This window comes from Streptomyces sp. NPDC127117, assembly GCF_042677325.1.
Taxonomy (GTDB): domain Bacteria; phylum Actinomycetota; class Actinomycetes; order Streptomycetales; family Streptomycetaceae; genus Streptomyces.
Window position 1 is genome coordinate 186,979 of record NZ_JBHXTM010000004.1, and the last position, 89,039, is coordinate 276,017.

Genomic DNA, 89,039 nt, shown 5'->3' on the forward strand with positions numbered 1-89,039 from the left:
ACGACGAGCGCACCAAGGGCGCCGCCAAGAGGTTCCAGGGCGCACGCCACCTGGTCATGGACGGCATCATCGGCCCGGACACCTGGCGGGAGCTGCGCCGATGACGGTCTCCGTCGTGAGCGGCCAACTGGCAGAGCGGCTAAGGGAGATCAGGGAGCGGTCCGGGCTGAGCCTCGCCGCGCTGGCGGCCCGTACCCCGTACAGCAAGTCGTCCTGGGAGCGCTATCTCAACGGCAAGAAGCCCGCGCCGCGCCAGGCGGTCGAGGCGCTGTGCGAGCTGACCGGGACGCCGGCCGGCCGGCTGCTGGCGCTCTGGGAGCTGGCGGACGCCGAGTGGAGCGGCCGGGCCCGGCCCGTACCCGTACCCGTACCGGAGGAACTGGACCGGCCCGCCACCGAGCGGCCCGCCACCGTCTCCCGCTCGGGCGTGCGGTGGTGGGTGGTCGCCATGACCGTGGCCGGGGTGGCGGTGGCCTGCCTGGCCGTGGTCGCGTTCCTGGACGGAAGCCCGGACGGGCGGGCCCGCGCCGCCACGGAACCGCTCGTGCGCAACCCGGGCTGCCGGGCCGCCGGTTGTGAGGGCCGGAGCCCCGTGGCGATGGGCTGCGGCGGGGCCGGGATGATCACCACCCTCGCCACCCACACCGCGTCCGGCGGACGGCGCCTGGAACTGCGCCACGCCCAGCTCTGCCACACCGTGTGGGTGCGGACCACCGGGCTGCTGCCGGGCGACCGGGTCGAACTGTCACTCCCGACCGGGCACACCCAGCAGGTCACGGCCGAAGGGCGCCGCGACGCCGGGCAGTATCTGGCGACACCGATGGCCGCCGGTGACAGCAAAGCGGGCGCCAGGATCTGCCTGGAGGTTCCGGGCAGCCGCCCCGAGTGCTTCACCGGCTGACCGGCCCCGGACGAACGGACCGTACGCGCCGGGGACGGCACACCCCGCCCCCGGCGCGTACGACGGACTCAGGAGTTGCAGTACCGCGCCAGCGCGGCCTTGGTCCCCGGACCGGCGACGCCGTCGATCCCGCCCGTGTAGCCCCAGTTGGCCTTCAGCCAGCGCTGGATCGCCTTCACCGTGTTGGGGCCGACGATCCCGTCGATGCCGTCGTTGTAACCCCACTGCTTCAGGAAGCGCTGCATCGCCTTCCAGCTGTCCGGGCCGAGCTGCCCGTCGATGGCACCCTTGTAGCCCCAGTTGGCCTTCAGGTCGCGCTGGAGCTTCTTGGCCTGCGTGGCGTTGAGGCCGAGGTTGACGATCGCCTGCGGGGTGACGGCCGTGGCGCTCGCCGCCGCGTTCGTCGGCCGACCGGTCGCCGCGAAGCCGGTACCCGCGGCCGCCACGCCCCCACCGGCGATCGCGATGGCGGTGGTGACGCCGACGAACGCCCTCGTCATGGTTCGCATTCTGTTCCCTCCCCGAAGTTCGAACCGGCCCCGTCGGCCGGCTCCGCAACCACATTGCGGGGCGGGGCGAAGGGGCTGCCAGGGCCGCCGGGGAAGTGACGCGCTCGGGGGACGTCCCACACTGTGACCTGCGAAGACGTCGTCCGTGGTGAGGGTGGGGCGGGACAGTGGGACGGTGGGACGCGGACGGTGTCGGGAGGAGCCCGCATCGCGTCGGAGCCGGCCGCTGCATAAGCTGGCCGATTCGACGACTGCGGGAGTGGAAGACATGGGCGACCGGGACACGGACCTGTTCGGCGACAACCTCACGTACGACGACATCAGGGCCGCCACCGAACGGACCGCAGGACACATCCGCCCGGTCACGGTCACACCCGTCGCATCCGGCGCAGCGGACACGGTCCGCGCGGGGTCCGAGGAGTCCTACGAGCTCTGGTACGCACTGGAGTTCATGCAGCACACCGGCTCCTTCAAGGCGCGCGGCGCACAGAACTTCGTCCAGGCCCACCGCGAGGCGGGCACCCTGCCGGACGCGGGGGTGACCATCGCCTCCGGTGGCAACGCCGGGCTGGCCTGCGCGTGGGCCGCCCAGCAGCAGGGCGTACGGGCCACGGTGTTCCTGCCGAGCACCGCCCCGGCGGTGAAGATCGCCAAGCTGCGCGGCTACGGGGCGGACGTGCGGCTGGTCGGCGCGGAGTACGCCGAGGCCCTGGAGGCGTGCGAGGAGTTCGCCGCCTCGTCCGGCGCGCTCACCTCGCACGCCTACGACCACGCGCTGATCGCCGCCGGGGCCGGCACCCTGCTGGAGGAGATCCACGCCCGGATCCCCGGTCTGGACACCGTGGTGGTCTCGGTCGGTGGCGGCGGTCTGTTCGCCGGCGTCGCCACCGCCGCCCGGCACCACGGCATCCGCACGGTCGCCGTCGAGCCGGAGAACTGCCGGGCGCTGAACGCCGCCCTGGAGGCCGGTGGCCCGGTCGACGTCCCCGTCGAATCGGTCGCCATCGACTCCCTCGGCGCCCGGCGGGCCACCGCCCTGGCCCTGCGCGCCGCACGCGAGAACGACATCCGCTCCGTGCTGGTGCCGGACGTCGAAATCGTCCGCGCCCGCCAGGCGCTGTGGGACCACCGCCGCGTCGCCGTCGAGCACGCCGCCGCCACCGCACTGGCCACGCTCACCGCGCCGTGCGACGGCTACCGGCCGCGCGAAGGCGAGCGGATCGCCGTGGTGCTGTGCGGGGCGAACACCGACCCGAGCGACCTGGTGCACCCGGCCGCGAACCAGGACTGAGACCGGGACCGGGACCGGGGCCGGGACCACCGGGGCCAAAACCGAAACCACCGGGGCCGGGCCCGGAACCGCCGGAGTCGGGGCCAGGACCGCCGGACCCCGGCCCGCGCCAGGCGGAAGGGGCGCGCCCGGAGATCCGGGCGCGCCCCTCACGGACAACGCGCAGTGTCGCGGAGGCCGGTCAGCGCTCGCGACGCTCGCGGAGCTCGTCCGTGGCGCCCCGGGCCTTGTCACGGCCCTGCTGCGACGTCTTCGAGGCCCGCTCGGACGCGCTCTGCGTCCGCTCCCGGCCCTCGGTGCTCATCCGCTCCTGGCCCTTGTTCCGGCCTTCCCCGGCCTTCTTCTTGGCCTCGTCGGCGAGCTGCTGCGCCTTGTCCTTGAACTGGTCTGCAATACCCATGCTGTTCACTCCTAGTGGATGCTTGGGGGCGGTCCGTGAGGACCTCGTTCAGCGTCGCAGGACCCGGCATCCACCGCATGTCGATCACTTACGCTGCGTAGTCGCCGCCCTCGCGTCCTGGTCAGCGGCGCCTCCGGCGCCCACGAGGCCCTTGCTCACGCTGTCCAGCCGCGATCCGAACCTGCGGACCTCCCGCTGGCCGACGACGCCTATCAGCGAGGGCAGGTATCCCCGTACGGACTGCATCCCGCGCAGCCACCACTGCGCGTACACGTGCGGGGACCGGCGCTCGACACCGGCGACGATCCGGTCGACGGCGGGGCCCAGCGGGTACGTGCGGTTCGCCGGCCAGGGCAGCCGCTGGCGCAGTTCGCGCATCACGTCGTCCTGGTCGGCGCCCCGCACCATGTCCGTGTCGGTCCAGGACAGGTAGCCGACCCCGACCTTCACGCCCCGGTGGGCGACCTCGGCCCGCAGGCTGTGCGCGAACGCCTCCACGCCCGACTTGGACGCGCAGTACGCGGTCATCATCGGCGCCGGCGTCATCGCCGCGAGCGAGGCGATCTGGAGGAAGTAGCCGCGGCTCTCCATCAGCACCGGCAGGAACGCCCGCCCGGTCACCGCGCCGCCGATCAGGTTGACCTCGATGACCCGGCGCCACGCCTCCGGGTCCGAGTCGACGAACGGTCCGCCCGCGGCGACCCCGGCGTTGGCGACGACGACATCGATCTTCCCGAACCGCTTCTTGACCTCCTGGGCGACCCGCGCCATCGCCTCGTGGTCGGTGACGTCCGCGAACCAGTGGTCGCTCTCCGAGTGCAGCCGCTCGGAGACCTTCTTCAGCTCGTCCGGCTCCAGCCCGACCAGCGCGAGTTTCGCGCCGCGCGCCGAGAGCTTGCGGGCCAGCAGTTCGCCCACGCCGCGCGCCGCGCCCGTGACGACGACGACCTGTCCTTCGAGACTCCGCCTGCCGCTCATGCGACCTCCTCCTTCTCGGCCGTACCCGTGCCCGCACTCGAATCCGTCTTCGTGCCCGCGTCCGCACCCGCCGGGAGGTACGCGGCGGCCAGCTCCCGGAGCTTCGCCGTGACCGCCTCCGGTGCCTCCACCGGCGTCATGTGGCCCAGGCCCGTCAGCTCGGTGAGCCCCAGGCCGTCGGGGAGCGCGGCCGCGATCGCGCGTGCGTGCCCGATCGGGGTGAGCCGGTCCGCCGTACCCGCGATCACCGCCGTGGGCACCCGCAACTCCCGTACGCCCGCGTCGAGATCGAGGTCCGCGAGGACCCGCCCCCAGGCGGCCCGGGCCTTCCTCGGGCAGGCGTGCACGATCCGGGCGCAGGTCTCCACCCGCTCCGGGGCCGACCCCGCTCCCATCGTGGCGTACTTGAGCACCCGCCGGGTAATCGGCGTGACCGGCCCCAGCGGGGCCGACGCCACGAGGATTCCCCGGGTCATCCGGGTCCGCACCGCCCCGGCCCGCATCGGGACCACCACCGACTCGGCGGGCAGCCGCGAACTCCCGGTGCTGCACAGCAGTACGGCGGCCGCGTGCTCACGCAGACCGGCCCGCCGGGCGGCGGCCATGATCGTCATGCCGCCCATGGAGTGCCCGCCGAGGACGGCCCTCTCACCCGGTTCCAGGGTGGCGGCCAGCACCGCTTCGAGGTCGTCGGCGAGGGCGTCGGTGCTGCATTCCCCGGGGGCGACCGCGGGCGATGCGCCGTGGCCGCGCTGGTCGTAGACGACGACCCGGTGGTCCGCCGCGAGGCCCCTGATCTGCGCGTCCCAGAAGCGGGTGCTGCATGTCCAGCCGTGCGCGAGGACCACGGCGGGGGCGCCGACGCGCCCGTGCACCTCTACGTGGATGCGGGCGCCGTCGGCGGAGCGCACGGTGAGTTCGCGCGCGGGGACCGGAGGGGCGCCGTCGCGCCGCAGCAGCCGGCTCATCCCACGACCTCCTCGGCGACGGCCTTCCCGGACCCCTTCGCGGCGGCGGCCTTCCTCGGTAGCCGTACGACCTCGTACTCCGAGAGGTCGACCGACCGCGTCGCCTTGCGGAATTCGGCGGTGGTGCCCGGCCAGACCGTGGTGTTGCGCCCGTTGGCGTCCAGGTACCAGCTGTTGCAGCCCCCGGTGTTCCACACGGTGCGCTTCATCCGCTCCTGGACGCGGCGGTTCCAGGACCCGACCGCCGAGGTCCGCGCGTCGAGCGCGACGCGCCCGCCCAGCACGTTCAGCTGGCGCAGGTAGTCGGCCATGTAGTTCAGCTGGGACTCGATCATCAGGATCATCGAGGAGTTCCCGAGCCCGGTGTTGGGGCCGATGATCGTCATCCAGTTGGGGAAGCCCGCGGCGCTGGCGCCGCGCAGCGCCTGCATGCCGTCCTTCCACGACTCGGTGAGCGTGATGCCGTCCGCGCCCACCACCCGCTCGGCGATCGGCATGTCGGTGACGTGGAAGCCGGTGCCGAAGATGATCGCGTCGACCTCGGTCTCCGTACCGTCGGAGGCGACCAGCGTGGAACCGCGCACCTCGGCCAGGCCGGAGGCGACCACGTCCACATTGGGCTGGGCGAGCGCCGGATAGTAGGCGCTGGAGAGCAGGATGCGCTTGCAGCCGATGCGGTACGAGGGGGTCAGCTTGGCCCTCAGCTCCGGGTCCTTGATCGCCCGCGCCATGTTGGCCTTGGCTATCCTCTCGACCAGGCCCAGCTCACCCGGGTGCTTGGTGAAGGCGCTGACCTGCAACTCCCTTATGCCCCAGAGCAGTCCGCGGCGGGCCGTGCCGGTGACCGGCAGGGCGCGGTGCAGCCAGCGCTCGGCGCCGCTGATCTTCCGGTCCATACGCGGCATGACCCAGGGCGGGGTGCGTTGGAAGAGCGTGAGGCTGCCGACCTTCGGCTGGATCGCGGGCACGATCTGGATGGCGGAGGCGCCGGTGCCGATCACGGCGACGCGCTTGCCGGCCAGATCGGCGTCGTGGTCCCAGCGGGCCGAGTGGAAGACCTTGCCGGGGAAGTCGGCGAGACCCGGTATGTCCGGCGTCTTCGGGTCGGAGAGCGGACCGGTCGCGGAGACCACGACATCGGCCGTGAAGCGGGCCCCGTTCGCCGTCTCGATGACCCAGTGCAGTTCCTCGCGCTCCCAGCGCATAATCGTCACTTCATGGCTCAGCCGGAGGTGCGGGCGCAGCCCGAAGGTGTCCGCGACGTGCTCCAGGTAGGCGCGGATGTGCTCCTGCCCGGAGAAGGTGCGCGGCCACTCGGGGTTGGGTGCGAACGAGAACGAGTAGAGGTGGGACGGTACGTCGCAGGCGCAGCCCGGATAGCTGTTGTCGCGCCAGGTGCCACCGACGGAATCGGCCCGCTCCAGGACGACGAAGTCCGTGATGCCTTCGCGGCGCAGCCGGACCGCGGCCCCGAGGCCCCCGAATCCGGATCCGATCACCGCCACTCGTACGTGCTCGTGCTGGGCCATGCTGCCGCCTCCCGCGGTACGTCACACGACTCTGCCAGCAATCACTGGCATTGTTGGGAGAGTAGAGCAGCTCCGTACTGATGGGTAGGGGTACGGCAAGGGAAAGTTACCGGCGGTACAACAAGCGGCGTCCGCCACCGGCGAGGCCGGTAGGGTGCGGGTGTGGCCGAAGGACGCGAGCACCGCGAATACCGCATGGAGGAGCTGGCCGAGAAGGCCGGCATCCCGGTGCGGACCGTGCGCTTCTACCGTGAGCGCGGACTGATCTCGCCGCCCCGCCGCGAGGGGCGCATCGCCTGGTACGACGACCACCACCTGGCCCGGCTGCGCACCATCACCGGCCTGCTGGAGCGCGGCCACACCCTCACCGGCATCGCCGATCTCGCCCGCACCTTCGAGAGCGGGCGCGATGTCGCCGAGGTGCTGGGCCTGGGCGAGCCGACCGAGGAGACCCCGGTGCGCCTCACCCCCGAGCAGCTCGCGGACTACTTCGAGGGCGAGACCACCCCGGAGAACCTGGCCGCCGCCCTCGAACTGGGCTATCTCGCCACCGACGGCGACGAGATCGTCCACATCAGCCGCCGCCTGCTGGAGGTGTCGTCCCAGCTGGTGCGCGAGGGGGTGCCGCTCGCCGCGGTGCTGGCGGCCGGCCGCCGCGTCCGCGAGCACGCCGACGCGCTCGCCGAACTCTTCGTGGGCGTCCTGGAGAGCCGGGGCGACGGGACCGAACCGCCCCAGCTCCGGCCGCTGGCCCGCGCGGTGATGGACGCCGAGCTGTCCATGGCGCTGGACCGGCGGCTGCGCCGCGAGAACACCGACGAACCGCCACGGGATCCCGCTCCCTGACGGGCGGTCACGCGAAGACTGCTGCCGGGCGGACTCTCTCGATCTCGATCGCACGCCGGGATACTTCCCGGCCCGTACCGCCCGGCACTCTCCCCGTTCGCACGCTCTACTGTTCGAAGACCACCGTCACCGGTGCGTGGTCGCTCCACCGCTCACCGTGCGTCGCGGCCCGCTCGACCCAGCCCTTCACCGCGCGCCCGGCCAGGCCCGGCGTCGCCACCTGGTAGTCGATCCGCCAGCCGGTGTCGTTGTCGAAGGCCCGCCCCCGGTAGGACCACCACGAGTACGGCCCCTCCTCGTCGGGGTGCAGCGCCCGCACGACATCGACGTACTCGGCCTCGTCGAAGACCCGGGTCAGCCACTCCCGCTCCTCGGGGAGGAAGCCGGAGTTCTTCTTGTTGCCCTTCCAGTTCTTGAGGTCCGCCTCCTGGTGGGCGATGTTCCAGTCACCGCAGACCAGCACCTCACGGCCGTCGGCCGCGGCCCGCTTCTTCAGGCCCTTGAGGTACGGGAGGAACGCGGCCATGAACCGCTCCTTCTCGTCCTGCTTCTCGGTCCCGACCTCGCCGGAGGGCAGATACAGGCTCGCGACCGTGACGCCCGGCAGGTCGATCTCCACGTACCGCCCGCTCGCGTCGAACTCCTCGCTCCCGGCGTCCCCGAACCCGCCGAACCCGATCTGCACGCGCTCCGGCGCACGCCGCGTGTAGAGGGAGACCCCGGCCCGCCCCTTGGCGGCGGCCGGTGCGTGCACGGTGTGCCAGCCGGCCGGCTCACGCACCTCTTCGGGCAGCTGCTGCGGCTCGGCCCGTACTTCCTGGAGGCAGATCACATCGGCTTCGGTCAGGGCCAGCCACTCGACGAAGCCCTTCTTGGCGGCGGCACGGAGCCCGTTCACATTGGCGGTGGTGACAGTCAGCATCCCGGCACGATACCGACATTCAACTCACGCATACATGTACCATAATCCGCATGATTATCCACCCTCGGTCGTTCGACCACCCCGATGCCGTCAGACTCAACGACCAGGTGCAGCTCGAATATGCCGAGCGGTACGGGGACGAGGGCGATGTCACACCGCTCGACCCCGCGATGTTCGAGCCGCCGAACGGCCTGTACCTCCTCGCCTACGACGCGCGGGACCGCCCCGTCGCCACCGGCGGCTGGCGCACCCAGAACCGCAACGAGGAGGGCTACTCGGACGGCGACGCCGAGCTCAAGCGGATGTTCGTGATACCCGAGGGCCGGGGCAACGGGCTGGCCCGCCGCATCCTGGCCGCCCTGGAGGACGACGCGCGGGCGGCGGGCCGTGTCCGCATGGTGCTGGAGACCGGGGATCAGCAGCCCGAGGCGATCGCGCTGTATCTGTCCAGCGGCTACACCCCGTGCGAGAAGTTCGGCCACTACCGCATGTACGAGAGCAGCCGCTGCTTCGCCAAGCCGCTGCGGTAGCGGCCGTACCCCGGCCGTCAGGCGTCGGCCGCGTACCGCCAGAACTCCCGCATCAGCGTGGGCGGGGTCGGTCCGGCCATCTCCAGCTGGGTGAGCAGGACGGTGACCAGGCCGGTGGCGGGCGTCAGGTGCCCCGCCGTGCCCGTGCCGCCCACCCAGCCGTAGCGCCCGGGAACGTTCCAGGGCTCGATGGCCTCGACATCCACCGACCCTCCGAATCCCCAGCCCTGCCCCTCCAGGAACAGCGTGCTGCTGTCGCGCTCCGCCCGCGTCAGATGGTCGGTGGTCATCAGCCGCACCGATTCCTCCGACAGCACCCGCCGCCCGTCGCTCCCCCCGTCACCCCCGGCGAGCAGCATCCGGGCGAAGGCGTACCAGTCGTCGGCGGTCGAGACCAGCCCGCCGGCGCCGGACGGGAACGCGGGCACAGTCCTCCACTGCCCGTCCGGTCCGTCGACCAGCCGGAGCCCGCCGCCCTCCGGATCGGCCCGGTAGTAACCGGTGAACCGGTCGGCCTTCTCCGCCGGCACCGCGAATCCGGTGTCGGCCATCCCCAGCGGCTCGAACAGCCGCTCCGCCAGGAACTCGGGCAGCGACCGGTCCGCGACCCGGGCGATCAGCACCCCGAGGATGTCGGAGCAGGTGTTGTACAGCCATGCCTCGCCCGGCTGGTGGAGCAGCGGGATACGGGACAGCGCGGCCATCCAGGCGTCCGGCTCCGGGACGGTCTGCGGCTGCGGCGGCCCCTGTTTCAGCTCGCTGAACAGCAGCCCGACCGCGGGCAGCGAGAAGTCCGACGGGAAGCCGTACCCGGCCCGGAAGGTGAGCAGGTCCTCCACCGTGATCACCCGGTCGGCCGGAACCACGTCGTCGGCCGGGGAGGACGGCGTACGGACCACCATCGGTGCCGCCAGCTCCGGCAGCCACTGCCGGACCGGCTCGTTCAGCGCGAGCCGGCCCTCCTCGACCAGCATCATGACCGCGGCGGCGGTGATGGGCTTGGTCATCGACGCGATACGGAAGATCGAGTCCCGGCCCATCGGGACCGCGCCGTCCGCATCGGCCGATCCGACGGCCACCACCTCGGCCCGGTCCCCCCGGGCCACCAGCCCCACCGCGCCGGGCGCCGCCCCGTCACCGACGTACTCGTTCAGGACATCGTTCAGATTGGTCATCGGTCCACCTTCCCGCTCATGCTCCGAAAAGCAGGACCGCCGCACCGCCCGGAACTCATCGGCCCGGGTTCAGCGCACCCGGCCGACACCCACGTAGAAGCCGCTGCGCTCCCGCACCGGCGCGGGCTCCTCGCGGTACCACTCCGTGGCGAAGACCAGTCCGGGCTCGACGAGCTCCAGCCCCTCGAAGAAGGGCTCCACCTCGCTCCGGGTACGCATCCGCAGCGGGATCGCCCCCTTCCTGTACGTGGACTCGGTCTCGTCCTTCAGCTCCGGGTGCTGGTCGGCCGTGCCGTGCGAGAGCACCAGGAAGCTGCCCGACGGCAACGCGTCGACGAGGGCGCGGGTGATGCCGTACGGGTCCTCGTCGTCCGGCAGGAAGTGCAGCAGCGCGATGAGGGACAAGGCGACCGGCCGGTCGAAGTCCAGCAGCCCGCGGGCGTGTTCGATGATCGCCTCCGGCCGCCGCGCATCCGCGTGGATGTAGTCGGTGGCCCCCTCCGGCCTGCTGATCAGCAGCGCCTCCGCGTGCCGCAGGACGATCGGGTCGTTGTCCGCGTAGACGATCCGGGCGGACGGCGTGATGCCCTGGACCACCTGGTGCAGATTGGGCTCGGTGGGGATGCCGGTGCCGATGTCGAGGAACTGATCGACCCCGTTGCGCGCCAGCCAGGCGGAGGCCCGGTGCATGAAGGCCCGGTTCCGCGCCGCGTTGCCCCGCGCCTCCGCGGGCAGCCGCTCCGCCACCTGCTGATCGACCGGATAGTTGTCCTTGCCGCCCAGGAGCCAGTCGTAGACGCGCGCGGGGTGGGGCTTGCTGGTGTCGATCCGGAGCTCGGGCTTGTCGACCGTCACTGGGCGCTCCTCTCGGTGCGGAGAATTCGGAGGAATTCAAGAGGGGTGAACGCGTTCAGAGTAGGCGACGCCCACCCCGCGACCACGACCGGAACCCCTTGCCCTGAAGTGCACTTCAACATCCACACTCCTTCTCACGGCCACCGAACGACGGCGGCCGGAACCGGAGGGGACCGCCATGAAGTACCGCACCATCGGAACCGATCCCGCCACCCGCCGCGAGGTGAGCGTCCTCGCGCTCGGCGCGATGCTCTTCGGGTCCGTCACCGACGAGAAGACGTCGTTCGCGATCCTGGACCACTTCGTCGAGGCCGGCGGCACCTTCATCGACACCTCCGACAACTACGCGTACTGGGTCGACGGCGGTCTCGGCGGCCAGAGCGAGCGGCTGCTCGGCAAGTGGCGGCGCAGCCGCGGCATCGGCGACGAGGTGGTCATCGCCACCAAACTGGGCGCCGAACCCCTCGCGCCCGGGACCGGGTTCGTCGACAACCCGGAGGGCCTGTCCGCGAAGGCGGTCCGCGAGGCCGCCGAGCGCAGCCGGGAACGGCTCGGCGTGGACAAGCTGGACCTGCTCTACGCACACATCGAGGACCGGACCGTCCCCCTCGGCGAGACCGTCGAGGCGTTCGGGGAGCTGGTGGCGGAGGGCACGGCCGGGCTGCTGGGCGCCAGCAACCACGCCGTCTGGCGGGTGGAGCGGGCCCGCTCGCTCGCGGCCGCCGCCAAACTGCCCGGCTACGAGGTGCTGCAGTACCAGCACAGCCATCTGCGTCCCCGGTTCGACGTCCCCAGCCCGCTCTTCGAGGACGGCAGCCTCGGCCACGCCGGCCCCGAGATGCTCAGCTACCTGCGCGCCGAACCCGCACTGACCCTGGTCGCCTACTCACCGCTGCTCGCCGGCGCGTACACCCGCACCGACAAGCCCCTCCCCCAGGACTACGACCACCCCGGCACCCCCGCACGGCTCGCGGTCCTGCGCGAGATCGCCGCCGAGACCGGGGCCGGCATCAACCAGGTCGTCCTGGCCTGGCAGATCGGCGGCCGGCTGCCGGTGATCCCGCTGACCGGTGCTTCGTCGGTGGCCCAGCTGAAGGAGAACCTGGCGGCGGTCGACCTGGACCTGACGGACGACCAGCGGGCGCGCCTGGACAACGCCCACTGATCCCGGGCACGGCCGGCCCCGCCGTCACCGCTCCTCGTCCGGCGGCGGCGCGGGTCCGCCGCCGTCGTCGGACAGCATGACCAGGCGCACGGCCGTCCGGCGCGAGTCCGGCAGGTGCTCGCCGGGCCGGGCGGCGTGCAGATGTTCGCCCTGAGCGACTTCCACCGGCGCTCCCGTCCGGTCGAACGCTCCTCGATCTCCGAGAGCGGGAACGCCCCGCGGAACGACGAAGGTCCCGCCCGATCTTTCGATCGGACGGGACCTTCGTGTGTGCGGTGGACCTGTGGGGATTTGAACCCCAGACCCCCTCGATGCGAACGAGGTGCGCTACCAGACTGCGCCACAGGCCCTTGCAACGAGTGAAACTCTAGCACCCCCGACGGGGTGCTCGGAAATCCGGTCCGTGCTGGTCAGCCGAGGCGGCGGTGCAGCGGGGTCCGGAGCGGACTCACTCGTTGGCGGCCCGGGGACGTTCCCCGTCCTCGTACTGGTCGAAGAGCGGGGTCCGGCCCCGGTCGCGGGTGCGGCGGGACTGGTTGGTGCGCTGGCGCGGCGCCGGGTCGACCGGGGGTGCCGCGGGGTGCGAGGTGCCCGTCTGGGTGGGCTCGGCGGCGCTGGAGCGGGCCGCGCTCCAGGTCTCCGGGTTGCCGACCTCGACGCCACCGGTGGCGCGCGGGGCGACCGGGGCGGTGACATAGGTCGGCAGCGGGACCGGGACCGGCTCCCAGCTGTCGCCCTGGACCCGGCCGCGTTCGCGCTGCTGGTCGACCCATTCCGCGTGGTCCGTCTGCTCGACCAGGGCACGGCGGCCGGCCTCCTGCGGGGAGACCGCGGGCGTCGGCTCCGGCTCGGGGCGGCGCGCTTCGGGCTCCTCGTCGGTCTCGGCGGGGGCCGCCGCGTCCGGCTGGTGCCTGCGGGGGCGGTTCTCGCGCAGGTGCTGCGCCGCCACCTCGGCCCGGCGGCGGTCCATGGTGAAGGCGAACCGGCGCCGCTCCTGGGCCCGCAGATGCACGATGTACGTGCTCAGCAGCACGGCCGGAACCGCGGGTGCCCAGAGGAAGTGCAGGCCGCCGACGGCCGCGACCACCGCGCCGAGGGTGAAGGCCAGGAAGAGGATCACGGTGGTGCGCCGTCGGCGCGCGAGGACCTGGAGGCGCTTGGCGCGCCGGACGCGCTCGGCGTCCGTTCCGCCGGGGCGCGGACGGGCTCGTCGGGCGGGGGCCGGTGCCGGTTCGGGGCGCTCCTCGGCGGCGCGCGCCGGGTCGTGCACCCGGGCTTCGGTCTGCGCGTCGGGCGCGGCGAAGGCCCGGACGTCCACGGAGACCATTCGGTCCGTGGCGACGTCCGGGTCGGCGTCGGGCTCCGCCTCCTCGGCGGTGCGCTCCCGCAGCTCCTTGGCATACCGGCGCTCCATCGCCGCCCGTCCGGACAGCAGCCGGATGGCGGTGCTGAAGCGTTCCGTCGGACGGGCTTCGTTGAGCTCATCCTGCCTGCGGAGCCACATCGGCACCAAGTAGGCGGCCCAGGCCCCGACGATGACTGCATAGATGAGGCCGCTGCTGCTCACGTCTCACACCGTAGAGGGGTTTGCGCGGAGGCATCCGCCAATTGGCCCGGTGTGTCGCACGATCCGGCTGATATCACGGACTTTTTTTGTGATTCTTCGGATCAACCATGGGCGTTTGTGCGTTCGCCATCGGTCAACTGCCGATCAATATCGAACACTTATTTTATTTCCCGTGGCGTTCCAGGTCGCGTCCGGTGCCAGCGCCGCAACATCCCGTCGGGCACTTCCTCCGCGGTGAGCGCATAGATGAGGTGATCCCGCCATGCGCCGTCGATGTGGAGATAGCGCGGGCGCAGGCCCTCCTCGCGGAATCCCAGTTTCTCCACGACTCTTCTGCTGGGCCCGTTCTCCGGCCGAATGCACACCTCGATCCGGTGCAGTCCGACCGCGCGGAAGCAGTGGTCGACGGCGAGGGCGACCGCGGTCGGCATCACCCCCCGGCCGGCCACCTCCTGATCGACCCAGTAGCCGACATGGCCCGAGCACATCGAGCCCCAGGTGATCCCGGCGACCGTCAGCTGACCGACCAGCCGGCCCTCGTACTCGATCGCGAAGGGCAGCATCCGGCCCGCGTTGGCCTCGGCCCGCAGGTGGCGGATCATCTGACGGTACGTGGGGCGCTGGGCCACCGGTCCGCCCGGGGCGGGCGGCGGCACCGTCGCCTCCCAGGGGCGCAGCCAGTCGCGGTTGCGCCGGTTGACCTCGCGCCACATGCGCTGGTCGCGCAGTTTGATCGGGCGGAGCACGATCGCGCCGTCGCGGAGGACCACCGGCCAGGTCGAGACGTTCAGCTCGGGCTCCCCGGTCGGGGGTGATCGCCGCCGCGCAACTGGTCGACGGCGTGCACCAGGAGACGGGTGAGGACGGCGAGTCCGTCGCGCACCCCGCCGGTGGAGCCCGGCAGGTTCACGATGAGGGTGCGGCCCGCGACGCCCGCCAGTCCCCGGGAGAGCGCGGCGGTGGGGACCTTCTCGCGGCCCTCGGCACGGATCGCCTCGGGGATGCCGGGGATCTCGTGGTCCAGGACGCGGCGGGTGGCCTCGGGGGTGCGGTCGGTGGGCGAGATGCCCGTACCGCCGGTGGTGACGATGACGTCGTACCCGGCGGCCGCTCCGGCGCGCAGGGCCTGTTCGACCGGGTCGCCGTCGGGCACGACCTGCGGGCCGTCGACGGCGAAGCCGAGCTGCGTGAGCGCCTCGGCGATCAGGGGGCCGCCCTTGTCGGCGTAGACGCCGGCCGAGGCGCGGTTGGAGGCGGTGACGACGAGGGCGGCGTAGGGGGCGGTCGACGCGCCGCCGAGCGGGGCCTCGGGCGGCCGGGCGTCGCCCGGCTGCCCCGTGCCGGGCGCGGTCACGTGTCCGCTCCGTCCGCCTCGGTGTGCCGGAGGTCCTCGGTGCGCCGGTAGTCGCCGGACTTGCCGCCGGACTTCGACTCGACCCGCACGTCGGTGATGACCGCAGTTTTGTCGACCGCCTTGATCATGTCGATCACGGTGAGCGCGGCGACGGAGACGGCGGTCAGCGCCTCCATCTCGACGCCGGTGCGGTCCGTGGTCTTCACGGTGGCCGCGATCTCCACCGCGTCGTCGGCGACGCTCAGGTCGACCTCGACGCCGGAGACGGCCAGCGGGTGGCAGAGCGGGATCAGGTCGGGGGTGCGCTTGGCGCCCATGATCCCGGCGATCCGGGCGGTGGCGAGGGCGTCGCCCTTGGGGACGCCCTCGCCGCGCAGCAGCTCGACGACGCGCGGCGAGACGAGGACCCGGCCGCTGGCACGGGCCGCCCGCGCGGTGACGTCCTTCTCCGAGACGTCGACCATGCGGGCCGCACCCGCCTCGTCGATGTGCGTCAGCCTGTTCTGCGTACTCAACTAACTCCGCCTCGCGGTAGGGCGCCGGTTGCCCGCACGGCCCGCACCGGGGTGCGGGCCGGGGGCCCCGGGGGTGTCCCCGGGAAGGCACAGCGCCAGACACCGTACCGCCACCGCCCCGGGATCAGCGGAGCAGGATCACCTCGGTGTCCGTGCCGGGCTCGGCGGAGGTGACGTCCTCGGGCAGCACGATGAGCGCGTCCGACTGGGCGAGGGCGGCGATCAGATGCGATCCGGAGCCACCGACGGGGGTGACCGTGCCGGCCTCCGCGTCGTACGTACCGCGCAGGAACTGGCGCCTGCCGGACGGCGAGGAGAGTGCCTTGTCCGCTTCGAGCGTGGCCCGGACGGTGGGGCGGTTCACGTCCTTGAGGCCCATCAGGGCGCGGATCGCGGGGCGCACGAACAGTTCGAAGGAGATGTACGACGAGACGGGGTTGCCCGGCAGCGCCAGCAGCGGGGTGTGGTCGGGGCCGATCGAGCCGAAGCCCTGCGGCTTGCCCGGCTGCATGGCGAGCCTGCGGAAGTCGATGCCGCTGCCCGGCTCGTCCTCGTCGCCCACCGAGGACAGGGCCTCCTTGACGACGTCGTACGCGCCGACGCTGACGCCCCCGGTGGTGACGACGATGTCGGCCCGGATCAGCTGGTCCTCGATGGTGGCGCGGAGCGTGTCGGCGTCGTCGGTGACGGCGCCGACCCGATAGGCGATCGCTCCGGCGTCCTTGGCCGCGGCCGTGAGCGCGAAGCTGTTCGAGTCGTAGATCCGGCCGCCGGTCAGCTCCTCGCCTGGCTGGACCAGTTCACTGCCGGTGGAGATGACGACGACGCGCGGCCGGGGCCGCACCTTCACCGTCGAGCGGCCGATCGCGGCGAGCAGGCCGATCTGCGGCGGGCCGATCACCGATCCGGCACTCAGCGCCAGATCGCCCGGCTTCACGTCGCTGCCGCGGGCCCTGACATGGGCGCGGGCCTCGACCGGCCGGTGCACCCGGACCTCGCCGCCCGCGCCCTCCGGGGCCTCCCGCAGGGAGCGCATGGTGTCGGCGGGGCCGCCGCCCGTACCGCCGTCGGTCCACTCGACCGGGACCACGGCCTCGGCACCGGCCGGCAGCGGGGCGCCGGTCATGATCCGGGCGGCCTCGCCGGGGCCGAGGCTCCGGTCGCCGGGGAGTCCGTCGCTGCCCGCCGCGACATCACCGATGACGGTGAGCACCGCGGGGAACTCCTCGTCGGCGCCCTCGACATCGGCGACCCGGACCGCGTACCCGTCCATCGAGCTGTTGTCGAAGGGCGGCAGGGCGATCTCCACCATGACGTCCTCGACCAGGACGCAGCCCTGGGCGTCGTGCAGTTGCAGCTCGATGGGTTCGAGCGGTCGCACCGCGCCGAGAATGTCGTCCAGGTGCTCGTCCACCGACCAGATCGTGCTGCTCAAGGTGCTACATCTCCTCAGTGACGTAACTGCGGAGCCAGGTCTTGAAGTCCGGGCCCAGGTCTTCACGTTCGCACGCGAGTCTGACAATGGCACGGAGGTAATCGCTACGGTCACCGGTGTCATAGCGGCGGCCCTTGAAGACGACGCCGTGCACCGGGCCGCCCACCTTCTCGTCCTCGGCGAGGAGCTGGAGGGCGTCGGTGAGCTGGATCTCGTTGCCGCGGCCGGGCTCGGTCCTGCGCAGTATCTCGAAGACGGCGGGGTCCAGGACGTAACGGCCGATGATGGCGAGGTTGCTGGGCGCCTCGGACGCGTCGGGCTTCTCGACGAGGCCGCTGATCCGCACCACATCGCCCTCGGCGGTGGGCTCGACGGCCGCGCAGCCGTACTGGTGGATCTGCTCCGGCGCGACCTCCATCAGCGCGATGACGCTGCCGCCCTCGCGCTCCTGGATCTCGACCATGCGGGCCAGCAGCGGGTCGCGCGGGTCGATCAGGTCGTCGCCGAGGAGCACCGCGAACGGCTGGTCCCCCACGTGCGGTGCGGCGCACAGCACGGCGTGGCCGAGGCCCCGCGGGTCGCCCTGGCGGACGTAGTGCATGGTGGCCAGATCGCTCGACTCCTGGACCTTCTTGAGCCGCTCGGCGTCTCCCTTGCGGGTGAGCGCGGACTCCAGCTCGTAATTGCGGTCGAAGTGGTCCTCCAGCGGGCGCTTGTTGCGGCCGGTGATCATCAGCACGTCGGAGAGACCGGCGGTCACCGCTTCCTCGACGACGTACTGGATCGCGGGCTTGTCGACCACAGGCAGCATCTCCTTGGGAGTGGCTTTGGTGGCCGGCAGGAAGCGGGTACCGAGCCCCGCGGCCGGAATGACAGCCTTGCTGATCCTGGGGTGCGACTGAGTCATGCGCAGAACCATAACCGGTGCGTATGTGAGGAAGATGAGGCTCCGGTTAACTTTGTACGCCTATATACACATGCGAGAGGTTCGGGGTGCCCGTTGAACGCAGAGATGTCCCGAAAAGCACTGCTCAGACGTGAACTGCTGGCCGCGCGACGCCTTCTGACCGGGGAAGACGTGGAAAACGCCGCAGTGGTTCTGTCCCGGAACGCATTGTCGCTTCCGGAACTGTCCGGGGCCCGTACCGTCGCCGCGTACGTCTCGGTGGGCACCGAGCCCGGCACCCGCGCGCTGCTGGACGCGCTGCGCGCCCGGGGGGTGCGGGTGCTGCTGCCGGTGCTCCTCGCGGACAACGATCTGGACTGGGCGCCGTACGAAGGTGCCGGGCGTCTCGTCCGGGCCGGCCGCGGACTGCTGGAGCCGGACGGGGAGCCGCTGGGCCGCGACGCCGTGCTGGAGGCCGACGCGGTCCTGCTGCCGGGGCTCGCGGTGGACGCGCGGGGCATGCGGCTCGGCCGCGGCGGCGGCAGCTACGACCGGGTGCTGGCCCGGCTCACGGCGGCGGGCGCGCATCCGGCGCTGATCGTCCTGCTGTACGACGACGAGGTGGTCGCGCAGGTCCCGGAGGAACCGCACGACCACCCCGTCGACGTGGTGGTGACACCGGCGGCGAGCCGCCGGATGAGCCGCTAGGGCGCTCTCGCCCCAGGGCCTGGGGGTCAGGGCTTGAGGGTCAGGGTGTCGGTGGTCGACTTGCCGACGGCGTTGGTGCCGAAGGACCAGTCGAGCAGTTCACCGTTGACCCACTTGTCGGTCTGGTCGGTGTAGTGCGCGCTGAACGCATGCCCGGAGGCGCCGGTGAGGTTGATCCAGCGGGACTTGTCCCAGTCCCCCACGTTGACCACCATCCGCATCGACGGAACCCAGACCACCTCGTAGCCGCCCGCCGCGTTCCAGCCGGTGGCGTTCACCGCGGCCTCGCCGCCGCCCAGGTTCCACGGGCCCCGGTTGAGCGCCCGCTGGAGCAGGCCGGGGCCCTCGGTGCCGAGGGTCTGGTTCTTCAGGGTCAGCTGGTGCAGCCGGCCCCAGCTCCAGGTGGTGATGTCCTTGCCGAGCTTGGCGGTCAGCTCCCAGCGGGCGTCCTCCATGGCGCGGGCGAAGAGCTGGTCGCGGTTCTCGGTCGGCTCGTCCCGGCCGCTCCTCGGCGCCTTCCACCAGTCGCTGTTCTGGTCGTCCATCAGGTCGGCGACCACCTGGTACCAGCGGTCACCGCCGTCGGGCTGGGCGGAGTCCGCGGCACGCTGGCCGCACTCGCGCACCAGCCTGCGCTGCTCGTCGACCGGACCCGAACCGCCGGCCCTCGGCACGTTGAGGCACTCACCCTCGACCCGCAGCTCCTTGGGCAGCTTGTTGCCGAAGGCCAGCTTGAGGATGTTGCGCCAGACCGCGTTGAAGTACGCGGCCGCGGCCGAGTCGGGCTCCTGGGTGTAGTCCCAGCCCTCCAGGAGCTTCTGCGCCTCGCGGACGCTCTTGTCCGAGACGTTGATCTTCATCAGCTCGGGCACCAGCAGCGCGGCGATCTCGCTGGTGTTGTCCATCTGCATCTTCTGCATGTCTTCGGTCGAGATCTTCCCGCCGCCCTTGGTCTTCGACTGGATGAGGTCGTCGATCCGCTGGCTGCGGCTGCCGTAGCCCCAGTCCTTGGTCAGCAGGTGCGGGTACTTCTTCTCGTCGATGACGGCCTGGTTGGCGGTGACGATGTAGCCGCGCTTCGGGTTGTACTCGTAGGGCAGCTCGTCGAAGGGGATCGGGTCCTTCTCCCAGCCGTACTTCGAGGACCAGCCGGGGCTGGGCATCGTGCCGTCGCCCTTGAGGCGGACCGGGATCTTCCCGGGCGCCTGGTAGCCGATGTTGCCCTTGGTGTCGGCGTAGATCAGGTTCTGCGAGGGAACCTCGAAGTGCTCGGCCGCCGCCTGGAAGGTCTTGAAGTCCTTGGCCCGGTTCAGCTCGAAGACGGCGTCCATGGACTTGCCGGGCTCCAGTGCCGTCCACTTCAGGGCGACCGCGTAGCCGTCGGCCCGGTCCGGGGCCGCGTTGGTGACGGGGGCCTTCTGGCCGACCTTCTCCATCTCACTGCTGCGGTCGGAGACCAGCGGGCCGTTGTTGGTCTCGCGGACGGTGATCGTCCGGTCCTTGCCGCCCGCCACCTTGATGACCTCGTCGCGGACGGTGAAGGGCTTGACCTTGCCGTCGTACAGGTAACCGTCGTCGGAGACCTTCTCCAGGAAAAGGTCGGTGACGTCGGCGCCGAGGTTGGTGAAGCCCCAGGCGATGTCCTGGTTGTGACCGATGATCACGCCGGGCATGCCGGAGAAGGTGTAGCCCGCGGTGTCGTACTGGCACTTCGCGCTGATCTCGCGGCAGTGCAGGCCCATCTGGTACCAGAGCGAGGGCAGCTGCGGCGCCAGGTGCGGGTCGTTGGCGAGCAGCGGCTTGCCGGTCGTCGTGTAGTCGCCCGAGACCACCCAGGAGTTGGACCCGATGCCGTTGCCGTTCGGGCCGAGCAGCGCCGGGATCTGGTCGAGGGTGTCGGAGAGCGAGGAGAGCTGGGTGTTCAGGCCCTCGGTGGCGCCCTGCGCGGTGTCCGAGCCGATGTTGTCGGACGGGGTCGCGTCCGGGTCGAACTTCCCGGTGACCGGGGAGACGGCCCCCTGGTCGACGATCGGGCGGTGCTTCTCGTACGGGTACGCCGGGTAGAGGTCCTCGATCTGCTTCGCGTCGAGCCTGCTGGTCATCAGCGAGCGGTCGATCTCGTCCTGCATGTTGCCGCGCAGGTCCCAGGCCATGGCCTTGAGCCAGGCGACCGAGTCGACCGGGGTCCACTCGGCCGGCTTGTAGTCGTTGGTGAAGCCGAGGGCCGCGTACTCGACGGAGATGTCCTTGCCGTCACGCCCCTTGAGGTAGGCGTTCACGCCGTCCGCGTACGCCTGGAGGTTCTTCTTGGTCTCCTCGGACAGGACGTTGTCGTACTCCTCCTGCGCGACCTTGCGCCAGCCCAGCGTGCGCAGGAAGGAGTCCGTCTCGACCTGTCCGGAGCCGAACATCTCGGAGAGCCGGCCGGCCGTCATGTGACGGCGGACGTCCATCTCCCAGAAGCGGTCCTGCGCCTGGACGAAGCCCTGGGCGCGGAAGAGGTCGGCGTCCGTGTCGGCGTACAGCTGCGGGATTCCGTAACTGTCGCGTTTGACGTCCACGTTCCCGTCGAGGCCGTCGAGCTTCGTCGACCCCGTCGTCTGCGGGTACGAGGCCCGCACGGTGGATACGGACCAGAACGCCCCGTATCCGATACCCGCGACGAGCGCCAGCACCAGAACGATCACGATCAGGCGGGCACGTCGCCCCTTCTTCCTGCCGGTCTTCGCACCGGCGGAACCAGTGGCGCCGGTGGAACCGGAAGAGGCGGTTGTGTTGGCGGGCATCGCTGTCCTTCGAGGGGCAGGTGGTCCTGGGAGTGCAGGAGCAACCATAGGCGCAGCGCCGGGACGGCTCTGACGCGGTATCGGGATGATTCGAAATGCGTAGCGATCGCACGGACGCTCGAAGGCATCAAGAAAGCGTTAAAGATTAGGTAAGGTAACGAAGTACCGGCCGCCAACGGCCGATGCCGAGGGTCGATCCGGTCGAACCGATCGGGCCGCCCGATCAGATCGAACCGTCCGATCAGATCGATTCGTTCGACTCGGCAGGCGTACGCAGGGAAGGAACGGCCACTGTCTGTCCACACGCTCAACGAACTCCTGCTCGTCTGCTCACTCGTACTGCTCGTCGCGGTGGCGGCGGTGCGTATCTCCTCGCGCAGCGGGCTCCCCAGCCTGCTCCTGTACCTCGGCATCGGGATCGCCATAGGGCAGGACGGCTTCTTCGACGTCAAGTTCGACAACGCGGAACTGACCCAGGTCATCGGCTACGCCGCACTGGTCGTGATCCTCGCCGAGGGCGGCCTCGGCACGAAGTGGAAAGAGATCAAACCGGCGTTGCCGGCCGCGGTGATGCTCTCGCTGGTCGGCGTCGCGGTCAGCGTGGGCGTCACGGCGGCCGGGGCGCACTACCTGGTCGGCCTGGACTGGCGGCAGGCGCTGATCATCGGCGCGGTCGTCTCGTCGACGGACGCCGCCGCGGTCTTCTCCGTACTGCGCAAGGTGCCGCTGCCGGCCCGGGTCACCGGTGTGCTGGAGGCCGAGTCCGGCTTCAACGACGCCCCCGTGGTGATCCTGGTGGTCGCCTTCTCGACCACGGGAGCGGTGGACAGCTGGTACGTGCTCATCGGCGAGATAGCCCTTGAGCTCGCCATCGGCGCGGCCATGGGCATCGCCGTCGGCTGGCTCGGTTCGTACGGGCTGCGTCATGTGGCGCTGCCCGCGTCCGGCCTCTACCCGATCGCCGTGATGGCCATCGCGGTGTCCGCGTACGCGGCGGGCGCCCTGGTCCACGGCAGTGGCTTCCTCGCCGTGTATCTGGCCGCGATGATCCTCGGCAACGCCAAGCTGCCGCACTGGCCCGCCACCCGCGGCTTCGCCGACGGACTGGGCTGGCTGGCACAGATCGGCATGTTCGTGCTGCTCGGTCTCCTGGTCACGCCGCACGACCTGCTCGACGACTTCTGGCCCGCGGTCATCGTGGGACTGGTGCTGACCGTGGTGGCACGTCCACTGGAGGTCTTCATCTCGCTGGCGCCGTTCCGGCTGCCCTGGCAGGAGAAGGCACTCATGTCCTGGGCGGGGCTGCGCGGTGCCGTGCCCATCATCCTGGCGACCATCCCGATGGTCGCCGGGGTCGAGGGCTCCACCCGGGTCTTCAACATCGTCTTCGTGCTGGTCGTCGTCTACACCCTCATCCAGGGCCCGACCCTGCCCTGGCTGGCGAAGGCGCTGAAGATCGCCGACGATCCGGCCGAGGCCGCCGACCTGGGCATCGAGTCGGCGCCGCTGGAGCGGCTGCGCGGTCATCTGCTGTCGGTCGCGATCCCGGGCCGGTCGAAGATGCACGGCGTGGAGGTCGGGGAGCTGCGGCTGCCCGCCGGGGCCGCCGTCACCCTCGTCGTACGGGACGGCAAGAGCTTCGTACCGGCGCCCTCCACCGTGCTGCGGCGCGGCGACGAGCTGCTGGTGGTCGCCACCGATCCGGTGCGCGACGCGGCGGAGGAACGGCTGCACGCGGTCGGCCAGAACGGCAAGCTCGCGGGCTGGCTGGGGACCGGCGGAAGAGACGGCGGCGGCCCCGGGGGCGCGGGCCATGCGGGGCTGCATGCGGCACACGATGCGGCACACGATGTGGTGCACGACGTGTCACATGCGCTGAAGGCAGTGAAACGGCTGGGGAAGGCCGGCGATCCGAAGACGGGCGGCTCAAAGGCGGACGGCCCGAAGACGGGCGGCCCGAAGACGGGCGGTCCGAGGACCCGTCACTGAGAGCGGGCGCCGCGAGTGCTTCCCGTGGCGGCTTGCGATCCGAGACGTATGCCTATCGGTTCCGGCTATTGGGTTCCGGCTACTGGTTCCGAAGCGTCTGCTTGCGATCCGAGGCTTCGATGGAGTCCTTGCGCACAATCACAGGTGCGCAAGGGCCCCTGCCTGTATCATCAAGGGACCGATCGACCCTGTCACGGGGCCGGTCAACTCGATCGACCAACCCGAACGACCAACTCTGCCTGATGCAGAGCTGGCGCGACCGTATGGCGGTCGTGGCGTCCTCCGCCTCTGCTGAGCGCCCGGCATCTACCGCAGTTCCGCGCGAAGAGGACAGCTCTCGGCAGCGCCCGCACGAACGGGCCCGCACGCATCCGTGCCGGCCACCCGGCGGGAGCTCGGCCACCAGGCGGCAGAAAGGCATGGACCGTGGCGTCCACGGTCACCGACCGCCCCGGTTACGGGCAGTTGCTGCGCACCCCGGGTGCGTGGACATTTCTTCTTCCGGGCTTCGCCGCACGACAGCCCTTCGCGATGCTGACCATCGGCATCGTGCTTCTGGTCCAGCACACCACCGGCTCGTACGGCAGCGCGGGCGCCGTCGCCGCCGTGACCGGTGTCTCCATGGCCCTGTTCGCGCCGCAGACCGGCAAGCTCGCCGACCGCTTCGGCCAGCGTGCGGTGCTGCTGCCCGGCGTCCTGGTGCACGCGGCGTCCGTCTCGGTGCTGACGGCTCTGGCGCTGGCGGACGCGCCCCTGTGGGCGATGTTCGTCGCCGCCGTGCCGACAGGTGCGTCCGTTCCGCAGGTCGGGCCGATGGTGCGGGCCCGCTGGGCGGCGGTGCTCGGTGCGGCGCCGGGCCGCGAGGCCTCGCCGCTGATGTCCACCGCGGCCGCCTTCGAATCGGTGACGGACGAGTTCACCTTCGTCATCGGCCCGGTGCTCGCCACCGCGCTGTGCACCGGCGTGCACCCGGCGGCCGGTCTGATCACGGAGGCCGCGCTGACCCTGGTCGGCGGGCTGCTCTTCGCCGCACAGCGCCGCACCCAGCCCGCGGTGCGCAACGCCGATTCCGGCACCTCCCAGCGACACTCCTCGGCCCTGTCCGTGCCGGGCGTGCGGGTGCTCGCGGTGACCTTCCTCGGGATCGGCGCGGTCTTCGGCGGCATGCAGGTCTCGCTGACCGCCTTCGCCGAGGAGATCGGCCGCCCGGGAGCGAACGGTCTGCTGTACGGCGTCTTCGCGGCCGGCAACATGCTGGCCGGGATCGCCTGCGGTGCCATCGCCTGGAAGAGCGGGCCGCGACGGCGGCTGATCGTCGGGTACGCGGCCCTCACCCTGACCGCGTCCGGACTGTGGGCGGTGCACTCGGTGCCGCTGCTGGCCGGGCTCGGACTTCTGGTCGGGCTCTCCATCGCCCCGGCCCTGATCAGCGGCTACACGCTGGTCGACGCGCTGGTGCCGGGATCCGCCCGGACCGAGGCGTTCACCTGGCTGACCGGCTCGGTCGCGCTCGGCCAGGCGGCGGCGGTGACGGTCGCCGGGCGGCTCGCGGACGCCCACGGTGCCAGCACCGGATTCCTGGTGCCGCTCGTGGGGACCGTACTGGCGCTGATCACCCTGGTTTCGCTGCGTTCCAGGCTTGTGCCGGCCGCCCAGGGACGGACCGTGGCACGTGGTGTCGGTCACCGGAAGCCGGTCACGGTGGACTGATGCTGCGGAATACGTCAGTATGGAGCGTCGTTAGCACTCATTGAGACAGAGTGCCAGGAGGAGCAAGTGCCGACCTATCAGTACCAGTGCACCGAATGTGGCGAGGGCCTAGAGGCGGTGCAGAAGTTCACCGATGACGCCCTCACCGTGTGCCCGAGCTGCGATGGACGCCTGAAGAAGGTGTTCTCGGCGGTCGGCATCGTCTTCAAGGGTTCCGGTTTCTACCGGAACGACAGCCGCGGCTCCTCGTCGAGCAGCACGCCGGCTTCGTCCTCGGCGAAGGCTTCCGGTTCCGATTCGTCGTCTTCGACGTCGTCGGCGTCGGCGTCGGCGTCGGCGGGATCCGACTCGAAGTCCTCCTCGTCCTCCTCCACGTCGTCCTCGTCGTCCGCTTCTTCGACGAGCGGCACGTCGGCCGCCTGAGCCGAACCGCACTTCCACCGGGAGCCCCGCCGATCCGTTCGGCGGGGCTCCCGGCGTTTCCGCGCGGGGATTCCTCGTTTCCGGACCGGGATGCCGGTGTCAGGGCGGGGATCCCGGCGTTCTCGCGCGCCGCTACTGTGATCGCATGGTGAACGCAGAGATCGGTGTCATCGGCGGCTCGGGCTTGTACTCCTTCCTGGAGGACGTCACGGAGGTGCGCGTGGACACCCCGTACGGACCGCCGAGCGACTCCCTCTTCCTCGGCGAGGTCGGCGGCCGCCGGGTCGCCTTCCTCCCCCGCCACGGACGCGGCCACCACCTGCCGCCGCACCGCATCAACTACCGGGCCAACATGTGGGCGCTGCGCTCCGTCGGCGTACGACAGGTGCTCGGCCCGTGCGCGGTGGGCGGCCTTCGTCCGGAGTACGGACCGGGCACCCTGCTCGTCCCCGACCAGTTGGTGGACCGCACCAAGGCCCGTACGCAGACGTACTACGACGGGGAGATCCGGGCCGACGGGGCGGAGCCGAACGTCCTGCACCTGGGCTTCGCCGATCCGTACTGCCCCGAGGGGCGCAAGGCGGCGCTGGCGGCGGCCCGCGCGCAGAACTGGGATCCGGTCGACGGCGGGACGCTGGTGGTCGTCGAGGGGCCGCGCTTCTCGACCCGGGCGGAGTCGCGCTGGCATGCGGCGATGGGCTGGTCGGTGGTCGGGATGACCGGTCACCCGGAGGCCGTCCTCGCCCGTGAGCTGGGCCTCTGCTACACGACGACGACCCTGGTGACGGACCTGGACGCGGGCGCGGAGGCCGGCGAGGGCGTCTCGCACGAAGAGGTGCTGAAGGTGTTCGCGGCCAACGTGGACCGGCTGCGCTCGGTCCTCTTCGACGTGGTGGCCGCACTGCCTGCGGAGGCGGACCGGGACTGCCCGTGCTCGCACGCACTGGACGGACTCAAGCCGGGGATCGAGCTGCCGTAGCGGGGCGGGACGCCGTGCGGCGGGGGCCGTGCGGCGGGACGCGGCCGGACGGGACGCCGTGCGGCGGGACGCGGCCGGACGGGGTGCGGTCGGACGGGGTGTCGTGCGGCGGGACGCGGTCGGACGGGGCGCCGTGCGGCGGGACGCGGTCGGACGGGGCGCCGTGCGGCGGGTGACGGAGTTTTCCACAACTCCGGGGCTGTCCACAGGCTTCTGCGGGAATCCCGCGGGCGGTGGATCGTGAGGGGTGTTCGTCCGAATCCCTCATGACAGGTGGTGTCGACCGTGCTCGCGTCGTCCGCATCTTCCCCGTACCCCACGTCGTCTTCGCCGTTGCCGTCCCCGCCCCCGGCGCCGCTGCCCTGCGGGGTGCCCGCGTTCGCGCCGCTGCGGGTGCGCGGAGGCGGTGGGCACCGCCTGCGGCGGGCCCTGTGGCGGCAGCGCCGTGCCCTCGCGGCCGGGCTGGCCCTGACCGCCGCCGCACTCGCCGCCACAGGGCTGGGCGGTGGCGGCACAGCGGGCGGCGATGCCGCGTACGGGGCGGGGGCCGGTGGTACGGCAGGGGCGGCGCCGGAGCGGGCGCGGCGACCGGCCCGGTTGGTGTCCGCGCCGATCCGGATCGCGGACGCGGGGACGGTGCGCTTATTGCGGCCGGGCGACCACGTCGACGTGATCACTGCCGGGGAGGCTCGAGCGGGCACCGGGTTCCGGGTGCTGGCGAAGGGCGCGCGGGTGGCGGAGGTGCCGCACGCCGCGGCGGACGGCGTCGCGGGCTTCGAGGGTTCCGGCGGCTCCACGGAGGACGGTGCGCTGATCGTGCTGACCGTTCCCCGGGAGACGGCCACCGCACTGGCCGGCGCGGGCATCTCGTCCCAACTGGCGGTGACCCTATGTTGATTCGCACTGGTGACCGGTCAAGTCACCTGCCCAAACCTGAGAATTGGGTGGTTTCGTCGCGTACTGCCGTAAGTTGCGGAGGAGTTTGCTCCGCCTACAGCACACGCGAAGGAAGGCTCACCTGTGAGCGAGAAAAAGGTCAGTCTGCTGGAAGGGTTCAAAGCCTTCCTGATGCGCGGCAATGTGATCGATCTGGCGATCGCCGTCGTCATCGGTGCCGCATTCACCCAGATCGTGAACTCGATCGTCAAGGGCGTCATCAACCCGCTGGTCGGTGCGTTCGGCACCAAGGACCTGGAGAGCTACAGCTCCTGCCTCAAGGGCCCCTGCATCACGGACCCGAAGACGGGCGAGGTGACCGAGGGCATCCGGATCCTGTGGGGTTCGGTGCTCAGCGCCACTCTCAGCTTCCTGATCACGGCAGCCGTCGTGTACTTCCTGATGGTCCTGCCCATGGCCAAGTACCTGGCCAAGCGGGCAGCGATGCAGGCCGCGAAGGAAGGGGTGCAGGAGACTCTGGAGGTGAGCGAGCTGGAGGTGCTGAAGGAGATCCGCGACGCCCTCGTCTCGCAGCGCGGCGGCCCGGCGGGCGAGACCGGCGAGACCCCCGGTCGGGGTCACGACCAGTAGCGCGCAGCACGGCGGAAGAACCGGCGGCAACGCCGCCGGACCACCACGGAGCGGGGAATCAGATGTGGTGGGGCGGCTTCTCGTCGAGGAAGCGCGCCAGATCGGCGGCGCTGTCACCGGCCGGGGCCCGCTCGCCCCATCCCCGGTCCGTATCGTCCGCGGACTGCTGGTCCAGCGGATCGTCGAAGATCAGAGCCGGTTTCGGTTTCGGCCGGTCCGGCGGGGAGGGCTTCGAATCGCGCGGGCCGGGGGCGGGGGCGGTGCTCATACGTCAAGGGTACGGCGGCGGTCAGCGGTCCTCCGGGTCGATCAGCCACAGCCCGAGGACGACGAGGAACGACAGACAGAGGAAGCCGGCACCCCACCAGGCCGTGCCGGTGTTGCCTTCCATCCATGCGTCGATGATGACGGTCAGCCCCCAGAGCTGGCCGATGACCACCGTCATGGCGAGCGCCAGCCGGGCCGTCAGTTTCGAGGACCGCTCGGGCTCCTGGTCGGTACCGGCCCCCGGACCCGGGCCGGTGTGGCGGACCCGGGGATCGCCGTAGCCGCTGGTGGCGCGGATCTGCGGATAGCGCTCGTGGACCGGCCGGTTGAGCTCGGGGCGAGCACTTCCCGGGTGGTACTCCGGGGGCTCCGGGTTCCCGGACTGCCGGGCGTCACTCATGTCCGCCCGCCAGGGATCTCGGCCTCGGTCCGGGCCTCGGTCCGGGCCTCGGCCCCGGTTCCAGTTCCGGCCCTGGTTCCGGCCCCGGCTCCGGTGGTCCCATGTGCCTCGGCCGCAGGTCCCTCCGCGCCACCGCCCTTGACGGCGGGGCAGCCGATGCGGGAGGCGAGGTCCGGGCGGTCGGCGCGGAGCCGGCGGCACAGACCCTGCTCGACGCTCTCGCCCGAGCGCGTCGTGCCGATGGCCCAGATGCTGCCGTCGGCCTGTTCGATGAGCACCACCTTGGGCAGCGCACGCGGCGGCGGCCCGGCGGTGACCTCACCGGTACGGGCGTCGAAGACGCCTTCGTGACAGGGGCAGTACAGCTCGCCCCCGGAACCCCGGTCCTTGCGCCAGAGCACGGCACAGGCGAGATGGGTGCAGATCGCGGAGTAGCCGACGAGGGTGCCGTCATCCAGCCGGACGGCGACCGCCTTGTCCTCCTCGTCCGGGTAGTGGAAGGCGACGGACTCACCGGGCAGGAGCTGGGCGGCGATCCTCTTCGGCGAGGGTGTCTTGTCGTCGTCCGGGTCGCCGTGACGCGGCAGGATTCCCGCCGCCACGCCGAGACCGCCGACGGCGAGCCCGCCGGAGACGGTCACCACGATCCGGAGGTAGTCGCGTCGGGTGGTGAGGGAGTCGGCGGCGATCCGGTCGTGCAGGGCCTCGCGCGGATCACCGGAGGGCGACTGGTCGGTGACGCTCATCGGCGGACGTCCTTCCCGTTGATCTCGACGACGGGAAGGCCGCCGGGCACCGGCCACTGCATCCGGTCGGCGGGAACGACCATGGCGACGCCGGTGCGCACCTCGCTCCGGCCGAAAGCGAAGGTGTCGGCGACCTGGACGCCGGGGCGCTCCGCCTGGAGCTCCTCGACGGTCCCGTAGAACAGCGCCCCGGTCGGGCAGACGGTCGCGCACATGGGGGCCAGACCGTAGGCGGTGCGGTCGTAGCAGAGGTTGCACTTCATCTGCAGCTTCGCCTGGAGGTCGATCTTCGGGACGCCGAAGGGGCAGGCGTTGACGCAGTTGGCACAGCCGATGCAGCGGGTGGTGTCTGCCTGCTGCACCACACCGTCGGCGGTCACCAGGATCGCGTCGGCGGGACAGACCTCGGCGCACGGGGCGACCGGGTCCTCGCAGTGCATGCAGACAGTGGGAAGGGAGGCCACGGACTGGCCCTCGTCGGTGTAGTCGAGGTGGATCATCGACTTGCCGCGGTGCGAATCGCACTCCCGGCAGGCGGAGACGCAGGCCTGGCAGCCGATGCAGCGCCCCGGGTCGATGAAGATCGTTCTGCCCATCATGGGGCGGTCAGCTCCTCTCCGAGGTGCCACGCCCCTGGGGGGCCGTGGGCGGCAGCGGGTCGGTACGGGAGACCTGGGTCTCCGGGTAGCTGACCTGGCCGGGTGCGACAGGCGGTGCGGGGACGTCGTCGATCTTGTCGGCGTGCTCGATGCGGCAGGCGCACACCTTGTACTCGGGGATCTTGGAGCGGGGGTCGAGGGCGTCGATGGTGAGCGCGTTGGCCGCGGTGGGGACGGGCCAGTGGTACGGGATGAAGACGGTGTCGGGGCGGATCGCCTCGGTGACCAGTGCGGGGAAGACCTCGCTGCCGCGCCGGGTGACGACGCGGACCGGTTCGCCGTTGCGGAAGCCGTGGGAGGGATGGAGCTCGGCCCAGGGGCGTGGGGTCTGTTCCACCAGGGCGCCCAGGCGGCGGGTCTGGTTGCCGGAGAGGAAGTGGGCGACGGTGCGCCCGGTGGTGAGCGACATGGGGTGTTCGTCGTCGTACGGGTCCATCGGCTGGTGCCATTCGACGACCTGCAGATGGATCTTGCCGTCCGGGTGGTAGGTCCTGCCGTCCTCGAAGAGCCGGGGGGTGCCGGGATGGTCGGTGGTGGGGCAGGGCCAGGCGATTCCGCCGGTCTCCTCCAGCCGTTCGTAGGTGATGCCGTAGTAGTCGTTGACGGTGCCGGCGGAGGCGATCCGCAGTTCGTCGAAGACGGCGCGGGAGTCGGCGAAGGCGAATTTGTCGCCGGTGCCGAGGCGCTTGGCGAGTTCGCACATCACCCAGGTGTCGGTGCGTACGCCGGGCGGCGGGTCCTGGGCCTTGTTGTGCTTGACCACCCGGGCCTCGGCGTTGGCCATCACCCCTTCGTCCTCGGCCCAGGTGGTGACAGGGAAGACGACATGTGCGTTGGCGGCGGTCTCGGAAAGGAAGAAGTCGAATTGAGCGTGGAACTCTGTGGCGTCGTACCCCTGCTTGACCACCTTGTAGTTGGGGAGGGAGACGAAGGGGTTGTTGCAGATGCCGATCAGGCCGCGGATCTCGCGGCGCTGCATCTGCCAGACCATTTCCATCATCGAGGTGCCGGCGGGCGGGAGTTCGGACTCCTCGATGCCCCAGATCTCGCAGATCTGCCTGCGGTGCTCCTCGTTCATGATCGAGCGGCCGCCGGGCAGGAGGTCGGATTTCTGCCCGTGCTCACGGCCGCCCTGCCCGTTGCCCTGGCCGGTGATGGTGCCGTAGCCGGCCCCGGGTTTGCCGATGTGGCCGGTGGCGGTGCAGAGGTTGATCACGCTGAGGCAGTTCTCGACGCCCTGCGAGTGGTGCTCGATGCCGCGGGCGTGCCAGGCCATGGCCTTGGGGGCACGGGCGAAGGCGCGGGCGACCTGGGTGATCTGGTCGACGGGGATGCCGCAGATCTCGGCGGCCCGGTACGGCGGGTACTCGGCCACCTTGGCCTTCACCTCCTCCCACCCGGTGGCGTGGGCGGCGAGGTAGGTCTCGTCGGTCAGGCCCTCCTCGATCACCACGTTCAGTACGGAGTTGAAGAAGGCCGAATCGGTGCCGGGCTTGAGGGCGACGTGGATGTCGGCCGTGCGGGCGATCGCGGTCTCCCGCGGGTCGACGACGATCAGGCTCGCACCGCGGTCCCGGGCTCCCCACACGTACTGGGTCATCACGGGGAAGCACTCGCCGACGTTGGAGCCCGCGATCAGCAGGCAGTCGGTGAGCAGGATGTCGGAGAAGGGGTTGCCGGCCCGGTCGATGCCGAAGGCGAGTTTGTTGGCGCCCGCGGCGCTGACCATGCAGAGCCGGCCGTTGTAGTCGACGTGCCGGGACTTGAGGGCGACCCGGGCGAATTTGCCGACCAGATAGGTCTTCTCGGAGAAGAGACTGGCTCCGCCGAGCAGCCCGAAGGCGTCGTTCCCGTAGCTCTGCTGGATCCGCCTGATCTCGGCGACGGTGAAGTCCAGCGCCTCGTCCCAGGAAACCTCGCGGAAGTCCTCGTCACGGGAGCGGCGCATCAGCGGGGCGGTGAGCCGGTCGGGGTGGTTGACCTGCTGGTACGCGTTGATCCCCTTGGGGCACAGCCGCATCCGGTTGATGTCGTGGTTGCGGGGTTCGACGCCGAAGACCTTGCCGCCGCGGTCGACGCGCAGATACATCCCGCACTGCACCCCGCAGAAGCAGCAGTGGGTGGGGACGAGCGTCTCGCCGTCCTGGTCGGCGCGCCACCGGTCGGCGGGGATCCCGCCCGCGTCCCGGAAGGCCCGGGTGCCGGGCGGGGCGAGAGAGGGGTCGAGCGGGACGACCGCACGGGGGTCGGCCGCTCGCGGATCCGCGGTCACTAGAAGCCCTTCTTCACCTGGGAGAGATAGGCACTGCCACGCAGCACCCGCTTGCAGCGCGGGCAGTATTCGGCCCACTCGTCGAAGTCGAGGCTGAGATCGCGCATGGTGCCGCGGAGGTTCTCGACGTAGGGCCCGGTGTCGATGGGCTCCTCGCAGCGGCGGCAGGCGAAGACCTCCCGGTCCTGCCGGGCGGTGTATTTGAACAGCTGCATGCCGACCGCGGCCGGACGCTGGACGATGTGGAAGAACTTCCCGAACGGGATGTAGATGAGGGTGAACACCACCGACACCATGTGGAGGACCGCCAGGAATTCGTAGCCGCCGCCATGCAGGAAGATCGACGAGAAGGTGAGCAGCAGTCCGGTCACGGAGATGACGATGAGCGCGATCAGCGGGACCAGGTCATAGGCGAAGCGCTGGCCGGTGATAGCACCGCGGTCCTTCATCCGGCGCCAGAGGAAGTACGAGGCGCCGGGGATGACGAGCACGGCGGCGATGTCCAGGCCGTGGAACATCAGCCAGCCCAGGAAGTCCAGGGAGTCGAATCCGATGATCTTGAAGCCCCAGATACGCATCTCGTAGCCGGGCCCCGAGCCGGTGCCGGAGGTGAAGGTGAACCAGCCCCAGGTCAGCGGGAAGGTGATCAGCGCGGCGAGGATGCAGCCCCAGAAGATCAGCTGGTGGGCGGCCCAGCGGGCGTGCGAGCGCGCGCCCAGGAATTTCTGGAAGCCCAGGTACGTGGCGATCATCCGGGGCAGCGCGGTGGGGGCCTTGCGGAAGTTGGCCACCGAGAAGAAGCTCCGCCACCCCTGGTTGAACAGCCGTCGGGCGCCGGGAGCGGAGACCCAGACCGTGTAGCGGTAGGCGACGCCGAAGGCGAGGAAGACGGTGGCGACCGCGTACGGGAGAAGGGCGGAGTCGAAGTTCTCCAGCAGTCGGCTGCCGAGCACGATCGCGAGGATCAGGAGGGCGGAGACGATGACGCCGGCCGCGGTCGCCCGGCCGGTGACGGAGCGGGCCCCGGCGGGCGGCGCGCCGCCGGCCTCCCGCCCCGCTCCGGCAGAACCAGCAGAACCAGCGGGACCGGCAGAACCAGCGGGACCGGCCGGGCCGGTGGGACCGGCCGGGCCGGTGGGACCGGCCGGGCCGGTGGGGCCGAGCGCCTCGGCGGAGCCGGTATGTGCGCCGGGGGTGGGCTGCGCGGCTGCGTCGGAGGCTTCTGGCGGCTCGGTCACCTCGTCACCGTAGGGCGGTATCTGACGGCTGGTCCTGATTTACGACTCGGCCGGGTGAGCCCGATCGTCCATCCGGGGCATGCCCCGTTCAGCGTGGCCGTTCCCCGTCTGGTGTGCTGGCTCCCATGCCCGTAATGATGGCTCGCAGCCGCACCGAGGAACATCGCGCCTCGACCCCGCTGGAACTCTTCTTCGACCTGTGTTTCGTCGTCGCCGTGGCCCAGGCGGGCGCGCGGCTGGTACATGCCGTCGCCGAAGGCCACACCCTCACCGGAGTCGGCAGCTACGCGGCCGTTTTCTTCGCGATCTGGTGGGCCTGGGTCAACTTCAGCTGGTTCGCCTCGGCCTACGACACCGACGACCCGCTGTACCGCGTCGTCACGCTCGTCCAGATCACCGGCGTCCTCATCCTGGCCGCCGGGGTGCCGCGCGCCTTCGACGCGGGCGACTGGACGATCGTCGTCATCGGTTACGTGGTGATGCGGCTCGCGCTGACCAGCCAGTGGCTGCGCGCCGCGCACTGCACCGAGGGCGCCGAGCGGCGGGTCGCGCTGCGGTACGCCGTCGGGATCGCGGTGGTGCAACTGGGCTGGATCGCCATGCTGTTCCTGCCCGCCGACTCGGGCCCGGTCCGTACCGCCGTCTTCGTCGTGCTCGCCCTCGCGGAGATGTCCGTTCCCGCGATCGCCGAACGCGACCACTCGACGAGCTGGCATCCGCACCACATCGGCGAGCGGTACGGACTGTTCACGATCATCGTGCTGGGCGAGACGATCGCGGCGGCCACGGTCGCGGTCCAGGAGGCGGTGGACGAGCACGAAGCACTCGGTGAGCTGCTGCCGATCGCCGCCGGCGGGCTGCTGATCGTCTTCTCCGCCTGGTGGATCTATTTCGACGTGCCGATCCATGACTACCTGCGCCGCAGCAGGGAAGCGTTCATCTGGGGATACGGGCACTACCTGATCCTCGGTTCCGCGGCTGCCATCGGCGCGGGCATCGAGGTGGCGGTGGAGCACGCCGTGGGCAAGGCACATGTCTCGGACACGGTGGCCGCCGCCGCGGTGACCATTCCCTCCGCACTCTTCCTGCTGACGGTGTGGACGCTGCACGCCCGCCACTTCAAGCGCGACCTCGCGGAGCAACTGGCCCTCCCAGTGGCCGCGCTGGCCATCCTGGCCTGCACGTTCGCCGGCGGGTGGGCGGTGTTCGCGGCCGGTCTGGCCGCCTCGGCCGCCGTGGCCGTGGAGGTGATGCTGTCCCGGCGGCCCATCCAGCGGCCCACCCGGTGAGAGGCGCGAGGTGAGCAGCACTCGGCGAGAAGCGCGTGGTGAGGAGCACTCGGTGAGGAGCACGCAGTGACGGAAGAACCCCGGAAGCCCGGGAAGCCCGGGAAGAAGCCCCGGAAGCCGACAGCACCTTCCGCCGGGCTGCTCGACGCGCTGACCGATGTCGCGGGGCTGCGCGTCGGCCATGCGCAGGTGCCGGGCGAGGGCGCGCTGAGCGGCACCACTGTCGTCCTCGCCCCCGAGGGCGGTGCGGTCGCGGCCGTCGACGTACGCGGTGGCGGTCCCGGCACCCGGGAGACGGACGCGCTCGATCCGCGCAATCTGGTGCAGCGCATCGATGCCGTCGTCCTCACGGGCGGCAGCGCCTACGGCCTGGACGCGGCGTCCGGGGTGATGGCCTGGCTGGAGGAGCAGGGGCGCGGGGTGCGGGTCGGCCCCGATCCGGCGCAGGTGGTGCCGGTGGTCCCCGCCGCGTGCGTCTTCGACCTGGGGCGGGGCGGCGACTGGCGGGCCCGCCCCGACGCCTCGACGGGCCGTGCGGCAGTGGAGGACGCGGCGGCCACCGGCCCGGGGGCGCCGGTCGCCGAGGGGAACGTGGGCGCCGGTACGGGCGCGGTCGCCGGGCAGCTCAAGGGCGGCGTGGGCACGGCGAGCCTGCGGCTGCCCTCCGGGATCACGGTGGGCGCGCTCGTCGTGGTGAACGCGGCGGGCTCGGTGGTCGATCCGCGTACCGGGGTGCCGTACGGGGAGTACGGCGCCGCCGAACCGCCGGTGTACCCGGCGCCCGAGGCCGTCCGTGCGGCGGAGCAGCGGCTCGCCGAGGTGCGGGACGCCGACGCACGGCCCCCGCTCAACACCACGCTCGCCGTCGTCGCCACGGACGCCGACCTCACCCGGGCCCAGGCGCAGAAGCTCGCGGGTACGGCGCACGACGGGCTGGCGCGCGCCGTCCGTCCCGTACATCTGCTCACCGACGGGGACACCGTTTTCGCGCTGGCCACCGGCGAGCGGCCGCTGGATCCGCAAAATCCGATCGCCCTCAACGACCTGCTGGCGGCCGGCGCGGATGTGCTCGCGCGCGCCATCGTGAAGGCCGTACGCGCAGCTCGGAGCGTCGACGGCCGCCCCGGCGGTGGCCGCTACCCCTCGTACGGCGATCTCTACGACATACCACCGCCCGCCCCGAGGCCCTCGGCGGGCAGCGCCCCGGAGCCCGACTCGCCTGCGGGGTAAGGAAGTTCGGACGAACCACCAGGAACCATCTGCGTGCGCCATACGTTTTCCTGAACCCCGGTCACGATGTCGGACCCAGGGACTACGTTATGCACGCAGCAAGTAACACGCGGCAACGGCCTGGAGACAGCACCTTGAGCGATCCGTACGAGACAACCGAGCAGCACCTCGAGCGACTCCTGCGACGGGCACTCAACTCTTTCGACCTGCCCGACAGCACGGTCGAGAGACTCGGTACCGCGCTCGCCCACAGCAGTTCCCTGCACTCCTCGCACCACAGTTCCGTGCTCCACCGCGAGACCTACCGGCACACGTATCTGCTGTCCGACGGCACCGCGCTCTCCCTCTGGGAGCTGGTGCACGGAGGCCCGCGGAGCGCGGCCGGCCCGCGGTCCCGCACGGAGCCCGACCTCAGGCACCACGAGCTGTACGACGACGAGGCCGATGCCCATGTCGCCGCCGCCAGGCTGACCGGAAGTTTCGGTGAGGTCCCGGTGTTCGGGGACGACGGGCCGCAGGCCGACCTGGAAATACTCACGGTCCTGATGGCGGCTCCCCCGGCCCCGCTGCCCCGGATGTACGCCCCGGACAACTCCGCCGACCACGCCCGCCGCGTCCTGCGCCGCGCGGAGAACAGCGACGGCCCCGGCGAGGAGACCGCCCGGCTGCTGCGTGCCGCCTTCGCCCACCACATCACCCAGGTCTTCGGCCGGCAGTGCCAGGTGGACGGGCGGGACGCCGGATTCACCCTCTACGAGCACGCCTTCCTGCTTCTGGACGGCAGCGAGACGAGCCTGTGGGAGGTCGAGCACACGGCCACGCCGGACGGCCGCCACATGTGCGAGGTCTACGGCGACGAGCAAACCGCACGCGGGGCCATGGAGAGCCGCACACGCATCTGCTGACTCCGGGAAAGGCCGACGCGGGCAGCGGCGCACACGCACGGATGCCCGCACCCCGAGGGGTGCGGGCACCTGCGTTCCCGGCAAACCGGAAGCGGCCGATCAGGAGGTCAGGGCGGGCGACTTCGCGATGTCGGAGCCGCTCGCCCCGGCCTCGTCCACGACCGCGTTCCCGGCGTCGGCCCCCGCCGTCTCCACGCCCGCGTCACCGCCCGCGTCACCGGCCTCGTCGCCGCCCTCCGGCTGCCGCTGCGGCCGCGCGGGCAGCGCGAACATCACCAGGAAGATCACCGCGAGCACCCCGGCCACCCACCACAGCGAGTGCCGGAACGCCTCCGCGAACGCCGGGCCCACCTGCGGCGGTGCCAGCCGGTCGTCGATCGAGCCGAAGAAGACGACCGCGACCAGCCCGAGGCCGAGCGCGTTGCCCATCTGCTGCACGGTGTTGATCAGTCCGGAGGCCGAACCGGAGTGTTCCTTCGGCACCTCGGAGAGCACCATGTCCGTCAGCGGCGCCACGATCAGGCCCATGCCTGTGCCCATGACCACCAGCGGCAGGATCATCTGCCAGGACGTGATGCCCATGCCGTACCGGTCGGACTCCCAGATGTAGATCAGCAGTCCGGCGACCATCAGCAGCGCACCGGCCTGGAGAACCTTGCGGCCGAACCGGGGCACCAGCTTCTGTACGGAGATCCCGGCGGCGAACGAGACGGCGATCGAGAACGGCACACCGGTCGTGCCGGCCCGGAGCGCGCTCCAGCCGAGGCCCATCTGCATGTAGAGCGTCCAGACCAGGAAGAAGATGCCGAGACCGATGCCGAAGGTCAGCTGCACCGCGATGCCCGCCGCGAAGCTCTTGACCTGGAACAGCGACAGCTCGACCAGCGGCGAGCCGTCCTTGCGCGCCTTCGACCGCTCGAACACCACCAGGGCCAGGAACACCAGCAGGCTGCCGGCCATCGACACATAGCCCCACACCGGCCAGCCCAGCTCGCGCCCGCGGGTCAGCGGGTAGATCAGCATCAGCATCCCCAGTGTCACCAGGACGACGCCGATCAGGTCGAGCCGGAGCGCCTTCGGAGCCTTGGACTCGGTGATGAACTTCCGGCCGAGCAGCAGTCCTGCGATGCCGACGGGCAGGTTGATCAGGAAGATCGGCCGCCATTCGAGACCGGCGATGTTCCACTCGGTGAGCAGGGCGCCCAGCAGCGGGCCGGAGACGGCGCCGAGGCCGACGATCGCGCCGAAGAGGCCGAAGACCTTGCCGCGCTCGTGGGCCGGGAAGGTGGCGTGCACGATCGACAGCACCTGCGGAACCATCAGCGCGGCGGTGCCGCCCTGGAGGATGCGGGAGGCGACCAGCATCTCCGGGTTCACGGCGAAGCCGCAGAGCGCGGAGGCCAGGGTGAAGCCGCCGATGCCGATGAGGAACAGCCGCTTGCGGCCGTAGATGTCGCCCAGCCGGCCGCCGGTGATCAGACCGGCCGCGAAGGCCAGGGCATAACCGGCGGTGATCCACTGGATCGAGCTGAACGAGGCGCCGGTGTCCTCCTGGATGCTCGGGATGGCGATGTTGACGATCGTGACGTCGACCAGGTCCATGAAGGCCGCGGTCATGACGATGGCGAGTGCGAACCAGCGTCGCCGGTCCGACGGGTCCGAGGACACCGTGGGCCCGGATGCCGTGGACGACAGAGGTGCGGAAGAAGTCATATGAAGAAACTAAACAGCCATTAGGTCAGCTCATGACCCAATGGATGGGCATCCTGATGAGACGACCGACACCCCGCACGGGACGACGGACGCCCCACACATCCAGGCAGTGGACCGGCACCCAGGCAGAAGGCTGACCCCATGACCGACACCCCGGCACGACTGCTGAATCTGCTCTCGCTCCTCCAGACGCCCCGCGAGTGGCCGGGCAGCGAGCTCGCCGAGCGGCTCGACGTCAGCCCGCGCACCATCCGCCGGGACATCGACCGGCTCCGCGAGCTCGGCTATCCGGTCGAGGCCTCGCGCGGCTCCGTCGGCGGCTACCGGCTGGTCGCGGGCACCGCGATGCCGCCGCTGCTCCTCGACGACGAGGAGGCGGTGGCCATCGCGGTGGGCCTGCGAGCGGGAGCCGGGCACGCCATCGAGGGGGTGGACGAGGCGTCGGTGCGGGCTCTGGCGAAGCTGGAGCAGGTGCTGCCGTCCCGGCTGCGCCACCGGGTCTCGACGCTGCAGAACGCGACGATGCCACTGACCCGGGGCGACGGCTCGACCATCGACCCACGGACGCTGACCGTGATGGCGTCCGCGATCACCGGCCAGGAGCGGCTGCGGTTCGCGTACCGGGCGGGCGACGGAGCCGAGTCGAAGCGCGAGGCCGAGCCGTACCGGCTGGTGAGCACGGGGTGGCGCTGGTACCTCGTCGCGTACGACCTGGGGCGCGAGGACTGGCGTACGTTCCGGGTCGACCGGGTGAGCGAGCCGTTCGCCACCGGGGCCCGGTTCGCTCCGCGCGCGCTGCCCACGGGGGACGCGGCGAAGTTCCTCGCCGGTTCCATCGCCCGTCGGCAGCCGGAACTGGCGGTCGACGTGAGCTTCGCGGCACCGGCGGATTTCGTGTCCGCGCGGCTGCCGGCCGCGATCGGCCCGTTGGAGCGGACCGGCGAGAACACCTGCCGGCTGCGGGCGGTGCTCGCGGACTCGCTGGAGTGGGTGGCGCTCCGGCTGGCGCTGGTTGACTGCGACTTCACCGTGCACGGCCCGCCGCAGATGGTGGAGTACCTGAGCGATCTGGGCGCCCGCCTGACCCGCGCCGCGACGCCCTGACCCCGGCGCCCTCCGGCACCGGGACAAAAGAATGAGCCCCGGCGCCAGGGGGGGGTGGGCGCCGGGACTCAGCTCTGGGGGTCACACGAAGCGACCTATTTCGGAGGTTACTGGACGAAGGCTCACGCCGCAGCGTCAAAACCCGTGTCGTGGGCCATTCGCTTCAGTTCCAGCAGGGCGTGCTTCTCGATCTGCCGGATCCGCTCGCGGGTGAGGCCATGCTGCTTGCCCACCTCGGTGAGGGTCCGCTCGCGGCCGTCCTCGATGCCGTACCTCATACGGATGATGGAGGCCGTGCGGTTGTCGAGCTTGCCGATCAGGCCCTCAAGCTCCTCGCTGCGCAGCAGCGTCATCACCGACTGCTCGGGCGACACCGCGGAGGTGTCCTCCAGCAGATCGCCGAACTGGGTCTCGCCCTCGTCGTCCACGGACATGTTGAGGCTGACCGGGTCACGCGCCCAGTCCAGCACGTCACCGACGCGCTCCGGCGTGGAGTCCAGCTCGGCCGCTATCTCCGTGTGCTCCGGCTCGCGGCCGTGCTCACGGTTGAACTCGCGCTGCACCCGGCGGATCCGGCCGAGCTCCTCCACCAGGTGGACGGGGAGCCGGATCGTACGGGACTGGTCGGCTATGGAGCGGGTGATGGCCTGACGGATCCACCATGTCGCGTACGTGGAGAACTTGAAGCCCTTGGCGTAGTCGAACTTCTCGACCGCGCGCACCAGGCCCGCGTTGCCCTCCTGGATCAGGTCGAGCAGGGGCAGCCCGGCCCGCGGATAGCGGCGGGCGACGGCAACGACGAGGCGGAGGTTGGAACGGATGAATACGTCCTTGGCGCGCTCGCCCTCGGCGACCAGCGCCTCCAGCTCCTCGCGCGTGGCTCCGCCGGCCTTGCTGTCCACCGAGCCGTCGAGTATCTGCCGGGCGTAGACACCCGCCTCGACGGTCTGCGACAGCTCGACCTCCTTCGCGGCGTCGAGCAGCGGCGTACGCGCGATCTCGTCCAGGTACATGCCGACCAGGTCGCGATCGGCGATCTCCCCGCCCGCGGCGCGAACGCTGCTTGCCCGGCTGCTCCCACCGGTGGTGGACGAACGACGGGCGACGGCACGGGTTGCCATGCGTGCTCCCTTGCTGAGTAGGTCGCGACACCCTTCCGGGTGCCCTGCATCCGATGGAAACAACGACTGGAATCCGGACAGAATTCCCACGCCTGGCATTCATTTTCGCGATCATGCAGTACCCTGTGCCGCCACGAGGGGGTGCGCATGCGGGTGAGCCGGACAGAAGTGCAGGTCAGGCCGGGCATCGAGGGTGATCTGGTGGCACTCACGGACATCTACAACCATTACGTGCGTGAGACCACGGTCACATTCGACACGACCCCCTTCACTCCCCAACAGCGGCTGCCGTGGTTGCGTTCCCACCCTGAAGACGGCCCGCACCGTCTTCTGGTTGCTCGGGATGTCCGGCTTGTCGGCCCCGTCTCGATCCTGGGATACGCCACCAGCAGCGCTTTCCGCCCCAAGGCGGCATACGGGACCTCGGTCGAGGTGAGCGTGTACTGCGCTCCGTGGTTCACCGGTCGCGGCGTCGGCACGCTCCTCTACACGGCCCTGTTCGAGGCGCTCGCCGGCGAGGACCTGCACCGCGCGTACGCGGGCGTGACCCAGCCCAACGACGCCTCCGTCCGGCTGCACGAGCGCTTCGGTTTCCGCCATGTCGGTACGTACGCCGAAGTGGGCCGGAAGTTCGGCACGTACTGGGACGTGGCCTGGTACGAGCGGCGCCTGGGGCCGCAGTCCTAGGTCCCGTCCGGTCCCGTTCTGGTTCCACGGTCCGTTACGCGGCAGGGGCCCCGCACCTAGCGTCGTTCCGTATGGACGACACGACGAACACCACCGGCACGGACGACACGACCGCCACGGACGACACCACCGGCACGCTCGACGAGGCGCTGGAGCGCCTTCACGCCTCGGGCCCCGAGCGCAACGGCTGGCTGAGCAATCACGGCCCCATGGCCGTCGAGGCGCTGGTCCGGCACGGTCAGGCACCGGCCGTCCACCGCTGGCTCGACCACTACAGCCACAAGCTGGAGGACATGCCGGACACCGCGACCCGGGTGACGGCGGAGAACTGGCGCGAGGCCCTCGGCGACCCGCGCCGGATCGCGGACTGGACGGAGCACTTCGAGCGGGAGACGGCCGAGCGCCCCTGGCGGGACGTCCTCGCCGAGTGGTGGCCCCGCCTGCTCCCCGGCATCGCGGCGGGCGCCACCCACCCCGTGATCCGGGTCGGCCACTCCGTACGCACGCTGCTCACCGGCGAGGCGACCGCGCCCCGGATCACCGAACTCGCCCACGGCCTCGGTTACTGGGCCGCTCGCCATCAGCCGCTGCCCGCGCTGACCCGGCTCGCTCCCGCGCCCACCGCCGCGGCCGCGCTGGACGCCGTGCCGCCGGTGCCCGAGCAGGACGGCGGCATCCGGGACCGGCTGGCGCAGCTCACTGCGTTCCCGGTGTGGCCGCAGCAGTTCGTCGACGACCCGGACGAGGCGCGGGACCGGCTGGCGGAGCTGGTGCGGGCCGCGACCCACCGGTTCGCCACGCACGGGTACGGCGAACCGATCATGCTGGTGCACGCCGCGACCGCGCCCAACGCCGTGCTGCGCACGCTGCCCGCGCTCCCCCGCGCGCTGTGGGTGGAGAGCCTGGGGGCCGCGTGGGCGGCGAGCGCCGCGGTCACCGCCGCGTACAGCCCTGCCGAGGCCGCTCCGTACACACCGGTGTCCGCCTCCGCCGACGAACTGTTCGCTCGGGCGGCGGCACACGGCGACGATCACACCATCAAGTTCACCGACACCGCGCTGGACATCGGCGACGAAACGGCCCTCGCCGCCGCACTCCGTTCGATCGAGCTGAACCCTCCGGCCCTGTAACACCCGTCATCCACCGGCGCCACAACACCCGTCGGCCCCCGCAACGGAGGCCCGAACCGGACTCAGCCGAACTGCACCGACCGCTTCGCCAGCCCCATCCAGAACCCGTCGATGACGCTGCGCCCCCGGTCCAGCTCGCCCTCCGAGGCGCCGAGCGTCACGAAGAGCGGTGCGAAGTGCTCGGTGCGCGGGTGCGCCAGCCGGCCGGCCGGGGACTTGTTCTCGAAGTCGAGCAGCGCGTCGACGTCCTGCGCCTGGAGCGCCCGGTTCCCCCAGTCATCGAACTCCGCCGACCAGCCGGGGGTGCCGCCCGCATGCCGCAGGGCGGCCAGGTTGTGGGTGAAGAAGCCGCTGCCGACGATCAGGACGCCCTCGTCGCGCAGCGGCGCGAGCCTGCGCCCGATGTCCATGAGCTTCTGCGGGTCCAGCGTCGGCATGGAGATCTGGAGTACGGGAATGTCGGCGCCCGGGAACATCTCCACGAGCGGGACGTACGCCCCGTGATCGAGCCCGCGGTCCGGGATGTCCTGGACCGGCGTACCGGCGCCGCGCAGCAGCTTGCGTACGTTCTCCGCCAGTTCCGGCGCGCCCGGAGCGGCGTACTGCACCTGGTAGTAGTGCTCGGGGAAGCCCCAGAAGTCGTAGACGAGCGGGACCGTCTCCGTGGCGCCGAGGGCCAGCGGGGCCTCCTCCCAGTGCGCGGAGACCATCAGGATCGCGCGGGGGCGGGGCAGTCCGGCGGACCAGGCGGCCAGTTCGCCGGGCCAGACCGGGTCGTCGGCCAGCGGCGGGGCGCCGTGGGAAAGGTAGAGGGCGGGCATGCGCTCCGCGGTGACTGTCATGGCACTCCCCATCCGCTGCTGATCCGGGTAAGTCTTCTACTGGGCCTTCTACAGGCGCCTTTTTGAGAAGGAAGGGTTCTTTAATCTTCAAGCTTCCTTCCTCCGGAGACCTTAGCTCTATCTAGTTCAACTTTCAAGAAAAGGTCGTACAGTGGAGTACATGACCACGGCACCCACCGGCGAGCCGCGCTGGCTCTCCGACGAAGAGCAGAGCGTGTGGCGCGCGTACCTCCACGCCACCACGCTCATGGAGGACCACCTCGACCGCCAGTTGCAGCGCGATGCCGGCATGCCGCACATCTATTACGGTCTGCTCGTCCAGCTCTCCCAGGCCCCGCGCCGCCGGAAGCGGATGACGGAGCTGGCCAAGGACGCCAAGATCACCCGCTCGCGGCTCTCGCACGCCGTCGCGCGGCTGGAGAAGAGCGGGTGGGTGCGCCGCGAGGACTGCCCGTCCGACAAGCGCGGCCAGAACGCGGTCCTCACCGACGACGGCTTCGAGATGCTGCGCCGGTCCGCGCCGGGCCATGTCGACGCCGTACGCCAGGCGATGTTCGACCGGCTCACGCCCGAGCAGGTGCGCTCGCTGGGCGAGATCATGCAGGTCGTCGCCGCCGGTCTGCAGCCGGAGGGCACGAACGCGGACCTGCCCTGGCTGCGCTGAGCCACCCGCCCACGCACACGTACGCCTGCTCGTAGCCGCACGCCTGCTCGCAGCCGTACGGACAGGCGTACGCCGCGACGCGGCTGTGCCCCGGCCCCGCCGAAGCGGGACCGGGGCACAGCCATGTCACACGTCACGCTCAGCCGTTCACCGGGTGACGGCCGGGACCTCGAATCAGTGGGCGACGACCGGGACCTTGAACTCGTCCTCGACCCCGTCGGTCTCACCCGAACCGGAGCTTCCGGTGGCCGGGCCCGCCGCGGGCCGGCCCGCGTTGATGAAGGTCACCGCGATCGCGGAGGCCACCACCAGGATGCCGACGGCCCACCAGATGGCGCCGGTGAAGCCATGCACCATCGACTGGAGCTTCAGCAGCTCCGGGTTCCTGGCGCCGAGCGCGGCGTGCGAGGAGGCGTACGCCGTCGCGGCCGACGCGGCGATGGTGTTCAGCAGCGCCGTGCCGATCGCGCCGCCCACCTGCTGCGAGGTGTTGACCATCGCGGACGCGACACCCGAGTCCCTGGGCTCGACGCCGTGCGTGGCCAGCGACATGGCCGGCATGAACGCCGTACCCATCCCCAGCCCCAGCAGCAGCTGCGCGGGCAGGATGAGACCGACGTAGGAGGAACCGATCTCCAGCTGCGTCAGCAGCAGCATGCCGACGGCGGCGACCAGGAAGCCGGGGCCCATGAGCTTGCGCGCCGGAACCCGGGTCATCAACCGGGCACCGATCTGCGTCGAGCCGGTGATCATGCCCGCGATCATCGGGAGGAAGGCGAAACCGGTCCTGATCGGCGAGTAGCCCTTCACGACCTGGAGGTAGTACGTCAGGAAGAGGAACAGCCCGAACATCGCGATGACGGCCAGACCCAGCGAGAGGTAGACGCCACCGCGGTTGCGGTCCAGCAGCACGCGCAGCGGCAGCAGCGGCGACTTGACCTTGGACTCGGTCAGGACGAAGGAGAACAGCAGCACCGCGGAGGCGACGAACATCCCGATGGTCAGCCCGTCCGACCAGCCCGCGGACTCGGCGCGGGTGAACCCGTACACCAGCGAGACCAGACCCAGCGCGGACAGGATCACACCCGGGATGTCGAGCGAGGCGCGGTTGCGGCCGCCGGCCGGCTCACGGATCACGAAGTACGCGCCCGCGGCCGCGACGATCGCGAACGGGATGTTGACGAAGAACGTCCAGCGCCAGTTCAGCGCCTGGGTCAGGAAGCCGCCGAGGATCAGCCCGACGGCGCCGCCGCCACCGGCGATCGCACCGTAGATGCCGAACGCCTTGGCGCGCTCCTTGGCATCGGTGAACATCACGGCGAGCAGCGACAGGGCCGCCGGCGCGAGCAGCGCGCCGAAGACGCCCTGGAGCGCGCGGGAGCCGAAGAGCATCGCCTGGTTCTGCGCGGCGCCACCGAGCGCGGAGGCCAGCGCGAAGCCGATCAGTCCGACGACGAAGGTCCGCTTACGGCCCCAGAGGTCGGCGATCCGGCCTCCGAAGAGGAGCAGCCCGCCGAAGGCGAGGGCGTACGCCGTGATGACCCACTGCTTGTTGGCATCGGATATGTCCAGGGCCGTCTGGGCGTGCGGCAGCGCGATGTTCACGATCGTGGCGTCGAGCACCACCATCAGCTGCGCGAGGGCGATGAACGCCAGCGCTTTCCAGCGGCTGGGGTCCGGGAGTCGGATGTCGGCTGTTTTTGGCATGGAGGTACCCACCTAGGAACGCGCACGCGCGCAGGCACGCGAGAGCGCGAAGAGTCGTGAACCGGGACGAAACGCCGGTAAAAGGGGCAGACAGTGAACGGGAAGACGGTGAACGGAAGACGATGGACGGGCGGATGGTGAAAGGAATGTTCAAGGCGTGGCGGGCGCGCCGCCGGGCTCCCGGCTCAGGAGCCCGGTGCGGATGTCACGGCCGACGCCGCAGGTCCTCCAAGGTCGCCGCCGTTCCGGGCAGTTCGGACCGGGCCGGGGCCTGCAGTCCGTCCAGGAACAGCTGTAGATGGCGGTGGGTGAACCGGTCGATGTCGAGGCAGCCGATGCCGGGCAGCGGACGGGTGAGCTGGGAGAGGGCGACGAGTACGTCACCGACGGCGATGTCGGTGCGCAGCCGCCCCGCGGACATGGCGCGCGACACGAGCCCCTCGACGGCCTCTTCGAGGCGCCGGCGCTCGGCGAGCAGTTCGGGATGGTCCTTGTCGAAGCCGCCGGACAGCATCGGGCACAGCGCCCCGATCCGTTCGTCGGCCGCCGCGTGCACGAAACGGCTGAGCGCGGCGAAGGCGTCGGCCTCCTCGGCCGTCGCCTCTTCGGCGCGGTCGGTGGTCCGGGAGGTGACCGCGAGCACGACCTCGTGCACCAGCGCGGCCCGGTCGGGGAAGTTCCGGTAGAGCGTGGCATTGCCGACACCGGCGCGCCTGGCGACCTCGTCGAGCGGCACATCGGGCCCGAACTCGACGAACATCTCGCGCGCGGCCGTCACGATCCGCTCCCGGTTTCGCAGCGCATCGGCCCGCGGACGGGGCGCCCCGGGCCGGGTCGCTCCGACGGCGATGCGGCTGACGGTCTCCACGACGACGGCCTCCTTCTGCTTCCGCTTCTTCCACCACCCGCTGTGACGGTCCCCGTTCTCCAGGATGCAAGCTTCCGGTAAGCGGGGACCATCTCCCCGTTTCGCGGGGACACCGATTCAAACGGGGAACAGCTCCCCACTTATTTCCCATCGAGATGTGACCTGAGCCACATCTTCGGTCAGGAAAACCAGCCGAACGGCGCACCCAACGAGCGGCACCGCACCACCCGCAACAGGCTGATCCGCAGAGCGCAGTCAGGGCCGGCCGACTGCCGCGGACCCCGAGGCGCCTATATGCAAAAGCCCCGCCACCGGATACGCAACCACCGCCGCCCGATCGCGCTCGCCTCCGCAACATCCCTGGTCATAGCCGCAATGGCCACGGCAAGCAGCACTCTTCCGATAGCCAGCCGGGCCTCGGCAGGACCGGTGGCCACCGCCCGTTCCGCAGGCATAGCCCCGTGCCGGATACCGGCGACCATGGGCGTACAGATGTCGGAGGGCATGCCGACCCCGGAGGGCTACGCCCGCTCCACGGGAAGGGTCCGCGCCCTCAACCTGATGATCGACTTCCCCGACGCACCGGGTGCCGGCAAGGCGATGGACCGGTACGCCGAATTCTTCCCGCAGACCACCGACTGGTTCCGGACCGGATCGTACGGACGCCTCACCTACGTCCCCGACGCCCCGCTGAAGTCCTGGCTGCGGATGCCACTGCCGTTCTCGGAGTACGGGATGGAGCGCGGCTCACCGTACGAACCGGGCTACCGCCACCTCGTCCAGGACATCGTCACCGCCGCCGATCCGAAGGTGGACTTCGCCGCGTACGACCTGGTCAACATCCTGGTCACCCCGAACGCAGGCCCCTCCGCCCTGGACACCGTGCTGTCCGTGACCTTCTCCGGCAACGACGACGCCCCGAGGGCGGACGGCGTCCCCCTCGCCAACACGTCCTTCATCTACAGCCGCCAGGACGACGGCTCGGGATCGTTCAAACAGACCGGCTACCGGGTCCTGCCGCACGAGAACGGCCATGTCTTCGGCCTCCCGGACCTCTACACGATGGAGGGCGGCGGCTCGGTCGGGCACTGGGACATCATGTCCGAGGACTGGGGGGCCAACAACGACCTGCTGGGCTGGCACAAGTGGAAGCTCGGCTGGCTGGACAACAAACAGATCAGCTGCGCCGCACGCTCCGGCACCAGCGACCATGTGCTCGGCCCGCTGGCCACCCGGGGCGGCACCAAGCTGGCGTTCGTACCGCTGAGCGGCGAGTCCGGCTACGCGGTGGAGGTACGGACCCAGGCCGGCAACGACCAGGCCATCTGCCGGCCGGGCGTACTGATCTACAAGGTGAGCTCGGCCGTCGACACCGGACAGGGCCCGGTCTCCGTCGCGGACAGCACCAAGGGCAGCACCGGCTGCACCCGGCTGCCCAATGTGCACGCCGAACTGTCCGACGCGCCTTTCCAGCCCGGTGAGACCTTCACCGACCGGACCACCGGGATACGCATATCCGTGGTCGACAAGGACAAGAAGGGAAACTACCGAGTCCGCATAACCCGCCCCTGACGCCCCTGACGCCCCTCAAGTCCGAACCGCACACCGTTCCTCTTCACTCACGCCTCCTCACTCCCCCGGACCTCCGCTTCGACGGGTCCGCGCAGCTCGCGCTTGAGGATCTTCCCGGTCGGGTTCCGGGGCAGCGGCTCCTCCCGTACGAGCACATGGGCCGGGACCTTGAACGCGGCCAGGCTGCGTCCGACGTGCGCCCTCAGTTCCTCGACGGTGACGGTGGCACCGGCCCGCAGGCACACGACCGCGGCGACCTCCTCACCCAGGACCGGGTGCGGCACCCCCAGTACCGCCGCGTCCTCGACGTCCGGGTGGTCGTGCAGCACCGCCTCGACCTCGACGCAGTACACGTTCTCCCCGCCGCGGATCACCATGTCCTTGATCCGGTCGACGACATCGACCCGCCCCTCGCGGACCACCGCGAGGTCACCGGTCCGGAACCACCCGTCGGTGAACGCCCGAGCGGTCGCCGCCTCGTCACGCCAGTAGCCGCGGACCAGGGACTGGCCGCGCAGCCACAGCTCCCCGACCTCGCCCTCGGGCAGCGCCTCGCCCTCGGGTCCGGCGATCCGCACCTCGGTGGTGGGGGTGGGACGGCCGACGCTGCCCGGGTGGAGCCGGTACTCGGCGCCGAAGTTCGCCAGGACGCCGCCGCTGGTCTCGGTCAGGCCGTAGCCGTTGCGGGGTTCGATGCGGTCGCCGTGCCGGGCGGTCAGCCGGGCGACCAGATCGGGCGGTGCGGCGGCCCCGCCGGTGTTCAGCATCTGCAGGCTCTCCAGGCCGTCGCCCGCCCGCTCGGCCGCGGCGAGCAGCTGGAGCGCGGTCGCCGGGACGCCGGCGTAGTGGGTGACGCCGTGCTCGCGGATCAGCCGCAGCGCCTCCTCGGCGTCCCACTTCCGCATCAGCACGATGGTGCCGCCCGCCGCCATCGCCGCGTAGAAGCCGGTGAACGCGGCGACGTGGAAGAACGGGAACGTCAGCAGCGACACCGGCGCGGGCCCCTGCCCCGGGATGATCCCGCGCCCGAGCGCGGAGGCGGCCGCGTGGAACCGCGGGTTGAGCACCGCTCCCACCTGGGCGAGATGGGTGGCGACCGCGCCCTTGGGCCGGCCGGTGGTGCCGGAGGTGTAGAGGATCGTCGCGTCGTCCTCGGGCCGGATCTCGACCTCGGGGGGCGCGGCGAGCGGATCGGGCGCGGGCAGGTCCTCGTACCGCTCGACACCGTCCGGGACCGCCTCCTCCCCGTGGAAGACGACCACCCGCGCCCCGTTCCCGGCCGCCCACCCGGCGACCCTCGGCAGCCGCTCCCCGTCCACCAGGAGCACCCGGGGCCCGCAGTCGTCGAGCGCGTACGTGAACTCGTCCTCGGTCCACCAGGCGTTGAGCGGTACGGCGACCAGGCCGGCCAGCTGGGCGGCCCAGAAGGCGATCTGCCACTCGGGGTGGTTCCGCATCGCGACGACGGCCCGGTCCCCCGGGCGGAGCCCGTACACCTCGGTCATCCGGCAGGCCAGCGCGGACGCGGCGGCGAAGAACTCGGCGTACGAGTAGCCGCGCTCCGCCGAGATCAGGAACGGCCGGTCCCCGAGGGCCCAGGTGGTCTCCGCGAACTCCCGGAGCGTCCTGGGCCCGTCCGCGTACACGAGCGACCCGGCGTGCACCCCGTCCTCCACCCGCACCACGGCGAACGGGGCACCCGGACCTGTCAGCGCGGCTTCGACACGGATGGCGGCCTCGGCAGCGGCTGCGGCGGCCTCCGGGTCGGGGGCGGCGGCGGGGGTCGGGTCGATGTGCGGCACGAACGACCTTTCTAAGCGCTTGCTCAGTACATTCGCGACGCTATGCCCGCCCCCGCCCCGCGTCAAGACACCCGAGCGGCGGCGACCAGACCCTCCAGCCGGCCTTCACTGACGACCTCGGACGCCGTCGCTGCGATCCGCCCACGCACATCGATGACAAGGGTGACGGGCAGGCCCTGAGTGCTCAGCAACCCCTTGGGCAGCGCGAAGAACTGCTTGCCGCCCGGATCGAGAACGCTGGGATAGGGCATGTCGAACTCACGCACGAAGCCCCGCGCCTCATCGACGAACCGGTCCCGATTGATCCCCAGCACAACGACACCCTGCTTCTCCATCTTCCGGTGGTACCGCACCAGAACCGGAATCTCCTTGCGGCAGGGCTCGCAGCGGGAGGCCCACGCGTTGACCACGACCGTCTTCCCCGCAAAGTCGGAGAGCTGGACCGGCCTCCCGTCGACATCGGCCCCCATGAAGGCGGGCGCGACCGGACGGTGCGCGTTCTCTATCGTCAGCGTGCCGTCCTTGTTGCGGTGGTAACCCGCGGGAGTACCCGGACTGCTGCCACTGAACGCGATCACACCGACAAGAGCGACGGCAAAGGCAAGGGCAGCCAGGAAGGGAACGTAGGGGCGTTTCATGGGGGGTCCTTCGACGAATCGACGGTCACACGCCGTGCGGCACCCGGCCCGGAAGTCCCCATCCCCCAGCACACCGCCACACCCCGCCCGCCCACACGGCGACACCCGCCATTCCGGGGAAGACCCGAGATCTGCGATGCGGACAAGACATGCGGGAACACCCCGTACCTGCTGCACAACGGTTCTTGCTGGTCAGTCAGAACGGTACGCCCACCCCCAACTCCCCCCACGAACAGCCCCCTTGCAACCCCACCCGAACCGGGAACCGCGCAACCACCCGGAACACCGGAAGAAGCGGCCCGACCACGACACGACCGCACCGGAAGACGCGCCATGCCGGTGACGCAACCATGACACCCCCGCATGTGTCCGATCACAGCCCCGATGGGGGGCGACCTCCACAAGCCCGATCCGCTAGGCTGTCAGCGGTCAGTCCCGCCTTCGTAGCTCAGGGGATAGAGCACCGCTCTCCTAAAGCGGGTGTCGCAGGTTCGAATCCTGCCGGGGGCACAGAGAAGTAGCAGGTCAGAAGCCCTGTCGCCTGGTGGCGGCAGGGCTTCTCGGTTTGTGGTTAGCGGTACGGAAACGAATGTCGGCCTCCAGGACCACAAGCCTGGTCCTGGAGGCCGACTACGTCACGCGGGTTCCCTGATCGGCTCTACGGCGTCTCGTGAGGGTTCCGGGCTAGTGGGTGGGGCGGCGGCGTTTCCACCAGATCAGGGTGGCTCCGGCTGCGGCCAGGGCTGCGGCTATGGCGGCGATCAGGCCGACGGGGGTGTTGCTGCCGGTGTCGGCGAGGCCGCCGTTCGGGGCGGGCTTGTTGTTGCCGGTGTCGCCCCGGCCGGGCTGCTCCGGGCGGGTCGGGTCGGGTTTGCCCGGGTCCTTCGTCGGCGTCGGGTCGCCGCCGCCGGTCGGGGTGGGCTTCGGGGTCGGGGTCGGGGTGCCGCCGTCGTCGCTCTTGCCGGCGCTGTTGCCGCCGAGCATCAGCATGCCTTCCTGGTCCGCGTCGTCGGTGGCCGCCTTGACCGCGATGTTCTTCGTGCGCGGGGTGTAGGGGCGTTCGGCCCGGAACTGGGCGCCGGTGACATTGCGCTTGGGCTGCTTGGAGAAGTCGACACCGCCGACGGTGATGACCCAGACCTCCTCACCCTTGTTCAGTTCGTACTTGAACTCGCCGTTCTTGAAGACCTCGACGTACTTGTTGAAGACGTCCGTCTTCTTCCAGTCCTGGTTGGGGGCGCGCAGCGGCCACCGCTTGACGTTGTTGCTGTTGATGATCTTGCGGTAGTCGGTGGGGCGCTGGGCGTCCTGCTGGCGGATGTACTCGGCGGCGACCCGGGCGGTGTAGACGCGGCGCAGGTCGGCGTACTGGGGCTCGGTGTTGATCCACTTCTCGACCTCGGGGACCACGGTGCTCCGCAGGACGCGCTCGTTGTGCTCGATCTCGGCCTTGCTCAACTGGTCCTGGCAGGGCTTGCCCTCGCCGGGGCCCGGGGTGCTGACCTCGGCGAACTCGGACTGGAGCTTCAGCGGTGCGTCGATGATGTAGATGCCGCCGTCCTGTTCACGGACCTTCGCGGGCTTGGGTTCGATCCAGTTGCGGCCCGAGTGCAGGCACGGCCAGCCGTTGACCTTGGCAAGGCCGTCCCAGGCAGCCTTGCCGACCTCCGTCTTGGGGTCCATGGCCTTGTAGAAGTCGTGCTTGAGCTGGAGGTCGGCCTCCAGGAGCACGCGCCCGGCGTCGGTGGAGGCGAACTTGTCGTCCATGATCGTGCCGGGGGTGTCCGGGTTGAGGTTGACCCAGAACCTGTCAGGGGTGAGGGCCAGCCAGGTGAAGAAGGCGTCGGAGATCATCTGCGCCTTTTCCTTGCCGCCCCAGCCGCCGCTCTCGCCGGGGGCCTTGCCCGCGGAGAACGCGTAGTCCAGGCCCGCGCCCTTGGCCGGCTTGCCGACGTACTTCAGCTCCAGGGAGGTGAAGTCGATGCCTCCGGGCCCCTTGGGGAACCGTCCCCCGGACGCCTGGTCGCGTCGCTTGAGGAACTCGGCCATGTCCTTCGGGTTCGGCTTGGACTGCTTGATCTGGTCGATCGCTCCGCCGCGCGATCCGGTGTTCTTCGACGGATCGGCGTTCATGTAGGGCGCGTTGTACCGGTGCGGGCTGTTGTTGGCCTTCGCCGGCGCTTTCTCGATCGCCGTCGAGCGGTGCTCGTGGATCGTGACCCGCTCCCGGCCGAGGTTGTCCTTGCCGAGGCTCTGCCGCATCTCCTTGAAGAACTTGTTGCCGTTGCCGCCGCGTTCCTGCGCGAAGATGTAGCGGACCTTGTAGCCGGACTTCTGCCAGTTCTTGTTCCTGGCCAGTGCCAGGTCCTTGGCCTTCTGGCTCTGTTCCGGCTTGTTGTTGGATTTGATCTCGACGATCTCGCGGGTCTTCGTGTTGATCGCGTCCAGGATCCGCCGGTGGACCTTCCCGGTCTTCGGATCCCGGATCTTGATCTCCTTCTGGCAGATCCAGTCCGGCCCGGTCAGCCCGTAGTCCTTGACGACCTTCGCCTCGAAGGCCTTGCCGCGCGGGTCATGTCCGGACTGCGGGATGTAGCTGCCGTCCCGCCACCCCTCCCAGTCGTTCTTCCACGCGCTGTTCGGCTTGTCCAGGGTCTCCTTGGCGTAGTAGGCGTAGACGCGCCTGGGGTCGCCCTTGCCGTACTTCTCGGGATCCTTGCCGATGCCGCGCAGGAACTTCTCGCGTTCCGCGGCGTCGTCGGGCAGCTCCAGCCCGTCGTACTGCTTGCCCTCGTTGACGTAGTCGAACTCGTCCCAGTCCTGCTCGGGCCGGATGTTGTCCCGCTGCGGCATCCGCTTGGTCGGGACGTTCCTCAGTCCGTACAGGTCGTCACAGCGCTTACCCGGCGAGAGCGGCTTCTCCCCGGGCGCGGCCGCGGCCGTCTGCTGGAGGGCCGGGAGCCCGGTGAGGGACAGCGCCGCTGTGCAGGCGGCCGCGATCGCGAGCCGCGACAGGGCGCCCAGCCGCGTCATTCGTATCTTGTGCTTCACGTGAAGTCGTCTTCCCCGGGGGCCGATCGGGGTCCGGTCCTCGGGTGACGCCATGGCCCCCCGTGGTCAGATGGCGTCACTGAGGCGCTCATCCTAGTTTCGCAACAGCCCCTGCATGCCAAGGGTTTGAAACCATGGCGTGTCAACTCAGCGCACTTAATGCGTAGTTGTGGTGTGGTTGATCGCCCGTGCGGGGCACCTTCTAGGATCGGTGGGCATGACCGATCACCAGCAGCTCAAGGAGCAGGAGCGGGCCGGCGACCCGCGCCTCACGGCGTGGCTGGACGAGCAGCGCGCGGCGTTCCCCGAGGCCCTGGGCTCATCGCCGTACGACCTGCCGCGCCGGTGGAAGTTCGACGGGCCGTCCCTCGACCACCTCGAACAGCTCGTCCTGCGAAGCTTCGGCTCCCGGGAGGACTTCGAGGAGAACAAGGGCACGGCGCTGGTGCAGGTCGCCGCCTGGTACCTCGGCGAGGTCCACAACCAGCTGTACGGCACGCAGTGGCAGTGCGCTCCCGAGCCCGGCACCGACTCCGGTGCCGATGACGACTCCGGCGCCTGCGCCGACACCGGTGCCTGCGCCGACGCCGACTCCGGTGCTCCTTACGTGATCATTCCGTACGAGCGGATCGAGGACTTCCCCCCGCCGGCCGACGGCTCCGACCGGGACGGCCGCCCGCGGTGCTCTCCCCTCGGTGAGCTGTCCGCCCTGTTCACGGACGGTCCCGGCAGGCACCTGCGTGACACCCTCGACCGTTACGAGGAGCCCGACGAGCCGCGGGAGGAAGAGGAGCAGGAGGCCCGGGAGCGGGAGTACGCCGACAATCCGCGCCTGGCGGCATGGCTGGATGCGCAGCGCGCCGCCTTCCCCGAGGCCCTGTGTGCCTCCGGGGACGCCTCGCCCGGGACGTGGGACTTCGGTGCGTCATCCCTCGATCACCTGGAACAGCTCATCCTGCGAGGCTTCACGACCTACGAGGACTTCGAGGAGAACAAGGGCACGGCGTCGGTGCAGGTGGCCGCCTGGTACCTCGGCGAGGTCCACAACCGGCTCCACGGCACCCAGTGGCAGTGCGCTCCCGAGCCGGACTCCGGTGCTCCTTACGTGATCATCCCGTACGAGCGCATGGACGAGTACCCGCCCGCCGACGACGATCCCGCCCAGGACGGACGCCCCATGTGCACCCCCACCGGCGAGCTGAGCGCCCTGTTCCTGCGGGGCCCCGGTAACCATCTGCGCGACACTCTCGCCCCATACTCCCGCGGCTCCGCGCAATAGCGCCTCCGTGTCAGCGGCCGTCGCGCCGCCGTTCGTACCGCCACACTTCGTCGAGGTCGTACTCGTACGACGTTCCCGGCGGTGCGGGCGGAAGGCGGCGGGCTCCTTCCACGCACCGTTCGTCGTCATGGCGGGCGAGGCCGTGCACGGCGGCGACCCGGACCGGCCGGCTCGTGTCGTCCAGCAGGGCGGCCATCGCCTCGGCCAGTTCGGGGGCGCGGTCCCTGCCGTCGGCGACCCTGCGGCAGGCGCCCTGCCGGACCCCCGCGTCCGGGTCGGACATCAGGTCGAGCAGCGCCTTGCGGACCGTGGCGGAGAAGGCCGGTGACAATCTGCCGAAACCGGAAGCCACCGCGTGCCGGACTCTCGGATCGGGATGAGCGGCGTGGGTCAGCAGGGCCTCGTCGCCGTGCGGGTCGGCGTGATCGGCGAGGCCGGTCAGCAGCTCGGTGAGCACCGCGTCGTCCGTCTCCTCGGCCGACCGGTCCAGGAACAGTTCCAGCGCGGGGGCCGCGAACCGGTCCTCCTCGCCCTCGTCGAACAGGTGGGTGAGGCGCAGCACTTCGGCGCCGAACAGGCGGTGCACCGGGTCCGGGTCGATAAGCAGGAGCGCCGCGGCGTCCCAGGTCTGCCGGTCGCGGCGGTGGGACAGCAGGAGGGTGGAGGCCGTCCAGGCCGCGTGTTCCTGGTCGGGGCGGGTCAGCGCCCGGTCCAGCAACTCCTCGAAGGAGGTGTGGAGTCCGAGCGCCTTCTCCAGGTCCGTCAGGATCGCCGCATGCCCGTCGCGTACGGTCGCCCCGCCGAGGGAGAACGCGTCGACCCCGGTGTACTCGTCGTCCTGGACGCGGGTACGGACAACCGCGCCCTGTGCACCCGTACGGCGCCGCAGTTCCGTCTCGGCGCCCGCCTCGTACCAGTGCCTGGCGAGGCTCCGCGCGGCCAGCAGTTCGGCCTCGCGGTGCCGGCGCCACTCGGCGGCGTCGTGCAGCACGGCCCCGACCACCGCGGGCGAGCCCGAGTCGACGGCCTTGCGCAGCGGTGGTACGCCGTCCGGTCCGCACCGGTCGGGGTCGGCGCCGTATGTGACGAGCAGGCGGACGACTTCGTCGGCGTACGCCTCTATCGCCAGGCACAGTGCGGGAGTTCCGTGCTCATCTCGTACGTCGGGGTCGGCGCCCGCGGAGAGCTGGGCCGCCAGGGCATCCGCGTCCCCGGCCCGCACGGCGGACATCACCGTGCGCGCCGCTGCGGCTGTCGGCGCACATGTCGGCGCATGTGTCGGCGAGGGGGCGGGTCCTGTCGCGGCTCCGCTCGTGCCCGCTTCGGTGCTTGCGTCCATGCCCGTGCCGCCCCCGTTGCGCGTTGACCGGTCGTCAGTTCCGTGAACCATGGTCAGCCCTGCATACGTCCCGGGCGCTCGTCCGTCACCGTACCGGCGCGCAGTCGGGCCGTCACAGCGGTCAGCCAGCAGAGGCCGAAGCCCGCTCCGGCGGTGAAGGCGAGGACGTAGGAGCCGGAGGCCGCGAAGCCCGCGAGGACGAGGACGGGGGCGAGGCGGGAGGCCGGGGCCCAGCCCCGGTGGCCCCTGGCGGCGAGGGGGCGGGCCAGGATGACGAACGCGGCGCACAGCGCGAGGTAGCCGATCATGCCGCTGAACATGTGGACGGCCCCGTGTCCGCTCAGCGAGCCGGTCTCCGGGGAACCGACGGGGAATCCGGCCCCGGCGTCGGCACGGAACACCGCGGCGGCCAGGAACGAAGCCCCGAAGACACCGATCAGCGCCGGCACCCATCTCTCGCCCGCGCCCCCTGTCAGCAGTCGGCGCATCCCGAACGCACCGGCCAGCAACAACGCGGCGGTGAGCACGAAGTTGGCCGTCTGGACCCAGCCGGGCCCACCGAGGGCGAGCTGGCTGAACGCGTTGCGGGTGAAGTCGAAGCCCTCACGTGCGAGTCCCTGAACAGTGGCCACACCCAGGAACAGCGGACCCGCCACCATGCCGGCGATCAGCAGACCGTGTCGGGCCGTTCGTGGTGCGTCCTGTGCGCCCCGGTCCTGCGGGATGCCGGTGGGGCGGGACGCGTCGGTGGAGCGGGCTTCATGGGTACCGGCGGCGATCGTGTGGGTCATGACGAGCCCTCCTCGTTCAGGATGTTGTACTCGTATGACCAGTGGTGGCACATGAATTCATCTCCCGGAGGGCATGACCCAGGTCACATGCGCTCGTCCCGCGTACGGAAGGCCGGCCGTTCCGCGCGGCTTCGGCCGCGTCGCCGGATCACACGGCGCCGAAGGAGCGCAGAGGGTGCGTCAGGTCCCCCACGGACTCCGCGTAATACTCCGACTCGGCCACGTGGAAGGCGAGTTGGCGGAAGGTCCAGCCCGTTCCGGCCGAGCGGTCGAGCTCGTCGGGTGTCAGGGCGTCCAGGCGGTTCGCCCAGATCCTGGCCAGGCGGGTGAGCCGGCTGCGTGCCTCGTCGAGGTCGGCTCCGGTGAAGGGGGCGAGGTCGGCCGCGGTGGTGGTCGCCGAGGCGTGCCAGTGGTCGGGCTGCGTCTCCTCGCCGACGAGCCGGGCCTCCATCTCCGCGAGGTGGTCGACCATGTGGTCGGCGACGCGGCGGATCGCCTTGTGCGGGGTGTAGAGCCGGTCCCCCGCGGGGACGGGGCGGCCGTCCCAGGCGGTCCAGGTCGCGGCGAGGGCCAGGACGCGGTCGACCATGGCCGTCAGGAGCTGCGCGGGGTCGCGATCGTCCGTCGCCGGGGTGTCGTCGGAGGTCTTGTCCGGGCTGCCGCCGGGGGCGTCGCCGGAGGTCCCATCCGGGCTGCCGCCGGGGGCGCCGCCGAAGGTCCCGTCCGGACTGCCGCCCGAGGCGTCGCCGGAGGTCCCATCCGGGCTGCCGCCCGAGGCGCCGCCGGAGGTCCCATCCGGGCTGCCGCCCGAGGCGCCGCCGAAGGTCCCGTCCGGACTGCCGCCCGAGGCGTCGCCGAAGGTCCCGTCCGGACTGCCGCCGGGGGTGTCGTCCGGGCTGTCATCCGGCAACAGCACGGGGGTGCCGGGAGCAATGGGGGCGTGCTTCGTTTCCGTCATGGGGGCGTGCTTCGTTTCCGTCATGGGGGCGTGCTTCGTTTCCGTCATGGGAGGACGCTAGATCGGCGACTCTTCGGCCGTCGCCGAACCGTTTCCGCCCTTCGCGAGCCGAACCACCGCCCCGGCTCAGGAAGGCAGGGACGCCGCCATCGCCGCCGCCGCCCGGCGTACCCGGGCCGCGTCGTCGCGGACGGTGCGGCTGAACTCCATGTGCAGGAACGGCACGCCCTGGTCCTCCGCCTCCCGGCCCTGCACGTTGCCGCGGCCCTCCAGCGCGCAGCGGCGGACCCAGGCGCGGCAGACGGCGAAGCCCTCGCGGCGCAGTGCCGTCGCGGTGCGGCGGGCGGTGGGGAGGCCCTTGTCCGCCGAGCCGAGCGAGGCGATCACGTCGTAGTCCGGTTCGGTGCTGTCGGCGAAGCCGTGGACCTGGAGGCCGGGGAGGCGGCGTGCGGCCAGTTCGTCGCAGACGGCGTCGAACACGGTGTCCCTGCGGTGGGCCACGTCGGCGCGGCCCTTCTTGTCGGCGTTGCGGTGGGCGCCTGCCATGACCAGTACGCCGCCCCGCCGGGCCCGCAGCACTCCGATGCCGAGCTGCTCGCTGCCCGCGTCGGCGACCGGGTGCGGCACCTGGACCGACCAGCGGGACGTGGCACTGAGGTCGATGTAGACCCGGCCCCAGCCCCGGCGGCCCTCCGCCGCCCGGTCGGAGATCTCCGCGAACCGGCGGCCGGTCGCCGTGTCGGTGTACGTCCTGATGCCGAAGTCGATGTCTTCGAGGCGGCGGCCCGCCTCGGCCCGCCGGCCGTCGAGGAAGAGGCCGACGGCCTCGGCGGCGGTACGGCGCTGGGCACGCAGCGGCGGAAGGTAGTCACTGCGGGCCACCGTGTCCGTGGTGAAGTCCGTGATGCGGCGCGCGAGATCAACGCGGTCGTGGTCGCCGGGCGCGGAGCCCCCCGGGCGACCGTCCTCGTTCGCGGCATCCACCCCCCGGACGCCGAATGGTACAAAAAGGGCCACGAGGGCCCCCAGAGTGACAACCGTCACGGCAGTACCGATCAGTGTTCGCTTGATCGTTACCTTCGTCGCCGGATTCCGCACCATAGGCATATAAAAATATTAGGGGTGTCCCGCTACTCGCCTTCCGCCTCCATTGCTCGCGCCACCGCGCCCGTGCTTCTCCTCGCAGCCCTCGCCGGCTGTTCGGTTCCGGGCGGTGACAGCGACTCCGCGGACGCGAAGGAGGGACCTTCCTTCACCGTCGCCGCGGCAGGCGACGTGCTGATCCACCCCCAGCTGACCGAGCAGGGCCGCAAGGACGCCGCAGCGGGCGGCAAGGGTGCCGGGGGCGCCAAGGAGAAGATCGACTTCCGGCCGCTGATGGCCGGCGTCAAACCCGTGATCAGCAAGGCCGACCTGGCGATCTGCCACTTCGAGCCGGTGGCGGGGAAGCCCGACGGCCCGTTCGAGGGCTTCCCGAACTTCGCCGTGCCGCCGCAGATCACCACGGCGCTCAAGGACGTCGGCTACGACACCTGCTCGACGGCCTCGAACCACACCCTCGACCACGGCGCCTCCGGCGTACGTCGCACCCTCGACGCACTCGACGGGGCCGGACTCAAGCACACCGGGTCGGCGCGCGACAGCGCCGAGGCCGCCAAGCCGCTGATCATGGACGTGAAGGGCGTGAAGGTCGCCCAGCTCTCCTACTCCTTCGGCTTCAACGGGCGCGAGGTCCCGGCGGACAAGCCGTGGCTGACCAACCAGACCGACTTCAAGCGGATCGCCGCCGCCGAGAAGGCCGCCCGCAAGGCCGGTGCCGAGGTGGTGATCCTCAGCATCCACTGGGGCCGCGAGCACCATCCGGACCCGAGCAACGGGCAGCTGCAGCTGGCCCGCAAGCTGGCCCGGGAGACCGGGATCAACCTGGTGATCGGCCATCACGCCCACGTGGTGCAGCCGATGGAGAAGATCGGCTCCACGTGGATCGCGTACGGCCTGGGCAATCAGGTGGCGCGGCACGACGTGCCGTCGGGGCTGACGGAGGAAGGCGTCATCGGCTGGTTCGAGTTCCACAAGCGCGGTGACACCTGGGACGTCGACGCCCGGTACGTACCGACACTGCTGACGATTCCGCCGGACGCCGAGACCGGTGGTACGCAGGAGGCCGACGCGGCGGTGGTGAAGGACCACCGGCTGGTGGATCTGGCCGGTGCGCTGCAGAACGGCAAGGACCTGCCGGACGCCGAACGGGCCAGATACCGGATGGCCTTCCAGCGGACCCAGGGCACGCTGCTCAACCGGGGCGCCGTCGAGGACGGACTGAGACCCCTGAAGGACCTGCCGGAGTGAGCCCGGAGTGAACCCGGAGTAAGCCGGAGCACGACCGGAGGAAGCCCGGAACGGGCCCCGGCTCGGAACGGGCCCCAGCTCGGAACGGGCCCCAGCTCGGAACGGATCCGGCCCGCATCAGGCCCCGTGGACCAGTCCGATCCGGTCCGATCCCGTCCGGTCCCGTCCGGTCCGATCCGGTCCGTCCCTTCCCGGCTCGTCCGGCCCACCCCGTCCACCCGGCGAACCCTCCGACCTGCGAAGCGCTGCCAGGAACGGCCGCGGTTCCATGCCGGACACGAGCGTCGGAAATCTCACACTCGCTACTCTCCGCACAACCTTCCGCAAAGCATTTATGTCCAGCAAACGGCTGTGCCTCGTTCAGCACGCCGGAACCGAGACAGACAGTCAAAGGGGAACACGATGGCCGCTTCGTCCTCGAAGCGGCGGCACAAGGTCCGCCGACGGGCCGATATGTCGCTGCTGGGTGGCATTCGGCCCCCCATCGCGGTGCTCTCCGCGCTGCTGCTCTCCCTCGCCGGCATCACCGCCCTCGGGCTGGGACGGGCGAGCCAGGACTCCGTACCGGAGGCGGTGCTGACCTCGCAGCAGCACTTCGCCGAGGACGGCGCCGTCACCATGCGTGCTTCGATCGACGAGAGCGTCACCGACCTGACCCGCACCGCGGGGCTCTTCAGCGCGGGTGATCCGGTCTCGCCCGACGCCGTGCTCGACAAGATCGGCAGCGTCTACCAGAAGTGGACGGGCACCGCCGTCGTCGAGATCGAGTCCGGCCGGATGCTCGCCGCGCGTGGCGAGAACGTCCCCGTCACCGCCGTCGACACCGGCAAGCTCGCCGAGAAGGACGGGCTCAGCCCGCGCATCGTGCGGCTCCAGAACGGCGAGAGCAGGCTGCTCGCCTTCGCCCTGCTGTCCTGGCCGGACCGGCCGCAGCAGTTGCTGATCGCCTCCAACAGCCTCCGCTTCCCCGGTGTCAGCAAGGGCCAGTTCCGCTCGATCGCCGTCGTCGACACCACGGGCCACATCCTCAGCCGCGACGGCGTCCAGGAGCCGGAGCAGGTCAAGACCGCGAAGCAGCGCGCGGACGCGAAACGTTCCGCCGAGCAGCTGAAGTCCTTCGCCGAGACGGCCGCCGTCAAGACCGAGCAGCACCCGCTGAAGGCCAAGGAGCCCGGCTCCGGCGGCTTCCCCGGTGTCAGCGGCAGCCTGCGCGGCAACTCCGTCCGCGGTGACCGCGCCGTCGCCGGTTACGCCGCGCTCGCCGGCCCGCAGCCCGGCGAGGGCACCCTCGCCACCTCGCTCGGGCTCACCGTCGTCGCCATGGTCGATGTCGCGGAGGACCCGACCCGCGTCGCCGGCCCCTTCTTCGGCCTGGTCTCCGCCGCCGCCCTGCTGCTCATCGGCGCACTCGCGGTGGCGCTGCTGCTCGGCACCGTGCAACGGCCGCTGCTGAAGCTGTTCCTGGAGAGCCGCCGGCTGACCCGGGGCGATCTGACCCGCCCGGTCTCCGTTCCCCGGTTCGGCGAGACGGCGCGCATCGGGCGTGCCCTGGAACGCCTGCGCCGCCAGCTCCTCGGCGAACCGTCCGACGCGGGGGCCGCCGGGAACACCGGTTCCGGCCCGGACCGCCCCGGCCGCCGGAGCCGGCTCGGCAGCCGTGCGCTGATCATCATCTCCGGCGTCCTGCTGCTGGCCTGGTCCGCACCGATGCTGCTGCTCTTCAACCGCGCGGACTCCACCGTCGCCGTGCCGGAGCAGGTCGTCAGCGACCAGCGCGAGCGCACCCACACCATCTCCGACCGGGTCCGGCGCGCGCTCAACGAGGGCCACGCCGACCTGGTGTCCGTCGCCTCGCTGATCGGCAACCGCACCTCGCCCGACGACATGGAGAAGGTCCTGGAGCGCACCCGCGTCGAGCACCAGCGCTACCGCTCGATCTACGTACGCTCCGCCGACGGCACCGTCCAGGCCCGCGCGGGCGAGAAGCCGCACGCGCTGCCCGCCGGTTCCAAGGGCAAGCCGCTCTCCCAGCCCATCACCGTCCTCAACGAGTCCGGCAAGGAGCCCACCGTCGCCGGGTACGCGGAGATCCCCGGCCGCAACGGCGCCATGGTCATCGGCGAGTTCCGGATCGACTTCATCAACGCGCTGCTCAAGCGCCCCGGGCTCGGCCAGGTCCGGGTGGTCGACAGCGAACACCGGGTCATCGGCGGCAACACCGGCTACCTCGCCTTCGACTCCCTGCCCGAGCGGCTGGACGAGCTGGTCTCCGGCACCAACCAGCGGGTCGGCATGAACGCCCCCGCGGGCGCCGTCGTCTACCGCGACGGCGACGGCGTCCAGGTCTCCGCCGCCGCGCCCTTCGCCGGTGGCGGCGCCGCGAAGCAGCTCCGCTGGACGGTGGTCAGCTGGCAGCCCGCGTCCGGCCTCGACATCCCCGAGTACAGCCTGCAGAACCGCACCGTTCTCGCCGGTCTGCTCGGCGTCACCGCTGCCGTGGCCTGCCTCGGCTGGCTGTACATCGTGGTCGTACGTCCGCTGCGCGAACTGGCCGGGAAGGCCGAGTCGCTGGCCGACGGCGACCGCCGCACCGTGCTCTTCCCGCACCACCACGACGAGGTCGGCGCGGTCACCCGCAGTCTGGAAATTGTCCGGCAGCAGCTCCAGGAGCAGCGCAGACGCGACAGCGCTCCCCTGGTCGGAAGGAACTGAACGGCCGTGCTCTTCCTCTACGGCGTGCTCGTCGTGTGCTGTGCGATCCTCCTGATCTCCGGCATCGTCGAACAACGGCGCCACTTCACCAATCTGGAGCGCATACCCACCCGGGTGCTGATCAACGGCATCCGCGGCAAGAGCTCCATCACCCGCCTGTGCGCGGGCGCCCTGCGCGGCGGCGACCTGGTCACCGTCGCCAAGACGACCGGTACCGCGGCCCGCTTCATCCACCCGGACGCCACCGAGGAGCCGGTCTACCGCAAGTTCGGCATCGCCAATGTCGTGGAGCAGATCGGCATCGTGCGGCGCGCGGCCTCCTACAACCCGGACGCGCTGGTCATCGAGTGCATGGCGGTCATGCCGGCGCTCCAGGAGATCAACCAGTCCAAGCTGATCCGGTCGACGATCGGCGTGCTGTGCAACGTGCGTGAGGACCACCTGGCCGAGATGGGCCCCACGCTCGACGACGTGGCCCGCTCGCTGTGCCGCTCCATGCCGGAGGGCGGCATCTGTGTCACCGCCGAGCAGGACCGCTTCCACATCCTCCAGGAGGAGGCGGACGCCCGGGACTGCAAGCTGATCTACGCGGACCCGGAGACGGTGAGCGACGAGGAGCTGCGCGGCTTCAGCTGGTTCACGTTCAAGGAGAACGTGGCGATCGCGCTGACCGTCGCCGAACTCCTCGGCGTGGACCGGCAGACGGCGCTCCAGGGCATGTACGACGCCCCGCCGGACCCGGGTGTCCTCTCGGTCGAGCGGTACCGCACCCACGACGACAAGCGGCTGCGCTTCGCCAACGTCTTCGCGGCCAACGACCCCGAGTCGACGCTGATGAACATCAACCAGCTGCTCGACCTGGGCGCGATCCACCGCCCGCTGAACGTGGTGATCAACTGCCGCCCCGACCGGGTCGAGCGCAACGGCCAGATGGGGCAGATCATCCCCGATCTCCAGCCGGAGAAGGTGTTCGTGATCGGTCACCCGGCGAAGAGCGCCATCGACGCGATCCCCTCCGAGTGGCGCCACACCGCGGTCGATCTCGGCGGCGACAAGCGCGATCCCGAAGAGTTCATGAACGAGCTGCTCGGGCACCTCGGGCCGGAGTCCTCGCTGGTCGCGATCGGCAACATCCACGGCCAGGGCGAGCTGCTGCTCGAACACCTCGCCGAGCTGCCGGCCGACGAGACCCCGGACGAGGTCCTGGACGAGGCCCCGGACCGGCAGTCCGGCCCCGCTCCCGCCGGCCCCGCGCCGGCCCCGGAGGCGGCCGATGTCACCGACCCGGCCGGGAATCCGGCCGACCACCCGGTCGGCACCCCGACCGTCTCCCTCTTCCCGACGGTCCCGACCCAGCGCCAGCAGTCGCCCCGGCCCCAGCAGCCCCACCAGCAGCAGCCGCGGCACGACGAAACCCTGGCGCTCCCCCGCTACACCCCGCACATCGACCCGTACCAGCCGTACCCCGAGGCGTACGAGGCCCGCTACCAGCAGCCCCCGCGCCCGCAACAGCAGAACCACCCGCAGCCGCGCCCACAGCCGCAGAGCCACCCGCAGAACCAGCACGAGTCACCGCACCGGAGTCCGGATTCCCCGGCCGAGCAGCCGCCCGCCGCGCCTCGCGTACGCGGTCTGTTCGAGCCCGTTCTGCCGCCCGCCCCGGCTGAGGAACGCCCGGCGCGACAGGAACACCCGGCCCAGCAGGAATACCCAGGAGAGCCCCGTTGATCCCCTCCGTCCTCACCCCCGAGATTGCCGCCATAGGCATCGCCCTGGGGCTGATGTTCTCGCTGGTCTGCTACCTGACGACCAACCTCTCCCCCGGCGGGATGATCACCCCGGGCTGGCTGGCGCTCACCCTCGTCGAGGACCTCCAGCGCGCGGCCATGGTGGTCGGTGTGACCGTGCTGACGTACGTAGCGGTGCTCGGCCTCCAGAAGGTCGTGATCCTCTACGGCAAGCGGCTGTTCTCCACCGTCGTCCTCACCGGTGTCATCTTCCAGGCGACGCTGATGATCGTGCTGTCGATCGAGTTCCCGCTGATGTACACCAACCAGACCCTGGGCTTCATCGTCCCCGGCCTGATCGCGTACCAGCTCGTCCGCCAGCCCAAGGGCGCGACCCTGCTGGCGACCGGCTCGGTGACGCTCATGGCCTATGTCGTTCTCACCGCAGGAATCCTGCTCGGCGCGCTGCCGACCGTCTGACCCGAACCTTCCGGAGCTGACTGACTCATGAGTGCCAAGACCAAGCGCCGCCCCCGTCAGGTGCTGCACGCCGTCACGGTGACCGCTCTGCTCGCGGGCAGTGCCTACCTCACCGTGGAACTGCGCAAGGACGAACAGGCCAAGGCCCCCGCCGTGCAGGCCGTCACCGACAATCCGGCGCTGAGGTCGTCGAACCTGAAGTCCGGTGAGCAGCGCTGGGAACGGCTGCGCAACCCGGAACGCACCCTGCTGCGCGGCACCGACGGCGAGGTCCTCGCCACCTTCACGGACGGCGCCCGCACCGCCACCCTCACCGGCCCCAGCCGTACCTTCACCGAGCCCAGCACCACCGCGTCCAAGGTCGTCACCGAGGACTGGGTGCGGCTGATGCCGTACCAGTGGAAGAAGGGCGCCGAGAACGAGAAGTGGTTCAAGGACTGGTTCAAGGAGTTCTTCGGCAGCGAGGAGGACGACCTCTTCGCCACCGCCTTCCAGTACATCGCCGAGGCCCCGGTCAAGAAGGACGACGAGGGTGTCCCGTACGCCGGTGACGCCAACTTCGGTCCGCTGAACCCCAACGGCAGCGAGGGCAACGACCTGCGGCTGGAGGAGTCCGACTTCTACGACTACCTCGGCATCCCGTACACCTTCCGCAACGGCATGACGATGCAGCCCCGCACCGAGCGCGCCCGCTCCATGGACTGCTCGGGCTACATCCGTACGGTGTTCGGCTACCGGGCCCGCTACCCGCTGATGGCCACCGACAAGTCCGGCGACGGCCTGCCGCGTACCGCCAACGGCATGGCCCGCTCCGACCGCGGCACCGACGTGATCGACCTGAAGGGCATCACATCGGCCGACCGGCCGAAGAACATCGACGTGCTGCAACCCGGTGACCTGGTCTTCTTCAAGCTCGACCAGCGCACCAAGGAGCGTCTGGACCACGTCGGCATGTACGTCGGGCACGACTCCGAGGGCCACAAGATCTTCATCTCCAGCCGCGAGGAGGCCAACGGCCCGACCATCGGCGACAAGGGCGGCACGTCCCGTCTGGACGGGAACGGCTACTACGCGGCGACGCTGCGCAGCGCCAAGCGCCTGTAGCAGGACCCGTCGGTCCCACGACCCCCGCGCCGCACCCGGCGGCGGCGCGGGGTCAGCGCAGTTCCTCCGGGCACGGCGTGCCGGGTGACAGCTGGTACGGGGCGGCCAGCCGGTACACGCCCGGCCGCGGCGCGAGCAGTTCCGTCCACTCGTCGCCGTCCGCGTCCTCCTCGACCTTGAACAGACAGCCGTTGGTGTTGACGAAGGTCCGCGGCGTGCTCTCGTCCTCGCGCTGCTTGGACTCCTCGGTCTCCTGCGGCCGCTCCACGCCCCGGCCCTCGCTGTCGACCACGGCGAGCCAGCGCGAGTACGGGACACGGATCAGGATCCGGCCCGGCGTCTTCACATGGATGGTCAGCTCGCCCGCCTCGGCCCGGTCCACCGTGGCCGGCGGATCGGCCAGCGGCACCGGGTCGTCCACCTCGAAGAGCCGCCAGTTGGCGTCGGACCACACCGGTTTCAGATACGGCAGCCCGTCGTCGACCAGCTGCGCCTCCTGCACCGCGCCGCTGGAGTCCGGCGTCCCCTTGGGCAGCACCACGTAGTGCACCGCCCAGCGGTCGAGCCACTGGCGGTAGTTGGCGCTGTCCAGGGTGTCGTCGTAGAAGAGCGGGTTGCGCTTCATGTCCGCCTGCCGGTTCCAGCCCCGGGCGAGGTTGACGTACGGCGCGAGCGCGGACGCCTCCCGGTGGCTGCTCGCGGGCACGACCTCGACCCGGCCCCGCTCGGCGCCGACCTCCTGGAGCTCGTTGACCAGCGGGGCCAGCTCGCGCGCCCAGGAGGCGGTGGGGGCGGTGCGGACGATGTCGTCGACGCCCTTGTAGCCGATCCAGAAGTTCAGTCCGGCGAACGCGATGATCAGCGCGTACCAGCGCCGGGAGCGCGGCGTGGTGTATGGCAGCGCGGCGAGGAACACCACTCCGGCGAAGAGCATCGCCATCCGCGTGATGTTCGAGCCGATCTGCGAGTCGATGAAGTAGGTCAGCAGCGTCCCGACGCCGTACACGGCGGCGGCGGTGCGGACCGTCTTCCAGTCGCGCGGTACGAGGACGAAGGCGAGGACCGAGAAGATGAACGGCAGCGAGAGCGTGGCGATCGACATCGGCTGCGTACCGGAGAACGGGAACAGCCACGCGGACAGCGCCACCACCGCGACCGGGGCCAGGCCCAGCGCGTAGGCGCCGGGGCGCCGCTTGTTCAGGAACAGCGCGGCGGCGACCACGCCCAGGAACAGCCCGGCCACGGGGCTGCTCGCGGTCGCGAGCCCGGCGAGCGGCGCGGCGACGGCGGCCTTCGCCCACCGCTTGTGGCGCCAGCGGTGGGGCCAGCAGAACACCGCGGCCGTCGCCCCCACCGCGAACATCATCCCGAGCCCGAACGTCACCCGCCCCGACAGCGCGTTGCACAGGTACGCGAACACCCCGGCGAGCGAGCAGGCCAGCGGATTGCGGACGGCCCGCACCCGGACCAGGATCAGCGCGGTCAGCGCCGCCGACACGGTCCCGGCGATCATCATCGTCGTACGCACACCGAGCACCGACATCAGATACGGCGAGACGACGCTGTACGAGACGGGGTGCATGCCCCCGTACCAGGCGAGGTTGTACGCCGTACCGGGATGCCGGCCGACGAATTCCGCCCAGGCGTCCTGCGCCGCGAGGTCGCCGCCGCTGTTCGCGAAGAAGAAGAACCAGAGCAGGTGGGTGATCGCGGCGGCTGCCGTCGCGATCGTCACCGGATGCCGCAGCAGCCGTTCGGTACGGGCCCGGCGCGACGGGTCGGTGCGCGGCCCGGAGGCGTCCGCGGCCCCCGTGTCCTGCCGGACGGGCGCGGCCGTCCGTGTGCTCCCCCCGCCGTTGCCGCCGATGTCGCTGCCCCTCATGCCCGTGCTCTCGGCCGCCCCATGGCCGGGCCCCGGCTCCGCGGTGGTCACTACGGCTCTCCCCGTCTCCCCGGATCCGCCTGCCTGCGCCCCGTCCCCCGTGCACCCGTGAGGACGCCGTCCCAGCGTCATCGAGTTGCCTCGGGACGCTAACACGTACGCAGTACGAGCAGTACGAAAGGGGGCGCCGGGATCGGCACCCCCTTCCGTCATCGGGCCGTTCCGGCCACCGGGCCGGTCAGCTGATCCGGGTCAGCTTGTCGCCGAAGGTGGGTTCGGTCAGATCGCTCTGCAGCGCGACGGGCACCTTCACCTGGCTGGTGCCCTCGCCCACGGTGAGGGTGCCGACGTGGGTGCCGGCCGCCGCCGAGTTCGGGATCGTCCTCCCGTCGTCGGTCAGTTCGATCCTGACCGTGAGACCGGGCCAGCCGACCGCGGAGACGTCCCTGGTCGCGACCACGGGGACGGTGCCGCCGAAGCCGTCCGCGACGCTGCCGACGACGTCGCCCTTCTTCACGACCTTGGCCCCCTCCAGCAGGTCCTGCGTCGCGACCATCACTTCCTTGCTCACCGCGTTCACGGTGTCGATGATGGCGGGCTTGTGCTGGCCCAGCACGGCGCCGACGATCAGCTGGTCGGTGCCGCCGACCATCTTGTGGGCGGCGAAGAGCAGGTTGCCGCCGGCCTTGCTGGTGGAGCCGGTCTTGATGCCGAGCGCACCGTTGTACGGGACGAGGGTGTTGTAGTTCCGCCAGTTCTTGCCCGACGGGTCGGTCCACGACGGCAGCTTGGTGATCTCCATCAGCGCCGGGATCTCCACCAGCTTCTGCCCCAGCTTCACCTGGTCCTCGGCCGAGCTCACCGTGGTGGCGTTGAGTCCGGACGGGTCGGTGTACGTGGTGTTCTTCATGCCGAGCGACTTGGCGGTCTCGTTCATCTTCTTGACGAACGCTTCCTCGGACCCGGCGTCCCAGCGTGCCAGCAGCCTCGCGATGTTGTTCGCGGACGGGATCATTATGGCCGAGAGGGCTTCCTGCTCGGTGAGCTTGTCGCCGACCGCCACGGTGTTGAGGGTCGACTCGCCCTCCGCGTCGAGCTTGCCGTCCGACTCCGCCTTGGCGTCGATCTCGATGGACGGGCCCTTCTCGCCCTTCTTCAGCGGGTGGTCCTTGAGCACGATGTACGCGGTCATCGCCTTGGCCACACTGCCGATCGGCACGGCCTTCTGCTCGCCGAACGAGTCCACCTGGCCCAGACCGGTCGCCGCCATGTAGCCCTGGCCCTCGTTGGGCCACGGCAGGGACGGCTTGCTGCCCTTGAAGGTGTACGTGTCCTTCGCCGACATCTGGAGCCCGGGCTTCGGGAGCGGCCGCACCGCCTGCACGATCGCAAAGACGATCAAGAGGAGCAGTACCAGCGGGGTCCAGATCTTGACCCTGCGGACGGCGGTGCGGACCGGGGTCTCCGGCGGCGGGGGTGTGTTCGTCAGCTCGGCCAGCAGGTCGAGCGGCGGCTTCGGCGGCATCGGCTGCTGCGTGGTCCGCTCGGCGGTGGTCAGCGCGGCGGGAGCCTCCGGCTTACGGGGCGCGGGCGTCGGCGTCGGCCGTACGTCGTCCCCGCGCAGGGGTACGAACTTGCTGGTCCGCTCGGCGGCCGACTCGGACTTCGGCTCGGACGGGAGGATCTTCAGCGCGGTCGTCGGCTGGTCGACCTTGGGTGCGGCGGGCGCCCTGAAGATGGCGGTCGGCTGATCGATCCCGCCCTTGTCCCCGGCCGCGTCGGCGTCCTCGGCGTCGGCCTTCTTCTCCTCGGCCTTCTTCTCCTCGGCCTTCTTCTCCTCGGCCTTCTTCTCCTCGGCCTTCTTCTCCTCGGCGGAGGAAGCCTTGTCGTCGTCGGAGTCGTCGGAGTCGTCGGACGCGTCACCGGACGGCTCGTCCGCGTCGGCCTCCGCGTCGCCATCAGCCCCGGACTCGGACTCGGCATCGCCACCGGCATCGGCCGACGCACTCGCCGTTTCCGGAGTTACGTCGTCCGCCTCCGGGTCCTCCGCGGCCTCGTCGTCGTCCTTCGACACCCAGGCGGCGACGGCCGCACGCAGCCGCGCATCGCCCTCCCCAGCGCCCTCGGAGCTCTCGGCGGCCTCCGCCGCGTCGCCCGCATCGTCCGCGTCGCCCTCGGGCTCATCAGCGGCCTCGGGCTCATCAGCGGCCTCGGCCGCCTCCGCGGTCTCCGGTGCATCCGCCGCCTCAGCCGCATCCGCGTCCTCAGAGGCCTCAGGCGCCTCCTGCGGAGCGTCGGCGGCCTTCCGGGCCCCCGCGGCCTCTTCGGTCTCCTCGGCGCCCACAGCGCCGTCAGTGCTCCCGGAGCCCTCGGTCGCCGAATCCGCCGAATCCGCGGAAGCCGCCGTATCCGCATCGGCTTCCGCGCCGTCCGCGACCGCGCCGTCCGCGCCGTCCACGCGGTCACCGTTCTCGCCGTCGTCGCCCTCGCCGTCCTCGGACGGCATCGCGCGGAAGACGGCCGTGGCCGTGTCCGACTTTGCGCCCTCGTCGGCCCCGGCGACCGCGTCCGTACGGAAGACCGCCGTGGCCGTGTCCGTCTTTCCGCTTCCGTTCCCGGCGACCGCGTCATCGGCGGACGTTTCACGGAAGACGGCAAGCCGCGGATCGCTTTCGCTCCGAGCCGTACCCGACGACTTCTGCTGCTCCGACTTGTCGGGGGACTCGCCCGCCACCGATGCCTCCTCCATGCGGCACGGGGGACACCCCCGCGCTGTCCGAACCATCTACCAGTGTCCTGTGTGAACCACCGGCCCGGCTGCTAGACGAGAACGACATACCTACTGGTTCCCGTACAAAGCACCCAGGCACTCTCGACAGACCAATGTGAGAGGGGTCACCCTGTCATTCATCCACGCGGGGAGGCATGGATGGGCAGGAGCCGCAGAACAATTCCGGAGGAGCTTCTGCTGCTCGCTCTGGACCCGACCACGGGTACCACAGCGCAGCCGCAGTCGCTCGACCTCGGCCTCGCCGGGGCTCAGCTAGTGGAGCTGGCTCTGGCAGGACGGATAGCCCCTGACGGGGATCGTATCGCCGTGGTGATGCCACGGCCGACAGGAGATCCGACTCTGGACTCCGCGCTGGAACTGCTGCGGCGACGCGGCAGCCCGGTTCGGGCGGTCCACTGGATTGGCGGGCCCCGGCTGGGGCTGCGTCAGATCTACCTCGCTCATCTGGAGCGATGCGGCATGGTGCATGCCGTGGCGGGCCAGATGTGCGGAGTGCTGCCGACGACTCGCTACCAGGCGACGGACACGGCAATCAGCCGGGACATCAGAGCCAGGCTGGACAGTGCGATCCGCACCGGCGTACCGCCGGACCCGCGGACCGCGGCGCTCGCCGCGCTGGCCCACGCGGTCGGACTCGGCAAGCACCTGTATCCCGGGAACGAGGGGCGTTCATCACGCTCCAGGCTCCGGGACCTGATCAGACACGACCCCATGGGCGGACTCGTGGCGCATGCCGTGATGGACGTCCAGAACGGGGCGGTCGCACAGCCGCGCCGCAACCAGGCGGCCGGAGTTCCGTTGCAACCGCAAGTGCAGTCGCAGTCACGCCGCGGCAGCATGGCACACACCGCGGCCCACTAGCGGCCCCGGGCGCGCCGACGCCTTGAGCACCGCACGGCAGCACCAACCGAATACCGCCGCACCGTCGTCCCCAAGACCCGGTTCGGGAGCCGCACCAAGCGCGGGGCAGCCGGAAACCACGGCTGCCCCGCGCGCTTGCTTGTGGCCATTTCCCAGCGCGGCCGGGGCCGGGGGTGGCAATCTGCTGAGCAGTAGATACGCACAGCTACATAGCCGGAGGTGCCGTTTCCGTGCCGACCAACGTCAATCCCACCGTCAGACGACGCCGGTTGGGCCAGGAATTGCGCCGCCTGCGCGAACTCAAGGGCATGACGGCCGAGGAGGTGGCGGAGCAGCTGCTGGTCTCGCAGTCGAAGATCAGCCGCCTGGAGAACGGCCGCCGCTCCATCAGCCAGCGCGATGTCCGCGACCTCTGCAGGGTGTACGAGGTCGAGGACGTCAGGATCGTCGACTCGCTCATGCAGATGGCCAAGGATTCGCGCCAGCAGGGCTGGTGGCACGCGTTCGGCGACATCCCGTACAGCGTCTACATCGGTCTGGAGACCGATGCCGAATCGCTGCGGGTGTACGAACCCCAGGTGGTCCCGGGTCTGTTGCAGACGCGGAGCTATGCCGAGGCGCTGATCAACGGAGCGCTGCCGGAGGCCCCGCCGAGCGACATCGACAAGCGCGTCAGCGTCCGGGCCCGACGCCAGGACCGGATCACCGATCCCGAGCATCCGCTGCGGCTGTGGGCGGTCATCGACGAGTCCGCGCTGCGCCGGCTGGTCGGCAGCAAGCAGGTGATGATCGAACAGCTGGAGCAACTGATCGAGCTCTCCCAGCTGCCGCATGTCACCGTGCAGGTGCTGCCGTTCGACATGGGCGCGCACCCCGGTATCAACGGGCAGTACGCCATTCTGGAATTCCCGGACGCCGCCGATTCCAGCGTCGTCTACATCGAGGGCGTCACCAGCGATCTCTATCTGGAGAAATCCAATGACGTTCAGCGGTACAGCGTCATGTACGAACACCTGCGGGCGCAGGCGCTGAATGTGGAACAGACCCGGCACTTCATCACCGAGATCGTGAAGGACTACACCCGGCCCGGCGTCAGCTGAATACCGGACGGCCCGTAAGGTCCGGAATGCGGTGAATGAAGTGATGTCACGGGGTGGGTGGCGGCAAGGTACACCGACGCCCACCCCGAGCGTAAGATCTACTTGGTATATACCACTCGGTCGAGTGAACGCCCCCTTCGCGCAGGGAGCTTGGCGAGTAGCGTCGATCACACCAACCGGAAAACTGTTGGTGTCATACACGCGACTCTTTGAACCGGAGTGAACATGGCCATTCGTCAGGGTGCTACGGACAAGTGGACGAAGTCCTCGTATTCCGGGGGCAACGGCGCCTGCGTCGAAGTCAAGTCCCCTCTCACGCAGGCAATTGCGGTACGTGACTCGAAGGCCCCCGAGGGCCCCTCGATCACGTTCGTCCCCGCCGCCTGGAACGCATTCGTGCGCGATGTCGGCAAGGGTGCGGTCGACGCCTGACCGATGATTTACCGTTCGCATCGCGGCGCCGGATCCGGTGCTGCCGTCAGCCCTCTCGACTGGTCCGCCGTCCTGGCCGAGGGGGCTCGGTGCCCGATCCGACGGGAAGCCGGGCGATCGCGACCGCCCGGTGAAGCCGGTCAGCGGAGCTGATCCACGTACAGGTCGGTCCCCGGCACCGTCGGGATGAACGGCGCCACCAGCTCCACCCGCCCCAGGCCGGATTCCGTGACCGCCGCGTCGAGCCCGGTGAAGTGCTCGTTCCAGCACTCCCTCGGGTCCTCCTGGAGGAACCACAGCAGGGTCAGCCGGGTGTCGACCCCCTCGACCTGCTTCACATAGCTCATCCGGTCGCCCGGCAGCGGCGTGGGCCGGAAGACGGTCACCATCGCCGCGGGCGAGCCGGCCAGCCGCTCGGGCAGATGCCGCGCCCGCAGCCACTCCAGCAACTCGCCCCGCGCGCCGCCTCCCTCGCCGCCTCCCTCGCCGTCCCCCTCCGCGTCGATCACCTGGAGGACCAGCCCCCGGTAGGGGTGGTCCAGGGCGTGAAAGTCCCGGGGCCCGGCGGCACCGTCCCGGTAGACCGTCGCCTCGTGGTCCTGGAACGCGGTGAACACATGGGTCCGGCCCTGGTGGACCCGGCCGTCCCGGTTGAGCCTCCGGTTGATGCCGACGGTCCACCGCATGTGGTCGTCGTAGCGTCCGTCCGTCACCCAGTACGTCGACAGGTAGCAGCCCGCCGTGACGGGCTGCGCGACCGCGGACGCCTCCGGGTAGCGCAGTTCCTGGAGCTCCCGGGTGGCCACCCAGCGGCGCCCGGCGAACATCCAGGGCATCGCCATCGCGCCCGCGTAGTAGTGGTCGTCCTCGTACCAGCGGTTGTAGGCGTACTCATGGCCCGGGTGCGGTTCCACCATGGTGATCAGCGCGTGGCCGGGATGGACGCCGTACGGCCCCAGCGCGGCCAGTTCGGCATAGGTGTCGCTCCGCGTCTCGTCGCTCATGCCGTTCCCCTTCCGTACTCCGCAGCGGCGTCCTACTCTGACGCCCCGTCAGGAGATCTGCCAGAGCCGGGAGGCCGCCGATGTTGTTAGCGGGGAAGACCGTCATCGTTTCCGGGGTGGGTGCCGGGCTCGGGCACCGGGTCGCGGCGGCGGTCGTACGGGACGGCGGCGACGCGGTGCTCGGGGCGCGCACCGCCGCGAATCTCGCCAAGTCGGCGGCCGAGATCGACCCGGACGGCCGGCACACCGCCCAGCTGGCCACCGACATCACCGACGAGGCGCAGTGCGAGGCGCTCGCCGCGCTGGCCCTTGAGCGGTTCGGGCGGATCGACGCGGTGGTCCATGTCGCCGCCCGGGACAGCTACTTCGGCGGGATCGAGGGCGCCGACTTCGCCACCTGGCAGTCGGTGATCGACGTCAATCTGCTCGGCACGCTGCGGATGACCCGCGCCTGTCTGCCCGCCCTCAAGGAGCGCGGCGGCTCGGTGGTGATCATCGGTACGCAGTCCTCGGTGGCCGCGCCGACCCAGGTCCAGCAGGCGGCGTACGCGGCCTCGAAGGGGGCGCTCACCTCGGCCATGTACTCCATGGCGCAGGAGCTGGGCCCGCACCGGATCAGGGTGAACACGGTGCTGCCGGGCTGGATGTGGGGGCCGCCGGTGCAGGCGTTCGTACGGTTCACGGCGCACAGCGAGGGGGTGCCCGAGGCCGAGGTGCTGGGCAGGCTCACCGAACGCATGGCGCTCCCGGAACCGGCCACCGACGGCGATGTCGCCGAGGCCGTCACCTTCCTGGCCTCGGACCGGGCGCGGGCGATCACCGGACAGTCGCTCCTGGTCAACGCGGGCGAGCTGATGCGGTAGGCGGCTGATGCGATGAGCCTCCCCTTCTTCGCCGCACGGGCCCGCAACCCGTGCGGCGTTCCTCGTTCGCCGCGCAGCGTTCCCTGCGCGGTGCTCTCTGTGCAACCTGACGAAGTGCCCGCTCATCGTGTGTCCGCCGTCACGTCGGCGACAACGACCGCGTAGGTCAAGAGCAAGCAAAATCGTTCGAATCGCTGATCTGCGTTCACATCCCTGACCGTGAAAGCCTTGACCGGGGTGCCGGGCAGACGGTTCAATCCCCGATGTCCCCGCTCCCGCACGGGGCCCCGCTGAACGGCCGTACTGGCGAAGTGCGTTCCCCGTTCACAAGGCGGACCCCAGGAGGGGGCACATGAACAGTCTCGACTGGGTCGTGCTCATCGGCTACTTCGGAGTGATGGTCGCGATCGGGCTCTGGTCCCACAAGCGCGTGGACGACGTCAGTGACTTCTTCACCGCGGGCGGCAGGATGCCGTGGTGGCTGTCCGGCATCTCGCACCACATGTCCGGCTACAGCGCGGTGATGTTCACCGGGTACGCCGGTATCGCCTACCAGTACGGCGTGACGTCCTTCGTGACCTGGTCGCTGCCGATCGCCATCGGCATCGGCATCGGCGCCCAGCTCTTCGCTCCCCGGCTCAACCGGCTGCGCTCTCGGCTGCATGTCGCGTCCCCGCTCGAATACCTGAAAAACCGCTACAACATCCAGACGCAGCAGGCGCTCGCCTGGTCCGGGCTGCTGCTGAAGATCGTGGACGTCGGCGCCAAGTGGGCGGCCATCGCCACCCTGCTCTCCGTCTTCACCGGCATCTCGATCACCCAGGGCATCTTCATCACCGGCTGCATCACCGCCGTCTACTGCACGGTCGGCGGCCTGTGGGCGGACGCGCTCACGGAGCTGGGCCAGTTCATCATCCAGCTCCTCGCCGGTGTCGCGATGCTCGTCACCGCCATGAGCGAGCTCGACGGTTTCAGCACCCTGTGGACGGTCTGGGACAAGCTGCCCGAGGGGCACACGGACCCGACGGCCGGCCCGTACACCGTGACCTTCCTGCTGGCGTATCTCTTCATCAAGACCTTCGAGTACAACGGCGGCATGTGGAACCAGGCGCAGCGCTACATGGCCACGGAGTCCGCCGCCGCCGCGAAGCGTTCGGCCCGGCTCTCCGCCGCGCTGTGGCTGGTCTGGCCCACGGTGCTGTTCTTCCCGATGTGGTGCGCCCCGCTGCTGGTGCACGCGCAGAAGCCGGACGCCTCGGACAGCTACGCCCTGATGACCGAACAACTGCTGCCGCACGGCCTGTTGGGGCTGGTGGTCGTCGGTTTCTTCTCGCACACGATGGCCATGTGCTCCTCGGACGCCAACGCCATCTCGGCGGTCTTCACCCGGGACATCGCCCCGGTCCTGTCCAGGTCGGCACGCGAGTGGGGCAGCCGGGCGGGGCTGCTGGCGGCGCGGCTGTCGACGCTCGGCTTCCTCGCCCTGTCGATGGCGCTCGCCACCCAGATCAACTCGCCGACGTTCAAGGACATCATCTCGGTCGTCATCAAGTGGGTCGCCGGTCTGATGGGTCCGATCGCGATCCCGTTCATGCTCGGCCTGCTGCGCGGCTTCCGCAGGTCCGGCCCGACGGCGGCGCTCACCAGCTGGGCGGCGGGGCTGCTGGCGTTCTACTTCACCAACTACAACCTCGACGGTTCGGTGAAGACGGATGTCGCGCTCCAGTACCAGGTGGCCCTGCCGCTGGCGATCTCGCTGGTTCTCTACATCGTGATCGGCTTCATCAAGCCGGAGGACACCCCTGAGCGCGACGCGGTCATCGAGCGGATCAACTCGGACGCCGACGGGGACGGGGACGGTCACGCCGGTGGCGCGACGGCCGGTGCGAGTGTGCCGGCGCAGCCCGGCCCCGGGGAGAGGAGCCTCACCGAGGACGTGAAGGACTGACCGGCGCGCGACGCCGTACGGGCGGGCGGGGGCCATTCCCCGCCCGTACGTGCCTCAGGCGCGCGGGTAGCGGGCCAGCCAGCCCGGTGCGGCGGCCGACGGGCTGTGCAGGGCCGGGCCCTGCGTCATCTCCATGGCGAAGTCGTCCGCGAGCTCCAGCACCGTGGGCCTGCCCTCCAGTTCGGCCAGCCAGGCGGGCGGCAGCGCCGTCTCGCCGTGCAGCGCGCCGAGCAGTGCCCCGCACAGCGCCCCGGTGGCCCTGGAGGGCCCGCCGTGGTTGACGGCCAGCCGCAGCCCGTGGCGGATGTCCTCTCCGACCAGCGCGCAGTACACGGCGACGGCGAGGACCTCCTCCGCCGCGTCCGTGGCCCCCAGCGACTCGATCAGGGCGGGCCCGGGGATGCCCTGGCGCACCGTGCCGAGGGCCTGCTTCAGCGCCTCGGTGACCGGTTCGTGTCCCGGGCGCTCCGCGAGCAGGGCCAGCGCGTGCTGGACGGAGCCGTCCAGGGTCTCGCCCCGGGCCAGGCCGTGCACCATGACGGCGAGGGCGCCCGCGGAGAGCAGGGCGGTGGGGTGGCCGTGGGTCTGGGCGGCGCACTCGACGGCGAGCTGGAGGACGAGCTGGGGCTCCCAGCCGACGAGCAGCCCGAACGGCACGGACCGGGTGAGGGCGGCCGAGTCCCGCGCCTGGGGGTTCTTGGGCTGGTCGAGGGTGCCCATGGTGGTGTCGCCGAGCCCCGTCAGGCATTCCCGGGTCGGGCCGCGACGGGCGTACAGCCATTCCTGCCCGGCCAGCCAGCCGTTGTCCTTGCGTCGCTCGTCGGGCCCCCAGTCGTGCTGGGTGGCCGCCCACCGCAGATGGGCCCGGTGCACGTCGGTGGGCGGGTGCCAGGCGCCGGTGTCGCGGCGGACCTGGGCGCGTATCAGCCCGTCGACGGTGAACAGGGTGAGCTGGGTGACGGCGGTGACGATGCCGCGTCCGCCGTACGCGGGTACGAGGTCGGTGACCGCGTCGGCGCCGTGGGCCTCGCGGATCTCTTCGAGCGTGAGCCCGTCGACCCCCGCCCCGAGCGCGTCCCCGATGGCCCCGCCCAGCAGCGCGCCACGCACCCGGCTCCGGAAGTCCTGTTGTTCGACACGGCCCCACACAGCCGTGGTCCCTGTGCTCACCGTGCCCCTCCCCCGTCGGCCGGCAGGCCGGCCCGTGTGCGACTGCGCAGCACTGTAATCGAACGGGAACGGTCGGTAGAGAGACCGGAAACGGGTACGCGTGGGTATGTGGGCGGACGTCCCGCAGGTCGTTTTTGACTGGTCGGGACCGGTCGGTGACGGGTCGGGGATATCCGCCACCCCATAGGCCAAGAGCGCTCAATGGTGGCGCCATGGCGACTACGACCGTCCAGGGTTCCCGAGGAGACCCGCGGTCACCTCGCCTCGCTCAGTCCGGCAGCACGGGCAGCAGCTCCGGAAGGTGTCCGTCGGACGCCACCGCCGCCGCCACCCGCTCCTCGGGGACCTCCCCGTACAGCGTGGTGCGCGGCTTCGCCGGGCGCCCGGCGAGTTCGGCGATGGCGATCAGGTCCTGGATGGAGCGGTACGAGCCGTAACTCGACCCGGCCATCCGGGAGATCGTCTCCTCCATCAGCGTGCCGCCCAGGTCGTTGGCGCCCGAGCGCAGCATCTCGGCCGCACCCTCCGTGCCGAGCTTGACCCAGCTGGTCTGGATGTTGGTGATGTGGGGGTGGAGCAGCAGCCGGGCCATGGCGGTGACGGCCCGGTTGTCGCGGTCGGTCGGGCCGGGGCGGGCGATGCCCGCGAGGTAGACCGGTGCGTTGGTGTGGATGAACGGCAGCGTGACGAACTCCGTGAAACCGCCGGTCTCCTGCTGGAGCCGGGCCAGCGTCCGCAGGTGGCCGAGCCAGTGCCGGGGCTGGTCGACATGGCCGTACATCATCGTGGACGAGGAGCGCAGGCCCACCTCGTGGGCGGTCCTGATGACCTCCAGCCAGGTCGCCGTCGGCAGCTTGCCCTTGGTGAGGACCCAGCGGACCTCGTCGTCCAGGATCTCGGCCGCCGTGCCGGGGATCGAGCCGAGCCCGGCCTCCTTCGCCGCGATCAGCCAGTCCCGGATCGACATGCCGGTGCGGGTGGCGCCGTTGACGACCTCCATCGGTGAGAAGGCGTGCACATGCATGCCGGGCACGCGTTCGCGTACCGCCTTCGCGATGTCGAAGTACGCGGTGCCGGGCAGGTCCGGGTGGATGCCGCCCTGCATGCAGACCTCGACCGCGCCGACGTCCCACGCCTGCGCGGCCCGGTCGGCGACCTGGTCCAGGGAGAGGGTGTACGCGTCGGCGTCGGTGCGCCGCTGGGCGAAGGCGCAGAACCGGCAGCCGGTGTAGCAGACGTTGGTGAAGTTGATGTTCCTGGTGACGATGTACGTGACGTCGTCGCCGACCACGTCGCGCCGCAGCGTGTCCGCGATCCGGCACAGCTCGTCGAGCGCCGGCCCGTCCGCGTGGAGCAGGGCGAGCGCCTGCTCGTCGGTGAGCTTCGTCGGGTCGTCTGCCGCCTGGCTCAGCGCCTCGCGCACATCGCCGTCGATCCGGGACGGCACCATGCCGGGTGCGGCGGCCTCGCGCAGCGCCTCCCAGTCCCCGTACACCTCGTCGAAGTCCTCGCGGCGGTCGCCGGTGCGGCCCTCGGTGTCGATGGTGCGGTGCAGATCGGTTCGGCCGGTGGCGCCGAACTCCTCGTCGGGCTCCTGCCAGGGCAGGCCGACGGGCATCGCGCCCTCCTTCGCGAGCCCCGTCTCCGGGTCCGCGAGCGCGCGGACGTGCGGCAGGAGGCGAGGGTCGAGCCACGGCTCGCCGCGCCGGATGAACTCCGGGTAGATGGTGAGCCGTTCCCGCAGCGCGAAGCCCGATTCGGCGGTCCTCGCGGCGAGTTCGTCGATGTGCGGCCAGGGCCGCTCGGGGTTCACATGGTCGGGCGTGAGCGGCGAGACCCCGCCCCAGTCGTCGATCCCGGCGCCGACGATCAGCGCGTACTCGGCGTCGACGAGATTCGGCGGGGCCTGGATGCGGGCGGACGGGCCGAGGATGTGCCGGGCCACGGCGATGGCGGCGGCCAGCTCCTCCAGTTCGGCGTCCGGCATGGCGCGCATCGCGGTGTCCGGCTTGGCGCGGAAGTTCTGGACGATGACTTCCTGGATGCCGTGGTAGGCGCGGGCGGTCTTGCGCAGCTCGAAGAGGGAGTCGGCGCGCTCCTCGTACGACTCCCCGATGCCGATCAGGATGCCGGTGGTGAACGGGACGTTGGACCGCCCCGCGTCCTCCAGCACCCGCAGCCGCACGGCCGGTTCCTTGTCCGGGGAACCGTGGTGCGGGCCGCCGGGTTCGGACCACAGGCGGGTGGCCGTCGTCTCCAGCATCATCCCCATGGACGGGGCGACGGGCTTGAGCCGCTGAAGATCCGTCCAGGTCAGCACGCCCGGGTTGAGGTGCGGGAGCAGCCCGGTCTCTTCGAGCACCCGGATCGCCATGGCGCGTACGTACGCGAGGGTGTCGTCGTACCCCTCGGCCTCCAGCCACTCCCGCGCCTCCGGCCAGCGGTCCTCCGGCCGGTCGCCGAGCGTGAACAGCGCTTCCTTGCACCCCATGGACGCGCCCTCGCGGGCGATGTCCAGCACCTCGTCCGGCGACAGGAACATCCCGTGTCCGGCCCGCCGGAGCTTGCCGGGGACGGTGACGAAGGTGCAGTAGTGGCACTTGTCGCGGCAGAGCCGGGTCAGCGGGATGAAGACCTTGCGCGAGTACGTGATCACACCCGGTCGCCCCGCGGCTTCGAGCCCGGCGTCCCGCACCCGGGCGGCCGAGGCGGCAAGATCCCTCAGGTCCTCGCCCCGCGCCTGGAGCAGTACGGCGGCCTCGGCCACATCGAGGGCGACACCGTCACGGGCCCGCTTGAGGGCACGCCGCATGGAATTGGTCGTCGGACGTCCGCGCTGAGGATCGGTCATGAACCCGAGCATACGAGCGAGGCCCGCACCCCGGACCGGGGCATCTGCCCCGAAGCCCGGACAGCTCCGACGGGCCCGAGCCGACCGCGTACCGGGGGCGGGCCACGTCAGGCGGCCGAGGAGCGCCGACCCGCTCCGATCCCACCCGCACCGCCGCCCTCGTGTGCGGTGACGGAGAACGCCGAGGTACGCCCGGCCGTTCTCGGTCAACCTCTGGCCTGTTGCCTGCCTGGGGGTTTGGACGGCGCCGTCCACCCGTACGAGTGGACGATGGGAAACGTTTCCCCGGGGTGATCCCGGCGAGGTGAGCATGTGTCCGACTCTTCGTCATCACCTCTGCCACGGAAGGCGGGCACAGTCGTGTCGTTCGACAGCACCCAGGGAAACCCGTTCGAGATCAGCCCCGACGACGTCGCCAGGCTGGAAGCGATCCGCGAGGGGATGCTGGACCCGTCGCCGCGCCGGATCGGCCGCCTGGACCAGTGGGGCCTGGCCGATACGTACGAGACGTACTCGGAGGTCGCCCGGTACACGGAGCTCTCGATCGCCATGCCGGACGGGACGATGCTCGACGCGTCGCTGAGTGTCCCGCGCGACCTCGCACCCGGACAGACCTGTCCGGCGGTCGTCCTGCCCGCCCCGCTGATCAATATCGGGCACCGGGCCTACCTCGGCATGTTCCCGCGTTGGGCCCTGGGCGGCTACGCCGTCCTGGCCTACAGCCAGCGCGGTCTTGCCAAGTCCACGGGCGAGATCCACGTCGCCGGACCGCAGGACGTCGCCGACGCCACCGAGATCATCAACGCACTGGTCCAGATCGAAGGTGTCGATCCCGACCGGATCGGCTTCTTCGGTTCCTCCTACGGCGCCGGGACGAGCCTGCTGGCGGCGGCGTACGACCAACGGATCAAGGCCGTGGCCGGCACCAGCGCCTGGGGAGACCTGTTCGCCTCGCTCTACGAGAACGGCACCCGGCACCTGGCGGCCTTCGAGGCGCTCGTGAAGCTGTTCGACGAGGACCGGTGCTCGGAGGAGTTCCGCGGCATCATCCAGAAGATCCGCAGCAACACCATCGACGACGAGGTCCGGGAGTTCGCCCGCGTACGGTCGCCCAAGCACCGCCTGAGCGCGTACAACGACGCCGCGACACCGATCCTGCTGACCACCTCCTGGCACGAGACGATCTTCTCGGTGCCCGCCGTCGTCGACCTCTTCACCGACCTGACGGGGCCCAAGTCGCTGCTCGTCCAGGTCGGCGACCACGGCAACGGCGAACTCGCCGGCCTGGCCGGCCTCTTCTCCAAGCCCACCGAGATGGCATACCGGTGGATGGACCACCACCTCGGCGGCAGCGCCGGCGACGGACGCGTGCCGCGGTTCGGCATTCGCTCGGAGTACATGCACAACCTCCTGTCCGACCTCCAGCACGACGACTGGGAGAGCTACGCCCTGCCCCGGAAGCGGTTCCACCTCGCGGACGCCGCCGCCGGCGAGCGCGACGGGCAGCTGTCCGAGGGCAGCCCGCAGCCGGGCTGGACCCGCTCCGTGAAGGCCACCGGTCAGGGCACCGAGGCCGTCGTCGCCCCGAAGCTGGTCCAGACGGGCCTGGCCGAGCGCATGGGCCTGCCGCACGTCTACAGGACCGCCGACATCGACCGCGGCCTCGCCGCGATCTGGACCACCGCGCCGCTGGCGCAGGCCATGCGCGTCCAGGGCGACCTGGAGGTGCGGTTGACGGTGACCCCGCAGCAGGCGGACGCCACGATCGTGGCCTACCTGATGGACTGCGACCCGGCGACCGGCAAGGCCGCCATCATCACCCACGCCCCCTACACGCTCACCGACGGGCAGGCCGGTGAGGCCACCACGGTGACCTTCCCCCTCCAGCCCGCCCACTACGTCCTGGCCAGGGGCCGCCAGCTCCAGCTCGTCATCGACACCAACGACCCGTTCTTCACCTACGCCAACACCACCGCACCGGTGTTCACCCTCGAACTCACCTCTCCCCAGGGCGCCGAGTCCTACATCGACATCCCCCTCGGCACCCAGGACTGACCCCACACACCGCATGTCGGTGCGGCCGGCCCGATCGCGAACGGGCCGGCCGCGTCAGACCAACTCGTCCGCGAGCAGATCCATCAGCAGACCGTCCTGCCAGACGCCCGTCCGGTGGTCCCGCCAGTACGCCCGCATGATTCCCACAGGCTTGAACCCGACCTTGCCGTAGCAGCGGATCGCCGCGGAGTTGGCCGCGGCGGGATCGATGGTCAGCCGGTGATGGCCGCGCTCCCGAACCAGCCACCGGGCCAGCGTGCGCACCGTGTCGGTACCGAGGCCCTTCCCGTGGTGCCTCGCCGTCAGGAAGATGTCGATGCCCGCGTGGCGGAACTCGGGATCGTTCTCCTCATCGAACTGGACGGCGCCGATGACCTCGCCCTCGAAAACGACGGCCAGCATGCGTTCGTAGCCGTCCGGGGGCGACCACCACGCCGCGACTTCCGGCTCCCTCACGACCCTTTCGAGGATCTCACCATCGCCATCGGCCACCGGCCGCAGCGCAACCTTGTCCCCACGCAGCTCCATGCCCTCATTCTCCCCGGGCGGCGAACCCACCTAGTGCTGTGACCGGGATGGTCCACCGTGATCGGAAGGCGGCTCGCGGGACGAGCGCACGCGCAACGGCTGGTATTACTGGGGCATGCAGGAAGAGACGGCACGCTCCGCGATCGACACATTCATCTCCGCGTTCAACGCCTCGGACGACAGCTATGTGACTGCCCTGCTCTCCCAGGCCCTGACCTCAGACGTGGTCTTCTGGGGGCCGTTGGGTCGCAGCGAAGGAATCGCGGCGGTCGAGCGGTTCGTGCTGGACATCCGGCGCCACCCGGCGGGGACCGGCACGATGGTGCGCTGCTCAGCGGTGGACATGCCTGACGAGTGGGCCCGGTACCAGTGGGTCTTCACCACGCCGGATGGAGGCCCCCGACTGGCGGGAACGGACGTCGTCCATCTGCGGCGGAGCCTCATCGACCAGGTCATCGTCTTTGCGGGGGAGATCGCGCCGTCCGCCTCCTGAGTCGTCCTTCTGCCGCTGTCCTTCTCGTGAACTTGTCCCTTTCGGCACTCCGGGGCTGCGGTTCGCGGTCGGTCAGGCTGCGGCGTTGAGAGGGCGTCCGCCCCAGCGGATGCCCCTCTCGCTGCGGATGCGGGCGCGTTCCTGCCACCGCGCCTCCAGCGGTCGACTCACCGATCTTCACCGGCACGCAGCCGCGATCACCCTCACCGAGAAGGACGTCGTCCTGCTCGCCCCCGCCGCCGCGACCTGGTTCGAGCGCGGTGCCACGCCCGCCGCGCTCCGGCACGCCTTCACCGACGGCCTTCCCCAGCCCCTCAAGCGCCCCGCCAAGCTCCTCCGGTACCGGCTCACCGCGCTCGTCCCGCCCCGCCGACCCCGGAGCAGCCCTCCGTCCTGCTCCAGAACTGCGACCGCTGCGACCGGGCCTTCCGCTCCCCCGTCCCGGGCAACTGCCGCGAGTGCCGCGAGGAAGCGGCCGGTGATCCGTACGCCCCGTTCCCTATCCTGAGCGGATGATCACTGCTCCTGAACTCGTCATATTCGACTGCGACGGCGTTCTCGTCGACAGCGAGCGCATCGCCGTACGCATCCAGGTCCAGGTGGGCGCCGAGCTGGGGTGGGCGCTGACGGCGGAGGAGGTCGTCGAGCAGTTCGTGGGGCGGTCGAACAAGTCCATCGGCGAACTGGTCGACGCCCGGTTGCCCGGCGCTTCCGCCGCCTGGCAGCAGCGCTTCGAGGACCTCCACCGCGACGCGGTCGAAACCGAACTCGTCGCGGTGGAGGGTATCCACGAAGCGCTGGCCGCCATCGCGCTGCCCACCTGCGTGGCGTCCAGCGGCAGCCACGAGAAGATGCGCCACACCCTGGGCCACACCGGGCTCTACGCGCACTTCGAGGGACGCATCTTCAGCGCCACCGAGGTCGCACGCGGAAAGCCCGCCCCCGATCTCTTTCTTCACGCGGCCCGGCGGATGGGTGTCGAACCCACCTCCTGTGTGGTCGTCGAGGACAGCAAGTACGGTGTGCAGGCCGCCCGTTCTGCTGGAATGCGAGCCTTCGGCTTCGCGGGCGGGCTGACTCCGGCGCGCTGGCTGGAAGGTCCGGACACCGTGGTCTTCGACGACATGCGCAAGCTGCCGTCGCTGCTGTCCGGGTGCTGATGACTCGCGGGGCTTCAGGCCGTCACCACTCGTCGCGGCCGATCACCCGGAAGCTGCCCGCGACGCCGTTGTTGATGAACACGCCGCCTTGGACGTCGGGGGTCACGACACCGTAGGTGCTGCCGTAGGGGCCGACCGTGGCGACCGGGGCACCGCCGTCACAGGCGAACCCCCGGAAGACCTCGACCGTGTGCCGGCTGTTGTTGGTGATGCTGAAGCTGCTCGATCCCAGCCCGCTGGCCGCGGGGACGCAGCCCCCCGGATAGGCGGTGTACTCCCGCTCGTTGAAGAAGATCCTCTCCTCCCCCTTCCGGTCGTAGCCGCGGTCGCGCCCGCCCCGGCCACCGCCCTCGTCGCCGTACCCGCCCCGGCCGCCGCGGTCGCCGCCCTCGTCGCCGTACCCGCCGCGCCCGCCCCGGTCGCCGCCCTCGTCGCCACGCCCGCCGCCCTCGCGGTCGGAACCGCCGCGGTCGCCGCCCTGGTCTCCCTGGCCTCCCCCGTCCGCCTTGTTCCCCGCGTCCGTCTTGCCCTCCGTTCCGCTTCCGCTGTCGCTTTCGCTACCGAGGGGGGCCGGTGCGGGGGCGGCCTGCCGGGCGGGCGGGGCGGCCTGGTGAACGGGCTGCTCGGCCCGCGCGGCGGCCGGTTCGGCCTGGGTGGATCCGTCAGTCGCATAGGTGATACCGGTGGCAAGGGCCGCTGCGCCGACTACAGCGGCCGCCACGGCGAAGGTACGCGAAGGCATGTCACTTCTCTCCGTCTCAGAGACGTCGGCCGGACGGCCAACCTGCGGCGAACGTACCGACAGACCCCATACCTGTCATTTCGGACAGATCCAGAGTGTGACGCCGCAGGACCGGTCGGGTTCAAAGAAGCTATTCCACGCATATCCGCACCTGTGCCGCTGTGCTGGCCGGGTGTCAGCAGTTGCGGACCGACCAGACGGGGCTCCAGCCGATGGAACTCTGCTCGCGGGCGGTGCTCTTCCTCAGCACGTTCCCGCTGCCTCCGTAGAACGTGGCGACCGTGCCCTTGGTCTGGTTGTTGTCGAAGAAGCCGTCGCCCTCGAAGTTGGACAGGGCGTACTTGTTGCAGGTCTTGAGGGAGTACACCTTCCACTGGTTCTTGGTGTAGTCCCACACGCTCAGGCACAGGTTCTCGTACGCGCAGTTCGAGGGCGTGCCGTCGGGGTAGTGCTTGTACGGCGCGGCCGGCGAGATGCTGGGCGAGACCGCGGCGATGCTCTTCGCCGGCGTGTCGGCCTCGGCGGGCACGGCGACGACGCCCATGGCGATCGCCGAGGCCAGTGCGGTGGCTGCGCCGAGTGCAGAGTATTTGACGCGCATCTGGGTGAACTCCTCCTGTTGGCGGCCGAGTCGACGGCCGGCTCCCGTGCGGTTCCCCAGCAGTCTGTGGCGGCGGGAGACCGAGGCGCGCGTCGTTTCGGGTCCAGCCAAATCGTCGGGTCAGCAGCCGGCGAGCAGGCGGCGGCCCAGTGGTGTCGCCGCGTGCCGGACCCGCTTGCCGTCCCGGCGGCTCGCGACGAGTCCGCCCTCGCGCAGTACGGCCAGCTGCTGGCTGACGCTCGGCAGCGACAGGCCGGTCGCCTCGGCCAGCTCGGAGGTGGAGGCGCAGGCGCGGACGGCCGTCTCGTACAGGAGCGCGGCACGGGCCGGGCCCAGTAATCGGGCCAGCGAGGCCGAGGACGCGTCGGACGGGGCGGTCGTACGGTCGACCGGGTGGATGAGCACCGGCCGCAGCCGGTCGTCCGCCAGGGTGATCGGCTGCCGCCAGCAGAAGTACGACGGGACCAGGAGCAGTCCCCGGCCGTCCAGGTGCAGGTCCCGCTCGACCGGGTAGCTGACGGTCAGCACGGGCGGCTCCCAGACCGCCATCGGCCGCAGGCTGTTCAGCAGTGCCCGCGTGCCGCCGTCCACCAGGGCGCGGGTGCGCAGGGCGGTGTCGGCGGCCGTGGCGGCGCCGATGCGGTTCCACAGCGGGGCGATGAACTCCTGGTGGTACGTGCGCAGGTTGCCGCCCAGGGCGGTGAGCGCCGTGATGTCGCCCCGGGCCAGTTCCGTGCCCGCCCACGGCCGTCCGCCGCCCGCCGACAGCAGGGTCAGTTCGTCGCGCAATCGGTGTTTCGGGGTCGCCAGGACCCGGTCGACGCCCGAGCGGAGGTCATCGGGGCCGTCTTCGGCGGGCGGGGTGAGGAAGTCCGGGAAGTAGGCGGCGCGCGGCACCAGACTGCGCAGCGCCGATGCCGCGTCCCGGGCCGCGCCGCCCCGGCGGAGCAGCCGGCCGGCCGCCTGCCGCCACGGATCGAAGGCGAGTGCCCCCTCGGGGTTCTGGAGGCGGCACAGGCTGCACACGATCTCCCACAGCGGGTCGGGGCGGCTCGCGAGGCGCACGTTCTCCAGGTCCCTGCCCGTGAAGTGGATACGCAGCATGGCTTCCCCCCGTTGGCCACCGACGCTCGACGCGAATGCTGTCACGCACGGGGCTCCGGGCCACGGCGGCGCGACGCGGCGCTGCGAAGCCCGGGAGATTCCGGCCGCCCCGAACGTCGCGCGGCGGAACCCGGCCGGCCGGGTTCCGCCGCGTGAGACCTGCCGAGGGCCTGTGCTCGGGAGTGAGCCGGCTACTGCACGAAACGCCAGGTGATGTCGATCGTCCCCTGGTCGGGGGAGGCGAGCGCCTCGTATGCGCCGCGCGTCAGATCGAGGCCGTGCGCCTCCGTCGTCGGGGCGGCGTCAAGGACCGTCGCGGTTATGGACCTTCCGTTGTGCGTGATCTCGACCTTCCGCCCGCACTGAGAAGTCCCGGATCCGAACATGCGGTAGTCCAGTGCGACAACGAGGTCGCCGTCTCGGATCTGTTGGCCGCACGCCCCCGGTACCCCGTTGGCGCTGAAGAAACTCGCCGTTCCGCTGTAGCCCTGCGGCCGGTCCGACGGTTCGTCCTGCTCCGGCGGCTTCGATGTCCGGCCCGGCTCCGGGGGCGGCGCCGTGGTCCTGTTCCGGTCCGGGGGCGGCGTTGTCGTGCTGCCCGGCTCCGGGGGTGCCGTTGTGCTGCCCGGCTCCGGGGCGAGAGTGGGGCCGGGTGACTCGGTAAGGGTGGAACCGGGTTCCGGCTGTCCTGAAGTGCTCGGCACCGGGACGGGGGTGTCGACGTCCTCCGAGGCGGAGGCGGTGGCGACGATCACGGCGGCGGAGCCGGCGGCCAGTAATGCGGCCGCCGCGATTTTGGCGATCCTTGCTCTCAACGTTCCCTCTCTGAATGTCACATTCCGAGCGGCGCGTATGCGAGGCA

The 89,039-nt window shown here is 70.7% G+C and carries 80 protein-coding genes and 2 tRNA genes (1 of these 82 running past the window's edge); 37 read left to right on the forward strand and 45 right to left on the reverse strand.

The genetic code is table 11. The annotated features are described in order from the left end of the window. Both ACFVH0_RS05805 and ACFVH0_RS05810 read left to right on the forward strand, forming a co-directional pair. Window positions 1-104, forward strand: partial view of a helix-turn-helix domain-containing protein gene (locus tag ACFVH0_RS05805; RefSeq protein WP_385818215.1) — the final stretch only. It extends 685 nt beyond the left edge of the window; 104 of the gene's 789 nt are visible here — the last part of the coding sequence; its start codon lies beyond the left edge, outside the window; its stop codon occupies window positions 102-104. After that, entirely contained in the window at window positions 101-901 is an 801-nt protein-coding gene (locus ACFVH0_RS05810) for a helix-turn-helix domain-containing protein (protein ID WP_385818216.1), read from the forward strand. Before ACFVH0_RS05805 ends, ACFVH0_RS05810 begins: the two co-directional genes overlap by 4 nt. A 68-nt stretch (window positions 902-969) precedes the next feature. On the opposite strand, the gene ACFVH0_RS05815 is transcribed toward ACFVH0_RS05810, so the two are convergent. Beyond that, window positions 970-1,410 (reverse strand): peptidoglycan-binding domain-containing protein, encoded by a 441-nt coding sequence (locus ACFVH0_RS05815; protein WP_385818217.1) that lies wholly within the window; start codon window positions 1,408-1,410, stop codon window positions 970-972. 268 nt (window positions 1,411-1,678) lie between these two features. Between ACFVH0_RS05815 and ACFVH0_RS05820 the strand changes: the two genes are divergently transcribed. Then, window positions 1,679-2,701 carry a serine/threonine dehydratase gene (locus tag ACFVH0_RS05820; RefSeq protein WP_385818218.1) on the forward strand — a complete coding sequence of 341 codons (1,023 nt, stop codon included), beginning with the start codon at window positions 1,679-1,681 and terminating at the stop codon, window positions 2,699-2,701. Between the two features lie 181 nt (window positions 2,702-2,882). Here the strand turns inward: ACFVH0_RS05820 and ACFVH0_RS05825 are convergent, their stop codons facing one another. The 4 genes from ACFVH0_RS05825 to ACFVH0_RS05840 form a co-directional block, all read right to left on the reverse strand. Then, window positions 2,883-3,101 carry a hypothetical protein gene (locus ACFVH0_RS05825; RefSeq protein ID WP_385818220.1) on the reverse strand — a complete coding sequence of 73 codons (219 nt, stop codon included), beginning with the start codon at window positions 3,099-3,101 and terminating at the stop codon, window positions 2,883-2,885. 84 nt (window positions 3,102-3,185) lie between these two features. Further along, window positions 3,186-4,079 carry an SDR family oxidoreductase gene (locus ACFVH0_RS05830; RefSeq protein ID WP_385818221.1) on the reverse strand — a complete coding sequence of 298 codons (894 nt, stop codon included), beginning with the start codon at window positions 4,077-4,079 and terminating at the stop codon, window positions 3,186-3,188. Beyond that, on the reverse strand, window positions 4,076-5,047 hold the full coding sequence (locus ACFVH0_RS05835) for an alpha/beta fold hydrolase (RefSeq protein WP_385818222.1): 972 nt from the start codon (window positions 5,045-5,047) through the stop codon (window positions 4,076-4,078). The genes ACFVH0_RS05830 and ACFVH0_RS05835 overlap by 4 nt, the downstream gene beginning before the upstream one ends. After that, the gene (locus ACFVH0_RS05840) at window positions 5,044-6,576 is read right to left on the reverse strand and encodes a flavin-containing monooxygenase (RefSeq protein ID WP_385818223.1); all 1,533 of its coding nucleotides are present in this window, start codon (window positions 6,574-6,576) and stop codon (window positions 5,044-5,046) included. Before ACFVH0_RS05840 ends, ACFVH0_RS05835 begins: the two co-directional genes overlap by 4 nt. Window positions 6,577-6,771: 195 nt before the next feature. On the opposite strand from ACFVH0_RS05840, the gene ACFVH0_RS05845 reads away from it, so the two are divergent. Beyond that, window positions 6,772-7,422 carry a MerR family transcriptional regulator gene (locus tag ACFVH0_RS05845; RefSeq protein WP_385818315.1) on the forward strand — a complete coding sequence of 217 codons (651 nt, stop codon included), beginning with the start codon at window positions 6,772-6,774 and terminating at the stop codon, window positions 7,420-7,422. Between the two features lie 106 nt (window positions 7,423-7,528). Here ACFVH0_RS05845 and ACFVH0_RS05850 read toward each other — a convergent pair whose 3' ends face one another. Beyond that, on the reverse strand, window positions 7,529-8,344 hold the full coding sequence (locus ACFVH0_RS05850) for an exodeoxyribonuclease III (protein ID WP_385818224.1): 816 nt from the start codon (window positions 8,342-8,344) through the stop codon (window positions 7,529-7,531). Between the two features lie 50 nt (window positions 8,345-8,394). Here ACFVH0_RS05850 and ACFVH0_RS05855 point away from each other — a divergent pair, with 50 nt between their 5' ends. Further along, the gene (locus ACFVH0_RS05855) at window positions 8,395-8,874 is read left to right on the forward strand and encodes a GNAT family N-acetyltransferase (protein WP_385818225.1); all 480 of its coding nucleotides are present in this window, start codon (window positions 8,395-8,397) and stop codon (window positions 8,872-8,874) included. A 17-nt stretch (window positions 8,875-8,891) separates the two neighbouring features. Here the strand turns inward: ACFVH0_RS05855 and ACFVH0_RS05860 are convergent, their stop codons facing one another. Both ACFVH0_RS05860 and ACFVH0_RS05865 read right to left on the reverse strand, forming a co-directional pair. Beyond that, entirely contained in the window at window positions 8,892-10,049 is a 1,158-nt protein-coding gene (locus ACFVH0_RS05860; RefSeq protein WP_385818226.1) for a serine hydrolase domain-containing protein, read from the reverse strand. A gap of 69 nt (window positions 10,050-10,118) precedes the next feature. Then, window positions 10,119-10,904 carry an SAM-dependent methyltransferase gene (locus ACFVH0_RS05865; RefSeq protein ID WP_385818227.1) on the reverse strand — a complete coding sequence of 262 codons (786 nt, stop codon included), beginning with the start codon at window positions 10,902-10,904 and terminating at the stop codon, window positions 10,119-10,121. Window positions 10,905-11,082: 178 nt separating this feature from the next. Between ACFVH0_RS05865 and ACFVH0_RS05870 the strand changes: the two genes are divergently transcribed. Continuing rightward, on the forward strand, window positions 11,083-12,069 hold the full coding sequence (locus ACFVH0_RS05870; protein ID WP_385818228.1) for an aldo/keto reductase: 987 nt from the start codon (window positions 11,083-11,085) through the stop codon (window positions 12,067-12,069). Window positions 12,070-12,093: 24 nt separating this feature from the next. On the opposite strand, the gene ACFVH0_RS05875 is transcribed toward ACFVH0_RS05870, so the two are convergent. From ACFVH0_RS05875 to galU, 8 genes are all read right to left on the reverse strand, one after another. Beyond that, a complete protein-coding gene (locus ACFVH0_RS05875; RefSeq protein ID WP_385818229.1) occupies window positions 12,094-12,234 on the reverse strand; it encodes a hypothetical protein in 141 nt (46 codons plus the stop codon). Between the two features lie 111 nt (window positions 12,235-12,345). Further along, window positions 12,346-12,419 (reverse strand) — tRNA-Ala (locus ACFVH0_RS05880). Window positions 12,420-12,517: 98 nt separating this feature from the next. Next, window positions 12,518-13,636, reverse strand: coding sequence for a gephyrin-like molybdotransferase receptor GlpR (glpR, locus tag ACFVH0_RS05885; RefSeq protein WP_385818230.1), 1,119 nt, complete (start codon window positions 13,634-13,636; stop codon window positions 12,518-12,520). A gap of 158 nt (window positions 13,637-13,794) precedes the next feature. Then, complete coding sequence (locus tag ACFVH0_RS05890; RefSeq protein ID WP_385818231.1) at window positions 13,795-14,406, reverse strand: GNAT family N-acetyltransferase; 612 nt, start codon at window positions 14,404-14,406, stop codon at window positions 13,795-13,797. 17 nt (window positions 14,407-14,423) lie between these two features. Next, a complete protein-coding gene (locus tag ACFVH0_RS05895) occupies window positions 14,424-14,990 on the reverse strand; it encodes a molybdenum cofactor biosynthesis protein B (protein ID WP_385818232.1) in 567 nt (188 codons plus the stop codon). Next, on the reverse strand, window positions 14,987-15,505 hold the full coding sequence (moaC, locus tag ACFVH0_RS05900; protein ID WP_385818233.1) for a cyclic pyranopterin monophosphate synthase MoaC: 519 nt from the start codon (window positions 15,503-15,505) through the stop codon (window positions 14,987-14,989). The genes ACFVH0_RS05895 and moaC overlap by 4 nt, the downstream gene beginning before the upstream one ends. 124 nt (window positions 15,506-15,629) lie before the next feature. After that, window positions 15,630-16,940, reverse strand: a complete 1,311-nt coding sequence (glp, locus tag ACFVH0_RS05905) for a gephyrin-like molybdotransferase Glp (protein ID WP_385818234.1) — start codon at window positions 16,938-16,940, stop codon at window positions 15,630-15,632. Between the two features lie 4 nt (window positions 16,941-16,944). Continuing rightward, window positions 16,945-17,847 carry a UTP--glucose-1-phosphate uridylyltransferase GalU gene (galU, locus tag ACFVH0_RS05910; RefSeq protein ID WP_385818235.1) on the reverse strand — a complete coding sequence of 301 codons (903 nt, stop codon included), beginning with the start codon at window positions 17,845-17,847 and terminating at the stop codon, window positions 16,945-16,947. Window positions 17,848-17,952: 105 nt separating this feature from the next. On the opposite strand from galU, the gene ACFVH0_RS05915 reads away from it, so the two are divergent. Next, on the forward strand, window positions 17,953-18,534 hold the full coding sequence (locus ACFVH0_RS05915) for a 5-formyltetrahydrofolate cyclo-ligase (RefSeq protein ID WP_385818236.1): 582 nt from the start codon (window positions 17,953-17,955) through the stop codon (window positions 18,532-18,534). 26 nt (window positions 18,535-18,560) lie between these two features. Here ACFVH0_RS05915 and ACFVH0_RS05920 read toward each other — a convergent pair whose 3' ends face one another. Then, complete coding sequence (locus tag ACFVH0_RS05920) at window positions 18,561-21,320, reverse strand: penicillin acylase family protein (RefSeq protein ID WP_385818237.1); 2,760 nt, start codon at window positions 21,318-21,320, stop codon at window positions 18,561-18,563. Window positions 21,321-21,671: 351 nt separating this feature from the next. On the opposite strand from ACFVH0_RS05920, the gene ACFVH0_RS05925 reads away from it, so the two are divergent. From ACFVH0_RS05925 to ACFVH0_RS05950, 6 genes are all read left to right on the forward strand, one after another. After that, window positions 21,672-23,309 (forward strand): potassium/proton antiporter, encoded by a 1,638-nt coding sequence (locus ACFVH0_RS05925; RefSeq protein ID WP_385818238.1) that lies wholly within the window; start codon window positions 21,672-21,674, stop codon window positions 23,307-23,309. Window positions 23,310-23,735: 426 nt separating this feature from the next. Continuing rightward, complete coding sequence (locus ACFVH0_RS05930; RefSeq protein ID WP_385818239.1) at window positions 23,736-25,019, forward strand: MFS transporter; 1,284 nt, start codon at window positions 23,736-23,738, stop codon at window positions 25,017-25,019. A 66-nt stretch (window positions 25,020-25,085) separates the two neighbouring features. Then, window positions 25,086-25,442, forward strand: coding sequence for an FmdB family zinc ribbon protein (locus ACFVH0_RS05935; RefSeq protein ID WP_385818240.1), 357 nt, complete (start codon window positions 25,086-25,088; stop codon window positions 25,440-25,442). 145 nt (window positions 25,443-25,587) lie between these two features. Continuing rightward, the gene (locus tag ACFVH0_RS05940) at window positions 25,588-26,421 is read left to right on the forward strand and encodes an S-methyl-5'-thioadenosine phosphorylase (protein ID WP_385818241.1); all 834 of its coding nucleotides are present in this window, start codon (window positions 25,588-25,590) and stop codon (window positions 26,419-26,421) included. Between the two features lie 333 nt (window positions 26,422-26,754). Beyond that, window positions 26,755-27,318 (forward strand): hypothetical protein, encoded by a 564-nt coding sequence (locus tag ACFVH0_RS05945; protein ID WP_385818242.1) that lies wholly within the window; start codon window positions 26,755-26,757, stop codon window positions 27,316-27,318. A gap of 123 nt (window positions 27,319-27,441) precedes the next feature. Next, complete coding sequence (locus tag ACFVH0_RS05950; RefSeq protein WP_385818243.1) at window positions 27,442-27,948, forward strand: MscL family protein; 507 nt, start codon at window positions 27,442-27,444, stop codon at window positions 27,946-27,948. A gap of 58 nt (window positions 27,949-28,006) precedes the next feature. On the opposite strand, the gene ACFVH0_RS05955 is transcribed toward ACFVH0_RS05950, so the two are convergent. From ACFVH0_RS05955 to ACFVH0_RS05980, 6 genes are read right to left on the reverse strand one after another with little or no spacing between them, the layout of a single operon-like run. Continuing rightward, window positions 28,007-28,216: a hypothetical protein gene (locus tag ACFVH0_RS05955; protein ID WP_385818244.1), complete on the reverse strand. Its 210-nt coding sequence runs from the start codon at window positions 28,214-28,216 to the stop codon at window positions 28,007-28,009. Window positions 28,217-28,237: 21 nt separating this feature from the next. Beyond that, window positions 28,238-28,615: a hypothetical protein gene (locus ACFVH0_RS05960; RefSeq protein ID WP_385818245.1), complete on the reverse strand. Its 378-nt coding sequence runs from the start codon at window positions 28,613-28,615 to the stop codon at window positions 28,238-28,240. Next, window positions 28,612-29,361: a Rieske (2Fe-2S) protein gene (locus ACFVH0_RS05965; RefSeq protein ID WP_385818246.1), complete on the reverse strand. Its 750-nt coding sequence runs from the start codon at window positions 29,359-29,361 to the stop codon at window positions 28,612-28,614. Before ACFVH0_RS05965 ends, ACFVH0_RS05960 begins: the two co-directional genes overlap by 4 nt. Beyond that, a complete protein-coding gene (locus ACFVH0_RS05970) occupies window positions 29,358-29,960 on the reverse strand; it encodes a 4Fe-4S dicluster domain-containing protein (protein ID WP_385818247.1) in 603 nt (200 codons plus the stop codon). The genes ACFVH0_RS05965 and ACFVH0_RS05970 overlap by 4 nt, the downstream gene beginning before the upstream one ends. 7 nt (window positions 29,961-29,967) lie before the next feature. Next, the gene (locus ACFVH0_RS05975) at window positions 29,968-32,292 is read right to left on the reverse strand and encodes a molybdopterin oxidoreductase family protein (protein WP_385818248.1); all 2,325 of its coding nucleotides are present in this window, start codon (window positions 32,290-32,292) and stop codon (window positions 29,968-29,970) included. Next, entirely contained in the window at window positions 32,292-33,530 is a 1,239-nt protein-coding gene (locus tag ACFVH0_RS05980; RefSeq protein WP_385818249.1) for an MFS transporter, read from the reverse strand. The genes ACFVH0_RS05975 and ACFVH0_RS05980 overlap by 1 nt, the downstream gene beginning before the upstream one ends. A gap of 125 nt (window positions 33,531-33,655) precedes the next feature. Between ACFVH0_RS05980 and ACFVH0_RS05985 the strand changes: the two genes are divergently transcribed. From ACFVH0_RS05985 to ACFVH0_RS05995, 3 genes are all read left to right on the forward strand, one after another. After that, the gene (locus tag ACFVH0_RS05985; protein ID WP_385818250.1) at window positions 33,656-34,819 is read left to right on the forward strand and encodes a low temperature requirement protein A; all 1,164 of its coding nucleotides are present in this window, start codon (window positions 33,656-33,658) and stop codon (window positions 34,817-34,819) included. 138 nt (window positions 34,820-34,957) lie between these two features. Continuing rightward, window positions 34,958-36,049: a P1 family peptidase gene (locus ACFVH0_RS05990; RefSeq protein ID WP_385818316.1), complete on the forward strand. Its 1,092-nt coding sequence runs from the start codon at window positions 34,958-34,960 to the stop codon at window positions 36,047-36,049. 134 nt (window positions 36,050-36,183) lie between these two features. Continuing rightward, the gene (locus tag ACFVH0_RS05995; RefSeq protein ID WP_385818251.1) at window positions 36,184-36,954 is read left to right on the forward strand and encodes a DUF6227 family protein; all 771 of its coding nucleotides are present in this window, start codon (window positions 36,184-36,186) and stop codon (window positions 36,952-36,954) included. 99 nt (window positions 36,955-37,053) lie between these two features. Here ACFVH0_RS05995 and ACFVH0_RS06000 read toward each other — a convergent pair whose 3' ends face one another. Next, a complete protein-coding gene (locus ACFVH0_RS06000; protein WP_385818252.1) occupies window positions 37,054-38,667 on the reverse strand; it encodes an MFS transporter in 1,614 nt (537 codons plus the stop codon). A 141-nt stretch (window positions 38,668-38,808) separates the two neighbouring features. On the opposite strand from ACFVH0_RS06000, the gene ACFVH0_RS06005 reads away from it, so the two are divergent. After that, complete coding sequence (locus ACFVH0_RS06005) at window positions 38,809-39,771, forward strand: helix-turn-helix transcriptional regulator (protein ID WP_385818253.1); 963 nt, start codon at window positions 38,809-38,811, stop codon at window positions 39,769-39,771. Window positions 39,772-39,893: 122 nt separating this feature from the next. Here the strand turns inward: ACFVH0_RS06005 and ACFVH0_RS06010 are convergent, their stop codons facing one another. Beyond that, complete coding sequence (locus ACFVH0_RS06010) at window positions 39,894-40,892, reverse strand: RNA polymerase sigma factor RpoD/SigA (protein WP_385818254.1); 999 nt, start codon at window positions 40,890-40,892, stop codon at window positions 39,894-39,896. A 147-nt stretch (window positions 40,893-41,039) separates the two neighbouring features. Here ACFVH0_RS06010 and ACFVH0_RS06015 point away from each other — a divergent pair, with 147 nt between their 5' ends. Both ACFVH0_RS06015 and ACFVH0_RS06020 read left to right on the forward strand, forming a co-directional pair. Continuing rightward, window positions 41,040-41,579 carry a GNAT family N-acetyltransferase gene (locus ACFVH0_RS06015; protein ID WP_385818255.1) on the forward strand — a complete coding sequence of 180 codons (540 nt, stop codon included), beginning with the start codon at window positions 41,040-41,042 and terminating at the stop codon, window positions 41,577-41,579. 71 nt (window positions 41,580-41,650) lie between these two features. After that, a complete protein-coding gene (locus tag ACFVH0_RS06020; protein ID WP_385818256.1) occupies window positions 41,651-42,709 on the forward strand; it encodes a questin oxidase family protein in 1,059 nt (352 codons plus the stop codon). A gap of 62 nt (window positions 42,710-42,771) precedes the next feature. On the opposite strand, the gene ACFVH0_RS06025 is transcribed toward ACFVH0_RS06020, so the two are convergent. After that, complete coding sequence (locus ACFVH0_RS06025) at window positions 42,772-43,551, reverse strand: dioxygenase (RefSeq protein WP_385818257.1); 780 nt, start codon at window positions 43,549-43,551, stop codon at window positions 42,772-42,774. A 151-nt stretch (window positions 43,552-43,702) separates the two neighbouring features. Here ACFVH0_RS06025 and ACFVH0_RS06030 point away from each other — a divergent pair, with 151 nt between their 5' ends. Continuing rightward, window positions 43,703-44,215, forward strand: a complete 513-nt coding sequence (locus ACFVH0_RS06030) for a MarR family winged helix-turn-helix transcriptional regulator (RefSeq protein WP_385818258.1) — start codon at window positions 43,703-43,705, stop codon at window positions 44,213-44,215. A 174-nt stretch (window positions 44,216-44,389) separates the two neighbouring features. Here the strand turns inward: ACFVH0_RS06030 and ACFVH0_RS06035 are convergent, their stop codons facing one another. Beyond that, window positions 44,390-45,922 (reverse strand): MFS transporter, encoded by a 1,533-nt coding sequence (locus ACFVH0_RS06035; RefSeq protein ID WP_385818259.1) that lies wholly within the window; start codon window positions 45,920-45,922, stop codon window positions 44,390-44,392. A 205-nt stretch (window positions 45,923-46,127) separates the two neighbouring features. Then, window positions 46,128-46,790, reverse strand: coding sequence for a TetR/AcrR family transcriptional regulator (locus ACFVH0_RS06040; protein ID WP_385818260.1), 663 nt, complete (start codon window positions 46,788-46,790; stop codon window positions 46,128-46,130). A gap of 294 nt (window positions 46,791-47,084) precedes the next feature. Between ACFVH0_RS06040 and ACFVH0_RS06045 the strand changes: the two genes are divergently transcribed. Next, window positions 47,085-48,362: a M6 family metalloprotease domain-containing protein gene (locus ACFVH0_RS06045; protein ID WP_385818261.1), complete on the forward strand. Its 1,278-nt coding sequence runs from the start codon at window positions 47,085-47,087 to the stop codon at window positions 48,360-48,362. Window positions 48,363-48,409: 47 nt separating this feature from the next. Here ACFVH0_RS06045 and ACFVH0_RS06050 read toward each other — a convergent pair whose 3' ends face one another. Further along, a complete protein-coding gene (locus ACFVH0_RS06050; RefSeq protein WP_385818262.1) occupies window positions 48,410-50,164 on the reverse strand; it encodes a class I adenylate-forming enzyme family protein in 1,755 nt (584 codons plus the stop codon). Between the two features lie 62 nt (window positions 50,165-50,226). Next, window positions 50,227-50,802: a TlpA family protein disulfide reductase gene (locus tag ACFVH0_RS06055; RefSeq protein ID WP_385818263.1), complete on the reverse strand. Its 576-nt coding sequence runs from the start codon at window positions 50,800-50,802 to the stop codon at window positions 50,227-50,229. Between the two features lie 437 nt (window positions 50,803-51,239). Here ACFVH0_RS06055 and ACFVH0_RS06060 point away from each other — a divergent pair. After that, window positions 51,240-51,312: transfer RNA gene (locus ACFVH0_RS06060), tRNA-Arg, on the forward strand. A gap of 174 nt (window positions 51,313-51,486) precedes the next feature. Here the strand turns inward: ACFVH0_RS06060 and ACFVH0_RS06065 are convergent. Next, window positions 51,487-53,853 carry a hypothetical protein gene (locus ACFVH0_RS06065; protein ID WP_385818264.1) on the reverse strand — a complete coding sequence of 789 codons (2,367 nt, stop codon included), beginning with the start codon at window positions 53,851-53,853 and terminating at the stop codon, window positions 51,487-51,489. A gap of 217 nt (window positions 53,854-54,070) precedes the next feature. Here ACFVH0_RS06065 and ACFVH0_RS06070 point away from each other — a divergent pair, with 217 nt between their 5' ends. Then, window positions 54,071-55,132 (forward strand): hypothetical protein, encoded by a 1,062-nt coding sequence (locus ACFVH0_RS06070; protein ID WP_385818265.1) that lies wholly within the window; start codon window positions 54,071-54,073, stop codon window positions 55,130-55,132. 10 nt (window positions 55,133-55,142) lie between these two features. Here ACFVH0_RS06070 and ACFVH0_RS06075 read toward each other — a convergent pair whose 3' ends face one another. From ACFVH0_RS06075 to ACFVH0_RS06090, 4 genes are all read right to left on the reverse strand, one after another. Continuing rightward, complete coding sequence (locus ACFVH0_RS06075; protein ID WP_385818266.1) at window positions 55,143-56,363, reverse strand: ankyrin repeat domain-containing protein; 1,221 nt, start codon at window positions 56,361-56,363, stop codon at window positions 55,143-55,145. 161 nt (window positions 56,364-56,524) lie between these two features. Further along, on the reverse strand, window positions 56,525-57,262 hold the full coding sequence (locus tag ACFVH0_RS06080) for a DUF998 domain-containing protein (RefSeq protein WP_385818267.1): 738 nt from the start codon (window positions 57,260-57,262) through the stop codon (window positions 56,525-56,527). 148 nt (window positions 57,263-57,410) lie between these two features. Then, entirely contained in the window at window positions 57,411-58,268 is an 858-nt protein-coding gene (locus ACFVH0_RS06085) for a hypothetical protein (RefSeq protein ID WP_385818268.1), read from the reverse strand. A gap of 78 nt (window positions 58,269-58,346) precedes the next feature. Beyond that, on the reverse strand, window positions 58,347-59,204 hold the full coding sequence (locus tag ACFVH0_RS06090; protein ID WP_385818269.1) for a hypothetical protein: 858 nt from the start codon (window positions 59,202-59,204) through the stop codon (window positions 58,347-58,349). 138 nt (window positions 59,205-59,342) lie between these two features. Between ACFVH0_RS06090 and ACFVH0_RS06095 the strand changes: the two genes are divergently transcribed. From ACFVH0_RS06095 to ACFVH0_RS06115, 5 genes are all read left to right on the forward strand, one after another. Further along, on the forward strand, window positions 59,343-60,569 hold the full coding sequence (locus tag ACFVH0_RS06095) for a CapA family protein (protein ID WP_385818270.1): 1,227 nt from the start codon (window positions 59,343-59,345) through the stop codon (window positions 60,567-60,569). 402 nt (window positions 60,570-60,971) lie between these two features. Further along, complete coding sequence (locus tag ACFVH0_RS06100) at window positions 60,972-63,281, forward strand: HAMP domain-containing protein (RefSeq protein ID WP_385818272.1); 2,310 nt, start codon at window positions 60,972-60,974, stop codon at window positions 63,279-63,281. A 6-nt stretch (window positions 63,282-63,287) separates the two neighbouring features. Beyond that, the gene (gene pgsB, locus ACFVH0_RS06105) at window positions 63,288-65,009 is read left to right on the forward strand and encodes a poly-gamma-glutamate synthase PgsB (protein WP_385818273.1); all 1,722 of its coding nucleotides are present in this window, start codon (window positions 63,288-63,290) and stop codon (window positions 65,007-65,009) included. Continuing rightward, window positions 65,006-65,488, forward strand: a complete 483-nt coding sequence (locus ACFVH0_RS06110; protein WP_093540014.1) for a poly-gamma-glutamate biosynthesis protein PgsC/CapC — start codon at window positions 65,006-65,008, stop codon at window positions 65,486-65,488. The genes pgsB and ACFVH0_RS06110 overlap by 4 nt, the downstream gene beginning before the upstream one ends. 27 nt (window positions 65,489-65,515) lie before the next feature. Next, window positions 65,516-66,592: a C40 family peptidase gene (locus tag ACFVH0_RS06115; RefSeq protein WP_385818274.1), complete on the forward strand. Its 1,077-nt coding sequence runs from the start codon at window positions 65,516-65,518 to the stop codon at window positions 66,590-66,592. A gap of 52 nt (window positions 66,593-66,644) precedes the next feature. Here ACFVH0_RS06115 and ACFVH0_RS06120 read toward each other — a convergent pair whose 3' ends face one another. Both ACFVH0_RS06120 and ACFVH0_RS06125 read right to left on the reverse strand, forming a co-directional pair. Beyond that, a complete protein-coding gene (locus ACFVH0_RS06120) occupies window positions 66,645-68,525 on the reverse strand; it encodes an MFS transporter (RefSeq protein WP_385818275.1) in 1,881 nt (626 codons plus the stop codon). A gap of 187 nt (window positions 68,526-68,712) precedes the next feature. Continuing rightward, the gene (locus ACFVH0_RS06125; protein WP_385818277.1) at window positions 68,713-71,223 is read right to left on the reverse strand and encodes a D-alanyl-D-alanine carboxypeptidase; all 2,511 of its coding nucleotides are present in this window, start codon (window positions 71,221-71,223) and stop codon (window positions 68,713-68,715) included. A gap of 180 nt (window positions 71,224-71,403) precedes the next feature. Between ACFVH0_RS06125 and ACFVH0_RS06130 the strand changes: the two genes are divergently transcribed. From ACFVH0_RS06130 to ACFVH0_RS06140, 3 genes are all read left to right on the forward strand, one after another. Beyond that, window positions 71,404-72,126, forward strand: a complete 723-nt coding sequence (locus tag ACFVH0_RS06130) for a GPP34 family phosphoprotein (protein WP_148836626.1) — start codon at window positions 71,404-71,406, stop codon at window positions 72,124-72,126. Window positions 72,127-72,356: 230 nt separating this feature from the next. Continuing rightward, a complete protein-coding gene (locus ACFVH0_RS06135; RefSeq protein ID WP_385818279.1) occupies window positions 72,357-73,226 on the forward strand; it encodes a helix-turn-helix domain-containing protein in 870 nt (289 codons plus the stop codon). Window positions 73,227-73,451: 225 nt separating this feature from the next. Continuing rightward, window positions 73,452-73,658 (forward strand): DUF397 domain-containing protein, encoded by a 207-nt coding sequence (locus ACFVH0_RS06140; RefSeq protein WP_189278436.1) that lies wholly within the window; start codon window positions 73,452-73,454, stop codon window positions 73,656-73,658. Between the two features lie 140 nt (window positions 73,659-73,798). Here ACFVH0_RS06140 and ACFVH0_RS06145 read toward each other — a convergent pair whose 3' ends face one another. Next, window positions 73,799-74,662: a hypothetical protein gene (locus ACFVH0_RS06145; protein ID WP_385818280.1), complete on the reverse strand. Its 864-nt coding sequence runs from the start codon at window positions 74,660-74,662 to the stop codon at window positions 73,799-73,801. Between the two features lie 80 nt (window positions 74,663-74,742). Here ACFVH0_RS06145 and ACFVH0_RS06150 point away from each other — a divergent pair, with 80 nt between their 5' ends. Both ACFVH0_RS06150 and ACFVH0_RS06155 read left to right on the forward strand, forming a co-directional pair. Beyond that, window positions 74,743-75,525, forward strand: coding sequence for an SDR family oxidoreductase (locus ACFVH0_RS06150; protein WP_385818281.1), 783 nt, complete (start codon window positions 74,743-74,745; stop codon window positions 75,523-75,525). A 352-nt stretch (window positions 75,526-75,877) separates the two neighbouring features. Then, window positions 75,878-77,473, forward strand: coding sequence for a sodium:solute symporter family protein (locus ACFVH0_RS06155; protein WP_385818283.1), 1,596 nt, complete (start codon window positions 75,878-75,880; stop codon window positions 77,471-77,473). Window positions 77,474-77,527: 54 nt separating this feature from the next. On the opposite strand, the gene ACFVH0_RS06160 is transcribed toward ACFVH0_RS06155, so the two are convergent. Together ACFVH0_RS06160 and ACFVH0_RS06165 are read right to left on the reverse strand one after the other, a co-directional pair. Then, window positions 77,528-78,643 (reverse strand): ADP-ribosylglycohydrolase family protein, encoded by a 1,116-nt coding sequence (locus tag ACFVH0_RS06160; RefSeq protein ID WP_385818284.1) that lies wholly within the window; start codon window positions 78,641-78,643, stop codon window positions 77,528-77,530. 268 nt (window positions 78,644-78,911) lie between these two features. Beyond that, on the reverse strand, window positions 78,912-81,494 hold the full coding sequence (locus ACFVH0_RS06165) for a bifunctional FO biosynthesis protein CofGH (protein ID WP_385818286.1): 2,583 nt from the start codon (window positions 81,492-81,494) through the stop codon (window positions 78,912-78,914). Between the two features lie 360 nt (window positions 81,495-81,854). On the opposite strand from ACFVH0_RS06165, the gene ACFVH0_RS06170 reads away from it, so the two are divergent. Continuing rightward, window positions 81,855-83,549, forward strand: a complete 1,695-nt coding sequence (locus tag ACFVH0_RS06170; RefSeq protein WP_385818288.1) for a CocE/NonD family hydrolase — start codon at window positions 81,855-81,857, stop codon at window positions 83,547-83,549. Between the two features lie 54 nt (window positions 83,550-83,603). On the opposite strand, the gene aac(6') is transcribed toward ACFVH0_RS06170, so the two are convergent. Beyond that, on the reverse strand, window positions 83,604-84,077 hold the full coding sequence (gene aac(6'), locus ACFVH0_RS06175; RefSeq protein ID WP_385818289.1) for an aminoglycoside 6'-N-acetyltransferase: 474 nt from the start codon (window positions 84,075-84,077) through the stop codon (window positions 83,604-83,606). Between the two features lie 115 nt (window positions 84,078-84,192). Between aac(6') and ACFVH0_RS06180 the strand changes: the two genes are divergently transcribed. The 3 genes from ACFVH0_RS06180 (at window position 84,193) to ACFVH0_RS06190 (ending at window position 85,730) form a co-directional block, all read left to right on the forward strand. Beyond that, window positions 84,193-84,570 (forward strand): nuclear transport factor 2 family protein, encoded by a 378-nt coding sequence (locus ACFVH0_RS06180; protein WP_385818291.1) that lies wholly within the window; start codon window positions 84,193-84,195, stop codon window positions 84,568-84,570. 109 nt (window positions 84,571-84,679) lie between these two features. Continuing rightward, on the forward strand, window positions 84,680-85,078 hold the full coding sequence (locus ACFVH0_RS06185; RefSeq protein WP_385818318.1) for a hypothetical protein: 399 nt from the start codon (window positions 84,680-84,682) through the stop codon (window positions 85,076-85,078). A 4-nt stretch (window positions 85,079-85,082) separates the two neighbouring features. Continuing rightward, window positions 85,083-85,730 carry an HAD family hydrolase gene (locus ACFVH0_RS06190; RefSeq protein ID WP_385818292.1) on the forward strand — a complete coding sequence of 216 codons (648 nt, stop codon included), beginning with the start codon at window positions 85,083-85,085 and terminating at the stop codon, window positions 85,728-85,730. Between the two features lie 22 nt (window positions 85,731-85,752). Here ACFVH0_RS06190 and ACFVH0_RS06195 read toward each other — a convergent pair whose 3' ends face one another. The 4 genes from ACFVH0_RS06195 to ACFVH0_RS06210 all read right to left on the reverse strand — a co-directional run bounded on the left by ACFVH0_RS06195 (window position 85,753) and on the right by ACFVH0_RS06210 (window position 88,992). Beyond that, entirely contained in the window at window positions 85,753-86,472 is a 720-nt protein-coding gene (locus tag ACFVH0_RS06195; RefSeq protein WP_385818293.1) for a hypothetical protein, read from the reverse strand. Between the two features lie 175 nt (window positions 86,473-86,647). Beyond that, entirely contained in the window at window positions 86,648-87,073 is a 426-nt protein-coding gene (locus ACFVH0_RS06200; RefSeq protein ID WP_385818295.1) for a hypothetical protein, read from the reverse strand. Window positions 87,074-87,193: 120 nt separating this feature from the next. After that, the gene (locus tag ACFVH0_RS06205) at window positions 87,194-88,177 is read right to left on the reverse strand and encodes a helix-turn-helix domain-containing protein (RefSeq protein WP_385818297.1); all 984 of its coding nucleotides are present in this window, start codon (window positions 88,175-88,177) and stop codon (window positions 87,194-87,196) included. 191 nt (window positions 88,178-88,368) lie between these two features. Then, complete coding sequence (locus ACFVH0_RS06210; protein WP_385818298.1) at window positions 88,369-88,992, reverse strand: RlpA-like double-psi beta-barrel domain-containing protein; 624 nt, start codon at window positions 88,990-88,992, stop codon at window positions 88,369-88,371. Window positions 88,993-89,039 lie beyond the last annotated feature (47 nt).

Excerpts from the sequence above, each read along its gene's own strand:
- ACFVH0_RS06025 (WP_385818257.1), bottom strand. The coding sequence starts at position 43,551 with ATGACAGTCACCGCGGAGCGCATGCCCGCCCTCTACCTTTCCCACGGC.
- ACFVH0_RS06185 (WP_385818318.1), top strand. The coding sequence starts at position 84,680 with ATGCCCCTCTCGCTGCGGATGCGGGCGCGTTCCTGCCACCGCGCCTCC.
- ACFVH0_RS06055 (WP_385818263.1), bottom strand. The coding sequence starts at position 50,802 with ATGAAACGCCCCTACGTTCCCTTCCTGGCTGCCCTTGCCTTTGCCGTC.
- ACFVH0_RS05820 (WP_385818218.1), top strand. The coding sequence starts at position 1,679 with ATGGGCGACCGGGACACGGACCTGTTCGGCGACAACCTCACGTACGAC.
- ACFVH0_RS05815 (WP_385818217.1), bottom strand. The coding sequence starts at position 1,410 with ATGCGAACCATGACGAGGGCGTTCGTCGGCGTCACCACCGCCATCGCG.
- ACFVH0_RS05810 (WP_385818216.1), top strand. The coding sequence starts at position 101 with ATGACGGTCTCCGTCGTGAGCGGCCAACTGGCAGAGCGGCTAAGGGAG.
- ACFVH0_RS05940 (WP_385818241.1), top strand. The coding sequence starts at position 25,588 with ATGGTGAACGCAGAGATCGGTGTCATCGGCGGCTCGGGCTTGTACTCC.
- ACFVH0_RS06195 (WP_385818293.1), bottom strand. The coding sequence starts at position 86,472 with ATGCCTTCGCGTACCTTCGCCGTGGCGGCCGCTGTAGTCGGCGCAGCG.
- ACFVH0_RS06180 (WP_385818291.1), top strand. The coding sequence starts at position 84,193 with ATGCAGGAAGAGACGGCACGCTCCGCGATCGACACATTCATCTCCGCG.
- ACFVH0_RS05970 (WP_385818247.1), bottom strand. The coding sequence starts at position 29,960 with ATGATGGGCAGAACGATCTTCATCGACCCGGGGCGCTGCATCGGCTGC.
- ACFVH0_RS06010 (WP_385818254.1), bottom strand. The coding sequence starts at position 40,892 with ATGGCAACCCGTGCCGTCGCCCGTCGTTCGTCCACCACCGGTGGGAGC.
- ACFVH0_RS05960 (WP_385818245.1), bottom strand. The coding sequence starts at position 28,615 with ATGAGTGACGCCCGGCAGTCCGGGAACCCGGAGCCCCCGGAGTACCAC.
- ACFVH0_RS06100 (WP_385818272.1), top strand. The coding sequence starts at position 60,972 with ATGGCCGCTTCGTCCTCGAAGCGGCGGCACAAGGTCCGCCGACGGGCC.
- ACFVH0_RS05965 (WP_385818246.1), bottom strand. The coding sequence starts at position 29,361 with ATGAGCGTCACCGACCAGTCGCCCTCCGGTGATCCGCGCGAGGCCCTG.
- ACFVH0_RS05840 (WP_385818223.1), bottom strand. The coding sequence starts at position 6,576 with ATGGCCCAGCACGAGCACGTACGAGTGGCGGTGATCGGATCCGGATTC.
- ACFVH0_RS05985 (WP_385818250.1), top strand. The coding sequence starts at position 33,656 with ATGCCCGTAATGATGGCTCGCAGCCGCACCGAGGAACATCGCGCCTCG.
- ACFVH0_RS06020 (WP_385818256.1), top strand. The coding sequence starts at position 41,651 with ATGGACGACACGACGAACACCACCGGCACGGACGACACGACCGCCACG.
- ACFVH0_RS06045 (WP_385818261.1), top strand. The coding sequence starts at position 47,085 with ATGCAAAAGCCCCGCCACCGGATACGCAACCACCGCCGCCCGATCGCG.
- ACFVH0_RS05845 (WP_385818315.1), top strand. The coding sequence starts at position 6,772 with ATGGAGGAGCTGGCCGAGAAGGCCGGCATCCCGGTGCGGACCGTGCGC.
- ACFVH0_RS05860 (WP_385818226.1), bottom strand. The coding sequence starts at position 10,049 with ATGACCAATCTGAACGATGTCCTGAACGAGTACGTCGGTGACGGGGCG.
- ACFVH0_RS06145 (WP_385818280.1), bottom strand. The coding sequence starts at position 74,662 with ATGAGCGACGAGACGCGGAGCGACACCTATGCCGAACTGGCCGCGCTG.
- ACFVH0_RS06190 (WP_385818292.1), top strand. The coding sequence starts at position 85,083 with ATGATCACTGCTCCTGAACTCGTCATATTCGACTGCGACGGCGTTCTC.
- ACFVH0_RS06000 (WP_385818252.1), bottom strand. The coding sequence starts at position 38,667 with ATGACTTCTTCCGCACCTCTGTCGTCCACGGCATCCGGGCCCACGGTG.
- ACFVH0_RS06130 (WP_148836626.1), top strand. The coding sequence starts at position 71,404 with ATGGGCAGGAGCCGCAGAACAATTCCGGAGGAGCTTCTGCTGCTCGCT.
- ACFVH0_RS06085 (WP_385818268.1), bottom strand. The coding sequence starts at position 58,268 with ATGACGGAAACGAAGCACGCCCCCATGACGGAAACGAAGCACGCCCCC.
- ACFVH0_RS05825 (WP_385818220.1), bottom strand. The coding sequence starts at position 3,101 with ATGGGTATTGCAGACCAGTTCAAGGACAAGGCGCAGCAGCTCGCCGAC.
- ACFVH0_RS06005 (WP_385818253.1), top strand. The coding sequence starts at position 38,809 with ATGACCGACACCCCGGCACGACTGCTGAATCTGCTCTCGCTCCTCCAG.
- ACFVH0_RS06205 (WP_385818297.1), bottom strand. The coding sequence starts at position 88,177 with ATGCTGCGTATCCACTTCACGGGCAGGGACCTGGAGAACGTGCGCCTC.
- ACFVH0_RS05850 (WP_385818224.1), bottom strand. The coding sequence starts at position 8,344 with ATGCTGACTGTCACCACCGCCAATGTGAACGGGCTCCGTGCCGCCGCC.
- ACFVH0_RS06015 (WP_385818255.1), top strand. The coding sequence starts at position 41,040 with ATGCGGGTGAGCCGGACAGAAGTGCAGGTCAGGCCGGGCATCGAGGGT.
- ACFVH0_RS06155 (WP_385818283.1), top strand. The coding sequence starts at position 75,878 with ATGAACAGTCTCGACTGGGTCGTGCTCATCGGCTACTTCGGAGTGATG.
- ACFVH0_RS05870 (WP_385818228.1), top strand. The coding sequence starts at position 11,083 with ATGAAGTACCGCACCATCGGAACCGATCCCGCCACCCGCCGCGAGGTG.
- ACFVH0_RS06165 (WP_385818286.1), bottom strand. The coding sequence starts at position 81,494 with ATGACCGATCCTCAGCGCGGACGTCCGACGACCAATTCCATGCGGCGT.
- ACFVH0_RS06075 (WP_385818266.1), bottom strand. The coding sequence starts at position 56,363 with ATGTCCGCCGTGCGGGCCGGGGACGCGGATGCCCTGGCGGCCCAGCTC.
- ACFVH0_RS05835 (WP_385818222.1), bottom strand. The coding sequence starts at position 5,047 with ATGAGCCGGCTGCTGCGGCGCGACGGCGCCCCTCCGGTCCCCGCGCGC.
- ACFVH0_RS06115 (WP_385818274.1), top strand. The coding sequence starts at position 65,516 with ATGAGTGCCAAGACCAAGCGCCGCCCCCGTCAGGTGCTGCACGCCGTC.
- galU (WP_385818235.1), bottom strand. The coding sequence starts at position 17,847 with ATGACTCAGTCGCACCCCAGGATCAGCAAGGCTGTCATTCCGGCCGCG.
- ACFVH0_RS05920 (WP_385818237.1), bottom strand. The coding sequence starts at position 21,320 with ATGCCCGCCAACACAACCGCCTCTTCCGGTTCCACCGGCGCCACTGGT.
- ACFVH0_RS05955 (WP_385818244.1), bottom strand. The coding sequence starts at position 28,216 with ATGAGCACCGCCCCCGCCCCCGGCCCGCGCGATTCGAAGCCCTCCCCG.
- ACFVH0_RS05915 (WP_385818236.1), top strand. The coding sequence starts at position 17,953 with ATGTCCCGAAAAGCACTGCTCAGACGTGAACTGCTGGCCGCGCGACGC.
- ACFVH0_RS06125 (WP_385818277.1), bottom strand. The coding sequence starts at position 71,223 with ATGGAGGAGGCATCGGTGGCGGGCGAGTCCCCCGACAAGTCGGAGCAG.
- ACFVH0_RS06200 (WP_385818295.1), bottom strand. The coding sequence starts at position 87,073 with ATGCGCGTCAAATACTCTGCACTCGGCGCAGCCACCGCACTGGCCTCG.
- ACFVH0_RS06080 (WP_385818267.1), bottom strand. The coding sequence starts at position 57,262 with ATGACCCACACGATCGCCGCCGGTACCCATGAAGCCCGCTCCACCGAC.
- ACFVH0_RS05830 (WP_385818221.1), bottom strand. The coding sequence starts at position 4,079 with ATGAGCGGCAGGCGGAGTCTCGAAGGACAGGTCGTCGTCGTCACGGGC.
- ACFVH0_RS06150 (WP_385818281.1), top strand. The coding sequence starts at position 74,743 with ATGTTGTTAGCGGGGAAGACCGTCATCGTTTCCGGGGTGGGTGCCGGG.
- ACFVH0_RS05855 (WP_385818225.1), top strand. The coding sequence starts at position 8,395 with ATGATTATCCACCCTCGGTCGTTCGACCACCCCGATGCCGTCAGACTC.
- ACFVH0_RS06070 (WP_385818265.1), top strand. The coding sequence starts at position 54,071 with ATGACCGATCACCAGCAGCTCAAGGAGCAGGAGCGGGCCGGCGACCCG.
- ACFVH0_RS06035 (WP_385818259.1), bottom strand. The coding sequence starts at position 45,922 with ATGCCAAAAACAGCCGACATCCGACTCCCGGACCCCAGCCGCTGGAAA.
- ACFVH0_RS06140 (WP_189278436.1), top strand. The coding sequence starts at position 73,452 with ATGGCCATTCGTCAGGGTGCTACGGACAAGTGGACGAAGTCCTCGTAT.